Source organism: Streptomyces sp. NPDC041940 (genome assembly GCF_055589465.1).
In genome coordinates this window covers 1-112,745 of sequence record NZ_JBVJBP010000019.1, presented here as the reverse complement: position 1 = coordinate 112,745, position 112,745 = coordinate 1, and the positions used below count along the sequence as shown (strand labels likewise).

Sequence of the window (112,745 nt, the reverse complement as noted above, 5' to 3'; positions counted from 1 at the left end):
GCGCTGCGCCGGGCGATGGCGGAGAACTCCGAGGAGCCGGAGGGTCCTGCCCGCAACGCGCGCGCGGAGGAGCTGCTGACGGCGGCCGAGAAGCTGAGCATCCCGCTCGCCGTGATCGAGGCGCTCGGGCACCAGCTGAAGGTCTACAACTACAGCTCCGAGAAGGGGAAGATGTTCGTCCCCTTCGCCCGCCTGCTGCGCCTGTGGGACGAACACCCCGAGGACTTCGACGAGTACGAGACCCACTCGCTGCACTGGGTCTTCAAGTGGGTGTCGTCCGGCATGCTCGACCAGCCGCACGTCCCGCTCGCGTCGATCGAGAAGTGGCTCGGCGAGATGGAGCACCGCTACCGGCTCGCCGGGCACTCCGAGCGGGCCGTGCGCGGCGCGGAGCACAGCGTGGCCGCCCATGTCGGGGACGTCGCGCGGGCCGAGCGGGCGTACGCCGCGTGGCTGGCCGCGGACCGGGACAGCATGGCCGACTGCCACGCGTGCGAGCTGCACGGGCAGGGCTGGTGGCAGGCGGAGCGGGGCCGGGACGCGGAGGCCGTGGAGCTGTGGCGGCCGGTGCTGGAGGGCGAGTACGCCTGCGCCCACGAGCCGCACACGGCCCTCGCCTCCTCCCTGGTGCCGCTGCTGCGGCTGGGCCGCCTGGACGAGGCCCGCGCGCACCATCTGCGGGGCTTCCGGCTGGTCCGGGCCATGGAGAGCATGCGCTCCGCGTACGCGGAGCACGTGGAGTTCTGCGCGCTGACCGGCAACGAGGCGCGCGGTCTGGAGCTGCTCGCGGAGCGGCCCGCGTACTTCACGGACGACGGGCAGCCGCAGAGCAAGCTGGACTTCATGAGCGTGGTGGCCCTGCTCATGGACCGTCTGACCGGACTCGGTCTCGGCGACCGGCAGGTGCCGGGCCCGGCCGGCCGGGAGTGGACCGCCCGGGAACTGGCCACGCACGCGCGTGCGGAGGCCCTGGCCCTGGCGGCGCGTTTCGACGAGCGCAACGGCACTGCGTACGTCAGCGAGCGGGCACGCGCGCGTATGGCGCGGCAACCCCTGGTGGAGCGGCTGCCGCTGGGGGTGCGGTCGGTGCGGCCGGTGCCTCCGCCCGCTCCCCCGGCCGTGACGACCCCCGCCACCGGGCAGCCGGATCTGACCGCCCTGCTGGCCGAGGCACGGCGGCTGTCGGACAGCCTGCGGCCGAACGCCGTGGAGGCGTGGGCGGCGGTCGCCGGGGCCGCGGAGGGCGTCGAGCTGGACCCGCGCGACCGGGCCGAGATCGCGGACCACGAGGCGATGGGCCTCGGCCCCGGGGGTGCCGCGCTCTTCGAGCGGGCCGCAGGGCTGTACGCGGAGGCGGGCGACCCGGGCGAGGCCCTGGCGGCACGCGCGCGTGCGGCGTACGTCCGCGCTCTCGGGGGTGACGTGGCCGAGGCGGTCGCGGCCGTGGCAGGCCCGTACGACGAGATCCTCGCGCTGTACGCCGCCGACGGCACGGGCCTGCGGCAGACGGCGTCCGTCGTGATGGGACGGGCCCGGATCCTGATGCGCCGGGCGCACGCGGCCGAGGGTCCCGGGACGGAGGCGGTGCTCGCGGAGGCCGAAGCCGCCGTCCGCGAACTCCTCGCGCTCGTCGACGGGCGGACCGGGGAGGACGTACGGCTGGCCGCGCGGGCCGCCGAGGCGCAGGCGATGCTCGCCGAGCTGGCGGGACTGGCCGGGGACCTGAAGTCGGCCGCGGCGCTGTTCGCGCGGGGCGCGGCGGCGTTCGTCGCGGCCGGGCTGCCCTGGTACGCGGTGGAGTACGAGGCCCGGCTGGCCTCCCTGGCCCACCACCTCGACGACATGGCGGAGGCGGAACGGGCGCTGCGGGCGGCCCTGGAGCACGGCGGGGCACAGCTGGAGGCGCCGGGGAGGGCCCAGCTGCACCTCCAGCTCGCCGAGGTGACCGGCGGCCGGGGCGCGGCCGTGGAGGCCGCCGAGCACGCCCTGCAGGCCGCGCACTGGGCCGACGAGGCGGGCGAGAGCGCGACGCTGGGTGCCTGGGCACGGCAGCAGCTCGGCGGGTTCCTGCTGCGGCAGGAGCGGTGGGCCGAGGCCGCCGAGGTGCTGGAGTCGGCGCTGCCCGATCTGACCACCGAGACACACGGCGACGGGGCGGTCGTGCAGACGCGGTGGTGGCTGGGTGACTGCCTGAGCGAACTCGGCGAGCACCGCGCGGCAGCCGAACAGCGCCTGCGGGCGGCCGAGATCGCCCGGCACTGGCCCGAGCAGCACGACCACGCCACCCTCGCCCACCTGGCCGGTGAGTCACTCGCGCAGGCCGGGCTGGCCGAAGAGGCGGACCGGGCCTACACACGGGCGGGCGACCTGTGGCGCGAACTCGGCAACACCCACGGGCTGGTCCGCTCCCTGCGCGCCCGCGCCTGGCTGGCACTGCACGAGCCGGACGGGCCGGAGGAGGCTCGCGGCCTGATGGCGAGCGCGGTCCGGGCCTGCCAGACGGCACGGGACGAGGCCGCCGACGAGGAGTCCCGGCTCCTGCTCACGGCCGAACTCGGCCACACCCACCGGCAGTTCGGCGACCTGCTGGCCCGCTCCGTCTCCGAGGGCGCCGAAGACGCCTCTGCCGGGGCCGTGATGGAGGAGGCCCTGTCCCAAGTGATCCGGTCGGTAGAGGTGTTCACGGCCCTCGGGGACGGCGCCCTGCACAGCCGCACCGGCGCCGAGCTGGCCGCGGGCCGGCTGGAGGCCGACCTGGGCCGCCCCGCCGAGGCCGTGGCACGCGCGCGTGCCGTGCTGGCGGCGTACGAGGGACACGACGGCTTCGACGACACGGGCGCCGACGAGGGCCAGGAGGTGCGGGCCCGGCGGGCGGAGGCCGGGCACCTGCTCCAGTCCGTGGCGGAGCGGCAGGGCTGAGGTCCTGTCCTACTCCACGCCGATGAGGAGCAGGGCTCCTTGCCGTCCGCCCCGGTACACGACCGTGTCGACGGCGAGGTACCCCTCGCGGACCCGGCTCTCCAGGTGCTCGGCGATCGTCTCGGGGGCGTCGTCGCCGAGCACCAGGGTGACCATCTCGCCCCCGGCCGCGAGCATCCGGTCCAGGACGGTCTCGGCGGTGGCCGCCACGTCCGCGCCGATCACGGCCACGTCGCCGTCGATCAGGCCGAGGACGTCGCCGGCCTGGCAGATGCCGGCCATCGTCCAGGACTGGCGTTCGGCGACGGTCACCTCGGCGTAGCGGGTCGCGCCGGCCGCCGAGGTCATCGACACCACGTCCTCGTCGAAGCGGCGCTCCGGCTCGTGCACGGCCAGCGCGGCGATGCCCTGGACCGCCGAGCGGGTCGGGATGAGGGCCACGCGGATGCCCTCCGTACGGGCCTGCTCGGCCGCCGCCGCGGCGGTGTGCCGCAGCTCGGCGTCGTTGGGCAGCAGCACGACCTCGCGCGCGTGGGCCCGCCGTACGGCCTGTACGAGCTCGCCGCTCGCGGGCGGCTCCCCGGGGCGTGCGAGCACGGTGGTCGCGCCGGCCTCGGCGTACAGCCCGGCCAGGCCCTCACCGGGCACGACGGCCACGACGGCGCGCTGGGCGGGCTCCCGGGGCGGCCGCTCGGCGCCGGTGGTGTGCACGTCGCCGGCGCCGAAGTGCGTGATGCGGATCCGGTAGGGCCGCCCGGCCTCGATGCCGGCCTCGACGGCGGCGCCCGCGTCGTCGACATGGACATGGACGTTCCACAGCCCGTCACCGCCGACCACGACGAGGGAGTCCCCGAGGGCGTCGAGCCGCTCCCGCAGCCGCGCCACGGCCGCGTCCTCGGCCTCCAGGAGGTAGATCACCTCGAAGGCGGGGCCGTCGGCGACGTCCACGCGCGCGTGGACGTCGCGGGGGTCCTCGTCCGGGCCGAGGCACAAGCCCACCTGCTCCCCAGCCACCACTTCCCCGGGCACCCTGGCCCCGGGCACGCTCACCGCACCCGCCACCACCGCCCGGGGCATCTCCCCCGTGAACGTCTCCACCAGTGCCCCGAGCACCGCCACCAGCCCTCGCCCACCGGCGTCGACCACCCCGGCGCGTTCCAGGACGGGCAGCTGGCCCGGGGTCGCGGCGAGTGCGGCGCGCGCTGCCTCGTAGGCCGCCCGGGCCACCTTCCCGCAGTCGCCCTCGGCACCGTCGGCGGCGTCGGCGGCGGCCGAGGCGACCGTGAGGACGGTGCCCTCGACGGGGTGGGCCACGGCCTGGCGGGCGGAGTCGGCCGCGTGCCGCAGGGCGAGCCGCAGGCCCTGGCCGTCGGCGTCGGCGGCCTCGTCGTCGGCCAGCACCTGGGCCATGCCGCGCAGCAGCTGGGCGAGGATCGTCCCGGAGTTCCCGCGGGCACCGATGAGCGCCCCGTGCGCCATCGCCCGGGCGGCGTCGGCGAGCGTCGGCCCCTCGGGCCCCGACCCCGCCGCGTGGCCCGCGAACACCGCCTCGACCGCCGCGACCGCGGACTCCACGGTCAGGTACAGGTTCGTGCCGGTGTCCCCGTCCGCCACGGGGTAGACATTGATCGCGTCGATCTCCTCACGCGCCCGCCCCAGGGTCTCGAGAGCGAGACCGCACCAGGTGCGCACCGCGAGAGCATCGAAGAATGTCTGCGGCACCTGCGCCACCGTGCCTCCCTCAGCTGCTGGACGTGGCACGCAGCGTAGTCTCCGGAGCGGCCCTCACCGGAAGTGGGCCAGGTGAGACCACCGCCCGACCATGGTAGTTTCGTCGTCCTGGAGCAGTCGTTGTATGCTGCTCCGGTTGCCCGATCCCAATCGGGCCATTCCCCTGGCACCGCCACTCAGATCTTCGATCCTGATTCCGGCATGCCGGGATCAACCGTAAGTGCATCTGAAGTCTTTGGAGTGACCCGTGGCTGCCAACTGCGACGTCTGTGGCAAGGGGCCGGGCTTCGGCAACAACATCTCGCACTCGCACCGCCGTACGCCCCGTCGCTGGAACCCGAACATCCAGCGCGTGCGTACCGTGGTGGGCGGGACGCCGAAGCGCGTGAACGCTTGCACCTCGTGCATCAAGGCCGGCAAGGTCTCGCGCTGACGCTCAGCTAGCGCGCGGCCACTGCTGGTTCGCTCAGAGAGCCGGTCCACCTCAGGTGGACCGGCTCTTTGTCATGCCTGAGCGCCGCAGCTGAGCGGCTACGCGTCGCCGCGGAACCGCCAGCCGTGATCCACCGGCCCGATGCCCCCGCCGAGTGCGAAGCCGGCCGCGACGGCCCCCGTGACGTACTCCTTGGCCGCCGCCACCGCCTCCGGCACGGACCGCCCCTTCGCGAGCTGTGCGGCGATCGCGGAGGCCAGCGTGCAGCCCGTACCGTGCGTGTGCCGGTTGTCATGGCGCGGTGCCCGCAGCCAGTGCTCCTCGGAGCCGTCGGTGAGCAGATCGACGGCGTCCCCGGGCAGATGCCCGCCCTTGATCAGCACCCAGCGCGGCCCGTACGCCAGCACGGCCGCCGCGGCGCGCCGCAGTTCCTCCTCCGACTCGACCCGCACCCCCGTCAGCTGGGCCACCTCGTCGAGGTTCGGGGTGGCGACCGTGGCCACCGGCAGCAGCTTCGTACGGACGGAGTCCAGCGCCGAGGCGGCGAGCAGGGCGTCGCCGTGCTTGGAGACGCCCACCGGGTCGACGACCGCCGGGGCGTCCGTCCCCGCGAGCAACCCGGCCACCGCCTCCACGAGTTCCGCGGAGGCCAGCATGCCGGTCTTGACCGCCTGGACGCCGATGTCGTCGACGACACTGCGGTACTGGGCCCGCACCGCCTCCACGGGCAGTTCCCAAGCCCCCTGCACGCCGAGGGAGTTCTGCGCGGTCACCGCCGTGACGACGCTCATGCCGTGCACGCCGAGCGCGAGCATCGTCTTCAGGTCGGCCTGGATGCCCGCGCCTCCGCCGGAGTCGGAGCCCGCCACCGTAAGGACGTTGGGGATCATGACTCTATGTCTCCGAAGTGGTCCCAGCCGCCCTTGCTGGTCCACGGCGCTCCGTCGACCGTGACCTGGGGCAGCGCCGAGGGGTTGAGGACCTCGCCGATGATCTTCCAGCGGGCGGGCAGCTTCACGTCCGAGGGGAACGTCGCCACGATCGCGTGGTCCTCGCCCCCGGTCAGCACCCACTGCATGGGGTCGACGCCGACGGCCTGCCCGATGTCGTTCATCTGGGTCGGGATGTCGATGGCCCCGGAGCGGATGTCGATCCGCACCTTGCTGGCCTCGGCGATGTGCCCGAGGTCGGCGATCAGCCCGTCGCTGACATCGCACATCGCGGTCGCCCCGAGCCCGGCGGCGGCCGGACCCGCGTGATAGGGCGGCTCGGGACGCCGGTGGGCCTCCACGAACGCGCGCGGCGAGCGGAACCCCCGCGACAGCACCGCGTACCCGGCCGCCGACCAGCCGAGCCAGCCGGTGACCGCGACGAGGTCGCCGGGCTGTGCGCCCGCCCGCGTCACGGGCTCCTGGTTGCGCAGATCGCCCAGCGCCGTGATCGACACCATGATCGAGTCGCCGCGTACGACGTCACCTCCGACGACGGCGGCGCCCGCCACCTGGCATTCGTCGCGCAGGCCGTCCATCAGCTCGCTCGGCCAGGTCACCGGCAGGTCGGCCGGGACGACCAGACCGAGCAGCAGCGCGGTCGGTACGGCGCCCATGGCGGCGATGTCGGCGAGGTTCTGCGCGGCGGCCTTGCGGCCCACGTCGTAGGCCGTCGACCAGTCCCGGCGGAAGTGCCGGCCCTCCACCAGGATGTCCGTACTGGCCACGACCCTGCGGTCGGGCGCGGCCACCACGGCGGCGTCGTCGCCGGGGCCGACCCGGACCGCCGGGGTGGTGGTCAGACGGGAGGTGAGCTCCCTGATGAGCCCGAACTCACCGAGCTCACCAACAGTGCCCTTCATTGCCCTCTCTCCCCTTCTGTCCCTGTGCATGCCCGGTCGCGAGGCAACTGGGGCCTCGCTACGGTCGAAGTGACCGTCATGTTCTGCCGGACCCGCGCCCCGGCGCGCAAGACCCGGTCCCCACGGGTCTCCCCGTGGTGAGCGGCGACGCGATACCGTGGCGTTCCTTTTCCCCACATGATCCTCGTGGCCGCCCTGGAGGTTCCGTGGTACAGGCGTACATCCTGATCCAGACGGAGGTCGGCAAGGCGTCGACCGTCGCCGAGACGATCAGCAAGATCCCTGGGGTCGTCCAGGCCGAGGACGTGACGGGACCGTACGACGTCATCGTGCGGGCCCAGTCCGACACCGTCGACGATCTCGGTCGTCTGGTGGTCGCCAGGGTCCAGCAGGTGGACGGCATCACCCGCACCCTGACCTGCCCGGTCGTCCATATCTAGCCCCCGTCTACCCTGTGCCGGTGAACTCTTTCCGTCACCGGCACCGCTCTGTCTTCCGCATGTTCCGCCTGCCCGCTCTCGCGCTGTTGATCACTGTCGCGGGCTGCTCCTCAGCAGACGACAGCGCGTCGGCGGCGGTTCCCAGTCCGGGCGCGAAGGCCACGGAACTGTGCCGGAACCTGGACAAGGTACTGCCCGCGAAGGTGGACGGTGAGCGTCGCGAGGATCCCGAGCCCGCGTCGGCGCTGACGGCGGGCTGGGGCAGCCCGGCGATCATACTGCGCTGCGGTGTTCCGCAGCCGCCGAAGATGATCGACCCGAAGGTGGCGGACGGACGTGATCCGGACGCGGTCGCCGGGGGTGTGAACGGGGTGGACTGGCTGATGGAGCAGCGAGACGACGGGGGGCACGTCTTCACCACGGCCAACCGGGAGGCGTACGTGGAAGTGCGCGTGCCCAAGGGGCCGGACAGCTCCGGGGTACTGATCGATCTGGCCTCGGCCGTGAAGAAGGCGATCCCCGAGGGGATCGCCTCCTGACACCTCCTGACGCTTGCCGCGACGCGCGGTCGATTCAGCGCAGGCCCGTCGAACGGCGAAGTGCCGCCTGCACCAGGCGGTCCACCAGCTCCGGGTAGGACACCCCGCTCGCCTGCCACATCTGCGGATACATCGAGATGGGCGTGAAGCCGGGCATCGTGTTGATCTCGTTGATCACGAACTCGCCGCCCTCGGTGAGGAAGAAGTCCGCGCGGACCAGGCCCTCGCAGGACGCCGCCTCGAAGGCCTCGACCGCCAGGCGCTGGACCTCGGCCGTCTCCTCGGGCGTCAGCGGCGCGGGCACGATCCCCGGCGTCGAGTCGATGTACTTGGCCTCGAAGTCGTAGTACGCGTGCGCGTCGGGCGGGGGGATCTCGGCGGGGGCGGAGGCCCGGGGGCCGTCCTCGAACTCCAGGACGCCGCACTCGATCTCGCGGCCCCGCAGCGCGGCCTCCACGAGGATCTTCGGGTCGTGCCGCTGGGCCTCGGCGATCGCCTCGTCGAGTCCGGAGAGGTCGTCGACCTTGGTGATGCCGATCGACGAACCGGCGCGCGCGGGCTTCACGAACAGCGGCCAGCCGTGCTCGCCGGCGAAGTCCACGATCTTCTTGCGGGCGGCGGTCTCGTCCCGCTCCCACTCACGCGGGCGGACCACCACGTACGGGCCGACCCCGAGCCCGAAGGAGGTGAACACCCGCTTCATGTACTCCTTGTCCTGGCCGACGGCCGAGGAGAGCACACCCGAACCCACGTACGGGACGCCGGAGAGCTCCAGAAGGCCCTGGAGGGTGCCGTCCTCGCCGTACGGGCCGTGCAGCACCGGGAAGACCACGTCGACCTCGCCGAGCGCCTTGGGAACCGATCCCGGCTCGCTGTAGACGACTTCGCGGTTGGCGGGGTCGACCGGGAGGATCACTCCGCCCTCGTCGGACTCGGCGAGCGCGTCGACGCTCGGCGGGCGCCGGTCGACGATCGCCATCCGCTCCGGTTCGTCCGCCGTGAGCGCCCAACGTCCGTCCTGGGTGATGCCGATCGGCAGGACGTCGTACTTGGTCCGGTCGATGGCCTTGAGGACGGCGCCGGCGGTGACCACGGAGATCCCGTGTTCGGAGCTGCGCCCGCCGAACACGACGGCCACACGCGGCTTGCGAGGCGGCTGCTCGGGGCTCTGGGGGAGGTTCTCGGTGCTCATATCGGGTTGAGAGTACCCGTTGGTAGGACAGGGATACAGCGCCCCCGGCGTCGCGTCGCTCAGCGTCGTTCGGGCTTCGCGCTGCGCGACATCAGCTCCTTGAGGGCCACGACCGGAGGCTTTCCCTCGTGCACGATGTCCACGACCGTCTCGGTGATCGGCATGTCGACTCCGTGCCGGCGGGCCAGATCCAGCACCGACTCGCAGGACTTGACGCCCTCGGCGGTCTGCTTGGTGACCGCGATGGTCTCCTGCAGGGTCATGCCCTTGCCGAGGTTGGTGCCGAAGGTGTGGTTGCGGGACAGCGGCGAGGAGCAGGTGGCCACCAGGTCGCCCAGGCCCGCGAGTCCGGAGAAGGTCAGCGGGTCGGCGCCCAGGGCCATGCCGAGCCGGGTGGTCTCGGCGAGACCGCGGGTGATGAGCGAGCCCTTGGCGTTGTCGCCGAGACCCATGCCGTCCGCGATGCCGACGGCGAGACCGATGACGTTCTTCACCGCGCCGCCGAGTTCGCAGCCGATGACGTCGGTGTTGGTGTACGGGCGGAAGTACGGCGTGTGGCAGGCGGTCTGGAGCCGCCGGGCGACGGCCTCGTCGGTGCAGGCGACCACAGCGGCGGCCGGCATCCGCGCGGCGATCTCCCGGGCCAGGTTGGGCCCGGTGACCACGGCGATGCGGTCCGGGCCGACCTTGGCGACGTCGTCGATGACCTCGCTCATCCGCATCGCGGAGCCGAGTTCGACGCCCTTCATCAGCGACACGAGGACCGTGTTCGGGGCGAGCAGCGGGCTCCACTCGGCGAGGTTGCCGCGCAGGGTCTGCGAGGGGACCGAGAGGACCGTGAAGTCGGCGTCCGCGGCGGCTTCCGCGGGATCCGTGGTGGCCCGTACGTTCTCCGGCAGCTCGACGCCCGGGAAGTAGTCGGGATTGGTGCGGGTGGAGTTGATCGCCTGCACGAGCTCCGGACGGCGCCCCCACAGGGTGACCTCGCACCCTGCGTCGGCGAGCACCATGCCGAACGCCGTACCCCACGAACCGGCGCTCAGCACCGCCGCCTTGACCGGCTTGCTCACTTGCCCAGCCCCTCTTCCTGCGCCGACTGCACCGACTGCACCGATTCCTGCCCGCCCCGCTGTGTCTGCGCCTGGGTGCGGCGCCGCTGTTCGATCCGCTCCCGGCGCGGGTCGTAGGGCGTGGCGGGCGCCTTCTCCCCGCGGATCTCCTCCAGCTGACAGGTGACGGCGGCCATGATGACCTCGGTGGCTTCCTTCAGGAGCTCCGCCGTCATCTCCTGGTCGTAGAAGCGCGTGAGGTCCACGGGCGCTCCGGCGAGCACGCGGTGCGTCTTGCGCGGCAGGAGGTGCGGCTTCTTCGCGTACGGCGGCAGCAGCTCGTTGCAGCCCCACTGGGCGACGGGGATCACCGGGCACTTGGTCTCCAGGGCGACGCGCGCCGCCCCGGTCTTGCCGGTCATGGGCCAGCCTTCCGGATCGCGGGTGAGAGTGCCCTCGGGATAGAAGGCCACGCATTCACCACGGTTCACGGCCTCGATCGCGGCCCGGAATGCGCTGAGCGCGTCCGTGCTCTCGCGGTAGACGGGGATCTGCCCGGTGCCTCGCATCGCTGCCCCGACGAATCCGCTCTTGAAAAGCCCGCTCTTCGCGAGGAATCGCGGGACGCGGCCGGTGTTGTACTGAAAGTGCGCGTAGGCGAAAGGATCGATGTGCGAATTATGGTTCACCGCGGTGATAAATCCACCATCAGCCGGAATGTGCTCGATTCCGCGCCAGTCCCGCCTGAGCAGAACCACCAGCGGCGGTTTGCAGATCACCGCAGCTAGGCGGTACCAGAAGCCGATTCTGCGGCGGGGCACGCGGACACCTTCCTCTAGGGCCTGAAGCGGGGGCCACCGGGGGGCCGCACAAGTGTCGCCCCAGGCCGCCGGTCTGTCGAGAACACCGTACGCCCCGACCCACCCGCCGCCCGATGCCCCGGGTGACAATGACCGCGACAAGAGAGGGACGGAACACCTGTGCAGTGGACGTTGGTCGTACCCCTGAAACCCCTGGCCCAGGCCAAGAGCAGGCTTGCGGACACCGCGGACGACGGGCTGCGGCCGGGCCTGGCGCTCGCCTTCGCCCAGGACACCGTGGCGGCCGCGCTGGCCTGCCCCGCGGTACGGGATGTGGCAGTCGTCACGGACGACGCCCGGGCGGGCCGTGAGCTGGCCGTACTCGGCGCCGCGATCATCCCCGACGAGCCGGGCGGCGGCCTCAACGCCGCTCTCGCGCACGGGGCGGGGATCATGAGGTCCACTCGCCCCGGAAGTCCGGTGGCCGCGCTCAACGCCGATCTGCCGGCACTGCGCCCGCCGGAATTGGCCCGGGTACTCGACGCGGCCGCTGAATTCCCGCGCGCATTCCTCCCGGACGCGGCCGCAATCGGTACGACCCTATTGGCCGCCACCCCGGGCCGTGAATTGCTCCCGGCCTTCGGTACGGATTCCCGGGCCCGGCACAGCGCCTCCGGGGCCGTGGAACTGCGCCTCGCCGACGTGGATTCCGTACGCCAGGACGTGGACACCGGCGACGACCTGCGCGACGCGCTGGCCCTGGGGGTCGGTCCCCATACGGCCGCGGCCGCCGCGCGGTTGCTGATCCCCGGGCAGTAGGCTGCGGCCATGCAGGCGACCGCGTACACGTACGACCCCGAGAGCCGCAGCGGGCAAGTGCTCCTGGACGACGGCACCCCGGTGCCCTTCGACGCTCCGGCGTTCGACGCGGGGGGTCTCAGGCTGCTGCGCCCCGGGCAGCGCGTGCGCATCGAGGTGGAAGGCGCGAAGGACGACCTCAGGATCACTCTGGTGACGCTGCAGACCCTCTGACCTCTGCCGGCACGATCTCTTTCCGAACACGCCGCGGGCCGGACTCCATGCGGGAGTCCGGCCCGTCGCGTGAGTACCCCGGCGCTCTTACTTCTTGCGTGCGGTGGTCTTCTTGGCGGTGGTCTTGCGCGCCGTCGACTTCTTGGCGGGCGCCTTCTTGGCCGTGGCCTTCTTCGCCGGGGCCTTCTTGGCGGTGGTCTTCTTCGCGGCGGTGCTCTTGGCGGTCGCCGTGGTCTTCTTGGCGGGCGCCTTCTTCGCCGTCGTCTTCTTCGCGGCCGCCGTCTTCGTGGTCGCCTTCTTCGCCGTGGTCTTCTTGGCGGTGGTCTTCTTGGCGGCGGTCTTCTTCGCGGCCGCCTTCTTCGCGGCGGCCTTCTTGACCGTCGCGCCGGCACCGCCGGTCAGGCTGCCCTTCGGCGCCTTCTTGACCGAGACCTCGCCACCACGCGGCAGCTTCTTCGAGCCGCTGACCAGGTCCTTGAAGCCCTGACCCGCGCGGAAGCGCGGAACGGAGGTCTTCTTGACCCGAACCCGCTCGCCCGTCTGGGGGTTACGGGCGTACCGGGCCGGCCGGTCGACCTTCTCGAACGAACCGAAGCCGGTGACGGAAACCCGCTCACCCGAGACGACCGCGCGGACGATGGCGTCCAGTACGTGGTCGACAGCATCGGCGGCCTGCTGGCGGCCGCCCATCTTGTCGGCAATCGCTTCTACGAGCTGCGCCTTGTTCACGTCTTCCCCTTCGGAGACATCGCCAGAACGAAAGTGTTCAAGCTTTTTCGCACGTTAGGCAGATATATACCGCAAATCAAACACGAAACGGGCTTCTCACCCTTGTGCCGCAACGAACTCGGCGGTGTCGTCCGGTTCAGCGTTCCTCGTCGGGGAGACGTCCCTCGTCGAGGTCCGCGGTGAACCGTTCCAGCCGCCTTGCCGCGTCGGCGAGATCGTGCTTGGCCGCGGCCGTAATGACCAGCAGCTTCCGGGTCAGCGCCATCCGTACGCCCTCCGGGACTTGCAGTGCGCGCACTCTTGCGTGCGCTTCCTTGAGTTGGCCCGCGACTGCCGCATAGAGCTCGAGTTGGCCGTCGTGTTCCATGCACAGATTGTGCCATCTGGGGCGAGTTGTCGCCTGCGCAGGGGACAACTGCCGCCGCAAACGGCCTTCCGGGCACGCGTGGAAGTCGCGGCTCTTCACCTCGCGTACCCCGGCAACCACCTGCTTAACGCGGGAAGTTGAGCGTCGCGCTCCGGCCGGACAGGGCCGTTCGGGTGCAGACACGGCTGTACCCCCGATCGGGCTGATCGGGGGTACAGAGGGGGTGTTGCGGTGGCCGAAAGTCGCCTTGTTCAGAGGCGGCGGATCGTGCTCCGGATCAGAGCTGGATCGTCTGCGGCTTGAACACGGGGCGCGTCGCCTCGTACGCGGCGATGTCCGACTCGTTCTGGAGGGTGATCGAGATGTCGTCGAGGCCGTTCAGCAGCCTCCAGCGGGAGTTCTCGTCCAGCTCGAACGAGGCGGTGACGCCCTCGGCGCGCACCTCGCGGGCGACCAGGTCGACGGTGATCTCGGCCTGCGGGTCCTTCTCGGCGAGCTCCATCAGCGCGTCCACGATCTTCTGCTCCAGAACGACCGTGAGCAGGCCGTTCTTGAGCGAGTTGCCGCGGAAGATATCGGCGAAGCGGGAGGAGATCACGGCCTTGAAGCCGTAGTTCTGCAGCGCCCAGACGGCGTGCTCACGGGAGGAGCCGGTGCCGAAGTCGGGGCCGGCGACCAGGACGGTCGCGCCCTGCCGCTCGGGCTGGTTGAGCACGAACGTCTCGTCCTTGCGCCAGGCCTCGAACAGCCCGTCCTCGAACCCGTCGCGCGTGACCTTCTTGAGCCAGTGGGCGGGGATGATCTGGTCGGTGTCGACGTTGCTGCGGCGCAGCGGGACGGCCCGGCCGGTGTGGGTGGTGAAGGCTTCCATGGTTCTCAGACTCCAGCGGGCGTACGGTCGTCGGCGGCGGACAGGTCGGCCGGGGAGGCCAGGTGGCCCAGGACGGCGGTCGCGGCCGCGACCTGCGGCGACACCAGGTGCGTACGGCCGCCCTTGCCCTGCCGGCCCTCGAAGTTGCGGTTGGAGGTGGACGCGGAGCGCTCACCCGGGGCCAGCTGGTCGGGGTTCATGCCCAGACACATCGAGCAGCCCGCGTGCCGCCATTCGGCGCCGGCGTCCTTGAAGACGACGTCCAGACCCTCGGAAACGGCCTGCAGACCGACCCGCGCGGAGCCCGGGACGACCAGCATCCGTACGCCGTCGGCGACTTTGCGGTCCTTGACGATCTCGGCCGCGGCCCGCAGGTCCTCGATGCGGCCGTTGGTGCAGGAGCCTACGAAGACGGTGTCCACCTTGATGGAGCGCAGCGGCTGCCCCGCCTCCAACCCCATGTACTCCAGGGCCTTTTCGGCGGCGAAGCGCTCCGATGCGTCTTCGTACGAAGCAGGGTCGGGGACGGACGCCGAAAGGGGTGCGCCCTGGCCGGGGTTGGTGCCCCAGGTGACGAACGGCGCCAGCTCGGTGGCGTCGATGACGACCTCGGCGTCGAACTCGGCGTCCTCGTCCGTCCTGAGCGTCTTCCAGTACTCGACGGCCGCGTCCCAGTCGGCGCCCTCGGGGGCGTGCGGACGGCCCTGGAGGTACGCGAAGGTGGTCTCGTCCGGGGCGATCATGCCCGCGCGGGCACCGGCCTCGATCGACATGTTGCAGATGGTCATGCGGGACTCCATCGAGAGCTTCTCGATGGCCTCGCCGCGGTACTCCAGGACGTAGCCCTGGCCGCCGCCGGTGCCGATCTTCGCGATGATCGCCAGGATCAGGTCCTTGGCGGTGACGCCGTCGGGCAGTTCGCCGTTGACCGTGATCGCCATGGTCTTGGGGCGGGACATCGGCAGCGTCTGGGTGGCCAGCACGTGCTCCACCTGGGAGGTGCCGATGCCGAACGCCAGCGCGCCGAAGGCGCCGTGCGTGGAGGTGTGCGAGTCGCCGCAGACGACGGTGGTGCCGGGCTGGGTCAGACCCAGCTGCGGGCCGACGACGTGCACGACGCCCTGCTCGACGTCGCCCAGCGGGTGCAGGCGCACGCCGAACTCGGCGGCGTTCTTGCGCAGCGTCTCCAGCTGGACCCGGGAGACCGGGTCGGCGATGGGCTTGTCGATGTCGAGGGTGGGGGTGTTGTGGTCCTCGGTGGCGATGGTGAGGTCGAGGCGCCGCACCTTGCGGCCGCTCTTGCGAAGGCCGTCGAAGGCCTGCGGGCTGGTCACCTCGTGCAGCAGGTGCAGATCGATGAAGAGAAGGTCGGGCTCGCCCTCGGCGCGCCGGACGACATGGTCGTCCCAGACTTTCTCCGCGAGTGTCCTACCCATCGCTGTTCCCTCCGGCCGACGACGATCCGACGGCCCAACTAGAGATCTTGAGGAGGCGGGCCCGCGCCCCTGGATTCCGCGCATCCGCCGCCAGGCCCGTACGTCACGGGCCGTTGTGACTTCGTGTCTTCCAGAGTGGCGGGTTCCACGGAAAATTGAACTTGCGTTTCACAGAGTGAGACGCGAGTATCGTTTCATGGACAACAGTAGCGGCGTCGGCGTTCTGGACAAGGCGGCCCTCGTCCTGAGCGCTCTGGAGTCCGGTCCGGCCACCCTCGCGGGCCTGGTCGGTGCCACCGGACTGGCACGACCCACGGCCCACCGCCTGGCCGTGGCCCTGGAACACCACCGCATGGTGGCGCGTGACATGCAGGGCCGTTTCATTCTCGGCCCCCGCCTGGCAGAACTTGCCGCGGCCGCGGGTGAGGACCGTCTCCTCGCCACCGCCGGCCCGGTGCTCACCCACGTCCGTGACATCACGGGCGAGAGCGCGCAGCTCTACCGCCGGCAGGGCGACATGCGTATCTGCGTCGCCGCGGCGGAGCGCCTGTCCGGCCTGAGGGACACGGTCCCGGTCGGCTCGACGCTCACGATGAAGGCCGGCTCCTCGGCGCAGATCCTGCTGGCCTGGGAGGAGCCGGAGCGGCTGCACCGGGGCCTGCAAGGGGCCCGCTTCACGGCGACGGCCCTGTCGGGCGTAAGGCGCCGGGGCTGGGCCCAGTCGATCGGCGAGCGCGAGCCGGGCGTCGCGTCCGTCTCCGCGCCGGTGCGGGGGCCGTCGAACCGTGTGGTGGCGGCCGTGTCGGTGTCCGGGCCGATCGAGCGGCTGACGCGTCACCCGGGGCGGATGCATGCGCAGGCTGTGATCGATGCGGCCGGGCGCCTCTCCGAGGCGCTGCGACGGACTGGCTGAACCGACGAGGCGTTCCTCGGGGAAGGCCGGCCTCAACGCCGCGGCAGGCTTTCCCCGACTCAGCGCCATGACGGGGGCGGTTTCGTCGTCGAGCGCGGGCCGTCAGTAGTTGTTCGCGCAGTTCCCCGCGCCCCTGGGGCATACGCAGAAGGCCCCTCACCGAGGTGAGGGGCCTTCGTGGTGTGTACCCCCGACCGGATTCGAACCGGCGCTACCGCCTTGAGAGGGCGGCGTGCTAGGCCGCTACACAACGGGGGCGTGGAGCCTGCAAGCGTTTAGTACTGCACCGCTGCAGGTCCGAGCTGGTCTACCTGGACTCGAACCAAGACTAACTGAACCAGAATCAGCCGTGCTGCCAATTACACCATAGACCAATGTGGTTTAGACCAGTCAGTACCCCCGACCGGATTCGAACCGGCGCTACCGCCTTGAGAGGGCGGCGTGCTAGGCCGCTACACAACGGGGGCCCTAGCAGTTCCGAGATGATCGTCGACCCTTCGGAACCCTGTACCCCCGACCGGATTCGAACCGGCGCTACCGCCTTGAGAGGGCGGCGTGCTAGGCCGCTACACAACGGGGGCCTTGCAGATGAGCTCTGCGAGCTGGCCTACCTGGACTCGAACCAAGACTAACTGAACCAGAATCAGTCGTGCTGCCAATTACACCATAGGCCACTGGAACGCAAGCCCCCGAGGGGGTTTTTGTTCTAGTTGTGCGCCTGGGGTTCCGGCCTTCCGGCCCGGCCCCGCGGCGCAGGAAGAACATTACCTGAAGGTGGACGGGGCTCCAAAACGACTATCCGGGCCGAGCAGTGAGGGCAGTTCGGCGAGGGAGGCGATGCGGTGCGGGCCGACGGGCGGCTCGATCGTGGCGTACCTGCCGCCGCGGTCGATCCACACCGACAGCAGCCCGGCGTCGGCGGCGCCCCGCCCGTCGATCTCCGGGTGGTCACCGACGTAGGCGACCTGGTGGGGCGGTAGATCGAGGGCCGTGCAGGCGGCGAGGAACGCGCCGGCCTCGGGCTTGGAGACGCCGAGCTCGGCCGCGCACAGGATGCTCTCGAAGCGGTCGTGGACACCGAGGACTCGCAGCTTGTGGTCCTGGACGTGGATGCTGGAGTTGGAGAGCACGGCGTGCCGGTGGCTGGCGGCGAGGGCGTCGAGGACGGGCAGGACGTCCGGGAAGAGGGTCCAGACCTCCTCGTAGTGGTCGCGGTAGCGCCGGAACCACGCGTCGGCCTCGGCGTCGGTCAGGTCCCGGCCCAGGAACACCCGTACGCGGTCGCGTCGCTGGGCCTCGAAGGTGGCCTCCCCGGCCGCGAAGCGCGCCCATTGCAGGTCGGTGATCTCCCGCCAGCGGGCGAGGGCCTGGTCGACGGTGTCGTAGTCGTCGAGCAGGCCCTCGGTCGTCAGATGGGCGCGCATGCCGAGGCGGTCGGCGGTGGTGTAGTCGAAGAGGGTGTCGTCGACGTCCCAGACCACGGCTCGGATGCTCATGGTCCGACCGTACCCACCGCGGGGCGCGCTCAGCCCAGGTTCATCGTGCCGGAGAGCGTGAGGTCCGGTCCCTGGTTGTCGCGGGGGTGGGCGGTGAGCTTCCAGGTGTAGCCGCCGGACGGGGCCCCGGCGCCGGTGGCGGTGGTGCCGTCCCAGGCGGGGCGTACGGCGGCTCCGGTGGAGGTGCCGGTCAGGGTGCGGACGGCGGTGCCGGAGGCCGTGGTCAGGGTCAGGGTCCAGGTGGACGGCTTGTTCAGCTGCCAGACCGGCGACCAGGGGAACGATCTGCCGATCACGGACGGCGAGTAGACCTGGGCCTCCGTCTGCGCGAGCGGTGAGGTGGGGACGCCGCTGGGGACGATCGACACCTCGCCGTACGTGCCGTTGAGGTAGGCGATGTGGCCGCCGAAGCGGTCGACGGCCCAGCGGCCGTTGCTGCCGCCGGTGTTCTGGTCCGTGGCCGGCAGCCTGACCAGGGTGCGGGTGGTCGCCGTGCCGGTGTGGAAGTCGGTGAGCAGCAGGTCGTGGGTGGTGCGGTTCTCGCGGAGCAGGAAGCCGTCGGCGAGGCGGGCCGGGCCGATGTCGGCCGGGACCGTGATCCTGCGGTTCGTGGCCCGGTCGTAGACGCCCGCTGAGCTGCCGCAGGACCAGTACAGCCAGGTGTTGACGGCCTGGATGTCGGTGGGGGTGCAGGGGGCGCCGGTGGCGATGGTGGTGGTCGTCCCGGTCTTGAGGTTGCGGCCGGTGACCGCGCCCTGGGTGCTGCCCGGGGCCCACAGGGTCTGGCCCCAGACCGCGGCGGCGGTGCGGTCGCGGGTGAGGGTGGTCGTGCCGCTGGTCGCGGCGCGCGGGAAGTCGGTGATCCGCTGGGTGCCGGAGCCGCCGTTGTAGAGCACGTAGCGGCCGCTGCCGCCGGCGAGGCGGCCCGCGGAGTCGCCGTCCGTGGGGGCGTTGACGACGGTGGTGGTGTCGAGGCCGACGTTCAGGACCGCTTCCCTGCCGTCGGTGTCGGTCCACAGGGAGGCGACGCGGCCGTCGCCCAGGGCCTCCAGCTGGGGGCAGGCGGCGTCGCCGGTGAGGCAGCGGGGCGCTGCCAGACCCGGGCTGCGGCGGGTCTGGGAGCCGGTGGGCTTGCCGGCGGCGTCCAGTTGGAAGCTGTTGTACCGGTGGGAGCCGCCAGGCGTGGTGCCGTAGAGGAACAACTCGCCGCCGGCGACGGCCAGTCCCTCCACTCCGGTCGAGAAGGCGGGGACCTGGGCCACCTTGGTGGTGGTGAGGCCGCCGTTGCCGGTGGGGGTGATGCGGTGGATGTTCCAGTCGAGGCTGGAGGGTCCGGCGGTGGCGAGGGCGCCGCCGTCCAGGGACGGGCCGATTCCGCCGAACGACGAGCCGAGGACGGTGCTGGTGGCGCCGGTGACGAGGGAGCGGGCGGTCAGCGCGGCCTCGGTGCCGCCCAGCACGAAGGTCGGGTTGCCGAGCAGGAGTTGGTCGCCCACGACGGCTTCGAGCTGGGCGTCGGTCCTGGTGAGGGCGGTGGGCTCGGCGCCGGGTTCGGCGTCCACCCGGATCACCTTCCAGTCGGCGACCAGCCAGCGGTCGTTGAAGGCGAGCTGCGGGGTGGCCTCGTCGCTGGTGACGTACGTGCGGAAGGCGCCGTCGGCCAGGTCGACCAGGCCCACGGAGGTCTTGTCGTCCAGCACGTACACGATCGCGAGACGGCCGACCGAGCCGCCGGTGCGGTAGGAGACGGGGCGGGCGCCCGTCGGGAAGCCGGTGACCGGGGTGTCCGTGGTGGTGCCGTCGGCGGCGGCGCGCAGCACGTGCAGGGCGCCCGTGCCGTCCATGGTGAGCACGCTCCAGCCGACGGTGGCCCGGACGGCGTGGCCGGAGGGGATCGTGACGGTGGCGGTGACGCCCGTGGAGCGGTGCTTCTGCATGACCGTCTGGCCCGAGCGGGTGTTCACGACGTCGGTGCCGCCGACCAGGTCGTCCGGGCCGGCATGGGCGGGCGGGACCGCGTCGGGGTAGTCCACCGTGGTGACCGAGGTGGTTCCCGGCCGGTACTGGAAGCCGGAGGCGCCGGCCCACGGGTAGTCGACGGTCACGCGCTTCTCGGTGACGAGCCGGACCGTGCCCACCGGCTCCCCTGCGTCGGGTGCCGCCTGCGCGGGTGCGGTCAGTACGGTGCAGGACAGGGCCACCACCCCGCCGACGGCCGCGTGGACGAGTCTTCGTGAACGGCTCATGTTCTCTCCCCCGGTACCAGGGCGCACACGCGCACCGTGTGCACGAGGGACATCCAATGTCCCCTCGGGGAGCCGGAGTCGGCCGGAAGGGTGAACTCCGGGTGACGGCTGGGCGGACACGACGAGGGCGGCGTCCGAAGCGGACGCCGCCCTCATGGCGGGTGGTGCGTTACGCGGCCAGCTTCGCCAGCGCCGCGTCGATCCGGGCCAGGGTCTGCTCCTTGCCCAGGACCTCCAGGGACTCGAACAGCGGCAGGCCGACCGTGCGGCCGGTGACGGCGACACGGACGGGGGCCTGGGCCTTGCCGAGCTTGAGGCCGTGGGTCTCACCGGCGGCCAGGACGGCCTCCTTCAGCGACTCGGCGGAGGTCCAGTCGGCGGCCTCCAGCTTCTCGCGGGCGGTGCGCAGGAGGGCGTCCGAGCCTTCCTTCATGGCCTTGGTCCAGCTGGCCTCGTCCACCGCCGGCTCCGGCAGGAACAGGAAGTCGACGTTGTCGGTGATCTCGGAGAGCACCTTGAGGCGGGTCTGCGCGTGGGGCGCGATGGCCTGCCACTTCGCCTCGTCGAAGGCCTCCGGGGCCCAGGGGGCGAACGGGGCCCGCAGCCACGGGGCGCAGCGCTCCGTGAAGTCCTTCACGTCCAGCAGGCGGATGTGGTCGCTGTTGATGGCCTCGCACTTCTTCAGGTCGAAGCGGGCCGGGTTGGGGTTCACGTCGGAGATCTCGAACGCCGCGATCATCTCGTCGATCGAGAAGACGTCCTGGTCGGCCGAGAGGGACCAGCCGAGCAGGGAGAGGTAGTTGAGCAGGCCCTCGGGGAGGAAGCCGCGCTCCCGGTAGAGGTTAAGGGACGACTGCGGGTCGCGCTTGGAGAGCTTCTTGTTGCCCTCGCCCATGACGTAGGGCAGGTGCCCGAAGGAGGGGATCTCCTTGGCGATGCCCAGCTCGGTCAGCGCCTTGTACAGCGCGATCTGGCGCGGGGTGGAGGAGAGCAGGTCCTCGCCGCGCAGGACGTGGGTGATCTCCATCAGGGCGTCGTCGACCGGGTTGACCAGCGTGTAGAGCGGGGCGCCGTTGGCGCGGACGATGCCGTAGTCCGGGACGTTCTCCGGGGTGAAGGTCAGCTCGCCGCGGACCAGGTCCGTGAAGGTGATCGTCTCGTCGGGCATCCGGAAGCGGACGATCGGCTCCCGGCCCTGGGCCTGGTACTCCTCGACCTGGGCGTCGGTCAGCTCGCGGCAGTGGCCGTCGTAACCGGAGGGCTTGCCGGCGGCGCGGGCGGCCTCGCGGCGGGTGTCCAGCTCGTCCTGGGAGCAGTAGCAGCGGTAGGCGTGGCCGGCGTCGAGCAGCTTGGCCGCGACGTCCTTGTACAGGTCCATGCGCTGCGACTGGCGGTAGGGCGCGTGCGGGCCGCCGACCTCGGGGCCCTCGTCCCAGTCGAAGCCCAGCCAGCGCATCGAGTCGAGCAGCTGGGTGTACGACTCCTCGGAGTCGCGGGCCGCGTCGGTGTCCTCGATGCGGAAGACCAGCGTGCCCTGGTGGTGCTTGGCGAACGCCCAGTTGAACAGGGCGGTGCGCACCAGGCCCACGTGGGGGTTACCGGTGGGCGACGGACAGAAACGGACGCGTACGGGAGTGCCGGGTGCGCTAGCCACGCTTGACAACCTTGTTGGTGAGAGTGCCGATGCCTTCGATGGTGACGGCGACCTCGTCGCCGACGTTCAGGGGGCCGACCCCAGCCGGGGTGCCCGTGAGGATCACGTCGCCGGGGAGCAGCGTCATGGCCTCGGAGATGTTGACGATCAGATCCTCGATGGAGTGGATCATCTCGCTCGTACGGCCCAGCTGGCGCTGCTGGCCGTTGACCGTGAGCTGGATGGTGAGGTCGGCCGGGTCCAGGTCCGTCTCCACCCAGGGGCCGAGCGGGCAGGAGGAGTCGAAGCCCTTGGCACGGGCCCACTGCTTCTCGCGCCGCTGGACGTCGCGGGCGGTGATGTCGTTGGCGCAGGTGTAACCGAAGATCACATCCCGGACGCGCTCGCGCGGGACCTCGCGGCACATCCGGCCGATGACCACGGCCAGCTCGGCCTCGTGGTGCACCTCCTCGGAGAAGGAGGGGTACTGGATGTCGTCGCCGGGGCCGATCACCGAGGTGGAGGGCTTGAAGAAGGCGAAGGGGGCGTCGGGGACCTCGTTGCCGAGTTCCCTGGCGTGCTCGGCGTAGTTGCGGCCGAAGGCCACGACCTTGTTGGGGAGCACCGGCGGCAGCAGCCTGACCTTGCTCACCGGCACCTTCGTACCGGAGAGTTCGAAGTCCGCGAACGGGATGCCCTTGATGATGTCCAGGACGAGTTCGTCCTGCTTCTCGCCCTCGATGGCGCCGAAGGCGACGTTCCCGTCGATGGAGAATCTGGCGATGCGCACGGGTTGCTTGGCCCCTTGACTGAAGCGGCTGGAGTCTGACGCTCCAGGCTAACGCGGGCGGGTGTCCGCGCCGTGCTCATGCTGAAGGGCGCCCCCCGCCGTCGGAGGGCGCCCTCGATGTTCGTGTCCCGGCGCCTTGAGCAGTCGGCGGCCGGTGCGCGTACTACCTGGTGTCACACCGCGGCCGCGGCGGCCGCGACGGGTACCTCGGTGAGGATGGTGCGCTTGGGGTTGGCGGTCTGGGCGGGGAGTTCGACGCGGTGCTCCGGCTGCTCCGGCGTCTGCAGTTCGTCGGCGTCGTCCAAGTGCGCCAGCGTCGTGCGTCGCGGGTTGGCGATCTTGTGGAACATCGTCGTCGTCTTCACTGTTTACTTGCACCCTGTCCTGTGACGGGCGCCGGGCGGGTCCATGGACCTCGCACCGGGCGCGGGTTGTCGGTTTTGCCATCTCTGTAAAGCGTCAGGCTAAACACGGGATTCCCGGCCCAATCGCGGAGGGGCCATGATCAGCATGTGAGTTTCCTCACGAATCAGAGTCCGAATCGGTCAATCCGGACTCATGCCCCACCCCCATAAAGCGGACATTGACTCTCTGAAGCCATCATTCCGCTCCTGATCATGGAGATTGGGACACCCTTTACGGGCCGACGACTCGCGGGGTTACGTCCGAAATGGACGAACTCACTTTCTACGTCCGGTGATCCGGCCCTCACGTGGTGTCACCTATGTCACGGCCTGGCCTACGGGCCTTGTTGGAGATCCTGTGCTGTGCTGGAATCTCACGGACCGCCGCAGGATCGAGCCGGCGCACAGGGGGCGCACAGACGCGCCGAGCGGCGGCGAGAAGGGGGAGCCAGCGCCGGTCACTCACGACCACCACGGGGGCGTACTCAGGGCGTCCCCAGAACGCCGACACCGTGCCCCGCCGCTTTACGGCGAAGGGGTGCCTGGTCCAGAGGTTGCGACGCTAGTGCAGGGACGTTTCAAGAGGGATGGCAGCGCTTCGGCGGAGCCGGAGCCGCACGGCGGGACTGGCGCCATGAAGGGCGGCCCCGCGCCCCAGCACGCCCAGAGCCCGGGCTCGGCCGGCGACGGCGGTGAGCGCTCCGGACGGTCGGGTACATCGGCCGCGGGGGCCGCGAACCCGTCCCCGCCGCTGAAGCCGCCGACGGGCCCCACCGGCCCCGGTCCGCGAATAGCCCTGCGCAACTGGCGCATCTCCACCCGACTGGTCTCGCTGCTCGCGCTCCCGGTGGTCGCGGCCACCTCGCTGGGCGCGCTGCGTATCAACCAGTCCATGGACGACATCCAGCAGCTCGACAACATGAAGCTGCTGACGGACATGACCAAGCAGGCCACCGAGCTGTCGGCCGCGCTCCAGGAGGAGCGCGACCAGTCGGCAGGCCCGCTGGCGCACGGCGGCAAGGCGACCGACTTCACGGTCAAGGGTCTGCGCGAGAAGACCGACCGGGCGATGAAGAACTTCCTCGACAGTTCCGAGGAGATCGACAGCGCCAGCAAGGAAGGCAACCTCAAGGGCGTCCGCGAGTACCTCATCCAGCTCGCCGGCGAGCTGGGCGACCTGGCGCAGATCCGCAAGAGCGCCTACGCCTCCGAGGGCAACTCCACGCAGACGATCGAGGCCTACCACCGTCTGATCGAGAACCTCGTCGACCTCTCCCAGGACATGGCCGAGGCGACCAGCAACCCGGACATGATCCAGCGCACCCGAGCGCTGGCGGCCTTCTCCTCCGCCAAGGAGTACTCCTCGATCCAGCGCGCGGCCCTCGCGGCGGCGCTGCCCGCGAGCAACACCACGACCGGCAAGCTCTCGCCGAACGACCGGCTCTACGCCGAGTCGTCCCTGGAGAGCCAGAAGTCCGAGATCCGCAGCTTCAAGAGCATCTACGGCGAGGACGCCGCCGCCGAGCTGCTGCAGCCGATCGAGGACGGCGGCAACTCCACGATCAAGGCCACCGACACCTACGCGGGCCGTGCCCTGGTCTCCGCGAGCGGTCTCGCCCAGCAGGACAAGCGGTCCTACCGCGACTGGCTGGACGACAGCTCCACCAAGATCCAGCAGATGAAGAACATCGAGCACACGCTGCTCGAGGAGATGGAACAGAAGGCCCGCGAGCTGCGCAGCGCCACCGAGCGCGACGCGATCATCTCCGGTGCGCTGATCCTGATCGTGCTCGGTGTGTCGCTGGTCGGCGCCTTCGTCGTGGCCCGCTCCATGATCCGCTCGCTGCGCCGCCTGGAGGAGACGGCCACCAAGGTCGCCTCCGACCGGCTGCCCGAGCTGGTCAAGCAGCTGTCCGAGTCCGACCCGCAGGACGTCGACACGTCCGTGGAGTCGGTCGGTGTGCACTCCCGGGACGAGATCGGCCGGGTGGCCGCGGCCTTCGACGACGTGCACCGCGAGGCGGTCCGACTCGCCGCCGAGCAGGCCCTGCTGCGGGGCAACGTCAACGCGATGTTCACCAACCTCTCGCGCCGCTCCCAGGGCCTCATCCAGCGCCAGCTGTCGCTCATCTCCGAACTGGAGTCCCGCGAGGCCGACCCGGACCAGCTGTCCTCTCTCTTCAAGCTCGACCACCTCGCCACCCGCATGCGCCGTAACGGTGAGAACCTCCTCGTCCTCGCCGGTGAGGAGCCCGGCCGCCGCTGGACCCGCCCGGTCCCGCTGGTCGACGTGCTCCGCGCCGCCGCCTCCGAGGTGGAGCAGTACGAGCGCATCGAGCTGGCCTCCGTGCCGACCACCGAAGTGGCCGGCCGGGTCGTCAACGACCTCGTGCACCTGCTCGCCGAGCTGCTGGAGAACGCGACGTCGTTCTCCTCGCCGCAGACCAAGGTCAAGGTCACCGGTCACGCGCTGCCCGACGGCCGTGTGCTGATCGAGATCCACGACACCGGTATCGGTCTGTCGCCGGAGGACCTGGCCGCGATCAACGAGCGGCTCGCCTCTCCCCCGACGGTGGACGTCTCCGTCTCCCGCCGCATGGGTCTGTTCGTGGTCGGCCGGCTGTCGCAGCGGCACGGCATCCGCATCCAGCTGCGCCCGTCCGACTCCGGTGGTACGACCGCGCTGGTCATGCTGCCCGTCGACGTCGCCCAGGGCGGCAGGAAGCCTCAGCCCAAGCAGCCCGGCCAGCCGCCGCTCGGCGGCGGTGGTCCGGCCGCCGCGCAGGCCGCCGCCGGTGTGGCCGCGGCCCGGCGTGGCGCCGGTGCCGGCCAGGGCGGCGGCGCGCTCGGGGCGGGTCCCTCCGCCGCCGGTGCCTTCGGTGGCGGTGCGTCCGGCGGGGGCCGGCTCGGTCCGGGTCAGAGCCCGCGGGCCGCGCTGCCCGGGCGGGACGCGGACGGTGGCCGTCCGGGAGCGCCGGGCGGAGCGCGCGGGCCCCAGGGTCCCGAGAAGTCCCCGTCGTTGTTCGACCAGGGTGCTCCCTCCGCGCCCCCGCAGGGCCGTCCGGCCGGTTCCGGGTACGGGCAGGCCCCGGGTGCCCCGCAGGGCCTGCAGGCCGCCGGCACGAACGGGCCGCAGGGCCAGGACGCCTTCGGCGGTGGCCGTGGCCAGCAGCGCCCGGGCGGCAACGCCGAGCAGGGCCAGGGCCGTCGGCCGCAGCTGCCGCCGCGCGGTGGTCCGCGGGCCGAGCTGCCCGGTGGCGACCCGCAGCCGCGCGTGCCGAGCTGGGGCGACGAGAACGCCCAGCCGCCGGTGCCGCGTGCCTCGCTGGACGCCCCGCGTGGTCACGAGGAGCCGGACGTCTCCCGTACGTCTCAGATGCCCCGGATCGACGACCGTCAGGGCCCGGGCGCCACGGCGGAGATCCCGGCCGTGCCGCGTGCCGACGACCGGCAGGGCCCCGGCTCGCCGGCCGACTTCGGCATGGGCGGCGGCCCCCAGCACTCGGACCAGTACACCTCCGGCACGAACGGATCGCAGGACCCGGGTCAGTTCGTCCGCCCGGACGTCTTCGGCTCCCCGGCCGTCCGCCGCGACCCGTCCTCCACGACGGGCCAGTACCCGGCGCCGCAGGCCCCGCAGTCCTACGACAACGGCTCCACGGGCCAGTACCCGGCACAGCGCCAGGACAATGGCAGCACCGGCCAGTACCCGGCGCCCCGTCAGGACAACGGCTCCGGTCGGCCCTCCCTTCCGGGTCCGGCCACCCCGGCCGACCCCGGTGGCACGGGCCAGTACGAGCGGCCGCAGGTCAACGGCGGTCGGGGCCCGGCGGACTTCGGCGCCCCGCGGCCGCCCGCCCCGCAGGCCCGGCCCGCCCGGCAGGAGCCCGAGGCCCTGCCGCCGGCGTCCGGTCCGGGCGACGGACGTACGCCGCTGTACGACACACTCGAGACCAACTGGTTCCACGGCCAGAACGGCCAGAACGGCCAGCAGGAACAGCAGTCCCAGCAGCCGCAGAACAACGGCTCGGCTCCGCAGCAACCGCAGGGATCCACCGGTCCGCAGCGGTCGTCCGCACCCGCCGGCTGGCGCAGTTCACCGAACGACGATCTCGGCCGCCAGGCCGAGCGCGTCCGCCAGCCGGCCGCCGGTGGTGTCACCACCTCCGGCCTGCCTCGCCGGGTGCCCCGCGCGAACCTCGTCGCGGGCACGGCGCAGCAACAACCGCAGCAGCAGAGCGGTCCGCAGATCTCCCGGGCGCCCGATGACGTCCGGGGCCGGCTGACCAATCTCCGTCGCGGTATCGCACAGGGTCGTCAGGCCGGGTCCACTCAGACCGGCAGCTTCCCTCGACCCTCTCACCAGCAGGAGCGTTAGTTGAGTCCGATGAGCCAGGCGGCACAGAACCTCAACTGGTTGATCACCAACTTCGTGGACAACACCCCCGGGGTGTCCCACACCGTCGTCGTGTCCGCCGACGGTCTCCTCCTGGCGATGTCGGAGGGCTTCCCGCGTGACCGCGCGGACCAGCTCGCGGCCGTCGCCTCGGGCCTGACGTCCCTGACGGCAGGCGCCTCCCGGATCTTCGAGGGGGGCGACGTCGCGCAGACGGTCGTGGAGATGGAGCGGGGGTTCCTCTTCCTGATGTCCGTCTCGGACGGTTCGTCGCTGGCCGTTCTGGCACACCCCGACTGCGACATCGGCCTCGTCGGCTACGAGATGGCGCTCCTGGTCGACCGCGCGGGCGCGGTCCTCACCCCCGACCTGCGAGCTGAGCTCCAAGGGAGTCTGCTCCACTGATCGGCCCCGGCACCACCCGTCTCACCACATCACCGTCCGGCCGCCACAGATCCCACACAGGCCCCGTCAGACGGCTCGACTGACCGACTTGCTGTCCCGCCCGGAGGACCCATGACCCCGCCCCCCGCCTCTCATGATCCGTACGCGGAGCCGTACGAGGATGAGGGCGACCAGCCGCTGGTACGGCCTTACGCCATGACCGGCGGCCGGACGCGGCCGCGCTACCAGCTGGCCATCGAGGCTCTGATCAGCACGACCGCAGACCCCGCGGCACTCATGGGGCTGCTGCCGGAGCACCAGCGCATCTGCCACCTGTGCCGTGAGGTGAAGTCGGTCGCCGAGGTCTCGGCGCTGCTCAACATGCCGCTGGGTGTGGCCAGGATCCTCGTCGCGGACCTCGCGGAGGCCGGTCTCGTCGCGATCCACCAGCCGGGCGGCGACGACGCCACCGGTGCACCGGACGTGACACTGCTCGAAAGGGTGCTCAGTGGACTTCGCAAGCTCTGACGCGGGTCGTTCCACCACGTCCGCAAAGATCGTGGTGGCGGGTGGCTTCGGCGTGGGCAAGACCACGTTCGTCGGTGCCGTCTCGGAGATCAACCCGCTGCGCACCGAGGCCGTCATGACCTCCGCCAGCGCGGGGATCGACGACCTGACCCACACCGGGGACAAGACGACCACCACGGTCGCCATGGACTTCGGCCGTATCACCCTGGACCAGGACCTGATCCTGTACCTCTTCGGTACGCCCGGCCAGGACCGCTTCTGGTTCATGTGGGACGACCTGGTGCGCGGCGCCATCGGCGCGATCGTCCTGGTGGACACACGCCGGCTGGCCGACTGCTTCCCGGCCGTCGACTACTTCGAGAACAGCGGCCTGCCCTTCGTCGTCGCGCTGAACGGCTTCGAGGGCCAGCAGCCCTACCAGCCCGAGGAGGTGCGCGAGGCGCTGCAGATCGGGCCGGACACCCCGATCATCACGACGGACGCCCGCCATCGGGCCGATGCGAAGAGTGCCCTGATCACGCTGGTCGAGCACGCTTTGATGGCACGACTGAGGTAGCACGCAATTCAAGAGCGCCATACGGCAGTTGTCGTAGATGCACCGGAGCCGACTGTGTCCTTTGACACGGTCGGCCAAGGTGTTCATAACGTTTCGGCAGAGGAATCGGGTGGTACGGCCACGCGTCGCGCACATCCGGTCTCGCTGCGCGCACAATCGCCCCGCCTTTTGGCGGGGCTCGCTCTTTATGACCGTTTTATCTGGGGCTTACATCACTCTGAATCCCCGCCCCGGACTGTTTGGAAGAGCGCAGGTCGTCGTGCTGGAATGCCTGAACTGCCCAATAGTCAATGACGCACTCGTCCGTCGACGACGTGTTGGGCGCTGAGACACTGCGGCACAACGTTGGTGCCGACCGCCGAGAGGTTGTTGGTCGAGTGAGGCGAAGCAAGAACAGTCCCGAGCCGTCGGCCCGGGGCAACTTCACCCCGCCGCCGCGCACAGCGGCGCCCGCCCCCGTGCCCGGTTCGGAGCCGACGGCCGCGCCTGCCGAGAGCAGCGGCCGTCTCTCCCCGCGCAACTGGCGCGTGGCGACCAGGCTCAACGCGATCCTGCTCATACCCGTGGTCGTCGGCCTCGTCATGGGCGGCTTCCAGGTGAAGAGCTCGATCGACACCTGGCAGGAGGCCGAGGACGCGCAGAACACCGCGCGTCTGGTGCGGGCCTCCCTGCTGTACGCCAACGCCCTCTACAACGAGCGCGACACGTCGGCGGCGCCCCTGCTGAAGGGCAGCGCCCAGACGGCCCAGGACAAGGCGACCGTCGCCCAGGTCCGCAAGGACACCGACGAGGCCGCCGACGCCTTCGACACCGCGGCACAGAGCATGCCGGCCAAGCCCGGCCTCGAGCGCCGTCTGAAGCTGTTCCGCGAGGCGGAGCCGAAGCTGCAGACCCTGCGCCAGGTCGCCTACACCTCCAAGCTCAAGGGTGTGCAGACCGAGGAGGGCTACGTCGAGGTCGCCCACCCGCTGACGGAGTTCGCCAACGAGCTGGGCCTGGGCACCGGAAACATCACCAGCTACGGCCGGACGGTGTACGCCATCGAGCTCACCAAGGCGGCCCTGTCGCTGCAGCGCTCGATCGGCATGCACATCCTGATCAAGCCGGGCCCGGACGACGGCAACCTGGCCAGCCAGCGCATCGCCCTGTCCTCGTACGCCTACCTCGAGCGCATCGCCGTCGAGGAGTACATAGGCGGCGGTACCGAGCAGGACGCGGACAAGCTCAAGGCGGCCGAGGCGAAGATCAAGGTCGACGGCGCCGCGATGGCCCGGGAGGCCAAGGCCAAGAACCCGGACTACGTCCCCCCGCCGGCCAAGACGACGACGATGGTCTCGGCCATCGCGACGCTGCCGAGCACCGACCCGAGCGCCCGCGCCGCCCTCGGCACGAAGGGCGTCACCGCCGAGAACTGGTGGGCGGTCAACACGCTCAAGTTCAACGCGTACGAGAAGATCGAGGCGGACATGGCCGACAAGGCCGTGAGCGAAGCCTCCGACATCGCCGACGACGCCCAGCGTGACGCCTACATCACCGGTGCCGCCGTCGTGGTCGCCCTGCTCCTCGCCTTCATCCTGGCCGGCGCGGTGGCCCGCCAGATGAGCCGCTCGATGCGCCAGCTGCGCAACGCCGCCTTCGGTATCGCCGAGCAGCGTCTGCCGATGCTGGTCGACCAGCTCTCGCGCACCGACCCCGGCCGCGTCGACACCCGCGTCCAGGCCATCCCGATCACCACCACGGACGAGATCGGCGAAGTCGCCCGCGCCTTCGACCAGGTCCACCGCGAGGCCGTCCGGCTCGCCGCCGAGCAGGCCCTGCTGCGGGGCAACATCAACGCGATCTTCACCAACCTGTCGCGCCGCAACCAGTCGCTGATCGAGGGCCAGCTGACCCTGATCACCGACCTGGAGAACAACGAGGCCGACCCGGACCAGCTGGAGAACCTCTTCCGCCTGGACCACCTCGCGACCCGTATGCGCCGCAACGGCGAGAACCTCCTGGTCCTCGCCGGCGAGGAGCCCGGCCGCCGCTGGGACCAGCCGGTGCCGCTGGTCGACGTGCTGCGCGCCGCCTCCTCCGAGGTGGAGCAGTACGAGCGCATCGAGCTGTCCGGTGTCCCGGAGGCCGAGATCCACGGCCGTGCCGTGACCGACCTCGTGCACCTGCTCGCCGAGCTGCTGGAGAACGCCACGACGTTCTCCTCCCCGCAGACCAAGGTTCGCGTGACCGCAACCCGTCTCCCCGACGGTCGGGTCATGATCGAGATCCACGACAAGGGCATCGGCCTCACCGCCGAGGACTTCGCGGACATCAACCACAAGCTGGCCAACCCGCCGACCGTGGACGCCGCGATCTCGCAGCGCATGGGCCTCTTCGTGGTCGGCCGGCTGTCCGACCGGCACGGCATCCGCGTCCAGCTGCGCCCCTCGGGCGAGCAGGCCGGTACGACCTCGCTGGTCATGCTGCCCGACGCGATCACCCACGGTGGTGGCGGCGAGCAGCACGTGGACCGCGACGAGTTCACCGTCTCGCAGATCATCCCGGAGCAGAACTTCGGCGGCGAGAACTTCAACCACCAGCAGCACCAGCCCATGCGCACGGCCGCGGAACTCGGCTTCGACGACAGCCGCTACTCCGAGGTCCCCGACGACATACGTGAGCTGGACCCCGTCGGCCGCTCCCTGATGCGCGACGAGCGCAGGGCTGCCCTGGAGTCCCAGTCGCACGAGCAGCCCGCCCTGCCCGGGCGGAACCCGCAGGACCCCGACGAGGGGCATGCGTACCCCGAGGAGTTCAACGGGCAGCAGGGCTACGACACCGGCCAGGCCTACGACACGGGCGGGACCGGCTACCCTCAGCAGCAGCCCTCCGCGTACGACCGTCAGGCGACGTACGGGGACCAGCAGGCGCAGTACGAGGAGCAGCGGCACACGGCGTACGAGGAGCCGCAGCGCCCCGCGTACGACGAGCAGTACTACGCGCCGAACGGCGGCATGCCGCAGAACGACACCTTCTCGCCGAACGGCGGCTACCCGGACCCCTCCTATGCGGAGCCGGCCCAGCAGGAGCCCCCGGCGCAGGGTGCGGGCGTGCCCGAGAGCTTCCCCGCCTTCGAGCAGCGTCGTCACCAGGACGACTGGCCGCAGCAGGACGGTTACCGGAACGGCTACCCGAGCCAGTACCCTTCTCAGGCCCAGGAAACGGAATCTGCGCAGGCCGCTGACGCAAGTGAGCAGGACCGCGTAGGCTTCGACCGTCCGGGACCGGCTCACTCCGCCGCCCACTCGACGACCGACGCGGGGCTTCCCCGCCGCGGATCGACCGCGAGTGGTGCGAACGGCACGGGCGGCGCGCGGCACGTGAGCCAGGAGCCTCCGGCCTCCACCCCGGAGAGCAACGGCGACAGCGACTGGCGCTCGGCGAACGACGCGCGGTGGCAGCAGGCTTCGCAGCTCAAGAAGCCCAGGGCGGGCGGGGTCACCTCCTCCGGCCTGCCGAGGCGGGTACCCAAGGCCAACCTGATCGAGGGTGCCGCCGAGAGCACCCCCCAGGGAGGCCCCCAGGTCTCCCGCGCCCCGGAGGACGTCCGGGGCAGGCTGAGCAACCTGCGCCGCGGCGTGGAACGCGGACGCAACGCAGGCACTGAAACGAACGGCCAGGCCACGTGGAATCAGCACAGTGGTCCTGACAGCACCTACAACCAGGAGCGTTAGTGTGAGCCCGATGAGCCAGGCGGCACAGAACCTGAACTGGTTGATCACCAACTTCGTGGACAACACCCCGGGGGTGTCCCACACGGTGGTGGTCTCCGCCGACGGACTCCTTCTGGCGATGTCCGAAGGCTTCCCCCGCGACCGCGCCGATCAGCTCGCGGCCGTCGCTTCCGGTCTGACGTCACTGACGGCCGGCGCTTCCCGGATCTTCGAGGGAGGCCCTGTGAACCAGACGGTTGTGGAGATGGAGCGGGGATTCCTCTTCATCATGTCCGTATCCGACGGTTCCTCGCTCGCGGTTCTCGCACATCCCGAGGCGGACATCGGTCTCATCGGGTACGAGATGGCGCTGCTGGTGGACCGAGCCGGTACGGTCCTGACACCGGACCTTCGTGCGGAGCTCCAGGGGAGCCTGCTCAACTAACGGACGGACGGTGCGTTTTGGCGCCCCGTGGCCGTAAAGTTTCGGAACGCGGCTCCACAGCGATGGGTGCCAGGCACAGTCGGAGGAGGAGAAAGTGGCAACACCCCCAGGCGGTTCGGCTTCGGGCAACTGGTCGTACGGCCCTGGCCAGGGCCAGAACGACGGTGCGCAGAACCCGAACCGTTACAACTTCCCCTCCACACCGAGCCACCGGCAGCCGTACGCGCCGCAGGGCCCCGGCCCGTCGCCGTACGACCAGCCGCCGGCCCCGCGTATCCAGCCTGTGCAGCCGCAGCGCCGCACCCCCGAGCCGGCGCCCGCCGGGGCGTCGAACAACCCGCTGGTGCGTCCGTACGCCATGACCGGTGGCCGGACCCGCCCGCGTTACCAGCTCGCCATCGAGGCGCTGGTGCACACCACTGCGCAGCCGCACCAGATGCAGGGCCAGTTGCCCGAGCATCAGCGGATCTGCAACCTCTGCCGGGAAATCAAGTCGGTCGCCGAGATCTCGGCGCTCCTCACGATCCCTCTCGGCGTGGCCAGGATCCTCGTCGCCGACTTGGCGGAGGCGGGACTGGTCGCCATCCATCAGCCCGGCGGCGACGAGAACGCCGGCGGCCAGCCAGACGTGACACTGCTCGAAAGGGTGCTCAGTGGACTTCGCAAGCTCTAGCGGCGGTCCTTCCCGCTCCACCACCTCAGCGAAGATCGTGGTGGCGGGTGGCTTCGGCGTGGGCAAGACCACGTTCGTCGGGGCCGTCTCGGAGATCAACCCGCTGCGTACCGAGGCCGTCATGACGTCCGCTTCGGCGGGCATCGACGATCTCACCCACACCGGGGACAAGACGACCACCACGGTCGCCATGGACTTCGGCCGTATCACCCTGGACCAGGACCTGATCCTGTACCTCTTCGGTACGCCCGGCCAGGACCGCTTCTGGTTCATGTGGGACGACCTGGTGCGCGGCGCCATCGGCGCGATCGTCCTGGTGGACACGCGGCGTCTGGCCGACTGCTTCCCGGCCGTCGACTACTTCGAGAACTCGGGTCTGCCGTTCGTGATCGCGCTGAACGGGTTCGACGGGCAGCAGCCGTACAACCCGGACGAGGTGCGGGAGGCTCTGCAGATCGGGCCGGACACGCCGATCATCACGACGGACGCTCGGCATCGGGCCGATGCGAAGTCGGCGTTGATCACGCTGGTTGAGCACGCGCTGATGGCGCGGCTTCGGTAATCACTTGCTGTGGGACAGCCCCTGGCGGCCTCTGGGTTGCCGGGGGCTGTTGTGTTGCCGGGTGCGGGTTGTCTGTGGCTTGTCGCGCAGTTTCCCGCGCCCCTAAAGGCCAAAAGCACAAAGCAGAGGCCCCTCCGTGTGGAGGGGCCTCTTTGAGGTGCTGGGGTCAGCGCCAGCTGTGGGGGGCTCGGAAGCCCGGCTCGCGTTCCAGGCGGCGCCAGCCGGCCTTGACGCGGCCGCGGTGCGTCGGGGTGGGGTCGGTGGGGCGGGCGGCGGCGCGGGCCAGGAGGATCGCCGTGATGGCGGCGACTTCCTCGGGCTCGGCGTGGCCCTTCTCGACGCGGATGTCAGGCAAGTCCATGGGTGTCAGTCTCCGTGAGGAAGATGTCCGCAGGGTTACTGCGGCGGGTTGCCGTGCTTGCGGGACGGCAGGTCCGCGTGCTTGGTCTGGAGCATCGCGAGGGACTTGATCAGGACCTCGCGGGTCTCGGCGGGGTCGATGACGTCGTCGACCAGGCCACGCTCCGCCGCGTAGTACGGGTGCATCAGCTCGGACTTGTACTCCTTGACCATGCGGGCCCGCATGGCCTCGGGGTCCTCGGCCTCGGCGATCTGGCGGCGGAAGATGACGTTGGCCGCACCCTCCGCGCCCATGACGGCGATCTCGTTCGTCGGCCAGGCGTAGGTGAGGTCCGCACCGATGGACTGGCTGTCCATGACGATGTACGCACCTCCGTAGGCCTTGCGCAGGATCAGCGAGATCCTCGGCACGGTCGCGTTGCAGTAGGCGTAGAGCAGCTTCGCGCCGTGGCGGATGATTCCACCGTGCTCCTGGTCGACGCCGGGCAGAAACCCGGGTACGTCCAGAAGAGTGATGATCGGGATGTTGAAGGCGTCGCACATCTGGACGAAGCGGGCCGCCTTCTCGGAGGCCTCGATGTCCAGGACACCGGCGAGTGCCTGCGGCTGGTTGGCGACGATGCCGACGACCTGGCCGTCCATCCGGCCCAGCGCGCAGATGATGTTCCGCGCCCAGCGCTCGTGGACCTCCAGGTAGTCGCCGTCGTCGACGATCTCCTCGATGACCTTGGCCATGTCGTACGGCCGGTTGCCGTCCGCCGGGACCAGGTCCAGCAGGACGTCCGAGCGGCGGTCGACGGCGTCCGTGGCCTCCGCGCGCGGCGGGTTCTCGCGGTTGTTCTGCGGGAGGAGCGAGAGGAGGTAGCGGACCTCCGCGATGCAGGTCTCCTCGTCGTCGTACGCGAAGTGGCAGACACCGCTGGTCTCGGCGTGGACGTCGGCGCCGCCGAGGCCGTTCTGGGTGATCTCCTCGCCGGTGACCGCCTTGACGACGTCCGGGCCGGTGATGAACATCTGCGAGGTCTCGCGGACCATGAACACGAAGTCCGTCAGGGCGGGGCTGTACGCCGCGCCGCCCGCGCACGGGCCGAGCATCACCGAGATCTGCGGGATCACGCCCGAGGCCTTGGTGTTGCGCTGGAAGATGCCGCCGTAGCCGGCGAGGGCGGAGACGCCCTCCTGGATACGGGCGCCGGCGCCGTCGTTCAGGGAGACCAGAGGAGCCCCGGCCGCGATGGCCATGTCCATGATCTTGTGGATCTTCGTGGCGTGGGCCTCGCCCAGCGCGCCGCCGAAGACCCGGAAGTCATGGGCGTAGACGAAGACCGTCCGGCCCTCCACCGTCCCCCAGCCGGTGATCACACCGTCGGTGTACGGCTTCTTGGCCTCCAGGCCGAAGCCCGTGGCCCGGTGCCGGCGGAGCTGCTCGACCTCGCGGAAGGAATCCGGGTCGAGGAGCAGTTCGATGCGCTCCCGCGCGGTCAGCTTGCCCTTGGCGTGCTGCGCCTTGGTCGCCTTCTCGCTCGGTCCGGCCACCGCCTGCGCACGGATCTCGTGCAGTTCGGCCACGCGTCCGCGCGCGTCGGTCGGCTCACCCGGCGCCTCATCCAAAACGGTCATGTAGCGACCTTACGAAGCGAACCCAGGAAAGCGGGCCGTCGACTCCTCACAGTCTCCGGCGTGTTTTCCTGGTACCCCTGAACAGAACCATGGTGCGGTGCAGCCAATCCGACTGCTCAGAGGGTGTGCGGCTTGTAGGGGTCGCACAAAGACCTCAACCGAGAGTCACCTCACATCGGTGCGTCGCGCATACCTCCCCCGGGGTGACGCGCAGCCTCAGTCGAGGGCCGGTCGAGAGCACCTCGACGGTCTCGTCCGCGCGGACGACCCGGCGGACCGGGCGGTCCCAGGTGATCTCCAGCGGCCGGCCCGAGCGGGGCGGCTCGCTCGCACAGAGGGTAGCGGTACGGCCCCGGCGGACGGTCAGCACGCTCGCGCCGGCGGAGGCGGTGAGCGGGCCCGCGGTGCCGGCCTGCCAGAAGTTCGCGGCCGTGCAGCCCAGGGAGTGCACGGTGACCGCCTGGCAGGTGGCGTCGTTGGCGAGGATCGACAGCCGGTCGAGGTGGGCCGCGCGGTGTGCGACCGCGCGGCGGGACGCCCCGGGCATGAGGACGTAGGCGTACGCGGCGTCCTGCGGGTCGGTGCCGTGGTCGAGCCAGAGGGTCTGCCAGCGGCGGGTGCGCCGCTCCGGGGTGCTGCCGGTGTTGATGTCGGCCCAGGCGCCGGTGCGGTCCTCGCGCACGGCCTTCGGCTCGCCGTCGAGCAGGATCCAGCCGCCGTGGTCCTCCAGGTGGGCCCAGTTCGGGCCCTTGGTGAAGCGCTGGGTGCCGGACTCGCCGAGGTTGCGGTTGTCGACGATCGTCTCCACCGGGACGCCGTCGGCGCAGCTGATCCCGGCGCCCAGGCAGATCACCGCGTCCGCGACGCAGAACCAGGACTTGCGGGCCTGGAGGGTGGAGCCGAGGCCCTTGAGGTGCTGGCCGAGCGCGGCGTACTCGCCGTCGGTGGTGCCGCCGGCCCAGCGTGCGTCCGGGCGGGCGGTGCCCCACTCGCCGCCTTCCCGGTCGGCGAGGCGCTTGGTGGAGACGGTGGTGCCGGGCAGGCGGTACCAGTCCACCGTCGGCCAGAACCAGTCCGTGTACTGGTCGCTCGCGCCGGACCACCAGCTGACCATCCCCGCGCCGGTGTGCCAGCCGCGTGGGTTCTCGCCGTTGCCGCACTCGTAGTGGGCGACGCGGTCGCTGGCCATGGCGATGTTCACGGTGAATCCGGGGCGGCGGTGGACGGCACGGTCCATGGCCGCGAAGAGGTGGTGTCCGGTGGGTTCGGGTGCGGCCGGGGCGGGTGAGGCGGCGATGGCGTGCAGCCGGGCCAGGTCGGCGACGCCGAACTGGGGTGCCGTCAGGATCGGGGTGACCGTGTCCCGTTCGATCCAGCCCTTGACGCGGGCGTGCCAGCGGTCGCGTTCCGCGGGGGTGGCGGCGCCCGCGAGGAGGGCGATGGCCGCGATGAGCTGCTGTCCGTGGAAGTGGTCGCTCCGCATGACCTTGCGGTCGTCGGTGGTGAGGTAGCCGCGGCTGATGGCCCGGCCGTTGACGCTGTCCATGACGAGTCCGTCGTGGATGAGCGGGGCGTAGGCGTGCTCGACGCTGTCGAGGATGATCTGCCGGTTCGGGTCGGTGACCGCCCAGTCGGATCCGGCGAGCAGGGCGAAAAGCCGGCCGAGGCCGTCGAGCATGACCTGTCCGTAGGTGCCCGAGTAGGCGACCCAGGTGTGCTGGACGAAGGAGCCGTCGGCGTAGAGGCCGTCGCCCCGGGTGACGTACGGGAAGACCGGGGAGAGCGCGTCCCGGGCGAGGGAGATCCTGGCCGGGTCGCGGCCGAGGATGCCGCGCAGGACGACGGAGCGGCACAGGTCGACGCGGTTGGCGCCGGTGGAGGTGCCGGTGTAGTCGCCGAGGGCCGAGGCGGGGACGAAGTGGTCGACGGCGGCGCAGGCGGCCTGGACGCGGGCGTCGCCCAGCTCGTCGTACAGGGCGGCGGTGATGTCGGTGAGCAGGCGGGGGCTGCCGATCTGCCATTCCCACCAGTTGCCGTAGCGGGTGGTGGCGGGGTTGTAGACGGTCGCGGAGAGGTGGTCGAGGCCGCGCAGGACGTCGGCGAGGAGGTCCGGGTCGGCGGTCGAGCCGGTGCCCTGCTGGACGTAGGCCTGGGTCATGGTCCACAGGCGGCCGTAGCTGAGGGTGATGCCGGCCGGCGGGTCGAAGGGGTGCCCGGGCCAGAGGGAGTTCGCCGCCGGGGCCATGGAGGCGCGCAGGCCGCGGGCGAGTTCACCGGTCTCGGCGAGCCGGGATGCGTACGGCTCCGCGGCCGGGTCGTAGCCGTCGCCGAGGGCGATGCCGAGCCAGCGGCGGCGCAGGGTTTCGTAAGGGTCCTCGGCTTCGGATGCCTCCGTGCCGCGGGGCGTGGGCGTCGTGGCGCCGGTCGCCGCCAGCGCCGCGGCCGCGAGCAGCAGGGCCCGGCGGCTGGGGCGGAACAGGGTGGTGGCGGCCTTGGCCGTACGGCGAGGGAATCCACGACGCTGGGGAGTCATGCCCATGCCCTACCACGGGGAGTCGCTCACCTGAACGGAGGATCCGGCCGTGGTGACCGGGACGACCGGGATGGGGGAACGAGGGGATGTGGAGCGCGCGGAGGGGCTAGCGGGCCCGCTGCGGGGCCGCCCTGGCTCCCTGGGAGCACGGAGCGCGTTGGGTACCGTTCGTCAGCCGAAGGGCCTCAGCAGGCGGCGGTACAGCGTCGGGGCCAGGGTCCGGATGCGGGGCGGGAGGGTTCGCCAGGTGGGGGTGCAGGCCTCGTCGCGGTCCTGGCGTACGGCCTCCCAGACCTCGTGGGCGACGCTGCCGGGCGAGACGGGCCGGGGGCTGTCCCTGCCGGTGGGGCCGGCGCGGCCGGGCACGACGAAGGTCACGCCCACGCCCGTGCCGCGCAGTTCCTGGCGCACCGCGTCGGCGAAGGCGGCGAGGCCCGCCTTGGCTGCGGAGTGCACCGCTTCCTCCCGTACGCCCACGCGGCCCGCGACCGAGCCGAGCAGCACCACCCGGCCCCGGCCGGCCGCGATCATGGACGGCAGCACCTCCCGCACGAGGTGGAGCGTGGCGTTGAGGTCCAGGGCGAGCACCCGGTCGATGTCGGTGTGCGGCATGGCGGCGAACGGGCCCGTCCAGCCGATGTCCGCCCCGGCGAACAGGACGTCGATCCGGCCGGTCGCGTGCAGCGCGGACTGGGCCAGCAGGCGCGGACCGCCCGGGGAGGCGAGGTCGGCGGGCAGGACGAGGGCCGAGGTGCCGGACGCCGTCTGCTCCAGGCAACGCCGGTCGCGCCCGTTGAGGAGCAGTTGCCAGCCGTCCATGGCGAATCGCCGTGCCGTGGCCGCCCCGATGCCCGAGGAGGCCCCGGTGACGAGGGCCACGCGCCGGTCCAGACGCCGGGCCGGGCCGTGCTCGCGCACCTTGGAAGGGGCCGCGGGGCCCGGTGGGTCGTAGGCCGAGCCGGAGCCGGTGAGTGTCATCGGTCGGTCTCCCTGCGCTGTACGTCCGCCGTGGTCTCGGGTGTCTCCCTGCGGGTCCCGCCACACGGAACCTCCTCTTCCAGGACACCGCCCTTTCGGTGCACCGCGCCAGTGCTGGAGCCCTCTCACGGGCCCGGCTCACCCGGTCCGACGTGCCCGTTTCCGTTGGCGGTCCACGGGCCGGGCCCGTCCGTGACGGCCACGGCAGGACCACCCCTGCGGGCCGCTCGGTGCCGCCAGGCGGCGGTATCGCGACACAGCCCCCAATGATGTTGAACATTGAACCGGAATAGGTCTACGGTGGTGCGCGTTGATGTAGTTCAAGATTCAACATCAAGAGTCGGCATCACATCACGCGCAGGAGGCGTACCCATGAGCATCTTCAGCAGCAAGGACACCGAGACCGCCACCGCCACGTCCGGCGCCGTACGGCCGGAGCTGGCCGCCCTGACCGGCGACTACACGATCGACCCCGCGCACTCGACGATCGGCTTCGTCGCCCGCCACGCCATGGTCACCAACGTCAAGGGCGGCTTCCAGGACTTCACGGGCACGCTGCACCTCGACGGCAACGACCCCTCGCGGTCCTCGGCCTCCCTCGACGTCGTGATGGACAGCATCGACACGGGCAACGCCGACCGGGACGGCCACCTCAAGAGCGCGGACTTCTTCAAGGCGGACGAGTTCCCGGCCATGACGTTCCGTTCCACCAAGGCGGAGTCCCTCGGCGGCGACGACTACCGCATCACCGGTGACCTGACGATCCTCGGCACGACCCGCCCCCTCGCCATCGACCTGGAGTTCAACGGCGCCGCGAAGGACCCCTTCGGCAACGAGCGCGTCGGCTTCGAGGGCAAGGCGGAGATCCTGCGCTCCGAGTGGGGCCTGACCTGGAACGCCGCCCTGGAGACCGGCGGTGTCCTCGTCTCCGACAAGATCAAGCTCAACTTCGACATCTCGGCGATCAGGAACGCCTGAACCGCCTGCACCTCCTGAACCGCCCGCACCTCCGGCCACGCCGCACGGGACGACTCCGTGCGGCGTGGCCGAATCGGGCCTCTTGTGCGAGGACTCGCGGCGTTCTCATAATCCAGCAGCAGAATTTTGACCGGTCCATGCCAGCACATGGACGTTTTTTTGGCCCTGCTGCTGACATGCGCTCGTCAAACGGATGCTTCGGTTGTACATCTCCCCAGGTCAACCCCCCACGGAAGGCATCACGTTGAAGAGACTTCTCACTGCTCTCAAGAGATGCGCGGTCGTCGGCGCCGCCGCGCTCGCGATCGCCAGCCTTCAGCCCGTCACCGCCGCGCAGGCCGCGCCGTCGCCCGTCGTCGGCGGGACACGGGCCGCGCAGGGTGAGTTCCCGTTCATGGTCAGGCTGTCCATGGGCTGCGGCGGCGCGCTCTACACCCAGCAGATCGTGCTCACGGCCGCGCACTGCGTGGGCAGTTCGGGCAACAACACGAGCATCACCGCCACCGCGGGGGTAGTCGACCTGCAGTCCACGAGCGGCCGGGTCCAGGTCCGCTCCACCAAGGTGCTCCGTGCGCCCGGCTACAACGGCACCGGCAAGGACTGGGCCCTCATCAAGCTCGCCCAGCCGATCAACCTGCCGACCCTGAAGATCGCCACGACCGCGCAGTACAACACCGGTGACTTCACCGTCGCCGGGTGGGGCGCGAACCGTGAGGGCGGCTCCCAGCAGCGCTACCTCCTGAAGGCGACCGTGCCGTTCGTCAGCGACGCCGCGTGCAAGGCCTACGGCGGTCTGTACAGCGGCCTCGTCGCGAACGAGGAGATCTGCGCCGGGTTCGACGCGGGCGGCGTCGACACCTGCCAGGGCGACTCCGGCGGCCCCATGTTCCGCAAGGACAACGCCGGCGCCTTCATCCAGGTCGGCATCGTCAGCTGGGGCGAGGGCTGTGCCCGGCCCGACGCCCCCGGCGTCTACACGGAGGTCTCCACCTTCGCCTCCGCCATAGCCTCGGCGGCGTCCACACTCTGACCCGCCCCTCGGCAACAGCGGAACGGCTCACGGGTCCGGTGCGGTTCGGCACCGGGCCCGTGGTCGTGCGGCGGCGGGGTGACCTCCTGGCCGGGCCGAAGCGTCCGGCGGCGTCCCGGCGCCCGTGCGGTGACCGCCCCGACCAGGCCGGGCGGATCGGCGCCGAGTCCGCGCCCGGGCGGTGAGGCCCCCGGTCTGCCCGACCGCTCCGACACCGTCCCCAGCCCGAACCAGGAGACGAGCCTCCGTCGCCCCGCCCGTCCAACTCCGAGCCCTCCCCACCCGGACGGTGAGGCCCCGGGTCCACCCGGCCCCTCCGACACCGCCCCCCAGCCCGAGCCATGAAACGAGCCTCCCTCGCCCCGCAACCGTCCAACACCGAGCGCCCGCCCGGACGATGGGGCGTCTCTCGTCGAGTCGGCCCGTCCTGCACCGGGCCCGTGGCCGATCAGTGGAGCGGCCCTCGATCAAGCCGACCCGTCCGGCACGGCACCAACCCACTCGAACGAGGGTGGGGCGGCCTCCCTTCGAGCCGGCCCGTTCAGCACCCAGCCCGTTCAGCACCGAGCCCGCACCCGAGCAGCGGGCCCCCGGCTCACCCGGCCCTCCGGCGGCGGCAGCGCGGCCAGGCACGCCCGGGCGACAGGGCCACCCCGGTCAACCCGGACCCGGCCGCCGACCAACCCGCGCCCGCGCGATGCGGCGCATCACGCCGAGTCCGGCCCGGTCCCGAACGGCGGGGCCACCCCGAGGCGACCCACCCCGCGATGCCGAGCCCCCGCCCGAGCGCCAGAGCAACTCCCTTCGGCCCGGCCACCGTCCGGCTCATCGACCCCGCCCGTCGCCCTCCAGCTTCGTGACCGCCGCTGCCACCTGCGCTGCCCGGCTCCGTGGTGTCCGGGCGCGGAGGACGCCGAGCATGGTGAGGTAGCGGTCCGTTCGGCCGAGTTTCTCGAAGGCCGCCGCAGCACGTGGGCTGCGTTCCAGGGCTGCCGCGAGGTCCTCCGGGACCTCGGCCTCCTGTTGGGACGCGTAGGCCGCGTCCCAGCGGCCGTCCGTCCGTGCGGACGCCACCTCGTCGCGGCCGCCGGGGCGCATCCGGCCGGCGGCGGTGAGTTCCTCGACCCGCCGGACGTTGACCATGGACCATAGGCTGCCGGGGCGCCGGGGGGTGATCCGCTGGAGGTAGTACGACCCGTCGAGGGCCTTGCGCTGCCCGGTGATCCACCCGTGGCAGAGCGCCACGTCGTTGACATCGGCGGCGCTGACGGAGGGGATGCCCGAACCCTTCTTGGCGACCTTGACCCAGAGGCCGGGGTGCGGGGCGGGGTGGGCGGTCAGCCAGGAGTCCAGGTCGGCCACGGTGGCGAAGGTGAGCGGGCCCGTGCCGTCGGAGGTGGTCATGTCGCCACCGTAGGGACCGAGTAGGACAGGTGCCGTCCGCTACGCGAGCAGTGCGCGTGCCTGTTCGCGGGCGTGCTCGATGGCGTCCGGGAAGACGCCGAGGCCGTGGGCAACGAGCGCGCCCTCGTGCAGCAGCATCAACGCCCGGGCCAGACGGGCCGGTTCGTCCGGGGCGAGGTCCGCGGCGAGGCCGGTGAACAGGGCGAGCGTCCACTGCTTCTGGCCGATGATGATCGGGTGGGCCGGGTGGGCGGGGTCGCTGATCTCCGCGTGGGCGTTGACCATGCTGCATCCCTTGGGACTGCTGTCCCGCGCCCAGGCGTGTGAGGCGTCGAAGACCGCCAGGACACGCTCCCTCGGGTCCGGTCCGGCCGCGTCCAGGTGCTCGCCGAGGAAGGCGCGCCAGCGCTCGTCGCGGTCGGCGAGGTACTCCACGACGATCTGCTCCTTGGAGCCGAAGCGGTCGTACAGGGTCTTCTTCGTGACCCCGGCCTCCGCGGCGATGAGGTCGACCCCGACGGCGTGGATGCCGCGCTCGTAGAACAGCCGCGCGGCGGCCTCCAGGGCGCGGCGGGCAGCCGGCGTCATCGCGATCCGGCGGGGGTTCTCGGCGGTGGTACCCATGGCACCCGAGTATACCGTTCTGTATAGTCGACCGGGAACGGGTAAACCGATCTGTCTAGTGGTTGTGATGTCGTGAACATCCTGCTCTCCCTCGCCTTCGTCCTGTGCTGGAGCTCCGGGTTCATCGGAGCCAAGCTCGGTGCGGGCAGCGCGTCCGCGCTCACGGTCCTGATGTGGCGGTTCCTGCCGCTGGCCGTGGTCCTGATCGCCGTCGCCGTCCTCACGCGATCGGCGTGGCGGGGACTCACCGCCCGGGACGTGACCCGGCAGGCCGTGATCGGCGTGCTGTCGCAGAGCGGCTATCTGCTGAGCGTCTACTACGCCATCCAGCTCGGTGTCTCCAGCGGCACGACGGCCCTGATCGACGGCGTCCAGCCCCTCGTCGCCGGAGCCCTCGCGGGACCGCTGCTCGGGAGCCACGTCTCGGGCCGGCAGTGGATCGGACTGGGCCTCGGACTGAGCGGCGTCGCCGTGGTGACCCTGGCCGACGCCGCCGCCGGGACCGACGTGGCCTGGTGGGCGTACGCCATCCCGCTGCTCGGCATGCTGTCCCTGGTCGCGGCGACGTTCCTGGAGAGCCGGTCCCGCTCGCGGGTCGCCCCCTCGGTGGCGCTGACCGTCCACTGCGCCACCAGCGCCGTGCTCTTCACCGTCCTGGCCCTGGGCGCCGGAGCGGCCGAACCGCCGGCCGAGGGCGCGTTCTGGGTGGCGGTCGCCTGGCTCGTGGGGCTGTCCACGTTCGGCGGGTACGGGCTGTACTGGATCATCCTGAAGCGCTCCGGCGTCACCGAGGTCAACACCCTGATGTTCCTCATGGCCCCGGTCACGGCCGTCTGGGGCGCGCTCATGTTCGGTGAGCCGTTCGGCGTGCGGACCGCCCTCGGGCTGGCCGTCTGCCTCGCGGCCGTCGTGATCGTCCGCCGCGGTGGGGGCCGGGGGGACGCGGCCGTGACCGCCGCGCGGGGAGAGCGGGAGGAAAACCGGTGGACCCGGTCCTCCGAATCCGCCTAACGTGCCTGTCGTGTCCAGCCCCGAGGCGTCCAGAGTGCGGCCACCGGCTCTCCGGTGGCTGCTTGTGATGCCGGGCCGCTGAGGCAGGCCCCTTCCTCGCTCCGCCGCCGGATCGCCGACCGACGTGTCGTGTTCGTCGTCGACTTCCGGGTGCGGAGTTTCCTCATGCCGTTCGCTCTTCTTCTGCTGGGCCTTGCCGTGTTCGCGCAAGGGACGTCCGAGTTCATGCTGTCCGGGCTGGTGCCGGACATCGCGCGGGATCTGGGGGTGTCGGTCCCCGCCGCGGGCGCGCTGACCTCCGCCTTCGCGGCGGGAATGGTCGTGGGCGCGCCGCTCGTGGGGGGTCTCGCGCGGCGCTGGTCGCGGCGGGGTGCGCTGCTGGCGTTCCTCGTCGTCTTTCTCGCCGTCCATGTCGTCGGTGCTCTCACCGGCAGTTTCGAGGTGCTGCTCGCCACTCGGGTCGTGGGGGCGCTCGCCAACGCCGGGTTCCTCGCCGTCGCCCTCGTGGCCGCCGTGGGCATGGTCCCGGCGGACGCCAAGGGCCGGGCGACGTCCATGCTGCTGGGCGGGGTGACGCTGGCGTGTGCGGCCGGGGTGCCCGCCGGGGCCGTGCTGGGCGGACTGTGGGGCTGGCGTACGGCGTTCTGGGCCGTGGCGCTGGTGTCGCTGCCGGCCCTGGTGGCGGTGGCGTGGTCCGTGCCGGGCGGTGCGGCCGAGGGCGCGCCGCCCGCGCTGCGCGGTGAGCTGCGGTCGCTGCGCAGCCCTCGGCTGATCGTCACCCTGCTGCTGGGCGCCCTCGTGAACGGCGCGACGTTCTGCACCTTCACCTATCTCGCGCCGCTGGTCACCGAGGTGACGGGGCTGGGCAGGGCGTGGGTGCCGGGGGTGCTCGCGCTGTTCGGGGCCGGGTCGTTCGTGGGGGTGACCGTCGCGGGGCGGTTCGCCGACCGGAGCCCCGTGCCGGTCCTGGTCGGCGGGGGCGTCGCGGTCTGCGTGGGCTGGTGCCTGCTGGCGATCGGGGCCGGGTACCCGGTCCTGGCCCTCGGGCTGGTCTTCGCCCAGGGGGCGCTGTCCTTCGGCGTCGGTTCCACGCTGATCGCCCAGGTGCTGTACGCGGCCCCGGGCGCGCCCACGCTGGCCGGGGGTTTCGCCACGGCCGCGTTCAACGTGGGCGCCGCGCTGGGCCCTTGGGCCGGTGGCGCGGCGATCGGCGCGGGGTTCGGGTACCGGTCGCCGGTGTGGGTGAGCGCGGGTCTGGTCGCGCTCGCGGGCGCCGTGGCCGGGGTGGTGTGGCGACAGCGTGGGCGGCTCGCGGACCGAGAGGCGCTACGACACTGAGCCGTAGGCGTTCTGACCGCCCCGGGGCGGTCAGAAGCCGCCCCCGAAGTCCCCGCCACCGCCGAAGCCTCCGCCGCCGAAGTCCCCTCCGCCGAAGCCGCCCCCGAAGTCGCCGGTGTCGAAGTTGGCGCCGGAGACGTCACCGCCCTCGTACCCGCCGAAGTCGCCGTAGCCGGAGCCGTAGTCGGCCGCGTAGGCGGGGGCGGCCATCATGCTGCCGAGCATGGTGCCGACGAGGAGGCCGGGCAGGATGCCGCCGGCGAAGTAGCCGCCGGCCCAGGGGCCGTACGCCGGGCCGGCCTCCCAGTACGGGCGGCGGCCGTAGTCGGTGTCGACCTCGCGGATCTCCGGGTCGCGGCCCTCGGCGAGCCGGGTCTGGTCGGCCGCGCAGACGGGGACGTCGCGCGTGGTGCCGCCCGAGGGCGTCCAGCTCGCGTCGGCGACCGCCGGGCCGTGGCGCGGGTCGAAGAAGCAGGGCGGGCGGCGCTCCGGCAGCCGGCCGCCCTCGCGCCGGGCCGCGAGTCGGGCCAGGGAGAACCGGCCGTCCTCCACGGTCTGGGTGACGGGCCGGACGTCCTCCGGTTTCGTCGCGGCCGCCATCAGGGACTTCGCCTGCTCGTAAGCGTCCAGGGCCCGCTCGTAGTCGGCACGCATCGCGTCGTCGGCGCCGGGTTCCCCGGGGTGGAAGTCGAGGCGGTCGAGCTCCTCGCCGAAGGCGGTGATGTCCTCGTCGACGACCACCCGCAGCTTCTCCAGCGCGGCCCGCTGCTCCTCCTCGTGGCGGCGCCGGTTGCGCCGGACCACCGCGTAGGTGCCCGCGCCGCCGGCCGCGACCAGGGCGCCGAAGGTGATCAGGCCGCCGACCGGTACGCCGGTTTCCGAGCCGTCGCTCCAGCTGCTCGGCGCCGTACCGCCCACGCCGCGCAGGGCGCCGTCGACGAAGTCGTTGAGCTGGGCCTTGGTGTCGCCCGCGTCCCGCACGGCCGTGACCAGGTTGGACACCGCCTGGCGGCTCATCACCGAGCTGTCGGCACGGGCGTCGAACTGCTCGCCGACGCGGACGCCGTACAGGCCGGTGACGCCGGTCTCGGTGCGGAGGTTCCGGAAGAGGTCCTGCGTGGGGGTGCCGGCCGGGAGGACCGCCACGAAGACGGGCTTGTCCGCGTCCTTGATCTTGTCGGCGAGCGCCTCGGCGTCCGACGCCGCCAGCTGGTCGGAGGCGGCCGGGTCGACGTAGACGGGGCTCTCGCGCAGTTCCTCGGCGACTTTCGAGAGGTCGGTGGCCGCGTGCGCACCCGGCGCACCGGCCGTCATCACCACCAGCACCGCCACCAGGGCGGCGACCGGCGCGATCAGCAGTCGTACGACGGTACGCACCAGTGCGGCCTTCATACGTTCGAAGCTACCTGAATCGGTACAGAAAGGGATATCGATAAGCACGGGGATTTCGGGACGCGGCTGCGCCTACGATGCCTTCTGGCTTACTGCCGTGGGCCGGGCCGGTCCACCGGTCACAGCAGAAGGGCGGATCAGGGGCATGTTCGCAAGACGCAGGGCCGTGGACATGACGGTGTCCGCACTCACCGAGCTGGACCGTTCGCGTTCTCGGGCGGACCTGTTGTGGGAACTGTTCCGGCATGCCGAGGCGGAGGTGACGACGGCGATCGGCTGGTACCTGGCGCGGCGCCGGGGGCCGTCGCTGTGGTCGCGGTCGCTGCGGGCGCTGGCGGCGCTGCTGGGCATCGTCGGCACGCTCACTCCGCTGGTGCACGCGGCCGCGCCCACGACCGTGCAGCCCGAGTGGGGCTTCGTGTTCCTGGCCGGTGGGGCGGGCTGTGTCCTGTTCGACCGGATCTTCGGGTTCTCGGCGTCCTGGACGCGTTACATCCGTACGCAGCAGGCGCTGCAGCAGATCCTCAAGAGGGCGCAGTCCGAGTGGGCGCAGACATATCTGCGGGCCACCGACTCCCCCAGCGACAAGGAGCAGGCCGCGCTGCTCGGGGTGATCGAGCGGCTGCGGACGGACGCGCAGCGGATCATCGAGGACGAGGGCTCGGCCTGGGTCGGGTACCTGGCCGACGGGGTGGAGGAACTGACCCGCGCCACCGTCCACGCGCCCGGGCAGCGGTCGAGCGGGGCAGGGCTCTTCCGGCTGGACCGCATGCCCGGGCGCGAGCGGCCGGGCGACGCGCAGGTACCGCGCGCCCGCGACTCGGCCATGTGACGTTCACGTGTCCGGCGTGGGTGCTGGGGCGGGGTGTGTGCGCAGCCCGGCGTAGCGGGGTGCCGCCGCGCCCACCCGTGCCGACCCACCACCCACCGCGCAGGCGCTACTCCGCCGGAGCCACCCCCGCCCGCAGCAAGCCGTAGGTGTACGCGTCCTCCAGGGACTGCCAGCTCGCCGCGATGACGTTCTCGGCGACGCCCACCGTGGACCACTCGCCCGCGCCGTCGGACGTGGAGATCAGAACGCGGGTCGTGGACTGGGTGCCGTGCTTGCCTTCGAGGATGCGGACCTTGTAGTCCACCAGCTCCAGCTTGGCGAGCTGGGGGTAGATCTTCTCCAGACCCACCCGCAGCGCCCGGTCGAGGGCGTTGACCGGGCCGTTGCCCTCCGCCGTGGCGACGGTGCGCTCGCCCTTGGCCCACAGCTTGACCGTGGCCTCGTTGGCGTGGGACCCGTCGGGCCGGTCCTCGACGATGGCACGCCAGGACTCGACCTCGAAGTAGCGCAGCGGCTTGCCCTGGACCTCGGTGCGCAGCAGGAGTTCGAAGCTCGCGTCGGCCGCCTCGTACGTGTAGCCCTGGAGTTCGCGTTCCTTCACCCGCTCCACGACCCGGCCGACCAGCTCCCGGTCGCCGCCGAGGTCGATGCCGAGTTCCTTGCCCTTGAGCTCGATGGACGCGCGGCCAGCCATGTCGGAGACCAGCATCCGCATGGTGTTGCCGACCAGCTCGGGGTCGATGTGCTGGTACAGGTCCGGGTCGACCTTGATGGCCGAGGCGTGCAGCCCGGCCTTGTGGGCGAAGGCGGAGAGGCCCACGTAAGGCTGGTGCGTGGAGGGCGTGAGGTTGACGACCTCGGCGATCGCGTGCGAGATACGGGTCATCTCGCGCAGATGGCCGTCGGGCAGGACCTTCTTGCCGTACTTCAGTTCCAGCGCCGCCACGACCGGGAAGAGGTTCGCGTTGCCCACCCGCTCGCCGTAGCCGTTGGCCGTGCACTGCACATGCGTCGCACCCGCGTCGACGGCGGCCAGCGTGTTCGCCACCGCGCAGCCCGTGTCGTCCTGGGTGTGGATGCCGAGCCGGGCACCCGTGTCGGCCAGGACCGTGGAGACGACCGCCTGGATCTGCGCCGGGAGCATGCCGCCGTTGGTGTCGCAGAGGATCACCACGTCCGCGCCGGCCTCCGAGGCCGTACGGACGACCGCCTTGGCGTACTCCGGGTTCGCCCGGTAGCCGTCGAAGAAGTGCTCGCAGTCGACGAAGACCCGGCGGCCCTGCTCCGTCAGGAACGACACCGTGTCGCGGATCATCTCCAGGTTCTCGTCCAGGGTGGTGCGCAGGGCGAGTTCGACATGGCGGTCGTGGGACTTCGCGACCAGTGTGATGACCTCGGCACCCGACTCCAGCAGCGCCTTGACCTGCGGATCCTCCGCGGCCTTCGCTCCCGCGCGACGGGTCGCGCCGAACGCGACCAGCTGGGCGTGCCGGAAGTCGATCTCCTGCTGGGCGCGGGCGAAGAACTCGGTGTCCCGGGGGTTCGCGCCCGGCCAGCCGCCCTCGATGAAGCCCACGCCGAAGTCGTCCAGGTGCCGTGCGATGGCCAGCTTGTCGGCGACGGTGAGGTTGATGCCCTCACGCTGGGCGCCGTCGCGGAGGGTGGTGTCGAAGACGTGGAACGAATCGTCGAGTTCGCTGGTTGCGGTCATGGTCTCAAGGCTCCTGAGGATTGGATCTCGGTCGTACCGGAATGACCGGCTCCACCGCCCCCACATACTCCCTCGCGCTCTCGCTCCTGGCTGCGGGTGGGCCAGAAAAGCGAAAAACCTCTCGCGGGTGCGAGAGGTCTGCGCGCGGGTCGAGGACGACGGTGTCCGCCCGTACCTGGTCGTACGTGGCGGTCACTGCGGACCGGCGCGCCTGCTGCCAATAATCATGGCGAACGAGAGCACAGGGGAAGTTTGGCACAGCCCCCGTGCCTCGCTCACGGTTGTCTCAGGATGCGGTCGGTCACCTGATACGGCGCACGTAGACGTGGGAGGTGTCGTACGTGTCGCCGGGCACGAGGTCGGGTGAGGAACTGCTGAAGGCGACCTCGCGGCCGTGCCGGTCGATCACCGGGGCGGACACGCCCTGGTCGTTCGGCCCGCCGTCGGCGTCCGGGCTGGCCAGGACGGTGCGCCCGGTGCGCAGGTCACGGACGTACGCGCGCGTCGTACGGTCCGGGGGCGGAGCCCCCGGAGAGCCGGGCCGCTCAGCCCAGCTGGTGCATCCAGCCGTGCTTGTCCGAAGCCGTACCCCGCTGGATGTCCAGCAGCGCCTGACGGAGCTTCAGCGTGACCTCCCCCGGCTCTCCCCCACTCTGCTTCCACTCCACCCCGGCCCTCTTCACCGTACCGACCGGCGTGATCACAGCCGCCGTGCCGCAGGCGAACACCTCGGTCAGCGACCCGTTCTCCGAGTCCCGCTGCCACTGGTCGACCGAGACCCGGCCCTCCTCGGCCTCGTACCCGAGGTCACGGGCGACGGCGAGCAGGGAGTCCCGGGTGACGCCCTCCAGGATCGACCCGGTCAGCGACGGCGTGACGATCCTGTCCCCGTACACGAAGTACAGGTTCATCCCGCCCAGCTCCTCGACCCACGTGTGCTCGACGGCGTCGAGGTAGCAGACCTGGTCGCACCCCTTCGTCGCGGCCTCGGCCTGCGCGAGCAGGGACGCCGCGTAGTTGCCGCCCGTCTTCGCGTCGCCCATGCCGCCGGGGACGGCACGCACCCGGTCCTCGGAAACCCAGATGGAGACCGGCTTCACGCCGCCCGGGAAGTACGCCCCGGCCGGGGAGGCGATGACCAGGAACAGGTACTCGTTGGCCGGCTTCACGCCCAGCCCGACCTCGGTCGCGATCATGAACGGGCGCAGGTAGAGGGACTCCTCACCGCCGTGCGCCGGGACCCACCCCTTGTCCTGCCTCACCAGCGCGTCGCACGCCTCGATGAACGTCTCGACCGGCAGCTCGGGCATCGCCAGCCGGCGCGCGGAACGCTGGAAGCGCTCGGCGTTCTTCTCCGGACGGAACGTGGCGACCGACCCGTCGGGGCGGCGGTAGGCCTTCAGCCCCTCGAAGATCTCCTGCGCGTAGTGCAGGACCGTGGTGGCGGGGTCGAGGGCGATCGGCGCGTACGGCACGAGCTGTCCGTCGTGCCAGCCTCGGCCTTCCGTCCACTTGATCGTCACCATGTGGTCGGTGAAGTGGCGGCCGAACCCGGGGTTGGCCAGGATCGCCTCGCGTTCTGCGGCGGAGAGCGGGTTGGCGGAGGGCTTGAGCTCGATCGTGGGCGTCGTCATGGGTTGATGTCCTTCACCGGTTGTAGTGACGGGCCGCGCTCGGTACTGCTCTGAATGTGACCAGTGCTAGGACGTCCGAGCATTCCCTCATTCCGCGGCCTCGCGTTCGATTATCGCCCGTGGGCGGCGGAGGAAGGAACGGGGTGAATGCGACCCGGTGGTCGATGGTGGCACCCGGCGGGGAACATGCGAAAGCCGCCGGGTGCGGATGCGACCCGGCGGCTCTGCGAAAAGCAGCGGCGGGTCAGCCGGCTACTCGTACGGCGAGCGCGTCGCCGATCTCCGTGGTGGAGCGGGCGGGCTTGCCCGTGCGCTCCGAGAGGTCGGCGGCGACCGCCTCGTCGATACGGTCGGCCTCGGCCTCGTGGCCGAGGTGGCGCAGCAGCAGGGCGACGGACAGCACGGTGGCGGTCGGGTCGGCCTTGCCCTGGCCGGCGATGTCCGGGGCCGAGCCGTGCACGGGCTCGAACATGGACGGGAAGTCTCCGGACGGGTTGATGTTGCCGGAGGCGGCCACGCCGATGCCGCCGGAGACGGCAGCGGCGAGGTCGGTGACGATGTCGCCGAAGAGGTTGTCCGTGACGATGACGTCGAAGCGCTCGGGCTGCGTGACGAGGTAGATCGTCGCCGCGTCCACGTGCATGTACTCGGTGGTGACCTCGGGGAACTCCTCGGCCACCTTGTTGAAGATGTTCGTCCACAGGTGACCCGCGAAGGTCAGCACGTTGTTCTTGTGGATCAGCGCCAGCTTCTTGCGCGGGCGGGCCTGAGCACGCGCGAAGGCGTCGCGGACCACGCGCTCGACACCGAAGGCCGTGTTCACGGAGACCTCGGTGGCGACCTCGTGCTCGGTGCCCTTGCGGATCGTGCCGCCGTTGCCGGTGTACGGGCCCTCGGTGCCCTCGCGGACCACGACGAAGTCGATCTCCGGCTCGCCGGCCAGCGGGGTGGCGACACCCGGGAGCAGCTTCGACGGGCGCAGGTTGACGTGGTGGTCGAAGGCGAAGCGGAGCTTGAGCAGGAAGCCGCGCTCCAGGACGCCGGACGGCACGCTCGGGTCGCCGATCGCGCCGAGCAGGATGGCGTCGTGCTTCTTCAGGGCGTCGAGGTCGGCGTCGGTGAGGGTCTCACCGGTGGCGTGGTAGCGCCGGGCGCCGAAGTCGTACTCCTTGGTCTCCAGCTTCACATCCTGCGGAAGGACGGCGGAGAGGACCTTCAGCCCTTCGGTCACGACCTCCTGGCCGATTCCGTCACCGGGGATCACTGCGAGATTGATGCTGCGAGACATGCGGGCACCCTACTCCTCGTCCCATGGGATGACACGCAGTGTCCGCGATACGGACACGTCGCCCCTCGTTCACCCGTATGTCAGACCGGTGTTGGGCCTTGCTGGGAAGTTGACTGGCATGGAGACTCCCGACTTCGGCATTCCGCGGCGGCTCGCGGACCGGATGAGCATGGCGGAACAGCACGAGTATCTGCGGACGCGGCTGTCGCGGCGGCGCACGCTGGTGACGGCGGGCGCGGTGGCGAGCGGGCTGCTGACCGGCTGCTCGGGCTCCGGCACCGGGAGCGCCACGGCGACGAGAGACCCGTCGCCGAGCACGTCGAAGGCGCCCGGATCCCTCATCACCCCCTTCGGCCGCCATCTCGCCTTCGGCTCCGACCCGAAGACGCAGATGCGGATCTCCTGGCAGGTGCCGCTCGCGGTGAGGAAGCCGTACGTCCGGGTCGGCACGCGCCCCGACGACCTCGGCCGCAAGGTGGAGGCGGAGCTGCGCGATCTGCACACCCCGGAGCTGAAGGGCGTACGGGCGGCGGTCGACCAGTACTACCTGCACGCGGCGCTGGACGGCCTGCGCCCGGACACGACGTACTACTACGGCGTCGGCCACGAGGGCTTCGACCCTGCCTCCCCGGACCACCGGTCCACCATCACGTCCTTCCGCACGGCACCCGCGAGCCCGCCCGAGCGGTTCGTGTTCACCGCGTTCGGCGACCAGGGCGTCGGCGAGGAGGCGGCCCTCAACGACCGTCTGCTGCTGCGCCAGAAGCCCGCCTTCCACCTCCACGCCGGTGACATCTGCTACGCCGATCCGACCGGCAAGGGCAAGGAGTCGGACGTCTTCGACGCCGGGCAGTGGGACCGGTTCCTCAAGCAGACCGAGCCGGTCGCCAGGTCGGTGCCGTGGATGGTGACGACCGGCAACCACGACATGGAGGCCTGGTACTCGCCGGACGGGTACGGCGGCCAGCTCGCCCGCTTCTCCCTGCCGGACAGCGGTTTCGACGCGCGTACCGCACCGGGCGTGTACGCCTTCACCTACGGCAACGTCGGCGTGGTCGCGCTGGACGCGAACGACGTGTCGTACGAGATCCCCGCCAACTTCGGCTACACGGAGGGGAGGCAGACGAAGTGGCTGGACAAGAAGCTCGGCGAGCTGAGGGCCGCGAAGGACGTCGACTTCATCGTCGTCTACTTCCACCACTGCGCGTACTCGACGTCCACGCACGCCTCCGACGGCGGGGTGCGCGCCGAGTGGCTGCCGCTGTTCGCCCAGCACGAGGTGGACCTGGTGATCAACGGGCACAACCACGTCTACGAGCGGACCGACGCCGTCAAGAACGGCGAGGTGGGCAGGCCGGTGCCGGTCGGCGGGACGACGGACCCCAGGCGGGACGGGATCGTCTACGTCACCGCGGGCGGCGGCGGCAAGGAGCTGTACGGCTTCCCCGACGGCGTGAAGGAGAGCTACGAGGGGAACACCGCCGACCGTGAGTCGGTCGCGACGTTCCGGTGGACGAAGTCCCAGGACACGAAGGCGGAGTCGGTGGAATGGTCGCGGGTGCGCTACCGCGGGTTCTCGTTCCTCTCCGTGGAGGCGGAGAGCGGCGCCGCGCCGAAGCTGAGGGTGTCGGCGCTGGCGTCGAGCGGGGAGCGGATCGACCATTTCGAGGTGCGGCGCGGGGCGTGAGGCCCCGCACCGCGCCTCGTCGGGCGGCTCCCGGTCCAGGGGCGGCTCAGTGGCCGGTGGATCCGCCGTTGTCCCTGCGGTCGAGGGCGCGCTGGAGCGCGGCGGCGGCGTTCTTGCGGTCGGACTCGGTCGTCCGGGAAGCGTGACGGACTCGGCGGCGGACGGTCGTCTCGGCCATGGGAAATCGACTCCTTCGACAGCACGGAGTGCAAGGGAGGGTTACGAGACGCCGGGTGGGGCGGGGAGCGACGGCCGCAGGGGTTGCCTGCACGGGGCCCGGCTCACGACCGCCATTCGCTTGGTCGAGCGAGACGTTCGGCTCCTACAAAACTAAGGGAGGCCGGAGCGTCTGTCTCCACAATTACTCGGACTTCCTACTATCTGAGACGGTGGACTACGTCACACCGCGCTGAGCTGCGGTGATTTCTAGAGCACGTCTCCGTCGCGCCAGTCGAAGAGCAGGGGGTGCGCGGGGTCGAGCGCACCGGCGAGGGCCGGCCGGACATACGTGCTGTCCTCTTCGTCCGGCAGGCGGATCTCGCCCTCCGCCGGGCTGAGGGCGTGCACCTCACCGCGCCACAGCCGCCAGCCGCGGGAGGTGTAGGGCCGGGCGCCGTCGTCGCTGGCGGACAGGGCGCCGAGGTCGTAGGCCCGCTCGACGACGCGTTCCAGCTCGCCCATGATCCGCCCGCCGAGGCCGCTGCGGCGGGCGTCGGCGCGGACGGCGACGTTCTCGACGTACCCGGCGCGCAGCCACCGTCCGCGGTGCCGCACCCGGCGCATCACGACCGCCCCGTGCGCGGCGAGGCCCGTTCCGTCGTGCACGAGGGCGTGCATGCCGCCGAGGCCGTGGTCCCAGTCGTCGTCGCCGAAGTCGCCCTCGAAGGCGGCGTCCAGGAGGGCCCGTACGGCGTCGAGTTCGGCGGGGGTCATATCGGCGGTGTGGGCGGTACGCACTCGGGTGGTCATCGGACCAGTCTTTCCCCCGGACATGCCGACGGGCCAGGTCTTTGCGACCTGGCCCGTCGGTGCGGCGGCTGGGGTCAGCCCATGTGCGGGTACGTGTAGTCGGTCGGCGGGACCAGCGTCTCCTTGATGGCGCGGGTCAGGGTCCAGCGCATCAGGTTCTGCGGGGCGCCGGCCTTGTCGTTGGTGCCGGAGGCACGGCCGCCGCCGAAGGGCTGCTGGCCGACCACGGCACCGGTCGACTTGTCGTTGATGTAGAAGTTGCCGGCCGCGTAGCGGAGCTTGTCCGCCGTGTAGGCCGCCGCCGCGCGGTCGTTCGCGATGACCGAGCCGGTCAGGGCGTAGTCGGAGACGGACTCCATCTGGGTCAGCATCTCGTCGTACTTGTCGTCCTCGTAGACGTGCACGGCGATGATCGGGCCGAAGTACTCGGTGCGGAAGACCTCGTTCTCCGGGTCGCTGCACTCGATGACGGTCGGCCGGACGAAGTAGCCCTCGGAGTCGTCGTAGCTGCCGCCCGCGACGATCGTGCAGGAGGCGTCCTCCTTGGCGCGGTCGATGGCGGCCTTGTTCTTGGCGAAGGCACGCTCGTCGATGACGGCGCCGATGAAGTTCGACAGGTCGGTGACATCACCCATCTTGATGCCGTCGACCTCGGCGGCCAGCTCCTCCTTGAAGCCGGAGTTCCAGATCGAGGCGGGGATGTACGCGCGGGAGGTGGCGCTGCACTTCTGGCCCTGGAACTCGAAGGCACCCCGGGTGAACGCCGTCTTCAGGATCGCCGGGTCGGCCGAGGGGTGGGCGACGAGGAAGTCCTTGCCACCGGTCTCGCCGACGAGGCGCGGGTAGGTGCGGTACTTCTCGATGTTGTTGCCGACCGTCTTCCACAGGTACTGGAAGGTGGGGGTCGAGCCGGTGAAGTGGATCCCGGCGAGGTCGCGGTGCTCCAGGGCGACCTTGGAGACCTCGATGCCGTCGCCGGTGACGAGGTTGATGACGCCCTTGGGCAGACCGGCCTCCTCCAGCAGCTGCATGAGCAGCACGGCGGCGTGGGTCTGCGTCGGCGACGGCTTCCAGACGACGACGTTGCCCATCAGGGCGGGGGCCGTCGGGAGGTTGCCCGCGATGGCGGTGAAGTTGAAGGGCGTGACCGCGTAGACGAAGCCCTCCAGCGGGCGGTGGTCCAGACGGTTCCACACGCCCTGGGAGTTCGCCGGGGGCTGCTCGGCGAGCAGGTCGCGGGCGTAGGAGACGTTGAAGCGCCAGAAGTCGATCAGCTCACAGGGCGTGTCGATCTCGGCCTGCTGCGCGGTCTTGGACTGGCCCAGCATGGTGGAGGCGGCGAGCGTCTCGCGCCAGGGGCCGGACAGCAGCTCGGCGGCGCGCAGGATGATCGCCGCGCGGTCGTCGAAGGACAGGGCACGCCAGGCGGGCGCGGCGGCCAGGGCCGCGTCGATGGCGTCCTGGGCGTCCTGCTGGGTGGCGTTGCGGTACGTGCCCAGCACGGCCTGGTGGTTGTGCGGCTGGACGACCTTGAAGGCCTCGCCGCCGCCCATCCGCTTCTCGCCGCCGATGGTGCAGGGCAGGTCGACGGGGTTGTCGGCCAGCTCCTTCAGCCTGGCCTCCAGCCGGGCACGCTCGGGCGAGCCGGGGGCGTAGCCGTGCACCGGCTCGTTGACGGGGGTGGGGACCTGGGTCACAGCGTCCATGTTTTCCCTAACTCCTTACTGAGCGGTGGTTCGGTCTCAGCCCTTGAAGGGCTGTCAGCCCTTGGTGAGCATCGATCGTGCGAAGAACCGCAGGTTGGCCGGTTTCTCGGCGAGCCGGCGCATGAAGTAGCCGTACCAGTCGGTGCCGTAGGCGGTGTACACGCGCATGCGGTGGCCCTCGGCGGCGAGGCGGGTCTGCTCGTCGCCGCGGATGCCGTAGAGCATCTGGAACTCGTACTCGTCCAGTTTGCGCCCGGCGCGGTGGGCGAGCTCCTGGCCGATCGCGATCAGGCGCGGGTCGTGGGACCCGATCATCGGGTACCCCGTCCCCTCCATCAACGTACCGAGAATCCGTACGTACGCCCGATCGATCTCGTGCTTGTCCTGGTACGCGACCGAGGCGGGCTCCTTGTACGCGCCCTTGACCAGGCGCACCCGGCTGCCGTTCGCGGCGAGGCGGCGGGCATCGGCCTCGGTGCGGAAGAGATAGGCCTGGATGACGCAGCCGGTCTGCGGGAAGTCCTTCCGCAGCTCCTCGTGGATGGCGAACATCGAGTCCAGGGTGGTGTGGTCCTCGGCGTCGAGGGTGACCGTGGTGCCGATCTCGGCGGCGGCCTCGACGACCGGGCGCACGTTCTTCAGGGCCAGCTCGTGGCCGTCCTCAAGCGCCTGCCCGAACATCGACAGCTTCACCGACATCTCGGCGCGGGTGCCGAGTTCCAGCGGTTTCAGCCGGTCGATCAGCTCCAGGTAGGCGTCCCGGGCGGCGGCGGCCTGCACGGGGTTGGTGATGTCCTCGCCGACGACGTCCATCGTCAGCTCCAGACCCCGGTCGGCGAGGTCCCGGACCACCGGGACGATGTCGTCGACGCCTTCGCCCGGGATGAAGCGGTCGACGACCTGCTTGGTCACCGGGGCCGCCGAGATCAGACGTCGCATCCGGTCGCTGCGAGACGCGGCGAGAATCACGGGACCCAGCACGGGGCACCTCCAGAGCACAACCAAACGGATGGCCGGACCTCGTGCGGATGACGCTTCGGGTACGGCGCGGAGAACCACCGTGAAACCTAGGGATCCCTTCGATCGTCGGCCATCGACAGCTGTCACGCATCCGTGCCGCAGATCTCAGACAGATGTATGAAGGGTGGTGGCCGGTGGGGGACAATGCCCGCATGACGTCGGAACACCGGGGCGACTACGAGGAGCTGGTCGACGAGATCTCGGAGCTGCTCGGCGCGCCCGCGACGCTGGAGAACCGCGACTTCGAGCTGATCACCTTCGGGGCGTACGACAGTGAGGGCGACCTCGATCCATCGGCCCTGGATCCGGTGCGCACCCGTTCGATCCTCACCCGCCGTTCGACCGCGGCCGTCCGGGCGTGGTTCGAGGGCTTCGGCATCACGCGCGCGACCGGCCCGGTGCGGATCCCGCCGACGCCGGAGGCGGGGGTGAACCGGGGGCGGATCTGCCTCCCGGTCCGCCACCGGGGCGTGGTCCACGGCTATGTCTGGCTCCTGGACGACGATCCCGGCCCGAGCGAACGCCAGCTCTCCGCCGCCATGCGGGTCACGACCCGGATCGGGGCGCTGCTCGCGGACGAGGCCCAGCACGGTGCCGACCTCAGCCGTGAACTGCGCGCCGTCCTCACGGCGGAACGCGACTGGCAGCGCGACATGGCCATCGCGGAACTCCGCACCGCCCTCGGCCCCCGCGCGGACGGTCTGCACACGGTGGTCTGCGTGGCCCCCTGGCCCTCGGCCGACCCCGACGACGCCCCCTCGGTCCGCACGATGCCGGGCGCGACGGCCCTGTGCACGCTGCCGTGGGGGGCGTCGGCCCAGTGCGTGGCCCTGCTGATCCGCCTGCGCTCGACGGACGTACTGACTCCGGCGACCACGGCGGCGGCGCGACTGCTGGAGCGGGCGGGCGGCAGGGCTTCCTCCGCCGGGCCCGGATCCGCGTCCGGGTCCGGGTCCGGTCACGCGGGTGCCTCCGCCCACGGTCCGGCCGGCACCGCCGCCGGCCTCGCCACCCCCCGCTCCGGCCTCGCAGAGCTGGGCACCGCCTGGTGGGAAGCGTCCGCCGCGGCCCGTGCGGCGCTGGCCGAGGCCCGGCTGGGGCCGGTCGTGCAATGGTCGGAGATCGGGCCGTTCCGGCTGCTCACCGCGCTGCCGCCGGACGTGGCCCGCGACCCCGCCGTACACACCCTGCTCTTCCCGGCACACCGGGAACTCGCCCGTACCGCCGAGGTCTACCTCGACTGCGCCGGCCAGGCCGCCCGGGCCGCCGCCGAACTGGGCATCCACCGCCAGACCCTGTACTACCGCCTGTCCCGGATCGAGAAGCTGACCGGCCTGGACCTGGACGACGGCGAGGACCGGCTGCTGCTGCACATGGCCCTGAAGGCACACCGACTGTGAGGACCGGCCCGGTGCCCCTACTGCTGCTCGACCTCGACAACACCCTCATCGACCGGGACGCGGCGTTCCGCGGCGCGGTGACGGCGTTTCTCGCCGAGTACGGACTGCCCCCGCACGACATCGAGTGGGTCATGACCCTCGACGCCAGCGGCTATACGCCCCGCCAGGAGGTCGCCCGGGCCCTGCACGACCGGTACGGCATCGGCCAGGACGCCGTCCGCGCACTGCTCGACCGGGGCGCGGCCGACCGCGTCGTCCTGAACGCCCCCACCCGCACCGCCCTCGACCGGGCGATCACCGCCGGCTGGACCCTGGTCATCGTCACCAACGGCCGTACCGCACAGCAGGAAGCGAAGATCCGGAACACCGGCCTCGACGCGCTGACGCACGGCTGGGTCGTCTCCGAGGCCGTCGGCCACAAGAAGCCCGCGCCGGAGATCTTCCACGCCGCTGCCGCCACGGTCGGCGCGTCCCTCGACGGCGCCTGGGTGATCGGCGACTCCGCGCACGCCGACATCGCCGGAGCGGCGGCCATCGGCGTCCCGAGTGTCTGGGTGTCGGCGGGCCGCCGCTGGCCCGAGACGGTCATGCGTCCCACCCGGACCTCCTCCGACGCCGCCTCCGCCATCGACTCGGTCGTTCGCACCCTCATGTGATCCAACCGTCAATTGTTGAAAACGATTGTCAATGCTAAGGTCGGCGCAACCGCTCTCTTGACCACCCCTTTACCCGGAGGGCCCCGTGCGCCTGCCCGCTCGCCGCCTGCTCCCCGCCGCCGCCCTCACGGCCGCTTCCGTCCTGCTCACGGGCTGCTTCACCGGCACCCAGCAGGCCACGGACGACTCCGGGCCCGGCGGGAAACGCATACGCGTCGCCATGCTCCAGCCACCCCGCTCCGCTCTCTCGCCGCTCTCCGACGACGCGTTCAAACTGTCGCGCTGGTCGACCGCCGAGACACTCGTGAAGCTGGACGCGGAGGGCGACGCCCGGCCCGCGCTCGCCACCGAGTGGAAGCAGTCCGGCCGGACCTGGACCTTCACCCTCCGCGACGGCGTCACCTTCCACGACGGCACCGAGCTCACCCCCGAATCCGTCGTCCGCGCCCTCACGAAGGCCGCCACCGCCTCCCCCAAGCCCCGCATCCTCGACGGCGTGGACCTGACCGCGAAGGCCGACGGCGACAAGGTCACCGTCACCACCGCCACCGAGGACCCCCTGGTCCCGCAGCGTCTCAGCTCCCCGCAGCTGGCGATCCTGGCGGCGAAGGCCTATCGGGGGAAGACGGTCGACCCCGTCGGCGCCGGCACCGGACCCTTCGAGCTGACGAAGGTCGACGGCACCTCCTCCGCCACCCTCGACCGCTACGACGGCTACTGGGGCGGGAAGGCCGAAGCCCCCGGCATCGACGTGAAGTTCGTCCCGGACGGCACCGCCCGCGCGGCGGCACTGCGCAGCGGCGAGGCCGACATCGTCGAGGCGATCCCCGTCTCGCAGGCCGCCGTCCTCGACCAGGACCTGGTCACCGAGGTCCCGATGCCGCGCACCAACACCCTCTACCTCAACACGGAGAAGGGCGCCTTCGAGGATCCCGCGATCCGGGCAGCGGCCCGTGAGGCGATCGACGCCGAGTCGGTCGTGAAGGGTGTGTACGAGGGCCGCGCCGACGTCGCCAGGGGCCTGCTCGGACCCGCCCTCCCCTGGGCGGCCGACCTGCGCACACCAGTCAAGCGGGCCGAGCCCGGCGACCCGGCGGGCAAGACCGTCACCATCGGCACGTACACCGACCGCTCCGAGATGCCCGAGGTCGCCGCCGCGCTGCAACAGCGGCTCCAGAAGGCCGGGTTCAAGGTGAAGCTGGACGTGCGCGAGTACGCGAACATCGAGTCCGACGCGCTCGCGGGCCGCTTCGACGCGTTCGTCCTCTCCCGCGCCACCGTCCTCGACTCCGGCGACCCGGCCGCGTATCTCTACAGCGACTTCGCCTCCCAGGGCACCTTCAACCTCTCGCACCTGAAGGACCCCGAGGTCGACAAGGCCCTGAAAAAGGCCACCGACACCCCGGTCGGCGACGCCCGCCGCAAGGCGGTCGTCGAGGCCGAGGCCGCCGTCCTGGCGACGGACGCGGCCGTGCCGATGCTCCACGAGCGCGTGATCCAGGGCGATGCCGCCGGGGTCGTGAACGCCGCGCACGACCCGCGTGAGCGGGAACTCGTCACCGCGGACACCTACGTCAAGTGAGGTCCGTCCGGAAGAACACGGCCGGGCTGACCCGCTGCCTCGGTCTCCTCGCCGTCCTGGCCGTCGTCGGACTCCTGCCCTGGCTCTCCCACCGCGACCCGGCGCTCACCGTGCTGCGTGCCCGGTCGGCCGAGCAGGAGGCGACCGAGGAGGCCCTGGCCGCGATCCGCCGGGACCTCGGCCTGGACGCCGGTCCGCTGTCCCTGCTGGGGAGGTGGGCCGCCGACCTGCTGCACGGCGACTTCGGCACCTCCTGGGTGTCGGGCCACGACGTACTGCCCTCCGTGGTCGCCGGGCTCCAGGTGTCGCTGGGGCTGATGGGCGCGGCGCTCGGCGTGGCGGTGCTGCTGGCCGCCGCGCTGGTGGCGCCGGTGCTGGTGCGCGGGCGCGGCTCGGCCGGGGCGTGCGCGGCGATGCTGGCCGCCGTACCCGAGTTTCTGCTGGCCACCGTCGTGCTGCTGGTGTTCGGGGTGTGGCTCGGTTGGCTGCCGACGTCGGGCTGGCAGAGCGTCGAGTATCTGGTGCTGCCCGCGCTCGCCCTGGGCGTCCCGGCGGGCGGGCTGCTCGGGCGGCTGGTGGCGGACGCGCTGCCCGCCGTGCTCGACGAGCGGTGGGCGGAGCTGTGGCGGAGCGCCGGGGTGAGCCGGGCGCGGATCGCGGGGGCGGCGCTGCGGCGCGTCCTGCCGCCGCTGGTCCCGCAGTTCGGGATGGTCGCTGTCGGCCTGACGGGCGGTGCGGTGGCCGTGGAGACGGTGTTCGCGGTTCCGGGCATCGGCCGTACGGCCCTCGGCGCCGCCAGGTCGCAGGACCTTCCGCTGCTCCAGGGCGCGGTCCTCGCGCTGCTGCTGCTCGGGCTGGTCGCGGGCGCGATGGCGGCGGGCGTACGGCGCCGGCTGCTGGGGCCCGCGCTGCGGGACGCCGGGCTGACGCTGCCGCCGGCCCGCCCGGTCCGCGCGCACCCGGCGGTCCCGCTGGTACTGGCCGCCGTCCTGCTGCTCACCATCGGCTGGGGCGTGCTGCGCGACCCGTACGCCGTGGACACGACCGTCCGTCTCGCCGCGCCCTCCTGGGGGCATCCACTCGGCACCGACGGGCTCGGCCGTGACGTGCTCGCCCGGCTCGGCCACGGTGCCGCCTCGACGGTCGGCACCGCGACGGCGGTCTGCCTGCTGGGCCTGCTGATCGCGCTCGTGCTGGGCTTCGCGCCGGGCGTCGCGGCGGGCGCGTCGGACATCGCCAACGCCCTGCCCCCGGTGATCGTCGGCATCCTGGTCGCGGCGGCCGTAGGACCGGGCACCGGCGGGGCGGCCCTGGCGGTCGCGCTGATCTCCTGGCCGGCCCTGTCCGCACACGCGGCGGCCCTGGTGCAGGAGGTGCGGGCCTCGGCGTTCCTCACCGCCCAACGGGCCATCGGGGCGAGCCCGTTCTGGATCCTCACCCGGCATGTCCTGCCGTCCGTGGCCGGCCCGGTCGCCCGCCATGCCCTGCTGCGGCTGCCGGGCATCGCCCTGGCCCTGGCGTCCCTCGGCTTCCTGGGCCTGGGCGCCCAGCCGCCCGCCCCCGAGTGGGGTCTGCTGCTGGAGGAGTCCCGGGCCTATGTGGAACGCGCTCCGTGGGCGGCCCTCGCCCCGGCGGTGGCCCTGGCCCTGCTGGCGGGTCTCGCGGTGTCGGGCGCGGCGCTCACCCAAGGCCGGAGGGTACGCCGAGCCACCCCTGCCCCCGCCAAGAAGGAGACCGTCGTTGAAGTCTGAGGCACTGATCTCCGTCAGCGACCTCCGTATCTCGTTCGACGGAGTCGAGGCCGTGCGCGGCCTGTCCTTCGACGTGCTGCCGCGTGAGGTCCTGGCGATCGTCGGCGAGTCGGGGGCGGGCAAGTCCCTCACGGCCCGCGCGCTCCTCGGCATGACGCCGCGCGGCGCGAGCACCGGCGGGACGATCGCCCCGGACCTCTCGGCCCACCGCGGCAGCCGCATCACCCTCGTCCCGCAGGACGCCCTGTCCGCCCTCTCCCCCGTGCACCCGGTCGGCGACCAACTCGCCGCCGCCGTCCGGTCGGTGTCCGGGGTCTCCCGCAAGGAGGCGCGGGCCCGGGCGGTCGCGGCCCTGGACCGCGTCGGCATCCCGGACGCGGTCCACAAGGCGCGGGCGTATCCGCACGAGTACTCCGGCGGCATGCGGCAGCGCGCCGTGATCGCCATGGCCACGATCAACGAGCCCGATCTCGTGGTCGCCGACGAGCCCACCACCGCCCTCGACGAGGAACGCCGCGACCAGGTGCTGAGGCTGCTCGCCGAGCAGCGGGAGGCGGTCGGCGCCGCGCTGGTCCTGGTCACCCACGACATGGACGCCGTGGCGGGCCACGCGGACCGGATGCTGGTCATGTACGCCGGACGACTCACCGAACTCGGCCCCGCGGACGAGGTGCTGGCCCGCCCCCGCGCCCCCTACACGGCCGGGCTGCTGGCGTCGCTCCCCCAGCACGCTCCCCCGGGCCGCAGGCTCCCCACCCTGCGCGGCACCCCGCCCGCCCCGGGCACACTCCCGCCGGGCTGCGCCTTCGCCCCGCGCTGCCCGCTCGCGGCGGAACCCTGCCACACGACGGAACCGGAGCCCCGGCAGGCGGCCGGACGCCTGGTCGCCTGCCACCGCCATGAGGAACTCCCCCACCCCGCGACCGAGTTGTTCCTGAAGGAGGGACAGCAGGCATGACCGACCCGCTGCTCGACGTCCGCGACCTCGTCGTCCGCTACGGCCGGCTCACCGCCGTGGACGGCATCTCCTTCTCCCTGGCCGCCGGCGAGACCCTCGCTCTGAACGGCCCGTCCGGCTGCGGCAAGTCCTCCACAGCCCTGGCGGTGCTCCAGCTGCACCGCCCGGCCGGTGGTCAAGTTCATTTCGAGGGACGGGAGTTGACGTCCCTACCGGAACGCGAGCTGCGTCCGCTGCGCCCCCGCATGCAGCCTGTCTTCCAGGACCCGTACGGCTCGCTGAGCCCCCGCCACCGCATCCGGGACGCCGTCGCCGAACCGCTGAAGGTCCAGGGCCGCTGGCACCCCGCCGACGGGCCCGCCCGTGTCGCCGAACTCCTCGACCGGGTCGGCCTCGACCCCGCGTACGGCGACCGCCGGCCGCACGAACTCTCCGGCGGCCAGTGCCAGCGCGCCGGCATCGCCCGCGCCCTGGCCTGCGACCCACGCCTGCTGGTCCTGGACGAGCCGGTGTCGTCGCTGGACCCGTCGGTACGGGCGGGCGTACTGAATCTGCTCGCCGGACTCCAGGAGGACCTCGGCCTCGGCTACCTGTTCATCTGCCACGACCGGGCGGTCGTACGGCACTTCGCGGACCGGGTGATCGAGATGCGCGAGGGCCGCGTCACGTCCGGTCGGCGGCCGCGATCACCTGGCGCAGCCCTGCGGTGAGCGCCTCGGCGTCGGGAGCACGCTCGGGATCGAAGTTCCACTGTGCGATGAGCCCCGTCATCAGCGTCGTGTAGAACCTGCCGAGCGTGTCCAGGGTCTTGTCCTGGACGTCCTCCTCACGGACACCCATGAAGAGCGCGACCAGGGCGCGCTCGGCATCCCGCTGCTGTTGCGCCAGGTGGTCGCGCACCACGGGCAACTGGTCACCCATGGCCACGATCTCCATGCTGAGGCGCCACATCGAACCGGGCCCCCGCATGGTTCCGATGATGTTGGACCACACCTCCTGGAACCGCTCCAGCGAGCCGGGCTCAGCCTCGCTCGCCCCGGGCTCCTCGCCCTCGAAGGCGTCGGACAATTCGCCGACCAGCGACAGGTACGCCTCTGCGAGCAGCGCGTCCTTCGAGCCGTAGTGGTAGCCGATCGACGCCAGGTTGGTCCCCGACTCCTTGACGATGTCGCGCGCGGTCGTGCGCACGAACCCCTTCGCCAGCAGGCAGCGCTTGGTGCCCTCGAGCAGATCCTCACGGTGTCCCATGGCACCTCACCCTACCCCCGAATCCATACACTCGTACCAGACGAGCGTATTACACAGTCGTACTAGACAAGCGTTTAATACGGTCGTACAGTCCTGCCCATGACGACAGAACCGCACTCTCCCGCCCTCGCCGGGCGCCGCGAATGGACGGCCCTCGGCGTGCTGATGCTGCCGCTGCTGCTGGTCTCGATGGACGTCTCCGTCCTCTACTTCGCGATCCCCGCGATCAGCGCCGACCTGGAGCCGAGCGCCACCCAACAGCTCTGGATCTTCGACAGCTACGGCTTCGTCCTGGCCGGCCTGCTGATGACCATGGGCTCGCTGGGCGACCGCATCGGCCGCCGCCGGCTCCTGCTGTTCGGCGCCGCCGCCTTCGGCACGGCCTCCCTGGTGGCGGCCTACGCGAACAGCGCCGAGACCCTGATCGCCGCCCGCGCCGTCCTCGGCATCGGCGGCGCGACACTGATGCCGTCGACGATGGCGCTGGTGCGCACGATGTTCACCGACCCCGCGCAGCGCACCAAGGCGATCGGCGTGTGGTCGGGTGTGATGACCGCCGGCATCGCGCTCGGCTCGGTGATGAGCGGCGTACTCGTCGAGCACTTCTGGTGGGGCTCGGTCTTCCTGGTCAATCTGCCCGCGATGGCACTGCTCCTGATCCTCGGGCCCTTCCTGCTGCCCGAGTCGAGGAACCCGCGCCCCGGCCGCTTCGACCTGCTGAGCGTTCCGCTGTCGATGGCGGCGGTGCTCCCCGTGATCTACGGCCTCAAGGAACTCGCGTCGCAGGGCTGGGACGTGCGGTACGCGCTGTCGGTGACCTTCGGTCTGCTCTTCGCCGCGCTCTTCGTCCACCGCCAGCGCACGGCGGTGTCCCCGCTGATCTCACCGGAGCTGTTCCGGGCCCGCGGCTTCGGCCCGGCCGTCGTCCTCAACCTCGTCGCCGCCTTCGGCATGATGGGCTCGGCGTACTTCACGACGCAGTACATCCAGTCGGTCCTGGACATGGGCCCCCTGGAGGCGGCGCTGTGGAGCCTGCTGCCGTCGGTGCCCATCGGACTGGCGGCCGTGGCCGGCGCACAGCTGGTACAGCGGGGCGTTCCCCGCGCGTATGTCGTCGGCGGGGGCTTCGCGGTCACCGCGTGCGGCTATGTGCTGCTGGCCCTGGCCGGTACGGACTCGCTCTGGCTGCTGCTGGCCGCCTGCGCCGTCCTGGCCTGCGGGGTCGTCGCCGTCATGTCCCAGGTGGCGGACCTGGCCCTGAGCGCGGCCCCGGTGGAGAAGGCGGGTACGGCGTCGTCCCTGCTGGAGACGGGCACGGAGTTCGGCGGCGCGCTGAGCATGGCGTTCCTGGGCTCCATCGGTACGGCCGTCTACCGCCACGAGATCCCGGCATCGGCGCCCGCCCCGGCCCACGAGACGCTGGGCGGCGCCCTGGCCGTCGCCGACCGGCTGCCGGGGCGCGCGGGAGACGCCCTGGCGACGGCGGCACGGGAGGCCTTCACCAGCGGTATGCACGCGGCGGCGATCACGGGCGCGGTGCTGCTGGCCGGAGCGGCGGTGGCCGCCACGGTGACCCTGCGGCGGATCCCCGTACGGCAGAACGCCGGACGGGCTGATCAGCTCAGCCCGTCCGGCGTCTGAGGGCGAAAGCCCCGGGAAGGTCAGACCAGGTTCACGGAACGCGCGGAGGTCGTACCGATCTCCTCCGCCACCTCGGCCAGCACCCCGGCGGTCACCGTGTCGTCCACGGTCAGCACCGCCAGCGCCTCGCCGCCGACCGCGGCCCGCGACACCTGCATGCCGGCGATGTTGATGCCCGCCTCGCCGAGGATGCGGCCCACGGTGCCGACGACACCCGGACGGTCCTCGTACCGCAGCACGACCATGTGCTCGGCGAGCGCGAGGTCGACGTCGTACTCCCCGACCGCGACGATCTTCTGGAGGTGCTTCGGGCCGGCCAGCGTGCCGGAGACCGACACCTCCTCGCCGTCGGCGAGGGTGCCGCGCACGGTGACGACATTGCGGTGCTCGGACGCCTCGGAGCTGGTGGTCAGACGCACCTCGACCCCGCGCTCCTGCGCGAACAGCGGGGCGTTCACGTAGGACACCGTCTCGTCGACGACGTCCTCGAAGACACCCTTGAGGGCGGACAGCTCCAGCACCTTCACATCGTGCTGGGTGATCTCGCCGTACACCTCGACGTCGAGGCGGACCGCGACCTCACCGGCGAGCGCGGTGAAGATCCGGCCGAGACGCTCGGCGAGCGGCAGGCCCGGCTTGACGTCCTCGGCGATGACACCGCCCTGCACGTTCACCGCGTCCGGCACGAGCTCACCGGCGAGGGCGAGACGCACCGAGCGGGCGACGGCGATACCGGCCTTCTCCTGCGCCTCGTCGGTGGAGGCACCGAGGTGCGGGGTGGCGACGACCTGGTCGAACTCGAAGAGCGGGGAGTCCGTGCAGGGCTCCTTCGCGTACACGTCGAGACCGGCACCGGCGACCCGGCCCTCCTTGAGGGCGGAGTACAGCGCCTCCTCGTCGACGATCCCGCCGCGCGCGGCGTTGACGATGCGCACGCTCGGCTTGACCTTGCGCAGCGCCTCGTCGCCGATCAGACCGAGGGTCTCGGGCGTCTTGGGGAGGTGGACGGTGATGAAGTCGGAGACCTCGAGCAGCTCGTCCAGCGACAGCACCTTGACGCCCATCTGCGCGGCGCGGGCCGGCTGCACATAGGGGTCGTAGGCGACGACCTTCATGCCGAAGGCCGACATGCGCTGCGCGACCAGCGCGCCGATGCGGCCGAGGCCGACGACACCGAGGGTCTTCTCGGCCAGCTCGACGCCCGTGTACTTGCTGCGCTTCCACTCGCCGTTCTTCAGAGCGGCGTTGGCCTGCGGGATGTTACGGGCGGTGGCGACGAGCAGACCGCAGGCCAGCTCGGCGGCGGTCACGATGTTCGAGGTGGGGGCGTTGACGACCATCACGCCGGCCTTGGTGGCGGCGGAGACGTCGACGTTGTCCAGGCCGACGCCGGCTCGCGCGACGACCTTGAGCTTGCTCGCGGCGGCGATCGCCTCGGCGTCGACCTTGGTGGCCGAACGGACCAGGATCGCGTCCACATCGGCGATGGCCGGGAGCAGCTCGGCCCGGTCCGCTCCGTTGCACTGCCGGATCTCGAAGTCCGGACCAAGCGCGTCGACGGTGGCGGGCGACAGCTCTTCAGCGATGAGTACGACGGGTTTCGAGCTCACGTGAGTCCTCACAAGTCCAATGCTGCGGACGGCCGTCCCGACGGCCGCAGGCGGTGGAGGGGTGCTTGCCGCGTTGGAGACGCACGACGCTGTGGGCCTGACGCGATGCATGTGTGCAGCAGTCTAGTGGCGCGCCTGGCGTCGTCCTGTGCCGCTGCGGAAGGATCACCCGTCCGTGGCCGGACGGGATGGGCAACGCCGTAGCACCGACGTTACCCCGGGTTCGCCGAAGGGGCCGGAGCGGGGATGCTCCGGCCCCTCGGCCTTGAGGCTTACGCCTCCTCGTCGACCCAGCTCATGAGCTTGCGCAGCTCCTTGCCGGTGGTCTCCAGCAGGTGCTCGGAGTCCTGGGTCTTGTACTCGTTGTACTTCTTCAGACCGCCGTGGTACTCGTCCATCCACTGCTGGGCGAAGGTGCCGTCCTGGATCTCGGCGAGGACCTTCTTCATCTCGGCCTTGGTGGCGTCCGTGATGATGCGCGGGCCGGTGACGTAGTCGCCCCACTCGGCGGTCTCGGAGATCGACCAGCGCATCTTCTCCAGGCCGCCCTCGTACATGAGGTCCACGATCAGCTTCAGCTCGTGCAGGCACTCGAAGTAGGCGATCTCCGGCTGGTAGCCGGCCTCGGTCAGGGTCTCGAAGCCCGCCTTGACCAGCGCGGCGGTACCACCGCAGAGAACGGCCTGCTCGCCGAAGAGGTCGGTCTCGGTCTCCTCGGTGAAGGTCGTCTTGATGACGCCGGCGCGGGTGCCGCCGATGCCCTTGGCGTACGACAGGGCCAGCTCGAAGCCGTTGCCCGTGGCGTCCTGCTCGACGGCGGCGATGCACGGAACGCCGCGGCCCTCCTCGTACTGGCGGCGGACCAGGTGGCCCGGGCCCTTCGGGGCGACCATGCAGACGTCCACGCCGGCCGGGGGCTTGATGAAGTCGAAGCGGATGTTCAGACCGTGGCCGAAGAACAGCGCGTCGCCGTCCTTCAGGTTGTCCTTGATGTGGTCCTCGTAGACCTGGGCCTGGATCGGGTCCGGGACCAGGATCATGATGACGTCGGCCTCGGCGGCGGCCTCGGACGGGCTCACCACGCGCAGGCCCTGCTCCTCGGCCTTGGCCTTGGACTTGGAGCCCTCGTGCAGACCGACGCGGACGTCGACTCCCGAGTCACGGAGCGACAGCGCGTGGGCGTGGCCCTGGCTGCCGTACCCGATGACCGCGACCTTGCGGCCCTGGATGATGGACAGGTCGGCGTCGGCGTCGTAGAACAGCTCGGCCACTTTGGGTTCTCTCCTCGGGAGTGCAGGTGTTGCGTCCCACCGTATGACGGGGGGCGGAAGGGAAGTCTGAGGGTCTCGGAATACGGGCGGCCGACGGCGCGCCGACCGCCCGTTCCAGGCCTTAGGCCGACCGGTCCAGGGCGCGCAGCGACCGGTCCGTGATGGAGCGGGCGCCGCGGCCGATCGCGATCGTGCCGGACTGGACCAGCTCCTTGATGCCGTACGGCTCCAGCATCTTGAGCATGGCGGACAGCTTCTCGCCGGATCCGGTGGCCTCGATGGTGACGGCCTCCGGGGAGACGTCGACGGTCTTGGCGCGGAACAGCTGGACGATCTCGACGATCTGGGAGCGCGTCTCGTTGTCGGCGCGCACCTTCACCAGGACGAGTTCGCGCTGCACCGCCTGCGACGGCTCCAGCTCGACGATCTTGAGCACGTTGACGAGCTTGTTGAGCTGCTTGGTCACCTGCTCCAGCGGCAGGTCCTCCACCCCCACGACGATGGTGATGCGGGAGATGTCGGGGTGCTCGGTGACACCGACGGCGAGTGAGTCGATGTTGAAGCCGCGGCGGGAGAACAGGGCGGCGATCCGGGCGAGGATGCCGGGCGTGTTCTCCACCAGGACGGAGAGCGTGTGCTTGGACATGATCTTTTACGTCTCTCTCGCTCAGTCGTCTTCGTTGTCGCCGAAGTCGGGGCGGACGTCCCGGGCGGCCATGATCTCGTCGTTGGAGGTGCCGGCGGCGACCATCGGCCACACCATCGCGTCCTCGTGGACGATGAAGTCGACGACGACCGGGCGGTCGTTGATGGAGTTCGCCTCCTCGATCACCTTGTCGAGGTCGTCCGGGGACTCGCAGCGGATGGCGTAGCAGCCCATGGCCTCCGACAGCTTCACGAAGTCGGGGACGCGGGTGCCGCGGGCCTGCGGGTTGACGTCGTCCGGGCCGGAGTGCAGGACGGTGTTGGAGTACCGCTGGTTGTAGAAGAGGGTCTGCCACTGGCGGACCATCCCGAGGGCGCCGTTGTTGATGACGGCGACCTTGATCGGGATGTTGTTCAGGGCGCAGGTGGTGAGCTCCTGGTTGGTCATCTGGAAGCAGCCGTCGCCGTCGATGGCCCAGACGGCCCGCTCGGGCGCGCCGGCCTTGGCGCCCATGGCGGCCGGGACGGCGTAGCCCATGGTTCCGGCACCGCCGGAGTTCAGCCAGGTGCCCGGCTTGTCGTACTCGATGAAGTGGGCGGCCCACATCTGGTGCTGGCCGACGCCCGCCGCGAAGATCGTGCCCTCGGGCGCGAGCCGGCCGATGCGCTGGATGACCTGCTGCGGGGAGAGCGAGCCGTCCTCGGGCTGGTCGTAGCCGAGCGGGTAGGTGTCGCGCCAGCGGCTCAGGTCCTTCCACCACGAGCTGTAGTCGCCCTGGTGGCCCTCGCTGTGCTCCTTCTGGACGGCCTGGATCAGGTCGGCGATGACCTCGCGGGCGTCTCCGACGATCGGCACGTCGGCGGCACGGTTCTTGCCGATCTCGGCCGGGTCGATGTCCGCGTGGACGATCTTGGCGAAGGGGGCGAAGCTGTCCAGCTTGCCGGTGACGCGGTCGTCGAAGCGGGCGCCGAGGGCGACGATCAGGTCGGCCTTCTGCAGACCGGTGACGGCGGCCACGGAGCCGTGCATGCCGGGCATGCCCAGGTGCTGCGGGTGGTCGTCGGGGAACGCGCCGAGCGCCATCAGGGTGGTGGTGACGGGCGCGCCGGTCAGCTCGGCGAGCACCTTCAGCTCGGCGGTGGCCTTGGCCTTGAGCACGCCGCCACCGACGTACAGCACGGGCCGCCTGGCCTGGGTGATCAGCTTGGCGGCCTCGCGGATCTGCTTGGCGTGCGGCTTGGTCACCGGGCGGTAGCCGGGCAGGTCCATGGCGGGCGGCCAGGAGAAGGTGGTCTTCGCCTGGAGGGCGTCCTTGGCGATGTCGACCAGGACCGGGCCGGGGCGGCCGGTGGAGGCGATGTGGAAGGCCTGCGCGATGATCTGCGGGATGTCCTCGGCCTTGGTGACGAGGAAGTTGTGCTTGGTGATCGGCATGGTGATGCCGACGATGTCCGCCTCCTGGAAGGCGTCCGTGCCGATCGCCTTGGACGCCACCTGGCCGGTGATCGCCACCAGCGGCACGGAGTCCATGTGCGCGTCGGCGATCGGGGTGACCAGGTTGGTCGCGCCGGGGCCCGAGGTGGCCATGCAGACGCCGACCTTGCCGGTGGCCTGCGCGTAGCCGGTGGCGGCGTGACCGGCGCCCTGCTCGTGCCGGACCAGGACGTGGCGCACCCGGGTGGAGTCCATCAGCGGGTCGTAGGCGGGAAGGATCGCACCGCCGGGAATGCCGAATACCGTGTCGGCGCCGACCTCCTCGAGAGAGCGGATGAGGGACTGCGCGCCCGTCACCTGCTCGGGGGCGGAGTGTCCTCCGGATCGGGGCCGGGGCTGCGGGTGATGGGCCCCGGTGGCCTGCTCGGTCATCGGCATTCTCTTCTCAGATGCTGAGGGTTTTTTGCGAGGTTCGTGCGGTTTTCATCTGCTGCACATCAGGCGCCTGTGCAACAAAAAACCCCTCGTGCCATAAGGCAAGCGAGGGGAGCGCGCCGGGTGGAGTCGCTGAGCGGTCGAGGCTCAGCGTCAGCCGACGCGCTTTCCAAGTACGAGAATTCGGGTGCGCATGGCACAGACCCTCTCCCCGGCGCACACCCACTGTCAAGTGGGTGGGACGGGAGTCTCATTATGTGAGCGTAGGGCCGTACCGCCTCCGATGACGGCGGACACTCCCGAGCTGTACACCCGCGGGGCACCGCCCGCGAACGCCGGCTCGGCCGGTCCGTTCGGCACCGGATAGTGGCCGCCTGCCAGGGCCCGGCGCAGCCGGTACTCGTCGAGCGGTCCGGAGAACGCCATGCCCTGCCCGTGCGTACAGCCCATCGCGCGCAGGGCGACGACCTGCTCGGGCAGGTCCACCCCCTCGGCCACGGACTTCAGCCCGAGATCGGCGGCGATGCGCAGCAGCCCGCTGGTGATCTTGTACAGCCGGGCGGACTCGACGACGCCCTCGACCAGACCGCGGTCGAGTTTCAGGATGTCGACGGGGAGCCGCCTGAGGGCCGTGATCGCCGCGCAGTCGCCGCCGAAACCGTCGAGCGCGATCCGGACGCCGACCCGGCGCAGGGCTCCGAGACGCCGCTCCAGCTCGTCCTGCGAGACCCTCGGATCGGCGTCGGACAGCTCGATGATCAGCGACCCGGACGGCAGCCCGTGCCGGGTGAGCAGCGCCTCGATCGAGCCGAGCGGCATCGACCGGTCCAGCAGCCTGCGGGCGCTCATCCGGACGACGACCGGCACGGACAGCCCGGTCGCCTGCCGCTCGGCGGCCTGCTCGACGGCCTCCTCGATCACCCACCGGCCCAGCTCGGCGGTCTTGTCACTGTCCTCGGCCACGCGCAGGAACTCCGCCGGGGTGAACAGCACCCCTTGTGAGGAGCGCCAGCGCGCCTGTGCGGACACCGACGCGATCCGGCCGTCCTCCAGGCAGACCACCGGCTGGTGCAGCAGGGCGAACTCGCCGTCGTGCAGCGCGGCCCGCAGGCGCGTGGCCAGCTCCGCCTTGCGTACGACGTCCTGCTGCATCTGCGGCTTGTACAGCTCGACGCGGCCCTTGCCGCCGGCCTTGGCGCGGTACATGGCCAGGTCGGCGTTGCGCAGCAGCTCGCCCGCGCCGAGGCCCGCTTCCGCGAAGGCCACGCCGATGGAGGCGTTGACTCGGACATCGTTGCCGTCGATGAGGTACGGCTGGGACAGCGTCGCCCTGAGGCGGTCGGCGAGTTCCACTATGTGCCGTTCCCGGGCGGCCCGGTCGCGGGTGTTGTCGCCGACGATCAGGGCCGCGAACTCGTCGCCGCCCAGCCGGGAGGCGGTGTCGCCCTGCCGGACCGAGTCCTGGAGTCTGCGGGCGGCCTGGACGAGCAGCTCGTCCCCCGCCTGGTGCCCGATCGTGTCGTTGACGGCCTTGAAGCCGTCGAGGTCGATGAACAGCACCGCCGTGTTCCGCAGGGCCAGGCCCCGGTCGGAGGCCCGGCGGCCCGAGAGGGCGTGCTGGACGCGCTTGGTGAACAGCGCGCGGTTGGGCAGGTCCGTGAGCGGGTCGTGCTCGGCGTTGTGCTGCAACTGGGCCTGGAGCCGGACCCTTTCGGTCACGTCCCTGCTGTTGAAGATGAGGCCGCCGTGATGGCGGTTGACGGTCGACTCGACGTTGAGCCAGCCTCCGTCACCCGACCGGAAACGGCACTCGATGCGCGTGGTGGCTTCCTCGACCGGGTTGGCGGCGAGGAACCTGCGCGCCTCGTGCACGACACAGCCCAGGTCCTCCGGGTGGATGAGGTTGGCCAGTTCCGTACCCACCAGGTCCTCCGCCGAGCGGCCGTACACCCCGGCGGCGGCCGGGGAGACGTACCTCAGGACACCGCTGGGGGCGGCGATCATGATCACGTCGCTGGAGCCCTGAACCAGGGAGCGGAAGTGGTTCTCCTTCTGCGCCAGCTCCTGGGTGAGGGTGATGTTGTCGAGCAGCATGATGCCCTGGCGCACGACGAGCGCGAGCACGACCGTGCCACCGGTCAGCAGGACCACGCGGTCGACGCTGCGGCCGTTGAGGACGTTGTAGAGGATCCCCAGCGTGCACACGGCGGCCGCGAGATACGGCGTGAGGGCGGCGAGGGAGCCGGAGATGGGCCGGGCGGCCGGATACCGGCCGAGCTCGCCTCCGGGTGTGGGCGGCTGGTGGTGCGGGCCGCCGCGCTGCCCCGGCACGTGCTCGTGCACCACGCGTGTGTGCCCGGCCGCGCCCTGCCGGTCGAGGCCGTGCCGGTCCGTGTCGGGCGTGCGGGGCGCGGCCCACGGGGCGTACGCCAGGAGCAGCGAGCCGGCGAACCAGCCCGCGTCGAGCAGCTGGCCGGAGCGGTAGTCGTAGTGCATCAGCGGCGAGGTGAACAGGGCGTCGCACATCACGGTCAGCGCGAGCGCGCCGATGGCGGTGTTGACCGCGGAGCGGTTCACCGCGGAGCGCCTGAAGTGCAGCGCGAGCACCATGCTGACCAGCGCGATGTCGAGCAGCGGGTAGGCCAGCGACAGCGCGGTGTGCGCCACGCCGGGCCCTTCCGACTTCGCGGCCTGGGCGAGGGCGAGGCTCCAGGCCAGGGTGAGCAGCGAGCCGCCGATCAGCCAGGCGTCCAGCCCGAGACAGACCCAGCCGGCCTTGCTCGCCGGGCGTTTGGCGAGCACGAGCAGCCCGACGATCGCGGGCGGCGCGAAGCACAGGAAGAACAGGTCGGCGTAGCTGGGACTGGGGACGGGCAGTCCGAGGACCACCTCGTACCACCCCCAGACCAGGTTGCCGAGGGATGCCATGGCCGAGGAGAGGCCGAACAGCAGCCAGGCGGGTCGAAAGCGGGTGCGACGGCTGCGGGCGTAGAGGAAGCACGACACGGAGGCGGTGGCCGCCGCGGCGCTCAGCCCGAAGTCGCCCATGATGAGCGCCACTTCGTACGAGCCCCAGCCGAGCGCGGAACCGACGGCGTATGCCGCGCAGACCAGGGCCAGGACGAGTTGGAGGGCCAGGCCCGGCCGATGGCCGCGGGCCGGCGTACGGGGCAGCAGCACCCCTGGCGACGAAGGCTGTGCCCGCAGCGCTCCGTCCAGCATGGGGGTCGGCGGCGCGGTCACCGGACCCTCCCGGTCCGTACGCCTCGATGGTGATCACTGTGGTGGGTGTGGTGGCCGCCGTGATCGGCGTGGTGACCGCGTCTGAACGCGGCCGTCCGCCAGGGTCGCCGCCGGCCGCTCCGCCCGGTCGGATCGCTCGTCCATAGGCCGTGCATCGCCTGTCGCCCCCCTCACAGTCCGAAGTGTCCGTCCCCGGCGCCGAATACCCCCGGCGCTGCCCCTGTCGGGACGATACACCAGTCTCGTCACTCAGGGACATAGGTTCTCTACTCTCCGTGACGATCAACAGATATATGAGTACCCACCGCACCCGAAGGATTGCGGACGGTACCCGAAGTCGGATCAGTCTGTTGATGCACCCGTCGTGAGGATCACGTTGCGGAGCGGCTCCCGGTTCACATAACGGTTCAACTGGTCCACCAGGAGCCGCTCGGCGCGCGGAAGGAACGCGGAGGTGGGTCCGCCGACGTGAGGGCTGATGAGTACCCCCGGCGCACGCCACAGCCGGTGTTCGCGCGGCAGGGGCTCGGGGTCGGTGACGTCGAGGGCCGCGGTGATGCGGCCGGTCTCCACCTCGGCGAGCAGGGCCTTGGTGTCGACGACGGGGCCGCGGGCCACGTTGACCAGGAGCGCGCCGTCCTTCATCCGGGACAGGAACTCGGCCCCGGCCAGGCCGCGGGTGGTCTCGGTGAGCGGCGTGGCCAGGATGACGATGTCCGCTTCCGGGAGCAGGGAGGCGAGTTCGGTGAGCGGGTGCACCGGACCGCGCGCCGTGGTGCGCTCGGAGCGCGCGACGCGCGCCACCCGCGCCACCTCGAACGGAACGAGCCGGTCCTCGATGGCCGCGCCGATCGATCCGTAGCCCACGATGAGGACGTTCTTGTCGGCGAGCGCGGGCCGGAACCCGCCGAGCCACTCCCCCCGGTCCTGCGCGCGGACGAAGTCGGGGATCCCGCGCAGCGAGGCCAGGATCAACGCGAGAGTGAGCTCTCCGGTGCTGGCCTCGTGCACCCCGCGCGCGTTGCACAGCCGCACCCCCGGACGCAGGTGCCGCAGCCCCGGCTGCACGTGGTCGATCCCGGCCGAGAGGGTCTGCACGACCTCCACACGGCTCATCTCCGGCATGGGGCGCACGCACAGCGGGCTGGGCTTCATGTAGGGGACGACGTAGAAGGCGCAGTCCGCCGGGTCCGCGGGGAAGTCCTCCCCGCCGTTCCAGTAGCGGTACCCGGGACCCTCGGGGAGCCCCTCGATCTCTTCCGGCGGGATGGGCAGCCACACGTCAGCAGTCATGCTCTGGAGGCTATGTCAGGAGCGTGCGACGGCAGAGGTTAGGTTGGGTGGCCGGAACAGGGAGGGTCACGACCAGGTGGAGCGCAGGACGATCGGCGCGGCGGCGCTCGCGGTGGGGGCCGTCGGACTCGGGTGCATGCCGATGAGCTGGGCCTACAGCACCTCGCGACAGCGTGGCGACGAGTCGCTCAGGGCGGTGCACCGGGCGCTCGACCTGGGTGCCTCCCTGCTGGACACGGCCGACATGTACGGCCCCTTCACCAACGAACTGCTGGTGGGGCGGGCGTTGAGGGAGCGCCGGTCCGACGCGTTCGTGTCGACCAAGGTCGGACTGCTCGTGGGCGACCAGCACATCGTCGCCAACGGCCGCCCGGGGTATGTGAAACGTGCCTGCGACGCCTCGCTGCGGCGCCTCCAGACGGACGTCATAGACCTCTACCAGCTGCACCGGGCCGACCCGGAGGTGCCCGTCGAGGAGACGTGGGGCGCGATGGCGGAGCTCGTCCAGGCCGGGAAGGTACGGGCGCTGGGCCTGTGCGCCGTGGGGGCGCGGGCCGGCCGGCGTGGTGGGGCCCGGCTGCACGACGCGACGATACGGCAGCTGGAGCGGGTGCAGCAGGTCTTCCCGGTAAGCGCGGTGGAGGCCGAACTGTCGGTGTGGTCGCCCGAGGCGCTGGAGACCCTGCTGCCGTGGTGCCAGACGCGGGGCGTCGGCTTCCTCGCCGCGATGCCGCTCGGCAACGGCTATCTGACCGGCAGGCTGCGGACCGGCGCCGGCTTCGAGGCGGACGACCTGCGCGCCCGGCACCCGCGCTTCACGGGCGAGATGATGGCCGCGAACCAGCCGATCGTCGCGGGCCTGCGCCGCGTGGCCCGCCGCCACGGCGAGCACGTCACCCCCGCCCAGGTCGCCCTCGCCTGGGTCCTCGCCCAGGGCCCGCACGTCGTCCCGGTCCCGGGCGCGAAGCAGGAGCGCTGGGTCACCGAGAACGCGGCCGCGACGACCCTGCGTCTGACGCCGGACAATCTGCGGGAAGTCGCGGTGCTGCCCCGGGCCCAGGGGTCGTGGGACTGAGCCCGGTCCGGACCCCGGAGCTACGGCACAAACCCGCCCAGGGCCCCCTGTTCTCGGTTCGGGGTTCGGCGATCGGGAACTTGTGAGGCGCGAGCGGTGTATGACAAGGAGAACCCGCCGCGTCGAAGGGACCATGATCGTGCAACGTCGAGCCGTGCCGGCCGTGTTGGCCGCCGCCGCGCTCCTGCTGACGGCCGGCTGCTCCTCCGACGGCGGAGGATCGTCCGGCTCGGACGAGGGCGCCTCTCCCGGCCGTACGGCACCGCAGTCCTCCGCGCCGCCCCGGCAGGCCGCCGAGGAGACACCTCCCGCCAAGGGCTCGGTGACGGTGGTGCGCACCGTGGCCGAGGGCCTGGACTCCCCCTGGGGCCTCGCTCCCCTGCCGGGCGGCGGGCTGCTCGTCTCCTCCCGGGACGACGGGACGATCGTCCGGGTCGACGAGAAGACCGGGAAGAAGACCGAGCTGGGCGAGGTGCCGGGCGTCTCGGCCGCCGGCGAGGGCGGCCTGCTGGGCATCGCCCTGTCACCCGACTACGCCTCGGACCGCATGGTCTACGCGTACTTCACCTCCGCCGGCGACAACCGCATCGTCCGCATGCTCTACGACGACAAGAAGCCCGCCGGTGAACAGCTCGGCGCTCCCGACACGGTGTTCAGGGGCATCCCCAAGGGCTTCATCCACAACGGCGGCCGGATCGAGTTCGGCCCGGACAAGATGCTCTACGCCGGCACCGGCGAGAGCGGCGACACCGGCCTGTCCCAGGACAAGGACTCCTTGGGCGGCAAGATCCTGCGCCTGACCCCGGAGGGCGAGCCCGCGCCGGGCAACCCGTTCCCCGGCTCGCCGGTGTACTCGTACGGCCACCGCAATGTGCAGGGCCTCGCGTGGGACACCAGGCAGCGGCTCTTCGCCTCGGAGTTCGGCCAGGACACCTGGGACGAGCTCAACGCGATCAAGCCGGGCGACAACTACGGCTGGCCGGAGGCCGAGGGCAGGTCGGGCGACGGGGACTTCCACAACCCGATCGACCAGTGGACCACGGCCGAGGCGTCCCCCAGCGGCATCGCCTACGCCGAGGGGTCGATCTGGATGGCGGGCCTGCGCGGCAAGCGGCTGTGGCGCGTCCCGCTCAACGGCACGGAGGCCTCGGCGGACCCGCAGGCCTTCCTGGACGGCGAGTACGGCCGGCTGCGCACGGTGGTCCCGGCGGGCGGCGACCGGTTGTGGCTCGTGACCAGCAACACGGACGGCCGGGGCAGCCCCGAGGACGGGGACGACCGGATCCTCGAGGTGCGGGTGTCGTAGCGGCCGATTCCCTGCGACCTGACAAACGACAGGCCCTAGTCCTCGCGGTTCTCCGGCTCCCGCTGCGGGCGTACGACGACCTTCCCGGACTTCAGGTCTATCGGGCCGCGTCCGGGATCGCCGTCACCGGCATCCTCCCGGGTCAGCTCCAGGCGGTTCTGCTCGTCCCGGGTGTGTTTGCGGCCGGGTGAGAACAGTTCCTCGAACACGTTGAACACAAGGCCTCCCTGGGCCGCGACTCCCCCGACGTCCCTTACAGCGTATGCCTCAGCCCGCTGAACCGGGCATGACGGATTCGGCCGGAAACAGCCCCAGCCGGTGCGCCACCGCCGCCGCCTCGCCGCGCCCGGAGACGCCGAGCTTCGCCAGGATGTTGGAGACGTGGACGCTCGCGGTCTTCGGGGAGATGAACAGTTCCTCGGCTATCCGGCGGTTGGTGTGGCCGACGGCGACCAGGCGCAGGACGTCCCGTTCCCTGCTGGTGAGGCCGAGGGCCTCGGCGGGGTCGGCGGGGGCGAGGGCCGGTTTGGAGGCCGGCGTCAGCGGGAGGCGGGCGCGCTGGGCGAGCGCGCCGGCGGACTCGGCCAGGGGCCGGGCGGCGAGGTGGCGGGCGACGGCGTGGGCGAGGCGCAGCAGCTCCGTGGCGCGGTCGCGCTCGTCCTCGCCGCCGCCCGTCAGCAGGGACTCGGCCAGGCGGTACCGGACGCGGGCGAGGTCGTAGGGCCGCTCCAGGGGTTCGAAGGCGGTGACCACCTGCGACCAGGTGTCGGGGGTGCTCCGGCCCTCGGCGCGGTGGAGTTCGGCGCGGACCCACCGCTCGTGGGCGAGCCAGACGGGGGCGTTGGTGGTGAGGCGCTTGGCGGCCTTGAAGATGCCGTCCAGGGCCGCCGCGCGGCCGTCCCGCGCGGCGGGCAGGGCGCGGGCGTCGGCCTCCGCGGTGGCCGACGCGAGCAGCAGCGGCCAGGCGTAGCGCTGGGTGCCGAGCGGGAAGCCGGACTCCAGGGTGCGGGCCAGTTCGGCGCGGGCGTCGGGGAGGCGGCCCTCCGCGACGGCCACGGCGATGGTGAGGCAGGAGACGGGGAGGTCGTGCTGCGGCATGGGGTCGAGCGGACCGTAGGCAGCGCGGCCCTCGGCCAGGTGGCGGGCGGCCTCGGGGACATCGCCGCGGGCGAGCGCGAGGAACGCCAGGCTGTTGGCGCCGGAGCCGTGCGGCCCGGCCGTCTGCCCGCGCCGCTGGGCGTTGCCCGCGGCCTCGGCGGCCTCTTCCCAGCGGCCCAGCGAGATGAGCGACTCCGCGAGATTGCTCCAGATCCAGGCCTCGGCGACCCGCAGGCCCATCTCGCCGGTGAGCCGCAGGCCCTCGCGCAGTATGTCGACGGACTCCTCGGAGCGGCCGACGCCTTCGAGGACGGAGGGCAGGTTCACATGGCTGCGGCCCACGACCGCCGCGAGACTCCGGGCGACCACCTCGTCCCTGACCTCGTACATGTGCGTGAGCCCGGCCTCGATCTGCCCGGCGTCGACCATGAGGCCGCCGAGGGTGAGCCGGGCGTTGGACTCGATGTCGTCGGCGCTCACCATGCGCGCGTACTCGACGGCCCGCTCGGCGGCCGTCAGGGTCTCCGGGCCCGGCTCGTGGAGCATGGACCAGTGGGCGGCCGTGGCGAGCACCTCGGCGTGCACCTCGGACGGCGGCAGGCCCCGGACCAGTTCCTGCGCGGTGGCGATCTCCTTCCAGCCGTCGCCGCGGGCCAGGCTCTGCACCAGCCGGGAGCGCTGGATCCAGAACCAGGCGGCGCGCAGGGGGTCGTCCTCGTCGTCCAGCAGGCGCAGCGCCCGCTTGGTGATCTTCAGGGCGCGTTCGCGTTCCCCGCAGAGCCGTCCGGCCACGGCCGCCTCGGCCAGCAGGTCGAGATGGCGCAGCGCGGTGGTGGCCGGGTCGCAGCCGCAGGGAGGGTAGACCTCGGCGTAGTCGACGGGGCGCAGGGTGCGGCGTACGGCGTCGGGGGCGGCGTCCCACAGTTCCATGGCCCGTTCCAGCAGCCGCAGTTGCTCGGCGTAGGCATGGCGGTGGCGGGCCTCGACGGAGGCGCCGAGGACTGCGGGCAGGGCCTTGGCCGGGTCGTGGGCGTGGTACCAGTAGCTGGCCAGGCGGGCCGCGCGCTGGTCGGCGGGGACGAGGGTCGGGTCGCTCTCCAGGGCTTCGGCGTAGCGGCGGTTGAGGCGGGAGCGTTCGCCGGGAAGGAGGTCGTCGCTGACGGCCTCGCGGACCAGGGAGTGGCGGAAGCGGTAGCCGTCGCCGCCGGGTGCGGGGGCGAGGATGCTGGCGTTCACGGCGGCCCGCAGCGCCTCGATGAGGTCGTCCTCGGCGAGCCGGGCGACGGCGGCCAGCAGCCGGTACTCGACGGTGGAGCCGCCCTCGGCGACGATCCGGGCGACCTGCTGGGCGGTCTCGGGGAGCCCTTCCACGCGGACGAGCAGCAGGTCGCGCAGGGAGTCGGTCAGGCCCGTGCGGCAGCCCTCGTGGCCGGCCACGGCGAGTTCCTCGACGAAGAAGGCGTTGCCGTCGGAGCGTTCGAAGATCGCGTCGATCCGGTCCGGGTCGGGTGCGTGGGCGAGGATGCCGGCGACCTGGCGGCACACCTCCTCGCGGTTGAAGCGGGCGAGTTCGAGGCGTCGGACGGTGCGGAGCCGGTCGAGTTCGGCGAGCAGGGGCCTGAGCGGGTGGCGGCGGTGGATGTCGTCGGAGCGGTAGGTGGCGAGGACGACGAGGCGGCCGGTGCGCAGGGTGCGCAGGAGATAGGCGAGCAGGTGGCGGGTGGAGGCGTCGGCCCAGTGCAGGTCCTCCAGGGCGAGGACGACCGTGTGGTCGGCGGCGACGCGCTCCAGCAGGCGTGCGGTGAGTTCGAAGAGGCGGGCCATGCCGTCCTCGTCGTGCCGCCCGGTGCCCGACTCGCCGAGCTCGGGCAGCAGCCGGGCCAGCTCCTCCTCCTGTCCGGCGGCCGCGGCGGCCAGCTCGCCGGGGAGTTCGCGGCGCAGGGCGCGCAGCGCGGTGGAGAACGGCGCGAAGGGCAGTCCGTCGGCGCCGATCTCCACACAGCCGCCGAGTGCGACCACCGCCCCCCGGCGGCGGGCGGCGGCGGCGAACTCCTCGACCAGGCGGGTCTTGCCGACCCCGGCCTCCCCGGCGATGAGCAGGGCCTGCGGCTCGCCCTCGCGGGAGCGGGCGAGGGCTTCGTGCAGCGTGCCCAACTCCTCGGCACGGCCGACGAACACGGGGCTGACGGACCTGGTCTCCACGGCCCCGAGCATCGCATGCGCTTCTGACACGACGGCACCGGTTTTCCGCTGAGCAGACGGGACACCGACGGCCGCCGCTCCGAGCGGTGCCGCCCCGCCGTTCACGCGGCAGGTGCCGACCGGGTTCGGCGCAAGCCCCGGGTATGGCTTTCGTGCTCGGCGGAGTTCTCGGCCGCCGCGCGGCGGGCGGCACGGCGGGCGCGGGTGGCCTCGCGGACCAGGCGCCGGTGGTCGGCCCGGCGGATGAGGTCGGCGGTGCGCAGCTGCTGGAGCTCGTACTCGTACATGGAGTGTCCTTGGTGAGAGCCGGTCACGGAGCGTCTCTCCGTGATGACCTCACTCTCGTCTCCCAGGCGGGCCGGCCACATCGGGAGAGTTCCGCATCTTCGGCGGCGGCCGGGGCCTTAGGACATGACTGAGGGGCCTCAGGGGCTCCGTAAGGTGCTTACGGAACTCCTAAGACCCCTCAGGACCTGCGGTGACTCAGCTCGCGGACGGCAGTCCGAGCAGGATGCCGGTGTACTTGAGGACGGCCAGGAACAGGCCGATGACACCGAGCGAGACGCCCGCCCAGGCGACGGACTTGATCCAGGTGGCCTGGATCCTGCCGGGCGTGCCGAACGCGGGCCGGGCCAGCGTCACGACGCCGACGACCAGCGCGACGACCGCGAACAGTCCGCCCCACAGGGCGGTGGCCTGCCAGGCGTCGCCGTACACGGCCTGGATCTGCTGGGCCACGCCCGCGTTCTGCGCGGTCTCCAGCTGGCCGACCAGGTTCTGGCGCGCCGCGGCGATCGTGCCGACCCAGCTGCCGGTGAGCGAGACGAGGCCCAGCGCGGCGGAGACCACGGCGGCGGCACCCTGGCCGGCGCCGGTGGGGGCCTCCTCCTTGGTCTCCGCGACCTCTGTCTCGGTGACCTCTGTCTCGACGACCTCGGCCTCGGCCGGGGCCTCGGTGCGGGTCGCCTCGTCGGACTCGGTGGTGTCCACCGCCTTCTCGGTCGTGGCCTCGGTGGCCTTGGTCTCGTCCACTGCGTTCGTTGCCATGTCTCGCACCGTAAAGTCGCTGTCTGAGAAGTCTCTTAATGATCCTTGTGAGCGGCACCCGCGCGTGCGGCGCGCCACTCGGGCGCCAGCACCGACCAGACTTCGAGATCGTGCCGTACGCCACCATAGGGGTGCGCCTCGCGTCGCACACCGTCGCGGGTCATGCCGAGGCGCCGGGCGACGTTCAGACTCGGCTGATTGCCCGAGGCGGCGACCCACTCGATCCGGTGAATGCCGCGGTCGTCGACCGCCCAGTCGATGAGGACGCGCATCGCCCGGGTGACCAGGCCGCGACCCGTCCCGGCGGGCTCCAGCCAGCAGCCCACCTCGCAGTTGCCGGCGGCCGCGTCGAAGTTCAGGAACAGCACACCGCCCACGAGCTTGCCGTTCAGCCACAGGCCGTGCAGCGAGCGCGTGTCGGCCGCGCGCATGTCGGCGTACCGCTGGAGCATGGCCCGCGCGGACTCCACGTCCGTCTCCTGCGAACCGAAGCTGATGAACTGCCCGATGAAGTCCCTGCCCCGCTCCAGGTGCGCGAAGAACTCTTCGGCATGCCAGGGCTCGAGGGGCCTCAGCTCGGCGTCGTCACCCAGGGATATCGCGTACATCCCGCCGCCGCTCCTCCTCCGCCAGGACGTCCGCCACCTCGGCGTCCGTCGCGGCGGCCAGCCTCTCATGGGCGGCCCGGGCCTCGGGCGGTTCGATGCTGATCCGTGGCAGGCGCCTGTCGAGCCAGCGGGGCAGCCACCAGTTGGCGCCGCCGAGCATGTGCATGAGGGCGGGGACGAGGAGCGTCCGCAGGACGAAGGCGTCCAGGGCGACGGCGGCGGCCAGGGCGATGCCGAACATGGCGATCACCCGGTCGCCGCTGAGGACGAAGGCCAGGAAGACGGAGATCATGATGACCGCCGCCGAGTTGATCACCCGGCTGGTCTCGGCGAGGCCGACGCGCACGGCTCGCCGGTTGTCGCCGGTCTCCAGCCATTCCTCGTACATCCGGCTGACCAGGAACACCTGGTAGTCCATCGAGAGGCCGAAGAGCACCGACACCATGATCACGGGCAGGAAGGGCTCGATGGGGCCGGCGCTGCCGAGGCCGAGGAGTTCGCTGCCCCAGCCCCACTGGAACATCGCGACCACCACCCCGAAGGCGGAGGCCACGGCGGCGACGTTCATCGCGGCGGCCTTCAGCGGGATGCCGATGGACCGGAAGGCGAGCAGGAGCAGCAGACAGCCCAGGCCGATCACGACCCCTACGAAGACGGGCAGCTTGGAGACGATGACGTCGGCGAAATCGTCGTAGCCGGCCGTCATGCCGCCGACCTGCACATCGAGCGAGGTGCCCGCCTCGGCGCGCGGCAGCACCTCGCCGCGCAGCCGGTCGACGAGGTCGCTGGTCTGCTGCGACTGCGGCGAGGACTCCGGTACGACGGTCAGGTACGCGGTGTGACCGCCGGAGTCGTAGGTCACCGGGGTGACCGAGGCGACGCCGTCGGTGGCGCGGAGTGTGCCGTCGAGGTTGTCCAGGGCGAGCTTGTCGTCGGCTCCGTCGACCTTCGTGACGAGGGTGAGCGGGCCGTTCACGCCGGGGCCGAAGCTGTCGCCGAGCAAGTCGTAGGCCTGGCGGGTGGTGGCCGTCTTCGGGTCGTTGCCCTGGTCGGAGGTGCCCAGGTGCAGCGAGAACGTGGGCAGCGCGAGGACGGCCATGACGACGAGGGCGATCGCGCCGAGCACCTTGGGGTGGCGTTCCACGAACGCCGACCAGCGGGCGGCGAAGCCGGTGGGCAGCTCCGGTTCGGGACCGTGTTCCGCCAGGCGGCGGCGTTCGCGGCGGCTGAGCGCGCGCATGCCGATGAGAGACAGCAGGGCGGGCAGCAGGGTCACGGAGGCCGCGACGGTGAGGACCACGGTCAGGCTGGCCGCTATGGCGACGCCGTTGAGGAAGCTGAGCCGCAGGATCAGCATGCCGAGCAGGGCGATGCAAACGGTGGCACCCGCGAAGACCACCGCCCGTCCCGTGGTGGCGACGGCGTTCGTGGCCGCCTCGGCGACCGGGAGACCGCGTTTCAGCCCGCGCCGGTGGCGCGTCACGATGAACAGCGCGTAGTCGATGCCGACGCCGAGCCCGATCAGCATGCCGAGCATGGGGGCGAAGTCGGCGACGGTCATGGCGTGCCCGAGCAGCACGATCCCGGCGTAGGCGGTGCCGACGCCGACCAGTGCGGTGGCGATGGGCAGCAGGGAGGCGGCGAGCGAACCGAAGGCCAGGAACAGCACGACCGCGGCGACGACCACGCCGACGATCTCGGCGACGTGCCCGCCGGAGGACTGGGTGAGCGCGACGGCGCTGCCGCCCAGCTCCACCTGGAGCCCGTCGGTCTCCGCGCTCTTCGCGGTGTCGACGACGGCCTCGGCCTCGCCCTGGTCGATGTCCTCGGCCCGGTCGACGAAGGTGACCGTGGCGTACGCCGTACGGGCGTCCTCGCTGATCCGGCCCGTGCCCGGCCCGTCGTAGGGGCTGGTCACGGAGGCCACGCCGGGCAGGTTCTCGACCCGGTCCAGGGTGCGGGTCATGGTCTGCTCGACGTCGGTGGCGCGGACGGTGCCGGAGGTGGTGTGCCAGACGACGGTGTCGCTGTCGCCGCCGAGTTGCGGGAAGCCCTCGTGGAGCAGTTCGGTGGCGCGGCCCGACTCGGTGCCGGGGACCTGGTAGTCGTTCGAGTACGCGGAGCCGGCGACGGCGGCGCCCGTGGCGACCCCCGCGCAGGCGAGGAGCCAGAGCAGAACGGTGACCAGACGGCGTTGGACACACCAGCGTGCTAGGGCTGCCACGAAACGTGCTCCCAGGATGACTTTTTGTGGATCTTTGACCGGGAGCGGTCGTCCATGACCTGAACATCCAGCAAAGAACGCATGAGCAATGCGGAGCCACTCTTACAGGCGCACGAGATCGTTTGTCGCTTTCGTGGGCTTATTCACAATGGCCGTGATCAGTCGAACTGGTCCCCCAGCGCCATCACCATCGTCCCCGCGATCAGCAGCCACAGCGCCCGCCGGGTGCGTCCCCGGGAGCCCAGCACGGCGGCGCCGGCGCACACGAGCGCCCCGCAGGCGTACGCGACCGGGACGAGCGCCGGGGCGGCGGGGCGGGTGAGCCGGAGCAGCGCCGCGGCCAGGCCCGCGAGGGTCAGCAGGGCCCCGGTCCCGGCCGCGGTCCAGCGGGCCCGCCGCGCGTCGTCGACGTCGTCGTCATCGTCATCGTCATCGTCATCGTCATCGTCATCGTCATCGTCATCGTCTACCGGATCGTCGTCGTCCGGATCATCGGCGGCGTCGGCTGCGTCGGCCGGATCGTCCGCGTCGTCGTCCGGATCGTCGTCGGGCTCCTCGTCGTGGTCGGCCTTCTGGTCGGCTTCCTGAACGGCGGCCGTCTCCGAGTCCGCTATCTCTGGGTCGGTGTCGGAATCAGCGCGTCCACTCATGGCCGAGACGTTAGCGCGTCGTGAACGAAAACCGGGTGCGGGGTCGTGCGGCCCCCTGTTAGCGTCCGCCGGTCCGAGGAAACGCCCGCGGCAGCCCGCCGCCCGGCCGAAGCAGGTGCATTGTTTGACGGTCCGACCGAGCTCCTACGCATCCCTTTTCCTCCTCAAGGACTCAAGGAGCCCGTTCACCGATGTCGGACAACATCTCGCGGACCCCGAACGACCCCCTCTCTGACCGCACCGACCACCCCCGCTACCCGCGCAGCAACCGCTACGACGCCCGCTGGACCATCGACAACCAGATGGGCCCGCACGCGCTCTGGCTGCTGGAGTGGCTGGCCCCGGCCCTGGGGCTCGACACCCTGAGCCCCGGCTCCCGCGTGCTCGACCTGGGCTGCGGACGCGCCATGACGTCGATCTTCCTCGCCAAGGAGTACGACGTTCAGGTCACCGCCGCCGACCTGTGGATCAAGCCCGACGAGAATGCCGGGCGCATCACCGAGGCCGGCGTGGCCGACCGTGTGCTGCCCGTGCACGCCGAGGCGCACGACCTGCCGTTCGGCGAGGGCGGCTTCGACGCGATCGTCTCCGTCGACGCCTACCAGTACTTCGGCACGAACGACCTGTACCTGCCCGAGCTGACGCGGCTGCTGAAGCCCGGCGGGCGGATCGGTGTCGTCGTACCGGCGCTGCGCGCGGAGATCGACGGCGTCGAGCCGCCGGAGCACCTCAAGCCGTACTGGGAGCCCGGCTTCTGGTGCTTCCACACCGCCGCCTGGTGGCGGCGCCACTGGACCCGCAGCGGGGCCGTGGAGGTGGAGACGGCCGACTGGCTCGAGGACGGCTGGCGCGACTGGCTGCGCTGGTGCGAGGTCATCGCCGACGAGCACACCGACGAGTGGCACATCCGGATGGCCGGCCAGTGCGCCGAGATGCTGCGCCTCGACCAGGGGGCGAATCTGGGCTTCGTCCGGGTCGTCGGGCGCAAGCTGTAGAACACACGCACAGGGGGGATGCACCGGGTCCTCCGGTGCATCCCCCCTGTCGGGTCCGCGGAGGTCAGCCCTCGCTGACGCCCAGCTTCTCCAGGATCAGCTCCTTGACGCGAGCCGCGTCGGCCTGGCCCCGGGTCGCCTTCATGACCGCGCCGACCAGGGCGCCGGCCGCGGCCACCTTGCCGCCGCGGATCTTGTCCGCGACGCCCGGGTTGCCGGCGATGGCCTCCTCGACGGCCGCCGTCAGCGCGCCCTCGTCGGAGACGACCTTCAGACCGCGCTTGTCGACGACCTCGTCCGGGGTGCCCTCGCCCGCGAGGACGCCCTCGATGACCTGCCGGGCCAGCTTGTCGTTGAGGTCGCCCTTCGTCACCAGCTCGGTGACCCGGGCGACCTGCTGCGGCGTGATCGCCAGTTCGTCGAGCGACTTGCCCGACTCGTTGGCGCTGCGGGCCAGCTCGCCCATCCACCACTTACGGGCGGAGGCGGCGTCGGCCCCGGCCTCGATGGTGGCGACGATGGGCTCCAGCGCACCGGCGTTGAGGATCGCCTGCATGTCGACGGCCGAGACGCCCCACTCCTCACGGAGCCGGCTGCGGCGGACCAGCGGCAGCTCGGGCAGGGCGCCCCGCAGCTCCTCGACCCACTCGCGCGACGGGGCCACGGGCACCAGGTCGGGCTCCGGGAAGTACCGGTAGTCCTCGGCCTCCTCCTTCACGCGGCCCGAGGTCGTCGACCCCGTGTCCTCGTGGAAGTGCCGCGTCTCCTGGATGATCGTGCCGCCGGAGGAGAGCACGGCCGCGTGCCGCTGGATCTCGAAGCGGGCCGCGCGCTCCACGGACCGCAGGGAGTTGACGTTCTTCGTCTCCGAGCGGGTGCCGAACTTCTCCCGGCCGTGCGGGCGCAGCGACAGGTTCACGTCGCAGCGCATCTGGCCCATCTCCATCCGGGCCTCGGAGACGCCGAGCGCCTTGATGAGCTCGCGCAGCTCACGGACGTAGGCCCGCGCGACCTCGGGGGCACGCTCGCCCGCGCCCTCGATCGGCTTGGTGACGATCTCGATGAGCGGGATGCCGGCGCGGTTGTAGTCGAGCAGGGAGTGGGACGCGCCGTGGATACGGCCGGTGGCGCCGCCGACGTGCGTCGACTTGCCGGTGTCCTCCTCCATGTGGGCGCGCTCGATGTCCACGCGGAAGGTCTCGCCGTCCTCCAGCTGTACGTCGAGGTAGCCGTTGAAGGCGATCGGCTCGTCGTACTGGGAGGTCTGGAAGTTCTTCGGCATGTCCGGATAGAAGTAGTTCTTCCGGGCGAAGCGGCACCACTCGGCGATCTCGCAGTTCAGCGCGAGGCCGATCTTGATCGCGGACTCGACGCCGGTCGCGTTGACGACCGGGAGCGCGCCGGGCATGCCGAGACAGACCGGGCAGGTCTGCGTGTTGGCGTCCTGGCCGAGCTCGGTCGAACAGCCGCAGAACATCTTGGTCTTGGTGCCGAGTTCGACATGGACCTCGAGGCCCATGACGGGGTCGTACGACGCGAGTGCTTCCTCGTACGACGCCAGGTCGGTCGTGGTGGTCACGGTGAAACTTCCCTCTCAGCCCAGCAGGACGTCGTCGTCGCCCAGCCGCTTCAGCTCGCGGTAGAGGATGGCGAGGCCGGTGACGATGGCGACGGCGGACACGGTGGCGTCGATCAGGACCAGCGTGTCCTGCTCGGCGCGGGCCTTCTTCAGCCGCTTGGCGACGCCGATCGCGCCGAACGCGGTCCCGGCCATGGACAGGTACGTGCCGGACTTGGACTTCTTGAAGCCCTTGGCCTTGGTCAGTGCACTCACAGCGACGGAGCCTCCTCGATCAGCGGATGGCCCCACTTTTCCACGAAGGCGGCCTCGACGGCGGCTCCCACCTTGTACAGGCGGTCGTCCTTCATGACGGGGGCGATGATCTGCAGGCCGACCGGGAGGTTGTCCTCCGGGGCGAGACCGCACGGCAGCGACATGGCCGCGTTGCCCGCCAGGTTGGTCGGGATGGTGCACAGGTCGGCGAGGTACATCGCCATCGGGTCGTCGGCGCGCTCGCCGATCGCGAAGGCGGTGGTCGGGGTCGTCGGGGAGACGATGACGTCGACCTGCTCGAACGCCTTGTCGAAGTCCTGCTTGATGAGTGTGCGGACCTTCTGGGCGCTGCCGTAGTACGCGTCGTAGTAGCCGCTCGACAGGGCGTACGTGCCGAGCATGATGCGGCGCTTGACCTCGGGGCCGAAGCCGGCCTCACGGGTGAGGGAGGTGACCTCCTCGGCGGAGTGCGTGCCGTCGTCGCCGGTCCGCCGGCCGTAGCGCAGGCCGTCGAAGCGGGCGAGGTTGGAGGAGCACTCGGACGGCGCGATCAGGTAGTACGCCGACAGCGCGAGGTCGAAGGACGGGCAGTCCAGCTCGACGATCTCGGCGCCCAGTTCCTTCAGCAGCGCGACGGACTCGTCGAACCGCTGGATGACGCCGGCCTGGTAGCCCTCGCCGCGGAACTGCTTGACGACGCCGACGCGCATGCCGTCGACGCTGCCGTTGCGGGCGGCCTCGACGACCGCCGGGACGGGCTCGTCGATGGAGGTCGAGTCGAGCGGGTCGTGCCCGGCGATGACCTCGTGCAGCAGGGCCGCGTCCAGGACCGTGCGGGCGCAGGGCCCGCCCTGGTCGAGGGAGGAGGAGAAGGCGACCATGCCGTAGCGGGACACCGCGCCGTACGTCGGCTTCACACCGACCGTGCCGGTGACGGAGGCCGGCTGGCGGATGGAGCCGCCGGTGTCGGTGCCGATGGCGAGCGGGGCCTGGAAGGAGGCGAGCGCGGCGGAGGAACCGCCACCGGAGCCGCCGGGGATCTTGGTGAGGTCCCAGGGGTTGCCGGTCGGGCCGTAGGCGCTGTTCTCGGTGGAGGACCCCATGGCGAACTCGTCCATGTTGGTCTTGCCGAGGATGACGACGTCGGCGGCCTTCAGACGCTGGGTGAGCGTCGCGTCGTACGGCGGGATCCAGCCCTCGAGGATCTTCGAACCGACGGTGGTCGGGATCCCCTCGGTGGTGAAGATGTCCTTGAGCGCCAGGGGAACGCCGGCCAGCGGGCCGAGCTTCTCCCCCTTGGCGCGCTTCTCGTCGACGGCACGGGCCTGGGCAAGGGCGCCCTCGCGGTCGACGTGCAGGAAGGCGTGCACCTTCTCGTCGACGGCCTCGATGCGGGCGAGGTGGGCCTCGGTGACCTGGACGGCCGTGAGCTCGCCGGAGGCGATCTTCGCGGCGGTCTCGGCGGCCGTGAGCTTGATGATGTCCGTCATGACTTCTTAGTCCTCCCCCAGGATCTGCGGCACCTTGAAACGCTGCTGCTCCTGGGCCGGGGCGCCGGAGAGCGCCTGCTCGGGGGTGAGCGACGGACGGACCTCGTCCACGCGCATGACGTTCGTCAGCGGGAGCGGGTGCGAGGTCGGCGGTACGTCTTGGTCGGCGACCTCGCTGACGCGGGCGACCGCGCCGATGATGTCGTCCAGCTGTCCCGCGAAGTGGTCGAGCTCTTCGGGCTTCAGCTCCAGACGCGCCAGCCGGGCGAGGTGGGCGACCTCCTCGCGCGTGATGCCAGGCATGCAGCGATCCTCTGGGGTGGTGAGTGAGTGTGGTGTGGCCCAATCCTATGGGTCGGGGGGCCATGCCCGTGAAACGGTTTCGCGGGCAGCCGCGCCCCGGCCTCGCCAGGGCGCTTCAGGTACGGAACCTAGCCGACCCGGCCCGAGTCGTCCGCCGTCGCCGCCGGAAGGGCGGCGCGGGGCCGCTGCCAGCCGCGGGAGCCCCGGGCGCGGAGCCAGGCCGTCGTCTCGTCGGGGGGCATCGCGGCGGCGACCAGCCAGCCCTGGACGGCGTCGCAGCCGAGGTCGCGCAGCCGCTCCCAGGTCTCGTCGTCCTCGACGCCCTCGGCGACGACGAGCAGGCCGAGGGAGTGCGCGAGGTCGACGGTGCAGCGCACGATCTCCGCGTCCTCGGTGTCGACCGCGAGCCGCGCCACGAACGAGCGGTCGATCTTCAGTTCGCTGACCGGGAGCCGGCGCAGGTGCACGAGCGAGGAGTAGCCCGTGCCGAAGTCGTCCAGGGACATCTTCACGCCGTGCCCGGTCAGAGCGTTGAGGGTGTCGGCCGCGCGCTGCGGGTCCTCCAGGAGGACGTGTTCCGTGATCTCCAGTTGGAGCGCTCCCGCGGGCACTCCGTGCCGGGCCAGCCGGGCGGCGACGGAGCCAGCGAAGCCGGCGCTGTGCACATCACGCGGGGAGACGTTCACCGCGACCGGGACGAACAGGCCCTGGGAGCGCCAGCGCGCGACCTGGCCGAGCGCGGCCTCCAGGACGTACTCGGTGAGGTGGGGCATCAGGCCCGAGGACTCGGCGATCGCTATGAACTCGTCCGGCGGCACCTTGCCCCGCTCGGGGTGCACCCAGCGGACCAGGGCCTCCAGGCCCACGACCTGTCCGTCGAAGCGGACCTTCGGCTGGTAGTGCAGATGCACCTCGCCCGCTTCGAGGGCGCGGCGCAGATCGCCAAGCAGGCCGAGCCGGTCGGGGGTGTTCGAGTCGCGCTTGGACTCGTAGACCTCCACGCCCGTACGGTCCCGCTTCGCCTGGTACATCGCCACGTCGGCCCGCCGCAGCAGTCCTTCGGCGTCCAGGGCGTGGTCGGGGAAGACGGCGACTCCGGCGCTCGCCTCCAGGACGAGGGTGAGGCCGTCCAGGTCGAGGGGGGAGCTGAGCGCGGCGACCAGGCTCCGGGCGACCCGGGTCGCGGACGTCGTGGAGTCGGCGACGGGCAGTAAGACGGCGAATTCGTCCCCGCCGAGCCGGGCGGCCTCGGCCCCGCGCGGCAGCGCCACCCGCAGCCGGTCGGCGATCTGCAGCAGCAGCCGGTCACCGGCGAGATGACCCAGCGTGTCGTTGACCGACCGGAAGCGGTCGAGGTCGATCAGCATCAGGGCGGCGCGGGCGTCGATCCGTTCGGCGTCGTCCAGCGCGGTCCAGATGCGCTCCAGCAGCCACTGGCGGTTGGGCAGCCCGGTGAGCGGGTCGCGCAGCTGCTCCTCGGCGCGGGCCCGGGCTATCCACAGGGTGGAGTCCAGGGCGATGAGGGGGATGGAGAACAGGGGCAGCAGGATCGGCTTGGCCACGGCCACCACGCAGACCAGCGGCGCGATCCCCAGCAGTGCGACCGCGACCAGGCCTTGTCTGACCAGGGCGGTACGGGCGACCGTGGGCAGCCCTGGGCGCGGGGCGTGCAGATACCAGAGCAGGACGCGGGTGACCATCAGGTAGGCGGCGGCGACCAGGGCCACCTGGGGTGCGGTGGCGAGCGTCCAGGCGTCGGGCCGCGCGGGCGACTCGACGGACGGCACGGTCCCGAACACGGCGAGCACCAGGGCGCCGGCGCCGATGCCGAGGAGGTCGACCGCCCCGTGCAGCACGCCCTGGCGCCAGCGGTTGCGGCGGGCCACGCCGACCAGCACGACGACCGTGAGGCTGACCATGCCGGCCGGTACCCAGCCGTAGAGCAGCAGCACGGCGAGGGTGAGGGCGGCGCCCGAGCCGGTGCCGCCCCACCAGCGGGAGCGGCCGAGCATGACGAGGTGGCCGACGATGATGCCGGTCAGCACGGCCAGCGCCCAGCCGGCCGTGCCGGACGGGAACAGCGCGTGGCCGCCGGTGAAGGCGCGGTAGAAGCCGGCGCCCAGGACGAACCCGGCCGCCGCGACGACCGCCGCGGGCAGCGCGGGCCAGGACTGGTGCCGTTCGCCGTCCGTGTCCTCGCCGGTCAGTCCGGGGGTGTGCTCGGTGACCGGCTGTGCGGCGCCGCGGCCGTCCGCCGCGGCGCGCCCCCCGACGGCACGCCCGTCCGCGGTGTACTGTCCGACGGCGCGCACCTCCACACCCGGACGCCCCGCCGGCCGTCCGGCCCCACGCACTGCGCGCCATACGACCGCCAGGCGGCTGAGGCGCAGCCGTGAGCCCGGCACGGCGCTCTCGGTCGGTTCCATTCCCGTCCCTCTCACAGCCGGCGGTGCCCACGCCCCGCGGCCCGGTGCCCGACAACCCTCGACGGCCCGCGTTGGAAACCCTTCCCCGCGCTCTGTGCGAGCACGAAGATGCCCCGACCGCAGCTGGGCACGGCAGGCGCACATCTCAACAGTAGGCCGCAGAAGGCTTTTACGGGCAGCGGTCGCGGACGGTTGCCCGAATGCGCCCCGGCCACCCGTATGCATCTGGTATGCGCCGAACGGGTGGCCTTCAACCGCTACTCCTCGGCCGAAAGCGCGACTTCGGCCGCGGCGTCGGGTCCCTGCTCCAGCAGGACTCCGAAACCCTCCTCGTTCAGGACCGGCACCTTCATCTGCATCGCCTTGTCGTACTTCGATCCTGGGCTGTCACCCACAACGACGAATGACGTCTTCTTCGAAACCGATCCGGTCACCTTCGCACCGCGGGTCTGCAGCGCCTCCTTGGCGCCGTCCCGCGTGAAGTGTTCGAGGGTGCCGGTCACGACGACGGTGAGTCCTTCGAGCGGACGCGGCCCCTCGTCCTCGCCCGTGCTCTCCTCCTCCATGCGGACACCGGAGGCCGCCCACTTACGGATGATTTCGCGGTGCCAGTCCTCGGCGAACCACTCCTTGACTGCGGCGGCGACGATCGGGCCGACGCCGTCCGTGTTCTTCAGCTCCTCCTCCGAGGCCTGGTCGATGCGCTCGATCGAGCGGAACTCCCTGGCCAGCGCCTCGGCCGCGACCGGTCCGACGTGACGGATCGACAGGCCGGTGAGGATGCGGGCGAGCGGGCGCTGCTTGGCCGCCGCGATGTTCTCCAGCATGGCGAGCGCGTTCTTGCGGGGGTTGCCCTCCTGGTTGGCGAAGATCGTGGCGACCTTCTCCTCGCCGGTCTTCGGGTCGCGCTTGGGCAGGCCGCTGTCCGAGTCGAGGACGTACGCCTTGATGGGCAGCAGCCGGTCGATGGTGAGGTCGAACAAGTCGCCCTCGTCGGCCAGCGGCGGGGCCTTCGGCTCCAGCGGCGCGGTGAGGGCCGCCGCCGCCACATAGCCGAAGTGCTCGATGTCCAGTGACTTGCGGCCCGCGAGGTAGAACAGGCGCTCGCGCAACTGGGCCGGGCAGGTGCGGGCGTTCGGGCAGCGCAGGTCGACGTCGCCCTCCTTCATCGGCCGCAGCGCCGTACCGCACTCGGGGCACTCGCCCGGCATCACGAACTCCTGTTCGCTGCCGTCGCGCAGGTCGGCGACCGGCCCGAGGATCTCGGGGATGACGTCACCGGCCTTGCGCAGCACCACGGTGTCGCCGATGAGGACGCCCTTGGCCTTGACGACGTCCTGGTTGTGCAGCGTGGCGAACTCGACCTCGGATCCCGCGACCGTCACCGGCTCGACCTGGGCGTACGGCGTGACCCGGCCCGTGCGGCCCACGCCCACGCGGATGTTGATGAGCTTGGTGTTGACCTCCTCCGGCGCGTACTTGTACGCGATGGCCCAGCGCGGCGCGCGCGAGGTGGAGCCGAGGCGGCCCTGGAGGGGGATCTGGTCGAGCTTGACGACGACGCCGTCGATCTCCCACTCCACGGAGTGGCGGTTCTCGCCGAAGTACGCGATGAACTCCCGGATGCCGTCGAGGCCGTCGACCACGCGGTTGTGGCCGGAAACGGGCAGGCCCCAGGTCTTCAGAAGGTCGTAGGCCTGGGAGAGACGGGTCAGGCCGGTGAAGCCCTCCAGGGCGCCGATGCCGTGGACCACCATGTGCAGGGGGCGGGTGGCGGTGACGCGCGGGTCCTTCTGGCGCAGTGAACCGGCGGCCGCGTTGCGCGGGTTGGCGAAGGGCTTGTCGCCGGCCTCGACCAGCCGGGCGTTGAGTTCCTGGAACTTCTCCATCGGGAAGTAGACCTCGCCGCGGATCTCCACGAGGTCGGGGACGGAGTCGCCCTTGAGGCGCTCCGGGATCTCCGCGATCGTCCGGACGTTCGGCGTGATGTCCTCGCCGGTGCGGCCGTCGCCGCGGGTCGCCGCGCGGGTGAGGCGGCCGTGCTCGTAGGTGAGGTTCACGGCGAGGCCGTCGACCTTCGTCTCGCACAGGAAGTGGTAGTCCTGCTCGCCCAGTTCGCGGGCGATGCGCTCCGTCCAGGCGGCCATCTCCTCGTCGTTGAACGTGTTGTCGAGGGAGAGCATGCGCTGGCGGTGCTCGACCGCCGTGAACTCCGTCTCGTACGACCCGGAGACCTTCTGGGTCGGCGAGTCCGGCGTGCGCAGCTCCGGATGCCGCTCCTCCAGCGCCTCCAGGGAACGCAGCAGTTCGTCGAACTCCGCGTCGCTGACGACGGGAGCGTCCTTCACGTAGTACCGGAAGCGGTGCTCCTCGATCTGCTCAGCGAGGCGCGCGTGCTTCTCCCGTGCCTCGGCGGGCACCGTCGTCGTCTCCGCTTGCTTGTCCCCGGCCACCGTGTCGTCCTCCCGTTACTCTGGGTTGTCCGCGAGAGATCTCGCCGCCCGGACGCAGTGGGCAAGAGCCGTGCGCGCGTAACCCGGGGAGGCCCCCGCGAGTCCGCACGCCGGGGTGACCGTGACCGCCTCCGCGAGAAGCCCCGGTGACAGCCCCAGCCTGCGCCACAGCGTCCTGACACCCATGACGCTACCGGCAGGGTCTGACAATGGACCCTCCGTGCCCGGGACGACACCGGCGAAGAGCCGGGTCCCGGCCTCCACCGCCTCGCCGATCGTGTCGTCGTCACGCTCGGTGAGCAGGGAGAAGTCGAAGGAGACGGCCGCCGCGCCCGCCCGGCGGAGCAGGGCGAACGGGACGTCCGGTGCGCAGGAGTGGACGACGACCGGGCCGTCGTGCACCCCCATGGCGTCGCGGAGCGTGGCCTCGACGATCTGCCGGTCGACGGCCCGGTGGGTGCGGTAGCCGCTGGCGGACTTCACCTGGCCGCGGAGCACGGCCGTGAGGGAGGGCTCGTCGAGCTGGAGGACGATCCGCGCGCCGGGGATCCGCCGCTGTACCTCCGCGAGATGCAGGCGCAGTCCCTCGCCGAGGGAGGCGGCGAGGTCGCGGCAGGCTCCGGGGTCGGAGAGGGCGACCTCGCCGCCCCGCAGCTCCAGGTTGGCGGCGAGGGTCCAGGGCCCGACGGCCTGGACCTTCAGCGGGCCCTCGTACTCCTGTGTGAACTCCTCCAGCGCATCGAGGTCCTCGCCGAGCCAGGAGCGGGCCCGTTTGGTGTCCCGCCCCGGCCGGTCACCGAGCCGCCAGCCGCTGGGCTCCACGCGCGCGTACAGCTCGACGAGCAGGCCTGCGGTCCGCCCGATCATGTCCGCTCCCGGTCCCCGGGCGGGCAGTTCGGGCAGGTAGGGGAAGTCCTCGAAGGTTCCGGTGGCGGTCTTGGCGGCCTCGCGGGCGTCGCCGCCGGGCATGGACCCCACGCCTGTGGCGGCACCGAACCTGAACTGGCTGTTTTCACTCACCGGAGAAGCCTACGCAGCGAACGCTGCGGGGTCAGTTCCCCGGTCGCACCGTCAGGTCGTTGACCTCGGCGTCCCTCGGCAGGTCCAGGGCCGTCAGGATCGTCGTGGCGACGGACTCCGGGTCGATCCACTTGGCGGCGTCGTACTCCTTGCCCTCCTGCTGGTGGACCTTGGCCTGCATGGGGCTGGCCGTGCGGCCGGGGTAGACCGAGGTGACACGGACGCCGCCCGCGTGCTCCTCGTGGCGCAGAGAGTCGGCGAGGGCCTTCAGACCGTGCTTGGAGGCGGCGTACGCGGACCAGCCGGCGTGGGCGTTGAGGCCGGCGCCGGAGTTGACGAAAACCACGTGGCCCCGGGCGGCGCGCAGCTGGGGCAGGAAGTGCCGGGTCAGCTCGGCGGGGGCGACGAGGTTGACGTTGAGCTGGTGCCGCCAGGTCTTCGGGGTGAGGTCGCCGACCGGCCCGAGGTCGACGACCCCGGCGATGTGCAGCAGCGAGTCCACGCGCTCGGGCAGCGACTGGTGGGAGAAGGCCCAGGAGAGCTTGTCGGGGTCGGCCAGGTCGCCGACGAGGGTCTTCGCCCCGGGGAACTCGGCCGCCAGTTCCTTCGCCCGGCCCGCGTCGCGCGCGTGCAGCACGAGGTCGTCCCCGCGCGCGTGCAGACGGCGGGCCACGGCCGCGCCGATGCCGGAGCCCGCTCCGGTGATCACATGAGTAGCCATGTCCGCCATGCTCGCATCAGCGCAAGGCCCCTGGGTCACGCGATGCCGCGGCTCTCCTCCAGGTACGCCAGGGCGCCCACCGGCTCCTCCGCGAAGAAGACCAGGTCGGTGAGCGGGCGGGGCAGGAAGCCCTCGGCCTCCATGCGGCGGAACTGCTCCTTCAGGCCGTCGTAGAAGCCCGCGGTGTTGAGCAGGACGACCGGCTTGTCCGTGTGGCCGTGCTTCTTCAGTTCCAGGATCTCGGTCGCCTCGTCGAGCGTGCCCGTGCCGCCGACCATGACGACCACGGCGTCGGCCTTCTCCAGGAGGAGCCTCTTGCGCTCGGCGAGGTCCTTGGCGACGACCATCTCGTCGACGCCCGGGCGGGCCTTCGCCGAGAGGAACTGCACGGAGACGCCGGCGAGCCGGCCGCCCGCCTCCTGGACCCCGTCGGCGACCACCTTCATGAGGCCGACGTCCGAGCCGCCCCACACCAGGGTGTGACCGCCCTTGCCCAGCAGGGTCGCGAATTCACGTGCGGGGCGGGTGTAGCGCTCGTCGAGTTCGGCGGCGGAGAGGAAGACACAGATGTTCATGAGCCCACCGTACGGGCACGGTCGGGGGCCGCGGTGACCCGCATTTTGGACTGCCGGTGCGGGAGTTCCTCCCAGTCGTCCATGAACCGGGCCTCCAGGCCGTGCCGCGCGGCGAGTTCGGTCAGCGTCCGGGTCCGGTAGTAGAAATCCTCGTGCAGTACCTGGTGCTCCTCGCCCTCGGTGCGGTCGAACGTGAAGTCGAAGAAGCCTCCGGGTGCGAGGATCCGGCCGACGTGGGCGAAGCACTCCTCTATGACGTGCAGCGGCGAGTGCGAGAAGACGCTGTGCGCGTGCACGACGTCGAAGTGCGCGTCGGGCAGGAAGGCGAAGGTGAGGTCGTCGGCGAGCGCGAGGTAGGGCAGTTTGGGCTGGAGGCCCTCGGACACGAGGGTGTCCTGGGCGGCGAGCAGGATGTGCGGCGAGATGTCGATGCCGTAGTAGTGGCCGGCGTCGAGGTGGTCGATGAACAGGCGTCCGGCGCGCAGGTTGCCGCAGCCGATCTCCAGCATCCGGTGCTCCGGCCGGAGTCCGTGCCCCACCAGATAGTCGAACTGCATGCGCCCGATCCGCGTCCACGCCTCGCGCGAGGGGTTGTGCCCCACCGCCGCCTCCGCGCTGCGTGCCGCGTCGGAGGCCATGACGGCACGGTAGTAGGAGATGTGGTCGCGATAGCGCAGCCGCAGCCAGGCGTCCCGCACCGTGCGCCGGGCGTGCGCGGGCACGCGCCCCGGGTGGCGCAGGGCGTACCTGACCTGATGGGCGAGGGTGCTGCGGTTTCCGGCCGGTTCCGTTGCTCGCATGGGGGCCTCCTGCGGCGAGGGAAGAACTCCGCTACAGCGTGCGCTGTAACGAGGGACTCGGCTACCCAAGGAGGGCGATCGTGACCACAGGGCATCGCATCACCATCGAGCGGAGCGGACGGCACGTGCGCGTGGTGCGCGGCGAACAGGTCCTGGCGGAGAGCGACCGGGCGCTGGTCCTGCGGGAGACGGGCTGTCCCGAGCGGTTCTACATCCCGGCCGAGGACGTACGCCTTGACCTGCTGACGCCGTCCGGCTCCCGGACGTACTGCCCGTTCAAGGGCACCGCCTCCTACTGGTCGCTGCCGGACGCGGCGGACCTCGTGTGGGCGTATCCGGATCCCAAGCCGGATGTCGCGGAGATCAAGGACCACCTGTGCTTCTACGAGGCGGAAGTGATGTGATCGGTTGACGCACGGCCCGCCTCACCGATGAACACCCTGCCGTGCGGCAGTCTGCGTGAGCATGGACAAGAAGATCCTTTCGCGCGACGGCACCCGCATCGCCTACGAGAGCACCGGACAGGGTCCCGCGGTCGTTCTGGTGAGCGGCGCGATGTCGACGGGCGGCACCCTGGCGCCGCTGGCCGTGTCGCTGTCGGAGCGTTTCCAGGCCGTCGTGTACGACCGCCGGGGCCGCGGTGCCAGCGGGGACACCGCGCCGTACGCCGTGGAGCGTGAGCTCGAGGACCTGGCGGCGGTGATCGAGGCGGTGGGCGGCGAGGCGCTCCTGTACGGCATCTCGTCGGGCGGGGCGCTGGCCCTGGAGGCGGCGGCGAGCGGACTGCCGGTGCGGCGCGTCGCGGTGTACGAGACGCCGTTCGCGATGACCGAGGAGGGCGCCGAGGAGCGCGCGGAGTACACCGGGCGGCTGACGGAGGCGCTCGCCGAGGGACGGCGCGGGGACGCGGTCGAGCTGTTCCTGCGGCTGGCCGGCCTGGCCGAGGGGATGATCCAGGGCGCCCGCCAGTCCCCCATGTGGGCCGGCATGGAGGCGATCGCCGCGAGCCTCGCCTACGACGACGCCGTCATGCGCGACGGCCGGGTCCCCCGCAACCGGCTGGCCGCGGTCGGCGTTCCCGTGCTGGCGGTCGCGGGCGACGCGAGCCCCGCCTGGCTGCGTGAGGCGGCCCGGGCGATCGCGGACTCGGTCCCCACGGGCACGTACCGCACGCTCCAGGGCCAGACGCACATGGTCGAGCCGAATGTGCTGGCGCCGGTGCTGACGGACTTCTTCCTGCAGGGCTGACGGGCCCGGCGTCAGGCCACGCCCGCCGTCGCCCGGGTCGTCGAGGCGATCGTCGCCGAGCCCACCACGCGCGTGCCGTCGTACAGCACGATCGCCTGGCCGGGGGCGACGCCGCGGACCGGCTCGGTGAAGGTGACCTCCAAGGAGCCGTCGACGAGTTCGGCGCGCACCTCGGTCTCGCCACCGTGGGCGCGGAGCTGGGCCGTGTAGGTGCCGGGGCAGGTGGGGGCGGCGCCGCACCAGCGGGGCTTGATCGCGGTCAGGGCGCTGACGTCCAGCGCGGCGGCCGGGCCGACCGTGACGGTGTTGTCCACCGGGGAGATGTCGAGGACGTAGCGCGGCTTGCCGTCGGGGGCCGGGGTGCCGATGCGCAGGCCCTTGCGCTGGCCGATGGTGAAGCCGTACGCGCCCTCGTGCGAGCCGATCCGGTTGCCGGACTCGTCGACGATGTCGCCCTCGGACCTGCCGAGCCGGTCCGCCAGGAAGCCCTGGGTGTCGCCGTCGGCGATGAAGCAGATGTCGTGCGAGTCGGGCTTCTTGGCCACCGCCAGGTCCCGGCGCTCGGCCTCCGCGCGGATCTCGTCCTTCGTGGTGACGGTGTCGCCGAGCGGGAAGAGGGCGTGGGCGAGCTGCCGGTCGTCCAGCACGCCCAGGACGTACGACTGGTCCTTGGCCATGTCGGAGGCGCGGTGCAGCTCACGGGTGCCGTCGGCGAGCGTGACGACCTTGGCGTAGTGGCCGGTGCACACCGCGTCGAAGCCCAGCGCGAGCGCCTTGTCGAGGAGGGCGGCGAACTTGATCTTCTCGTTGCAGCGCAGGCAGGGGTTGGGGGTGCGGCCGGCCTCGTACTCGGCGACGAAGTCCTCGACCACGTCCTCGCGGAAGCGGTCGGCGAGGTCCCACACGTAGAAGGGGATCCCGATGACGTCCGCGGCGCGGCGGGCGTCGCGCGAGTCCTCGATGGTGCAGCAGCCTCGCGCGCCCGTCCGGAAGGATTGGGGGTTGGCGGAGAGCGCGAGGTGGACGCCGGTCACATCGTGGCCCGCCTCGGCCGCGCGGGCGGCGGCGACGGCGGAGTCGACTCCGCCGGACATGGCGGCCAGGACGCGGAGGGGACGGGAGCGCTGCGGGATTTCAGTCATAGCCCCTCCAGGGTACGGGGCTGCGGGAACCAGGGCTCACGAGTATCCGTTGACGATCACATGGGACAGCGGAAGGCTTCGAAGGACGGCGACCGGAAGGTCGGGCGTCGCGCGCTGCTGATCGGCGGGGCGGCAGCAGCGGCGGGCACGGCCGTGCTGGCCCGGGACGAGCTCGCGCGCCTGTGGTGGCGGACTCCCGGCGTCGAGAAGCCGCGCAAGGCGGGCGAGGTCGACTACACGGGTGCCCGCTGGGTGGCGGCGTCGGAGTCGAACTGGCGCCGGGCGGACCGCCCCGACGACTTCGGCATAGACATGGTGATCGTCCATGTCACGCAAGGCAGCTTCGACAGCGCGGTGAAGGCCTTCCAGGACCCGGGACACAAGGCGGCCACGCACTACATCGTCCGCCAGGACGGGCACGTCACGCAGATGATCCGCGAGCTGGACGTCGCGTACCACGCGGGCAACCGCGACTACAACGAACGCAGTGTCGGCATCGAGCACGAGGGCTTCGTGGACCGCCCACAGGACCTCACGGACGAGATGTACGAGGCCTCCGCCCGCCTCACGGCCCGCATCTGCGCGCGCTACGACCTACCCGTCGACCGCGAGCACATCATCGGCCACGTGGAGGTCCCGGGCACGGACCACACGGATCCGGGGCCGCACTGGGACTGGGACAAGTACATGCGGCTGGTGCGGGAGGCCCGTACGGGGAGGGCCTGACGGGCGAGCGGCGGTCAGCGGCGGTGCATCCGTTCGAGCCGCTCCGTCGCGACGGCGACGGCGTCCTGGAGTTCCCGCGCGACGGACCCCTGCCTGCGCGAGCGCTCGTACAGGGCACTGGCGCTCAGTCCTGCCGGAAGGAGCTCGCCGACCTCGGGTAATTCGATGTCACGGTACTCACCGGCGAGACGGATGACGTCGCCGAGCACCTTGCCCAGCCTCTTCCGCCTGAGCACCGCCCCTTCGAACACATCGACCTTCTCCTGGACGAACTCCAGGTCCTTGGCGGTCGTGGGCCGGGCGTCCAGCTGACGGAGCCGGGTGAAGAGCTCGGTCAGCGCCGCCAGCGGACCTGCGAGGTCCTGACGGCGCTGCTTGAGCTTGCGCAGGACGAGATTGACCACCAGAGCGAGAAGCCCGAGGCCCGCCGTGACGACGGCGGTGAGATACACGGGCGCGGCAGCGGCAGCGGCTTCGGTCAGCGCGTGCGAAGGCATGGCAGGTTCCGTTCCCAAGGGCAGGCGATGTCCCGCAGCGGGGGACTGTGCGCGACCCGTGAGAAACGTGCGCGCAAAGCTCACGTTAACGTCGCGAACACCGAGACCTCGTCGGCAGAAGTGCACAATCTGCGACCCGGAAAACTATGCCGGTCGCACAGAAGCCTCTGACGCACTCTTGGGAGCCGGTTCGGTGGCGCAGATCGGACGTATCGCGCTGAAGCCCAGGTCATCAGCCCTTCGGGGTTCTCGCCTGCGAGGTCGCTCGCGAAAAGCGGGGGCAAGCGTTCCGCGTGCGAAACACAGGCGTTCCAGCCATGTGATTCGTCAAGCGATTCAACGTGCGTTTCGGTATGCTCCGAGAAACGGAAACGGTAGGTGACCAGCGTGTCCGAGGATCAGGGGAACGCGTTGTTCGACGCGGTCGACGCCCTGCTGGCAGAGGCCTCGCCGTCGGACGGGCTGCCCGAGCCCGCCGAGCGCAAGCGTCTGCGTGAGGCCGGCAGTCTCAGTCAGGAGCGCGTGGCCGACGCGCTGGGGGTCCGCAGGGAGGCCGTGAGCGCGTGGGAGGCGGGCCGCTCAGATCCCCGCCCGCCTCAACGGGCCGCGTACATCCGGCTGCTGAAAGGCCTCGCGGCCAAGTTCCCGCCGCCGCAGAGCATCGCGCCCCAGCAGTCCGTGCTCCGCGCCATCACGGCTCCGGCCCCCACCGCACCCTCGGCACCGGGGAGCGCGCACAAGCCACCGCGGACCGCGTCCGACTGACCCGTCCTACGTCAGCCCCGCCGCCCGCGCCCGTTCCACCGCCGGGCCGATGGCCTTCGCGAGGGCCTTGATGTCGGACTCGGTGGAGGTGTGGCCGAGGGAGAAGCGGAGGGTGCCGCGGGCGAGGTCGGGGTCGGTGCCGGTGGCGAGGAGGACGTGGCTGGGCTGGGCGACACCGGCGGTGCAGGCGGAGCCCGTGGAGCATTCGATGCCCTGGGCGTCGAGCAGGAGGAGGAGGGAGTCGCCCTCGCAGCCGGGGAAGGTGAAGTGCGCGTTGGCGGGGAGGCGGCCCTCCGGCGCCGGGTCGCCGCCGAGGATCGCGTCCGGCACGGCCGAGCGGACCGCGGTGACCAGGGCGTCGCGCAGGGCGCCGACCTCGCGGGCGAAGCACTCGCGCTGCTCGGCGGCCAGCCGCCCGGCGACCGCGAAGGAGGCGATGGCGGGCACGTCGAGGGTGCCGGAGCGCACATGGCGTTCCTGGCCGCCGCCGTGCAGGACCGGCACGGGGGCGTACTCGCGGCCGAGGAGCAGCGCGCCGATGCCGTAGGGGCCGCCGATCTTGTGGCCGGACACCGTCATCGCGGCGAGGCCGGAGGAGGCGAAGTCCACGGGGATCTGGCCGAAGGCCTGGACGGCGTCCGAGTGCAGGGGGACACCGAACTCGGCGGCCACATCGGCGAGTTCGCGGATCGGCAGGATGGTCCCGATCTCGTTGTTCGCCCACATGACGGTGGCGAGGGCCACGTCGTCGGGGTCGCGGGCGATCGCCTCGCGCAGGGCGTCCGGGTGGACGCGGCCGTGCGCGTCGACCGGCAGATACTCGACTGTGGCGCCCTCGTGTTCGCCGAGCCAGTGGACGGCGTCGAGGACGGCATGGTGCTCGACGGGGCTGGCGAGGACGCGGGTGCGGGCCGGGTCGGCGTCGCGGCGCGACCAGTACAGACCCTTGACTGCGAGGTTGTCGGCCTCCGTGCCGCCCGAGGTGAAGACGACCTCGCTGGGGCGGGCGCCGAGGGCTTCGGCGAGGGTCTCGCGAGCCTCCTCGACGGTACGGCGGGCCTGCCTGCCGGATGCGTGGAGGGAGGAGGCGTTGCCGGTGGCACCCAGGTGCGCGGTGAGCGCCTCTGCCGCCTCCGGAAGCATCGGGGTGGTCGCGGCGTGGTCGAGGTAAGCCATGGTGAGCCCGATTCTACGGCTCTGCTTCCACGGGCCTCAGAGCAAGGTTGGCCGAACGTGAACCGCTTTCCCGCGCGGCTGCCGCCCGTCGTCCACGGGCCCGGCCGCGCCGTGCCGGCGCACGGACGTCCGACGGCGGCTCAGAAGCTCCAGGAGACCGTGCTGTCGAACTCCATGAACGCCGCCAGGACCAGCAGGTCGGCGATGCCCAGACCCAGACCCAGGTAGGCACGGCCGGGGCGCTTGGTGCCGCGCCACAGGGCGATGCTCGCGAGCACGATGGCGATCGGGCCGAGGAAGAGGTTGAGGACGAGCAGGCCGAGGAGGCCGAGGATGAAGGACGCGACGGCCATACCGTCGGTGTCGCGGATACCGGTGCGGCGCGTGGCCGGAGCGGTGAGCTGCATGATGATCGACTCCCTGTCGGATCGGCGGGACGGTGGTCAGTGGGCCTGCGTGTGGCGCCGGCGGCTGTGGCGCTCGCGGATCGCGAAGATGCCGAGCCAGGCGGCGATGACCACGCCGGCAGCGACGGAGAAGGTGAGCGGCGCGTGGGCCACGGTGCCCAGCACGACTCCCAGCAGCAGGAGTGCGGCAACGATGAACAGCATGGGAAAAGCCCCCAGGGTTTCGGTGAACGGTTGTGGTTACAGTTGTTCACTGACTTCCCAGTCTAGCGTCTCTCATGACTTTCCAATTCCAGAGAACAGTTGTTAACTGCATGGTATGAGTCACACTCTCGGCATCCGGCAGGCCCAGAAACAGAAGACCCGGCAGGCACTCCTGGACGCCGCCCTGGGACTGCTGGAGGAGCAGAGCCTGAGCAGCCTGGGGCTGCGCGAGGTCACACGCGCCGTCGGCGTCGCCCCGACGGCCTTCTACCGGCACTTCCGTTCCACGGCGGATCTGGGCGTGGCCCTGGTCGAGGAGGCGCTCGGAAGCCTGCACCCGATGATCCGGACGACGGTGTCCGCGACCGGCGACCACGAGGAGCGCGTCACGCGCGCCATCGAGCTGATCGCCCGTCACGTCGACGCGTACCCCGCGCATGTCCGGTTCATCGCCCGTGAACGGCATGGCGGAGTGCAGCCGGTACGGGAGGCGATACGGGAGCAACTGGCCCGTTTCGCCCAGGAGGTCAAGGACGAGCTGGCCAAGGACGCGGTCGCCGAGGGCTGGACCGAGGACGACCTGCTGATGCTCGCACACCTCTACGTCGACCAGATGCTGATCACGGCGTCGCTCTTCCTGGAGGCACTGGAGGGCCCGGAGAAGGAGCGTGCGCAGCGGACCCGGCACGTCACGCAGGTGGCGACCCGCCAGATGCGGCTGATCGGCCTGGGCCGCCACCACTGGCTGGACTGACACCCCGCGCACAACGCGCCGGGGCGGCACGCCCGTTCACCGAGCACGCCGCCCCTGCCGCATTCCGGAGGGCCCCGGCCGGGGCCCTCCGCCGTCTCTGCCTACGCAGCCTCTACGCCTACTGCTCCTGCTCCTTCTGCGCCTGCGGGGTCTGCCCCTGCCCTCCCGAGGCCTGACCACCACCGCCCGGCCCGCCACAGCCGCCGCCCTGGCCGCCACCCTGAGCACCGCCCGGCGCGCCACTGGGCGCACCCGAAGGCGCCCCGGACGGCGCGCCCGAAGGCACACCCGACGGCTTCGCGCCAGCGGAAGGAGCGCCCGACGGCGCACCGGAAGGGGCGCCCGACGGAGCCCCGGAGGGAGCCCCCGACGGCGCCTGGCAGGCCTGCTGCTGTCCCGAGCCGCCACTGTTCGAGGACGACGAGGAGTCACCCGAGCCGCAGGCCACCAGGGCGAGGGGCGAAAACGCCAGCAGGGCCACGGCAGGGAGAAGACGAGCACGCTTCATGAGAGACAGCTCCAGGGAAAGGTGAGGAAGTCCTGAGGCCAGCACTCAACCAACGCCGCTCAGGACTCTCCTCGGGACGCCCTGTGAGCCGCCTGTCAGTGAGGCAAAGTTCAGCCGAGCCGGACCCGGGCCAGCTGCCGGGACTGGGCGACCAGGCGACCGGCGCTGTCCCAGACCTCGGCGTCCTCCTCCAGGAAACCGCCGGCGAGGTTGCGCGTGGTGATCGAGACGCGCAGGGGGCCCGGTGCCGGGCGGCAGCGGACGTGCACGGTCAGCTCGACGGTGGGGACCCAGCCCTTGAGCCCGATCTCGAAGGCGGTGGGCGGCAGGGCGTCCACCGCGAGCAGCAGGGAGAGCGGATCGTGGTCGCGGCCGTCCGCGAGCCCGAACCAGGCACGCATCTCGCCCTTGCCGGACGGCTGCCCGAGGGCCCAGCCCAGCGTCGACGGGTCCAGCTTGAGCATCAGCCGGTCGGCGATGGCCGAGCTGCCGTCGACCGGGGCGGGGCCGTCCTCCGGGCCGAAGCAGTGCTCCATCGGCGGGATCGCGGGCGGCTCGGCCGTCGTACGGACGTCGTCGGGCAGGGCGTCCAGGTCGCCGTAGGAGGCGAGGACGCGGATGCGTTCGACCTCGCGGCCCTCGTCGTCGTACTGGAAGAGGGAGGCCTGGCCGGTCGACAGGGTGCGGCCGGTGCGGACGACGTCCGTACGGACGACCGCCGGTCCCGGCTGGGACGCGGTCAGGTAGTGCGCCGAGACGGTGAACGGGTCGGCATGCGGCAGAGCGTCCGCGAGCGCGCGGCCCAGGACGGCCAGCAGGTAGCCGCCGTTGACGGCGCTGATGATCGTCCAGCCGGCGGAGAGGTCGATGTCGTAGACGCCGGGCGCGCGGGGGGTGAGCGCGGTGTCGCGGTCGAACTCACTGTCGCCGATCATGGCCCGGACGTCCGGGGCGGTGGCTGCTTCTGGCATGGCTGAACAGTACAAGAACCAGCTACTAAGCGGTAGCTTTCTTCTCACGGCAGGAGGGGCTGCTCCTCCTCGCTCACCGTCGACCGCCGGTGCCACGCCCGCGGAGCTCGCCAGTGGTATCGCATCGCGAGCAGCCGCAGGACGAAGGCGGTGATCACCGCGAGTGCGCTGGTCAGCGGGGACAGGACGTCGTAGTGGATGCACAGCACGATCATCGTGGCGCCGACGATCGCCGGGACCGCGTAGAGGTCGCGGTCCCAGCGCAGCAGCGAGGGCACCTCGTTGGCGAGCACGTCCCGCAGCACGCCCCCGCCCACCGCGGTCGCCATCCCCAGACAGGCCGAGGCGGTCAGGCCGAGACCGTACTCGTACGCCTTCGTCGTCCCGGCGACGCAGAACAGTCCGAGGCCGGCCGCGTCGAAGACGTTCACGGCGACCTGGATGCGCTCCACATGGGGGTGCAGGAAGAAGACGAGGAGGGTGGCGAGCAGCGGGGTGAGGAAGTACCCCAGGTCCGAGAAGGCGGCGGGCGGTACGGCCCCGATGACCAGGTCACGGAAGAGACCGCCGCCCAGCGCGGTGACCTCGGCGAGGACGGCCATGCCGAACACGTCGAAGTTCTTCCGGACGGCCAGCAGGGCGCCGGAGATCGCGAAGACGAAGATGCCGATCAGCTCGAGCGAGTGCTGGACGGACGGGGTGAAGAGTTCCTGGAGCACCCGAACATTTTTACCCACGGCCGAGCCCCCGCCCCCAGGTGCGGGGGCGGGGGCTCGGGCGGAGTCACTTCTCCACAGGTGAGGCGTTGTTCTCCGCGGCCTCGTGGGCCGAGGTCAGCAGCTTGGTGTCCTGCGGCTGCTGGTCCTCGAAGTTCTCCGGATGGTGGCAGGCGACGCGCTGCCCGGCCCGCAGCTCCTTGAGCGGCGGCTCGGTCGTCTTGCAGATCTCGGTCGCCTTCCAGCACCGGGTGTGGAAGCGGCAGCCGCTCGGCGGGGCGATCGGCGAGGGCACGTCGCCCCGCAGCAGGATGCGCCCGCTCTTGGCGCCCCGGCGCTTGGGATCCGGTACCGGCACGGCCGACAGCAGCGCCTTGGAGTAGGGGTGCATAGGCGACTTGTACAGCTGGTCGCGCTCGGCCAGCTCGACGATCTTGCCGAGGTACATCACCGCGATCCGGTCCGAGACGTGCCGGACGACGGACAGGTCGTGCGCGATGATCACATACGTCAGGCCCAGTTCCTCCTGGAGGTCGTCCAGCAGGTTCACCACCTGCGCCTGGATCGACACGTCCAGCGCGGAGACCGGCTCGTCCGCCACGACGAGCTTGGGGTTGAGGGCGAGCGCGCGGGCGATGCCGATGCGCTGGCGCTGGCCGCCGGAGAACTCGTGCGGATAGCGGTTGTAGTGCTCGGGGTTGAGGCCGACCACCGACAGCAGCCGCTGGACCTCCTTCTTCACCCCGCCCTCGGGCTCGACGCCCTGGAGCTTGAAGGGAGCGCCGACGATCGTGCCGATCGTGTGCCGGGGGTTCAGCGAGGAGTACGGGTCCTGGAAGATCATCTGTACGTCACGGCGCATCGGGCGCAGATCGCCCGTGCCGAGGTGCGTGATGTCCTTGCCCTCGAACTCGACCGAGCCGCCGGTCGGTTCGAGCAGCCGGGTGATCAGCCGGCCCATGGTGGACTTGCCGCAGCCCGACTCGCCCACGACACCGAGCGTCTCGCCCTTGCGGACCTCGAAGTCGATGCCGTCGACGGCGCGCACCGCGCCGGTCTGCCGCTGGAGCAGGCCCTTGCGGATCGGGAAGTGCTTCTGCAGGCCGGTCACCTTCAGCAGGATCTCGCCGTCGGCGGCGGAGTCCTTGGTGAGGGTGGCCCCGCTGGTGTCCGGTTTCTTCACCGGTTCGCTGTCTTTGCTCACCGTTTTGTCGTCGCTCACAGCTTCGGCGCAATCTCTTCGGTCCAGATCCGCTCCCGCTGCTCCTGGGTCATGTGGCAGGCGGCCCAGTGCCCGCCGCCGACCTCGGTCAGCTCGGGGCGGACCGTGCGGGTGACGTTGTCCTTCGGGAGGTCCGCGTACGGGCAGCGCGGGTTGAAGGCGCAGCCGGACGGGAGGTTGATGAGGGAGGGCGGCGCGCCCTTGATCGGGATGAGCCGGTCCGTCTCCTCCCGGTCCATACGCGGCATCGAGCCGAGCAGACCCCAGGTGTAGGGGTGCCGGGGCTCGGAGAACACGTCCTCGGCGGAACCGCGCTCCACGCACCGGCCGCCGTACATGACCAGCAGGTCGTCGGCCATCTCGGCGACCACACCCAGGTCGTGGGTGATCATGATGACCGCCGAGCCGAACTCCTTCTGCAGATCATGGATCAGATCGAGGATCTGCGCCTGCACGGTGACGTCCAGGGCGGTGGTCGGCTCGTCGGCGATGAGCAGCTCGGGGTTGTTCACCAGCGCCATGGCGATCATCGCGCGCTGGCGCATACCGCCGGAGAACTCGTGCGGGTAGCCGTCCACGCGCTTGGCGGGCTCGGGGATGCCGACCCGGTCGAGCATGTCGATCGCCCGCTGCTTGGCGGCCTTCTTGCTGACGTCGTGGTGGACCCGGTACGCCTCGACGATCTGCTGCCCGACCGAGTAGTAGGGGTGCATCGCCGACAGCGGGTCCTGGAAGATCATGGCCATCTTCCGGCCGCGCAGCCGCCGCACCTCGTCGGGGTCGGCCGCGATCAGCTCCTTGCCGTCCAGCCACACCTCGCCGGAGACCTTGGCTCGCGCCGAGCGGTGCAGGCCCATCAGCCCGAGGGAGGTGACGGACTTGCCGGAGCCGGACTCGCCCACGATGCCCAGGGTCTTGCCCTTGCGGACATCGAAGCTGACGCCGTCCACCGACCTGACCAGACCGTCGTCCGTGTCGAAGTGGACGCGCAGATCCCGTACGGACAGGAACACGTCGTCCGCGGTGGACGGGGCGACGGGGTCCGGTTCGCCGAGCGCGGCTTTGTCGAGCTTGCTCACGAGTACCTCACCCGGGGGTCGATGGCGGCGTTCACCAGGTCGACGATCAGATTGCAGAAGACGATGAAGAACGCGGCGACCATGGTGACACCCATGATGATGGGCAGGTCGTTCTGCTGGATGGACTGGATGGCGTAGGCGCCGATGCCCGGCAGCGAGAAGACCGTCTCGGTGAGCACCGCGCTGCCGACCAGCAGACCGAAGTCCATACCGAAGATCGTGACGATCGGGGTCAGCGCGGAGCGCAGGCCGTGCTTGGCGACGACCGTGCTCTCCTTCAGTCCCTTGGCCCTGGCCGTTCTGATGTAGTCCTCGCTCATCGTCTCCAGCATGCCCGCCCGGGTGAGCCGGGCGTACAGAGCGGAGAAGAGGAAGGCGAGACTGACCCAGGGCAGGATCAGGTGCCAGGCCCATTCCGCGGGGTTCTCGGTGAAGGGGAAGTACTCGACGCTGTCCCAGACGGGGATCTCGTAGACGAAGAGCGCGAGCAGGATCTGGCCGGTGAAGAAGATCGGCAGCGAGACGCCGGAGAGGGCGATGAACATGACGGTGCGGTCGATCGGCTTGCCCTTGCGCAGCGCGGAGATCACACCGGTCGTCACACCGAAGATCAGCCAGATCACCGCGGCACCGACGGCCAGCGAGAAGGAGACCGGGATCCGTTCCTGGAGCTCGGGCCACACCTCGACGTGGTTCTTGAACGAGTACCCGAAGCAGGGTGCGCTGCAGTGCGTCGCGTCGGGACCGAACTTGTAGTCGGCGCCGATCACGATGCCCTTGATGAAGTCCCAGTACTGGACGTAGACCGGCTGGTCCAGGCCGAGGTTCTGCTTGATCGCGGCGACGGACTCGGGGTTCGCGTCCTTGCCGACGTACTGGGTGGCCAACTGGTCGGCCGTCTGGCCCCCGAGGCGGGGCACCAGGAAGAAGATGGCGAAGGTGACTGCGCTGACCACCAGCAGCAACAGCACCGCGCCCATGACGCGTCGGAGGATGTACGCAGCCACAGCTGTACGGCCCCGGGGGGGGGGGGGGGGGGGGGGGGGGGGGGGGGGGGGGGGGGGGGGGGGGGGGGGGGGGGGGGGGGGGGGGGGGGGGGGGGGGGGGGGGGG

Annotated in this window: 99 protein-coding genes and 5 tRNA genes (1 of these 104 running past the window's edge); 36 read left to right on the top strand and 68 right to left on the bottom strand. The window is 71.3% G+C overall.

Annotation, left to right across the window (positions count from 1 at the left end):
* Positions 1 to 2,919 carry the 3' portion of a tetratricopeptide repeat protein gene (locus ACZ6I3_RS28240; RefSeq protein WP_469418388.1) on the top strand. It extends 24 nt beyond the left edge of the window, so only the last 2,919 of its 2,943 coding nucleotides appear in the window; the start codon falls outside the window, past its left edge; it ends in the stop codon at positions 2,917 to 2,919.
* A gap of 9 nt (positions 2,920 to 2,928) precedes the next feature.
* Here the strand turns inward: ACZ6I3_RS28240 and ACZ6I3_RS28235 are convergent, their stop codons facing one another.
* Positions 2,929 to 4,650 carry a DAK2 domain-containing protein gene (locus tag ACZ6I3_RS28235; RefSeq protein ID WP_469418387.1) on the bottom strand — a complete coding sequence of 574 codons (1,722 nt, stop codon included), beginning with the start codon at positions 4,648 to 4,650 and terminating at the stop codon, positions 2,929 to 2,931.
* 247 nt (positions 4,651 to 4,897) lie between these two features.
* Here ACZ6I3_RS28235 and rpmB point away from each other — a divergent pair, with 247 nt between their 5' ends.
* On the top strand, positions 4,898 to 5,083 hold the full coding sequence (gene rpmB, locus ACZ6I3_RS28230) for a 50S ribosomal protein L28 (RefSeq protein ID WP_004924906.1): 186 nt from the start codon (positions 4,898 to 4,900) through the stop codon (positions 5,081 to 5,083).
* Between the two features lie 98 nt (positions 5,084 to 5,181).
* Here rpmB and thiD read toward each other — a convergent pair whose 3' ends face one another.
* Both thiD and ACZ6I3_RS28220 read right to left on the bottom strand, forming a co-directional pair.
* On the bottom strand, positions 5,182 to 5,973 hold the full coding sequence (gene thiD, locus ACZ6I3_RS28225; protein ID WP_469418385.1) for a bifunctional hydroxymethylpyrimidine kinase/phosphomethylpyrimidine kinase: 792 nt from the start codon (positions 5,971 to 5,973) through the stop codon (positions 5,182 to 5,184).
* Entirely contained in the window at positions 5,970 to 6,935 is a 966-nt protein-coding gene (locus tag ACZ6I3_RS28220) for a thiamine-phosphate kinase (protein WP_469418383.1), read from the bottom strand. The genes thiD and ACZ6I3_RS28220 overlap by 4 nt, the downstream gene beginning before the upstream one ends.
* 206 nt (positions 6,936 to 7,141) lie before the next feature.
* On the opposite strand from ACZ6I3_RS28220, the gene ACZ6I3_RS28215 reads away from it, so the two are divergent.
* Positions 7,142 to 7,375, top strand: coding sequence for an Lrp/AsnC family transcriptional regulator (locus ACZ6I3_RS28215; protein WP_399023310.1), 234 nt, complete (start codon positions 7,142 to 7,144; stop codon positions 7,373 to 7,375).
* Between the two features lie 20 nt (positions 7,376 to 7,395).
* Entirely contained in the window at positions 7,396 to 7,914 is a 519-nt protein-coding gene (locus tag ACZ6I3_RS28210) for a DUF3515 domain-containing protein (RefSeq protein ID WP_469418381.1), read from the top strand.
* Between the two features lie 34 nt (positions 7,915 to 7,948).
* Here ACZ6I3_RS28210 and ACZ6I3_RS28205 read toward each other — a convergent pair whose 3' ends face one another.
* From ACZ6I3_RS28205 to ACZ6I3_RS28195, 3 genes are read right to left on the bottom strand one after another with little or no spacing between them, the layout of a single operon-like run.
* Positions 7,949 to 9,106 carry a D-alanine--D-alanine ligase family protein gene (locus ACZ6I3_RS28205; protein ID WP_469418379.1) on the bottom strand — a complete coding sequence of 386 codons (1,158 nt, stop codon included), beginning with the start codon at positions 9,104 to 9,106 and terminating at the stop codon, positions 7,949 to 7,951.
* A 59-nt stretch (positions 9,107 to 9,165) separates the two neighbouring features.
* On the bottom strand, positions 9,166 to 10,176 hold the full coding sequence (locus tag ACZ6I3_RS28200) for an NAD(P)H-dependent glycerol-3-phosphate dehydrogenase (RefSeq protein ID WP_469418378.1): 1,011 nt from the start codon (positions 10,174 to 10,176) through the stop codon (positions 9,166 to 9,168).
* A complete protein-coding gene (locus tag ACZ6I3_RS28195; protein ID WP_469418377.1) occupies positions 10,173 to 10,976 on the bottom strand; it encodes a lysophospholipid acyltransferase family protein in 804 nt (267 codons plus the stop codon). The genes ACZ6I3_RS28200 and ACZ6I3_RS28195 overlap by 4 nt, the downstream gene beginning before the upstream one ends.
* A 159-nt stretch (positions 10,977 to 11,135) precedes the next feature.
* Between ACZ6I3_RS28195 and cofC the strand changes: the two genes are divergently transcribed.
* Both cofC and ACZ6I3_RS28185 read left to right on the top strand, forming a co-directional pair.
* Positions 11,136 to 11,774, top strand: coding sequence for a 2-phospho-L-lactate guanylyltransferase (cofC, locus tag ACZ6I3_RS28190; protein ID WP_469418375.1), 639 nt, complete (start codon positions 11,136 to 11,138; stop codon positions 11,772 to 11,774).
* Positions 11,775 to 11,783: 9 nt separating this feature from the next.
* The gene (locus ACZ6I3_RS28185) at positions 11,784 to 11,987 is read left to right on the top strand and encodes a hypothetical protein (protein WP_184598572.1); all 204 of its coding nucleotides are present in this window, start codon (positions 11,784 to 11,786) and stop codon (positions 11,985 to 11,987) included.
* 87 nt (positions 11,988 to 12,074) lie between these two features.
* Here the strand turns inward: ACZ6I3_RS28185 and ACZ6I3_RS28180 are convergent, their stop codons facing one another.
* The 4 genes from ACZ6I3_RS28180 to leuC all read right to left on the bottom strand — a co-directional run bounded on the left by ACZ6I3_RS28180 (position 12,075) and on the right by leuC (position 15,390).
* Complete coding sequence (locus ACZ6I3_RS28180; RefSeq protein WP_469418373.1) at positions 12,075 to 12,716, bottom strand: HU family DNA-binding protein; 642 nt, start codon at positions 12,714 to 12,716, stop codon at positions 12,075 to 12,077.
* Positions 12,717 to 12,852: 136 nt separating this feature from the next.
* Complete coding sequence (locus tag ACZ6I3_RS28175) at positions 12,853 to 13,083, bottom strand: SCO5555 family protein (protein ID WP_359757513.1); 231 nt, start codon at positions 13,081 to 13,083, stop codon at positions 12,853 to 12,855.
* Between the two features lie 277 nt (positions 13,084 to 13,360).
* Positions 13,361 to 13,954, bottom strand: a complete 594-nt coding sequence (leuD, locus tag ACZ6I3_RS28170; protein ID WP_469418371.1) for a 3-isopropylmalate dehydratase small subunit — start codon at positions 13,952 to 13,954, stop codon at positions 13,361 to 13,363.
* 5 nt (positions 13,955 to 13,959) lie between these two features.
* Positions 13,960 to 15,390, bottom strand: coding sequence for a 3-isopropylmalate dehydratase large subunit (gene leuC / locus ACZ6I3_RS28165; RefSeq protein ID WP_469418369.1), 1,431 nt, complete (start codon positions 15,388 to 15,390; stop codon positions 13,960 to 13,962).
* Between the two features lie 196 nt (positions 15,391 to 15,586).
* Here leuC and ndgR point away from each other — a divergent pair, with 196 nt between their 5' ends.
* On the top strand, positions 15,587 to 16,303 hold the full coding sequence (gene ndgR, locus ACZ6I3_RS28160; RefSeq protein ID WP_184598579.1) for an IclR family transcriptional regulator NdgR: 717 nt from the start codon (positions 15,587 to 15,589) through the stop codon (positions 16,301 to 16,303).
* Positions 16,304 to 16,488: 185 nt separating this feature from the next.
* On the opposite strand, the gene ACZ6I3_RS28155 is transcribed toward ndgR, so the two are convergent.
* From ACZ6I3_RS28155 to ACZ6I3_RS28110, 10 genes are all read right to left on the bottom strand, one after another.
* Positions 16,489 to 16,561: transfer RNA gene (locus tag ACZ6I3_RS28155), tRNA-Glu, on the bottom strand.
* Positions 16,562 to 16,605: 44 nt separating this feature from the next.
* A tRNA-Gln gene (locus tag ACZ6I3_RS28150) sits at positions 16,606 to 16,677 on the bottom strand.
* Positions 16,678 to 16,697: 20 nt separating this feature from the next.
* Positions 16,698 to 16,770 (bottom strand) — tRNA-Glu (locus tag ACZ6I3_RS28145).
* A gap of 41 nt (positions 16,771 to 16,811) precedes the next feature.
* Positions 16,812 to 16,884 (bottom strand) — tRNA-Glu (locus ACZ6I3_RS28140).
* 21 nt (positions 16,885 to 16,905) lie between these two features.
* A tRNA-Gln gene (locus tag ACZ6I3_RS28135) sits at positions 16,906 to 16,977 on the bottom strand.
* A 90-nt stretch (positions 16,978 to 17,067) separates the two neighbouring features.
* Positions 17,068 to 17,799, bottom strand: a complete 732-nt coding sequence (locus tag ACZ6I3_RS28130) for an HAD family hydrolase (RefSeq protein ID WP_469418367.1) — start codon at positions 17,797 to 17,799, stop codon at positions 17,068 to 17,070.
* Between the two features lie 29 nt (positions 17,800 to 17,828).
* Positions 17,829 to 20,045, bottom strand: coding sequence for a FlgD immunoglobulin-like domain containing protein (locus ACZ6I3_RS28125; RefSeq protein ID WP_469418365.1), 2,217 nt, complete (start codon positions 20,043 to 20,045; stop codon positions 17,829 to 17,831).
* Positions 20,046 to 20,214: 169 nt separating this feature from the next.
* Positions 20,215 to 21,699, bottom strand: a complete 1,485-nt coding sequence (gene gltX, locus ACZ6I3_RS28120; protein ID WP_469418364.1) for a glutamate--tRNA ligase — start codon at positions 21,697 to 21,699, stop codon at positions 20,215 to 20,217.
* Positions 21,692 to 22,468, bottom strand: a complete 777-nt coding sequence (locus ACZ6I3_RS28115) for a fumarylacetoacetate hydrolase family protein (protein ID WP_189727922.1) — start codon at positions 22,466 to 22,468, stop codon at positions 21,692 to 21,694. Before ACZ6I3_RS28115 ends, gltX begins: the two co-directional genes overlap by 8 nt.
* A 173-nt stretch (positions 22,469 to 22,641) precedes the next feature.
* Positions 22,642 to 22,833: a hypothetical protein gene (locus ACZ6I3_RS28110; RefSeq protein WP_184598748.1), complete on the bottom strand. Its 192-nt coding sequence runs from the start codon at positions 22,831 to 22,833 to the stop codon at positions 22,642 to 22,644.
* Between the two features lie 604 nt (positions 22,834 to 23,437).
* Between ACZ6I3_RS28110 and ACZ6I3_RS28105 the strand changes: the two genes are divergently transcribed.
* From ACZ6I3_RS28105 to ACZ6I3_RS28070, 8 genes are all read left to right on the top strand, one after another.
* Positions 23,438 to 27,250, top strand: a complete 3,813-nt coding sequence (locus ACZ6I3_RS28105) for a sensor histidine kinase (protein ID WP_469418362.1) — start codon at positions 23,438 to 23,440, stop codon at positions 27,248 to 27,250.
* 9 nt (positions 27,251 to 27,259) lie between these two features.
* On the top strand, positions 27,260 to 27,673 hold the full coding sequence (locus ACZ6I3_RS28100; RefSeq protein WP_030667329.1) for a roadblock/LC7 domain-containing protein: 414 nt from the start codon (positions 27,260 to 27,262) through the stop codon (positions 27,671 to 27,673).
* 111 nt (positions 27,674 to 27,784) lie between these two features.
* Positions 27,785 to 28,180: a DUF742 domain-containing protein gene (locus ACZ6I3_RS28095; protein WP_053668780.1), complete on the top strand. Its 396-nt coding sequence runs from the start codon at positions 27,785 to 27,787 to the stop codon at positions 28,178 to 28,180.
* On the top strand, positions 28,161 to 28,736 hold the full coding sequence (locus tag ACZ6I3_RS28090) for a GTP-binding protein (protein ID WP_469418359.1): 576 nt from the start codon (positions 28,161 to 28,163) through the stop codon (positions 28,734 to 28,736). The genes ACZ6I3_RS28095 and ACZ6I3_RS28090 overlap by 20 nt, the downstream gene beginning before the upstream one ends.
* A 377-nt stretch (positions 28,737 to 29,113) precedes the next feature.
* Positions 29,114 to 32,449, top strand: coding sequence for a nitrate- and nitrite sensing domain-containing protein (locus ACZ6I3_RS28085; RefSeq protein WP_469418358.1), 3,336 nt, complete (start codon positions 29,114 to 29,116; stop codon positions 32,447 to 32,449).
* A gap of 10 nt (positions 32,450 to 32,459) precedes the next feature.
* On the top strand, positions 32,460 to 32,873 hold the full coding sequence (locus ACZ6I3_RS28080) for a roadblock/LC7 domain-containing protein (protein WP_469418356.1): 414 nt from the start codon (positions 32,460 to 32,462) through the stop codon (positions 32,871 to 32,873).
* Positions 32,874 to 32,967: 94 nt separating this feature from the next.
* Entirely contained in the window at positions 32,968 to 33,546 is a 579-nt protein-coding gene (locus tag ACZ6I3_RS28075) for a DUF742 domain-containing protein (protein ID WP_469418354.1), read from the top strand.
* Positions 33,527 to 34,108, top strand: coding sequence for a GTP-binding protein (locus ACZ6I3_RS28070; protein WP_009314218.1), 582 nt, complete (start codon positions 33,527 to 33,529; stop codon positions 34,106 to 34,108). Before ACZ6I3_RS28075 ends, ACZ6I3_RS28070 begins: the two co-directional genes overlap by 20 nt.
* A gap of 166 nt (positions 34,109 to 34,274) precedes the next feature.
* On the opposite strand, the gene ACZ6I3_RS28065 is transcribed toward ACZ6I3_RS28070, so the two are convergent.
* The 4 genes from ACZ6I3_RS28065 to ACZ6I3_RS28050 all read right to left on the bottom strand — a co-directional run bounded on the left by ACZ6I3_RS28065 (position 34,275) and on the right by ACZ6I3_RS28050 (position 39,599).
* On the bottom strand, positions 34,275 to 34,469 hold the full coding sequence (locus ACZ6I3_RS28065) for an acyl-CoA carboxylase subunit epsilon (protein ID WP_391102602.1): 195 nt from the start codon (positions 34,467 to 34,469) through the stop codon (positions 34,275 to 34,277).
* Between the two features lie 35 nt (positions 34,470 to 34,504).
* Positions 34,505 to 36,088: an acyl-CoA carboxylase subunit beta gene (locus tag ACZ6I3_RS28060; RefSeq protein ID WP_382496998.1), complete on the bottom strand. Its 1,584-nt coding sequence runs from the start codon at positions 36,086 to 36,088 to the stop codon at positions 34,505 to 34,507.
* Positions 36,089 to 36,242: 154 nt separating this feature from the next.
* The gene (locus tag ACZ6I3_RS28055; protein ID WP_469418352.1) at positions 36,243 to 38,621 is read right to left on the bottom strand and encodes a polysaccharide lyase 8 family protein; all 2,379 of its coding nucleotides are present in this window, start codon (positions 38,619 to 38,621) and stop codon (positions 36,243 to 36,245) included.
* Between the two features lie 171 nt (positions 38,622 to 38,792).
* The gene (locus ACZ6I3_RS28050; RefSeq protein WP_469418350.1) at positions 38,793 to 39,599 is read right to left on the bottom strand and encodes an SDR family NAD(P)-dependent oxidoreductase; all 807 of its coding nucleotides are present in this window, start codon (positions 39,597 to 39,599) and stop codon (positions 38,793 to 38,795) included.
* Positions 39,600 to 39,971: 372 nt separating this feature from the next.
* On the opposite strand from ACZ6I3_RS28050, the gene ACZ6I3_RS28045 reads away from it, so the two are divergent.
* Positions 39,972 to 40,577 (top strand): YceI family protein, encoded by a 606-nt coding sequence (locus ACZ6I3_RS28045; protein ID WP_469418349.1) that lies wholly within the window; start codon positions 39,972 to 39,974, stop codon positions 40,575 to 40,577.
* Positions 40,578 to 40,821: 244 nt separating this feature from the next.
* A complete protein-coding gene (locus ACZ6I3_RS28040; protein WP_469418348.1) occupies positions 40,822 to 41,607 on the top strand; it encodes a S1 family peptidase in 786 nt (261 codons plus the stop codon).
* Between the two features lie 825 nt (positions 41,608 to 42,432).
* Here the strand turns inward: ACZ6I3_RS28040 and ACZ6I3_RS28035 are convergent.
* Both ACZ6I3_RS28035 and ACZ6I3_RS28030 read right to left on the bottom strand, forming a co-directional pair.
* A complete protein-coding gene (locus ACZ6I3_RS28035) occupies positions 42,433 to 43,011 on the bottom strand; it encodes a YdeI/OmpD-associated family protein (RefSeq protein WP_469418347.1) in 579 nt (192 codons plus the stop codon).
* Positions 43,012 to 43,050: 39 nt separating this feature from the next.
* Positions 43,051 to 43,635, bottom strand: a complete 585-nt coding sequence (locus tag ACZ6I3_RS28030) for a TetR/AcrR family transcriptional regulator (RefSeq protein ID WP_469418346.1) — start codon at positions 43,633 to 43,635, stop codon at positions 43,051 to 43,053.
* A gap of 72 nt (positions 43,636 to 43,707) precedes the next feature.
* Between ACZ6I3_RS28030 and ACZ6I3_RS28025 the strand changes: the two genes are divergently transcribed.
* Both ACZ6I3_RS28025 and ACZ6I3_RS28020 read left to right on the top strand, forming a co-directional pair.
* Positions 43,708 to 44,646 carry a DMT family transporter gene (locus ACZ6I3_RS28025; RefSeq protein ID WP_469418344.1) on the top strand — a complete coding sequence of 313 codons (939 nt, stop codon included), beginning with the start codon at positions 43,708 to 43,710 and terminating at the stop codon, positions 44,644 to 44,646.
* Between the two features lie 165 nt (positions 44,647 to 44,811).
* Positions 44,812 to 45,984, top strand: coding sequence for a Cmx/CmrA family chloramphenicol efflux MFS transporter (locus ACZ6I3_RS28020; RefSeq protein ID WP_469418457.1), 1,173 nt, complete (start codon positions 44,812 to 44,814; stop codon positions 45,982 to 45,984).
* Between the two features lie 30 nt (positions 45,985 to 46,014).
* On the opposite strand, the gene ACZ6I3_RS28015 is transcribed toward ACZ6I3_RS28020, so the two are convergent.
* Complete coding sequence (locus tag ACZ6I3_RS28015) at positions 46,015 to 47,376, bottom strand: hypothetical protein (protein WP_469418343.1); 1,362 nt, start codon at positions 47,374 to 47,376, stop codon at positions 46,015 to 46,017.
* A 145-nt stretch (positions 47,377 to 47,521) separates the two neighbouring features.
* Between ACZ6I3_RS28015 and ACZ6I3_RS28010 the strand changes: the two genes are divergently transcribed.
* Entirely contained in the window at positions 47,522 to 48,208 is a 687-nt protein-coding gene (locus ACZ6I3_RS28010) for an SLATT domain-containing protein (protein ID WP_469418342.1), read from the top strand.
* A 106-nt stretch (positions 48,209 to 48,314) separates the two neighbouring features.
* Here ACZ6I3_RS28010 and cimA read toward each other — a convergent pair whose 3' ends face one another.
* The 3 genes from cimA to ACZ6I3_RS27995 form a co-directional block, all read right to left on the bottom strand.
* Positions 48,315 to 49,919, bottom strand: a complete 1,605-nt coding sequence (cimA, locus tag ACZ6I3_RS28005) for a citramalate synthase (protein ID WP_469418340.1) — start codon at positions 49,917 to 49,919, stop codon at positions 48,315 to 48,317.
* 545 nt (positions 49,920 to 50,464) lie between these two features.
* On the bottom strand, positions 50,465 to 51,553 hold the full coding sequence (locus ACZ6I3_RS28000; protein WP_469418339.1) for a branched-chain amino acid aminotransferase: 1,089 nt from the start codon (positions 51,551 to 51,553) through the stop codon (positions 50,465 to 50,467).
* A gap of 244 nt (positions 51,554 to 51,797) precedes the next feature.
* On the bottom strand, positions 51,798 to 52,841 hold the full coding sequence (locus tag ACZ6I3_RS27995; protein ID WP_184598610.1) for a 3-isopropylmalate dehydrogenase: 1,044 nt from the start codon (positions 52,839 to 52,841) through the stop codon (positions 51,798 to 51,800).
* 118 nt (positions 52,842 to 52,959) lie between these two features.
* Here ACZ6I3_RS27995 and ACZ6I3_RS27990 point away from each other — a divergent pair, with 118 nt between their 5' ends.
* On the top strand, positions 52,960 to 54,528 hold the full coding sequence (locus tag ACZ6I3_RS27990; protein ID WP_469418337.1) for a purple acid phosphatase family protein: 1,569 nt from the start codon (positions 52,960 to 52,962) through the stop codon (positions 54,526 to 54,528).
* Between the two features lie 46 nt (positions 54,529 to 54,574).
* Here the strand turns inward: ACZ6I3_RS27990 and ACZ6I3_RS27985 are convergent, their stop codons facing one another.
* From ACZ6I3_RS27985 to ACZ6I3_RS27970, 4 genes are all read right to left on the bottom strand, one after another.
* Positions 54,575 to 54,706 carry a hypothetical protein gene (locus ACZ6I3_RS27985; RefSeq protein WP_086014670.1) on the bottom strand — a complete coding sequence of 44 codons (132 nt, stop codon included), beginning with the start codon at positions 54,704 to 54,706 and terminating at the stop codon, positions 54,575 to 54,577.
* A gap of 248 nt (positions 54,707 to 54,954) precedes the next feature.
* Positions 54,955 to 55,497 carry a GNAT family N-acetyltransferase gene (locus ACZ6I3_RS27980; RefSeq protein ID WP_469418335.1) on the bottom strand — a complete coding sequence of 181 codons (543 nt, stop codon included), beginning with the start codon at positions 55,495 to 55,497 and terminating at the stop codon, positions 54,955 to 54,957.
* A 74-nt stretch (positions 55,498 to 55,571) separates the two neighbouring features.
* A complete protein-coding gene (pruA, locus tag ACZ6I3_RS27975) occupies positions 55,572 to 57,203 on the bottom strand; it encodes an L-glutamate gamma-semialdehyde dehydrogenase (protein WP_469418334.1) in 1,632 nt (543 codons plus the stop codon).
* A 54-nt stretch (positions 57,204 to 57,257) separates the two neighbouring features.
* Positions 57,258 to 58,184: a proline dehydrogenase family protein gene (locus tag ACZ6I3_RS27970; protein WP_469418333.1), complete on the bottom strand. Its 927-nt coding sequence runs from the start codon at positions 58,182 to 58,184 to the stop codon at positions 57,258 to 57,260.
* A 191-nt stretch (positions 58,185 to 58,375) separates the two neighbouring features.
* On the opposite strand from ACZ6I3_RS27970, the gene ACZ6I3_RS27965 reads away from it, so the two are divergent.
* The 6 genes from ACZ6I3_RS27965 (at position 58,376) to ACZ6I3_RS27940 (ending at position 65,280) form a co-directional block, all read left to right on the top strand.
* Positions 58,376 to 59,623, top strand: a complete 1,248-nt coding sequence (locus tag ACZ6I3_RS27965; protein ID WP_469418331.1) for a PucR family transcriptional regulator — start codon at positions 58,376 to 58,378, stop codon at positions 59,621 to 59,623.
* An 11-nt stretch (positions 59,624 to 59,634) separates the two neighbouring features.
* Positions 59,635 to 60,279, top strand: coding sequence for an HAD family hydrolase (locus ACZ6I3_RS27960; protein WP_469418329.1), 645 nt, complete (start codon positions 59,635 to 59,637; stop codon positions 60,277 to 60,279).
* Positions 60,280 to 60,364: 85 nt separating this feature from the next.
* Positions 60,365 to 61,861 carry an ABC transporter substrate-binding protein gene (locus ACZ6I3_RS27955; protein WP_469418327.1) on the top strand — a complete coding sequence of 499 codons (1,497 nt, stop codon included), beginning with the start codon at positions 60,365 to 60,367 and terminating at the stop codon, positions 61,859 to 61,861.
* Positions 61,858 to 63,612, top strand: a complete 1,755-nt coding sequence (locus tag ACZ6I3_RS27950) for an ABC transporter permease subunit (RefSeq protein WP_469418325.1) — start codon at positions 61,858 to 61,860, stop codon at positions 63,610 to 63,612. Before ACZ6I3_RS27955 ends, ACZ6I3_RS27950 begins: the two co-directional genes overlap by 4 nt.
* Positions 63,602 to 64,570, top strand: coding sequence for an ABC transporter ATP-binding protein (locus ACZ6I3_RS27945; protein WP_469418324.1), 969 nt, complete (start codon positions 63,602 to 63,604; stop codon positions 64,568 to 64,570). Before ACZ6I3_RS27950 ends, ACZ6I3_RS27945 begins: the two co-directional genes overlap by 11 nt.
* Positions 64,567 to 65,280 (top strand): ATP-binding cassette domain-containing protein, encoded by a 714-nt coding sequence (locus ACZ6I3_RS27940; RefSeq protein ID WP_469418322.1) that lies wholly within the window; start codon positions 64,567 to 64,569, stop codon positions 65,278 to 65,280. Before ACZ6I3_RS27945 ends, ACZ6I3_RS27940 begins: the two co-directional genes overlap by 4 nt.
* On the opposite strand, the gene ACZ6I3_RS27935 is transcribed toward ACZ6I3_RS27940, so the two are convergent.
* The gene (locus ACZ6I3_RS27935) at positions 65,234 to 65,818 is read right to left on the bottom strand and encodes a TetR/AcrR family transcriptional regulator (RefSeq protein ID WP_469418320.1); all 585 of its coding nucleotides are present in this window, start codon (positions 65,816 to 65,818) and stop codon (positions 65,234 to 65,236) included. The two genes, ACZ6I3_RS27940 and ACZ6I3_RS27935, sit on opposite strands and share 47 nt — an antisense overlap.
* Positions 65,819 to 65,917: 99 nt before the next feature.
* Here ACZ6I3_RS27935 and ACZ6I3_RS27930 point away from each other — a divergent pair, with 99 nt between their 5' ends.
* Entirely contained in the window at positions 65,918 to 67,459 is a 1,542-nt protein-coding gene (locus tag ACZ6I3_RS27930; RefSeq protein ID WP_469418318.1) for an MFS transporter, read from the top strand.
* Positions 67,460 to 67,479: 20 nt separating this feature from the next.
* On the opposite strand, the gene serA is transcribed toward ACZ6I3_RS27930, so the two are convergent.
* The 6 genes from serA to ACZ6I3_RS27900 form a co-directional block, all read right to left on the bottom strand.
* Entirely contained in the window at positions 67,480 to 69,069 is a 1,590-nt protein-coding gene (gene serA, locus ACZ6I3_RS27925; protein WP_469418317.1) for a phosphoglycerate dehydrogenase, read from the bottom strand.
* 272 nt (positions 69,070 to 69,341) lie between these two features.
* On the bottom strand, positions 69,342 to 70,340 hold the full coding sequence (gene ilvC, locus ACZ6I3_RS27920) for a ketol-acid reductoisomerase (protein ID WP_469418315.1): 999 nt from the start codon (positions 70,338 to 70,340) through the stop codon (positions 69,342 to 69,344).
* Positions 70,341 to 70,461: 121 nt separating this feature from the next.
* Complete coding sequence (ilvN, locus tag ACZ6I3_RS27915) at positions 70,462 to 70,986, bottom strand: acetolactate synthase small subunit (RefSeq protein ID WP_010048631.1); 525 nt, start codon at positions 70,984 to 70,986, stop codon at positions 70,462 to 70,464.
* A 21-nt stretch (positions 70,987 to 71,007) separates the two neighbouring features.
* Positions 71,008 to 72,858, bottom strand: coding sequence for an acetolactate synthase large subunit (locus ACZ6I3_RS27910; RefSeq protein WP_469418314.1), 1,851 nt, complete (start codon positions 72,856 to 72,858; stop codon positions 71,008 to 71,010).
* 225 nt (positions 72,859 to 73,083) lie between these two features.
* The gene (locus ACZ6I3_RS27905; RefSeq protein ID WP_469418313.1) at positions 73,084 to 76,098 is read right to left on the bottom strand and encodes a putative bifunctional diguanylate cyclase/phosphodiesterase; all 3,015 of its coding nucleotides are present in this window, start codon (positions 76,096 to 76,098) and stop codon (positions 73,084 to 73,086) included.
* 342 nt (positions 76,099 to 76,440) lie between these two features.
* On the bottom strand, positions 76,441 to 77,391 hold the full coding sequence (locus tag ACZ6I3_RS27900) for a 2-hydroxyacid dehydrogenase (protein WP_469418311.1): 951 nt from the start codon (positions 77,389 to 77,391) through the stop codon (positions 76,441 to 76,443).
* 76 nt (positions 77,392 to 77,467) lie between these two features.
* On the opposite strand from ACZ6I3_RS27900, the gene ACZ6I3_RS27895 reads away from it, so the two are divergent.
* Together ACZ6I3_RS27895 and ACZ6I3_RS27890 are read left to right on the top strand one after the other, a co-directional pair.
* A complete protein-coding gene (locus tag ACZ6I3_RS27895) occupies positions 77,468 to 78,466 on the top strand; it encodes an aldo/keto reductase (protein WP_469418310.1) in 999 nt (332 codons plus the stop codon).
* 100 nt (positions 78,467 to 78,566) lie between these two features.
* Positions 78,567 to 79,772, top strand: a complete 1,206-nt coding sequence (locus ACZ6I3_RS27890) for a PQQ-dependent sugar dehydrogenase (protein ID WP_469418309.1) — start codon at positions 78,567 to 78,569, stop codon at positions 79,770 to 79,772.
* A gap of 35 nt (positions 79,773 to 79,807) precedes the next feature.
* On the opposite strand, the gene ACZ6I3_RS27885 is transcribed toward ACZ6I3_RS27890, so the two are convergent.
* The 7 genes from ACZ6I3_RS27885 to ACZ6I3_RS27855 all read right to left on the bottom strand — a co-directional run bounded on the left by ACZ6I3_RS27885 (position 79,808) and on the right by ACZ6I3_RS27855 (position 87,601).
* Positions 79,808 to 79,990 (bottom strand): DUF6191 domain-containing protein, encoded by a 183-nt coding sequence (locus tag ACZ6I3_RS27885; protein WP_469418307.1) that lies wholly within the window; start codon positions 79,988 to 79,990, stop codon positions 79,808 to 79,810.
* A gap of 49 nt (positions 79,991 to 80,039) precedes the next feature.
* Positions 80,040 to 83,084 carry a helix-turn-helix transcriptional regulator gene (locus tag ACZ6I3_RS27880; RefSeq protein ID WP_469418455.1) on the bottom strand — a complete coding sequence of 1,015 codons (3,045 nt, stop codon included), beginning with the start codon at positions 83,082 to 83,084 and terminating at the stop codon, positions 80,040 to 80,042.
* 89 nt (positions 83,085 to 83,173) lie between these two features.
* Positions 83,174 to 83,359, bottom strand: a complete 186-nt coding sequence (locus ACZ6I3_RS27875; protein WP_469418306.1) for a hypothetical protein — start codon at positions 83,357 to 83,359, stop codon at positions 83,174 to 83,176.
* A 196-nt stretch (positions 83,360 to 83,555) separates the two neighbouring features.
* Positions 83,556 to 84,119 carry a hypothetical protein gene (locus ACZ6I3_RS27870; RefSeq protein WP_469418304.1) on the bottom strand — a complete coding sequence of 188 codons (564 nt, stop codon included), beginning with the start codon at positions 84,117 to 84,119 and terminating at the stop codon, positions 83,556 to 83,558.
* Positions 84,120 to 84,154: 35 nt separating this feature from the next.
* A complete protein-coding gene (locus ACZ6I3_RS27865; RefSeq protein ID WP_469418302.1) occupies positions 84,155 to 84,727 on the bottom strand; it encodes a GNAT family N-acetyltransferase in 573 nt (190 codons plus the stop codon).
* Complete coding sequence (locus ACZ6I3_RS27860; protein WP_469418301.1) at positions 84,705 to 86,951, bottom strand: MMPL family transporter; 2,247 nt, start codon at positions 86,949 to 86,951, stop codon at positions 84,705 to 84,707. The genes ACZ6I3_RS27865 and ACZ6I3_RS27860 overlap by 23 nt, the downstream gene beginning before the upstream one ends.
* Positions 86,952 to 87,109: 158 nt before the next feature.
* Complete coding sequence (locus ACZ6I3_RS27855; protein WP_469418299.1) at positions 87,110 to 87,601, bottom strand: hypothetical protein; 492 nt, start codon at positions 87,599 to 87,601, stop codon at positions 87,110 to 87,112.
* 191 nt (positions 87,602 to 87,792) lie between these two features.
* Between ACZ6I3_RS27855 and ACZ6I3_RS27850 the strand changes: the two genes are divergently transcribed.
* On the top strand, positions 87,793 to 88,596 hold the full coding sequence (locus ACZ6I3_RS27850) for an SAM-dependent methyltransferase (RefSeq protein WP_469418298.1): 804 nt from the start codon (positions 87,793 to 87,795) through the stop codon (positions 88,594 to 88,596).
* Between the two features lie 64 nt (positions 88,597 to 88,660).
* Here the strand turns inward: ACZ6I3_RS27850 and gatB are convergent, their stop codons facing one another.
* From gatB to ACZ6I3_RS27800, 10 genes are all read right to left on the bottom strand, one after another.
* Positions 88,661 to 90,175, bottom strand: a complete 1,515-nt coding sequence (gene gatB / locus ACZ6I3_RS27845) for an Asp-tRNA(Asn)/Glu-tRNA(Gln) amidotransferase subunit GatB (RefSeq protein ID WP_469418296.1) — start codon at positions 90,173 to 90,175, stop codon at positions 88,661 to 88,663.
* A gap of 15 nt (positions 90,176 to 90,190) precedes the next feature.
* Positions 90,191 to 90,430, bottom strand: a complete 240-nt coding sequence (locus ACZ6I3_RS27840; RefSeq protein WP_215118383.1) for a hypothetical protein — start codon at positions 90,428 to 90,430, stop codon at positions 90,191 to 90,193.
* Complete coding sequence (gatA, locus tag ACZ6I3_RS27835) at positions 90,427 to 91,920, bottom strand: Asp-tRNA(Asn)/Glu-tRNA(Gln) amidotransferase subunit GatA (protein WP_469418295.1); 1,494 nt, start codon at positions 91,918 to 91,920, stop codon at positions 90,427 to 90,429. The genes ACZ6I3_RS27840 and gatA overlap by 4 nt, the downstream gene beginning before the upstream one ends.
* A 6-nt stretch (positions 91,921 to 91,926) precedes the next feature.
* Entirely contained in the window at positions 91,927 to 92,223 is a 297-nt protein-coding gene (gene gatC / locus ACZ6I3_RS27830) for an Asp-tRNA(Asn)/Glu-tRNA(Gln) amidotransferase subunit GatC (RefSeq protein ID WP_095936815.1), read from the bottom strand.
* A 128-nt stretch (positions 92,224 to 92,351) separates the two neighbouring features.
* Positions 92,352 to 94,649 carry a putative bifunctional diguanylate cyclase/phosphodiesterase gene (locus tag ACZ6I3_RS27825; protein ID WP_469418293.1) on the bottom strand — a complete coding sequence of 766 codons (2,298 nt, stop codon included), beginning with the start codon at positions 94,647 to 94,649 and terminating at the stop codon, positions 92,352 to 92,354.
* Between the two features lie 257 nt (positions 94,650 to 94,906).
* Complete coding sequence (gene ligA, locus ACZ6I3_RS27820) at positions 94,907 to 97,102, bottom strand: NAD-dependent DNA ligase LigA (protein ID WP_469418292.1); 2,196 nt, start codon at positions 97,100 to 97,102, stop codon at positions 94,907 to 94,909.
* 15 nt (positions 97,103 to 97,117) lie between these two features.
* Entirely contained in the window at positions 97,118 to 98,122 is a 1,005-nt protein-coding gene (locus ACZ6I3_RS27815) for a methionine synthase (protein ID WP_469418291.1), read from the bottom strand.
* 31 nt (positions 98,123 to 98,153) lie between these two features.
* Positions 98,154 to 98,852, bottom strand: a complete 699-nt coding sequence (locus ACZ6I3_RS27810) for an SDR family oxidoreductase (protein WP_469418290.1) — start codon at positions 98,850 to 98,852, stop codon at positions 98,154 to 98,156.
* Positions 98,853 to 98,878: 26 nt separating this feature from the next.
* Positions 98,879 to 99,418, bottom strand: coding sequence for an LOG family protein (locus ACZ6I3_RS27805; protein WP_469418289.1), 540 nt, complete (start codon positions 99,416 to 99,418; stop codon positions 98,879 to 98,881).
* Positions 99,415 to 100,218 carry a class I SAM-dependent methyltransferase gene (locus tag ACZ6I3_RS27800; protein ID WP_469418287.1) on the bottom strand — a complete coding sequence of 268 codons (804 nt, stop codon included), beginning with the start codon at positions 100,216 to 100,218 and terminating at the stop codon, positions 99,415 to 99,417. Before ACZ6I3_RS27800 ends, ACZ6I3_RS27805 begins: the two co-directional genes overlap by 4 nt.
* A gap of 80 nt (positions 100,219 to 100,298) precedes the next feature.
* Here ACZ6I3_RS27800 and ACZ6I3_RS27795 point away from each other — a divergent pair, with 80 nt between their 5' ends.
* Together ACZ6I3_RS27795 and ACZ6I3_RS27790 are read left to right on the top strand one after the other, a co-directional pair.
* Positions 100,299 to 100,622 (top strand): DUF427 domain-containing protein, encoded by a 324-nt coding sequence (locus ACZ6I3_RS27795; protein ID WP_469418285.1) that lies wholly within the window; start codon positions 100,299 to 100,301, stop codon positions 100,620 to 100,622.
* 61 nt (positions 100,623 to 100,683) lie between these two features.
* Complete coding sequence (locus ACZ6I3_RS27790) at positions 100,684 to 101,466, top strand: alpha/beta fold hydrolase (protein WP_469418283.1); 783 nt, start codon at positions 100,684 to 100,686, stop codon at positions 101,464 to 101,466.
* Positions 101,467 to 101,477: 11 nt separating this feature from the next.
* Here ACZ6I3_RS27790 and mnmA read toward each other — a convergent pair whose 3' ends face one another.
* Positions 101,478 to 102,608, bottom strand: coding sequence for a tRNA 2-thiouridine(34) synthase MnmA (gene mnmA / locus ACZ6I3_RS27785; RefSeq protein WP_469418282.1), 1,131 nt, complete (start codon positions 102,606 to 102,608; stop codon positions 101,478 to 101,480).
* A gap of 60 nt (positions 102,609 to 102,668) precedes the next feature.
* On the opposite strand from mnmA, the gene ACZ6I3_RS27780 reads away from it, so the two are divergent.
* Complete coding sequence (locus ACZ6I3_RS27780) at positions 102,669 to 103,334, top strand: N-acetylmuramoyl-L-alanine amidase (RefSeq protein WP_469418280.1); 666 nt, start codon at positions 102,669 to 102,671, stop codon at positions 103,332 to 103,334.
* A 14-nt stretch (positions 103,335 to 103,348) separates the two neighbouring features.
* On the opposite strand, the gene ACZ6I3_RS27775 is transcribed toward ACZ6I3_RS27780, so the two are convergent.
* A complete protein-coding gene (locus ACZ6I3_RS27775; RefSeq protein WP_469418278.1) occupies positions 103,349 to 103,831 on the bottom strand; it encodes a hypothetical protein in 483 nt (160 codons plus the stop codon).
* Between the two features lie 387 nt (positions 103,832 to 104,218).
* Here ACZ6I3_RS27775 and ACZ6I3_RS27770 point away from each other — a divergent pair, with 387 nt between their 5' ends.
* Positions 104,219 to 104,596, top strand: coding sequence for a helix-turn-helix transcriptional regulator (locus tag ACZ6I3_RS27770; RefSeq protein ID WP_468194810.1), 378 nt, complete (start codon positions 104,219 to 104,221; stop codon positions 104,594 to 104,596).
* Positions 104,597 to 104,602: 6 nt separating this feature from the next.
* Here ACZ6I3_RS27770 and ACZ6I3_RS27765 read toward each other — a convergent pair whose 3' ends face one another.
* From ACZ6I3_RS27765 to ACZ6I3_RS27755, 3 genes are all read right to left on the bottom strand, one after another.
* Positions 104,603 to 105,772, bottom strand: a complete 1,170-nt coding sequence (locus ACZ6I3_RS27765; RefSeq protein ID WP_469418277.1) for a cysteine desulfurase family protein — start codon at positions 105,770 to 105,772, stop codon at positions 104,603 to 104,605.
* A gap of 140 nt (positions 105,773 to 105,912) precedes the next feature.
* Complete coding sequence (locus ACZ6I3_RS27760; RefSeq protein WP_469418276.1) at positions 105,913 to 106,179, bottom strand: DUF4190 domain-containing protein; 267 nt, start codon at positions 106,177 to 106,179, stop codon at positions 105,913 to 105,915.
* 36 nt (positions 106,180 to 106,215) lie between these two features.
* A complete protein-coding gene (locus tag ACZ6I3_RS27755) occupies positions 106,216 to 106,383 on the bottom strand; it encodes a hypothetical protein (protein ID WP_184598666.1) in 168 nt (55 codons plus the stop codon).
* A gap of 115 nt (positions 106,384 to 106,498) precedes the next feature.
* Here ACZ6I3_RS27755 and ACZ6I3_RS27750 point away from each other — a divergent pair, with 115 nt between their 5' ends.
* Positions 106,499 to 107,137 carry a TetR family transcriptional regulator gene (locus tag ACZ6I3_RS27750; protein WP_469418275.1) on the top strand — a complete coding sequence of 213 codons (639 nt, stop codon included), beginning with the start codon at positions 106,499 to 106,501 and terminating at the stop codon, positions 107,135 to 107,137.
* Positions 107,138 to 107,755: 618 nt separating this feature from the next.
* Here ACZ6I3_RS27750 and ACZ6I3_RS27745 read toward each other — a convergent pair.
* From ACZ6I3_RS27745 to ACZ6I3_RS27725, 5 genes are all read right to left on the bottom strand, one after another.
* Positions 107,756 to 108,616, bottom strand: a complete 861-nt coding sequence (locus tag ACZ6I3_RS27745) for a thioesterase family protein (protein WP_469418272.1) — start codon at positions 108,614 to 108,616, stop codon at positions 107,756 to 107,758.
* Positions 108,617 to 108,660: 44 nt separating this feature from the next.
* Entirely contained in the window at positions 108,661 to 109,335 is a 675-nt protein-coding gene (locus ACZ6I3_RS27740; protein WP_469418271.1) for a trimeric intracellular cation channel family protein, read from the bottom strand.
* A gap of 64 nt (positions 109,336 to 109,399) precedes the next feature.
* The gene (locus tag ACZ6I3_RS27735; RefSeq protein ID WP_469418270.1) at positions 109,400 to 110,554 is read right to left on the bottom strand and encodes an ABC transporter ATP-binding protein; all 1,155 of its coding nucleotides are present in this window, start codon (positions 110,552 to 110,554) and stop codon (positions 109,400 to 109,402) included.
* Positions 110,551 to 111,633, bottom strand: coding sequence for an ABC transporter ATP-binding protein (locus tag ACZ6I3_RS27730; protein ID WP_469418268.1), 1,083 nt, complete (start codon positions 111,631 to 111,633; stop codon positions 110,551 to 110,553). The genes ACZ6I3_RS27735 and ACZ6I3_RS27730 overlap by 4 nt, the downstream gene beginning before the upstream one ends.
* A complete protein-coding gene (locus tag ACZ6I3_RS27725) occupies positions 111,630 to 112,640 on the bottom strand; it encodes an ABC transporter permease (RefSeq protein ID WP_469418266.1) in 1,011 nt (336 codons plus the stop codon). Before ACZ6I3_RS27725 ends, ACZ6I3_RS27730 begins: the two co-directional genes overlap by 4 nt.
* Positions 112,641 to 112,745: the final 105 nt, after the last annotated feature.

Excerpts from the sequence above, each read along its gene's own strand:
- thiD (WP_469418385.1), bottom strand. The coding sequence starts at position 5,973 with ATGATCCCCAACGTCCTTACGGTGGCGGGCTCCGACTCCGGCGGAGGC.
- ACZ6I3_RS28220 (WP_469418383.1), bottom strand. The coding sequence starts at position 6,935 with ATGAAGGGCACTGTTGGTGAGCTCGGTGAGTTCGGGCTCATCAGGGAG.
- ACZ6I3_RS28205 (WP_469418379.1), bottom strand. The coding sequence starts at position 9,106 with ATGAGCACCGAGAACCTCCCCCAGAGCCCCGAGCAGCCGCCTCGCAAG.
- ACZ6I3_RS28185 (WP_184598572.1), top strand. The coding sequence starts at position 11,784 with ATGCAGGCGACCGCGTACACGTACGACCCCGAGAGCCGCAGCGGGCAA.
- ACZ6I3_RS28175 (WP_359757513.1), bottom strand. The coding sequence starts at position 13,083 with ATGGAACACGACGGCCAACTCGAGCTCTATGCGGCAGTCGCGGGCCAA.
- leuD (WP_469418371.1), bottom strand. The coding sequence starts at position 13,954 with ATGGAAGCCTTCACCACCCACACCGGCCGGGCCGTCCCGCTGCGCCGC.
- leuC (WP_469418369.1), bottom strand. The coding sequence starts at position 15,390 with ATGGGTAGGACACTCGCGGAGAAAGTCTGGGACGACCATGTCGTCCGG.
- ndgR (WP_184598579.1), top strand. The coding sequence starts at position 15,587 with ATGGACAACAGTAGCGGCGTCGGCGTTCTGGACAAGGCGGCCCTCGTC.
- ACZ6I3_RS28130 (WP_469418367.1), bottom strand. The coding sequence starts at position 17,799 with ATGAGCATCCGAGCCGTGGTCTGGGACGTCGACGACACCCTCTTCGAC.
- ACZ6I3_RS28125 (WP_469418365.1), bottom strand. The coding sequence starts at position 20,045 with ATGAGCCGTTCACGAAGACTCGTCCACGCGGCCGTCGGCGGGGTGGTG.
- ACZ6I3_RS28100 (WP_030667329.1), top strand. The coding sequence starts at position 27,260 with ATGAGCCAGGCGGCACAGAACCTCAACTGGTTGATCACCAACTTCGTG.
- ACZ6I3_RS28095 (WP_053668780.1), top strand. The coding sequence starts at position 27,785 with ATGACCCCGCCCCCCGCCTCTCATGATCCGTACGCGGAGCCGTACGAG.
- ACZ6I3_RS28080 (WP_469418356.1), top strand. The coding sequence starts at position 32,460 with ATGAGCCAGGCGGCACAGAACCTGAACTGGTTGATCACCAACTTCGTG.
- ACZ6I3_RS28065 (WP_391102602.1), bottom strand. The coding sequence starts at position 34,469 with ATGGACTTGCCTGACATCCGCGTCGAGAAGGGCCACGCCGAGCCCGAG.
- ACZ6I3_RS28060 (WP_382496998.1), bottom strand. The coding sequence starts at position 36,088 with ATGACCGTTTTGGATGAGGCGCCGGGTGAGCCGACCGACGCGCGCGGA.
- ACZ6I3_RS28055 (WP_469418352.1), bottom strand. The coding sequence starts at position 38,621 with ATGACTCCCCAGCGTCGTGGATTCCCTCGCCGTACGGCCAAGGCCGCC.
- ACZ6I3_RS28050 (WP_469418350.1), bottom strand. The coding sequence starts at position 39,599 with ATGACACTCACCGGCTCCGGCTCGGCCTACGACCCACCGGGCCCCGCG.
- ACZ6I3_RS28045 (WP_469418349.1), top strand. The coding sequence starts at position 39,972 with ATGAGCATCTTCAGCAGCAAGGACACCGAGACCGCCACCGCCACGTCC.
- ACZ6I3_RS28035 (WP_469418347.1), bottom strand. The coding sequence starts at position 43,011 with ATGACCACCTCCGACGGCACGGGCCCGCTCACCTTCGCCACCGTGGCC.
- ACZ6I3_RS28030 (WP_469418346.1), bottom strand. The coding sequence starts at position 43,635 with ATGGGTACCACCGCCGAGAACCCCCGCCGGATCGCGATGACGCCGGCT.
- ACZ6I3_RS28020 (WP_469418457.1), top strand. The coding sequence starts at position 44,812 with ATGCCGTTCGCTCTTCTTCTGCTGGGCCTTGCCGTGTTCGCGCAAGGG.
- ACZ6I3_RS28015 (WP_469418343.1), bottom strand. The coding sequence starts at position 47,376 with ATGAAGGCCGCACTGGTGCGTACCGTCGTACGACTGCTGATCGCGCCG.
- ACZ6I3_RS28010 (WP_469418342.1), top strand. The coding sequence starts at position 47,522 with ATGTTCGCAAGACGCAGGGCCGTGGACATGACGGTGTCCGCACTCACC.
- cimA (WP_469418340.1), bottom strand. The coding sequence starts at position 49,919 with ATGACCGCAACCAGCGAACTCGACGATTCGTTCCACGTCTTCGACACC.
- ACZ6I3_RS28000 (WP_469418339.1), bottom strand. The coding sequence starts at position 51,553 with ATGACGACGCCCACGATCGAGCTCAAGCCCTCCGCCAACCCGCTCTCC.
- ACZ6I3_RS27995 (WP_184598610.1), bottom strand. The coding sequence starts at position 52,841 with ATGTCTCGCAGCATCAATCTCGCAGTGATCCCCGGTGACGGAATCGGC.
- ACZ6I3_RS27990 (WP_469418337.1), top strand. The coding sequence starts at position 52,960 with ATGGAGACTCCCGACTTCGGCATTCCGCGGCGGCTCGCGGACCGGATG.
- ACZ6I3_RS27985 (WP_086014670.1), bottom strand. The coding sequence starts at position 54,706 with ATGGCCGAGACGACCGTCCGCCGCCGAGTCCGTCACGCTTCCCGGACG.
- ACZ6I3_RS27980 (WP_469418335.1), bottom strand. The coding sequence starts at position 55,497 with ATGACCACCCGAGTGCGTACCGCCCACACCGCCGATATGACCCCCGCC.
- pruA (WP_469418334.1), bottom strand. The coding sequence starts at position 57,203 with ATGGACGCTGTGACCCAGGTCCCCACCCCCGTCAACGAGCCGGTGCAC.
- ACZ6I3_RS27965 (WP_469418331.1), top strand. The coding sequence starts at position 58,376 with ATGACGTCGGAACACCGGGGCGACTACGAGGAGCTGGTCGACGAGATC.
- ACZ6I3_RS27940 (WP_469418322.1), top strand. The coding sequence starts at position 64,567 with ATGACCGACCCGCTGCTCGACGTCCGCGACCTCGTCGTCCGCTACGGC.
- ACZ6I3_RS27935 (WP_469418320.1), bottom strand. The coding sequence starts at position 65,818 with ATGGGACACCGTGAGGATCTGCTCGAGGGCACCAAGCGCTGCCTGCTG.
- ACZ6I3_RS27930 (WP_469418318.1), top strand. The coding sequence starts at position 65,918 with ATGACGACAGAACCGCACTCTCCCGCCCTCGCCGGGCGCCGCGAATGG.
- ilvN (WP_010048631.1), bottom strand. The coding sequence starts at position 70,986 with ATGTCCAAGCACACGCTCTCCGTCCTGGTGGAGAACACGCCCGGCATC.
- ACZ6I3_RS27910 (WP_469418314.1), bottom strand. The coding sequence starts at position 72,858 with ATGCCGATGACCGAGCAGGCCACCGGGGCCCATCACCCGCAGCCCCGG.
- ACZ6I3_RS27900 (WP_469418311.1), bottom strand. The coding sequence starts at position 77,391 with ATGACTGCTGACGTGTGGCTGCCCATCCCGCCGGAAGAGATCGAGGGG.
- ACZ6I3_RS27890 (WP_469418309.1), top strand. The coding sequence starts at position 78,567 with ATGACAAGGAGAACCCGCCGCGTCGAAGGGACCATGATCGTGCAACGT.
- ACZ6I3_RS27880 (WP_469418455.1), bottom strand. The coding sequence starts at position 83,084 with ATGCTCGGGGCCGTGGAGACCAGGTCCGTCAGCCCCGTGTTCGTCGGC.
- ACZ6I3_RS27875 (WP_469418306.1), bottom strand. The coding sequence starts at position 83,359 with ATGTACGAGTACGAGCTCCAGCAGCTGCGCACCGCCGACCTCATCCGC.
- ACZ6I3_RS27870 (WP_469418304.1), bottom strand. The coding sequence starts at position 84,119 with ATGGCAACGAACGCAGTGGACGAGACCAAGGCCACCGAGGCCACGACC.
- ACZ6I3_RS27865 (WP_469418302.1), bottom strand. The coding sequence starts at position 84,727 with ATGTACGCGATATCCCTGGGTGACGACGCCGAGCTGAGGCCCCTCGAG.
- ACZ6I3_RS27855 (WP_469418299.1), bottom strand. The coding sequence starts at position 87,601 with ATGAGTGGACGCGCTGATTCCGACACCGACCCAGAGATAGCGGACTCG.
- ACZ6I3_RS27850 (WP_469418298.1), top strand. The coding sequence starts at position 87,793 with ATGTCGGACAACATCTCGCGGACCCCGAACGACCCCCTCTCTGACCGC.
- gatA (WP_469418295.1), bottom strand. The coding sequence starts at position 91,920 with ATGACGGACATCATCAAGCTCACGGCCGCCGAGACCGCCGCGAAGATC.
- gatC (WP_095936815.1), bottom strand. The coding sequence starts at position 92,223 with ATGCCTGGCATCACGCGCGAGGAGGTCGCCCACCTCGCCCGGCTGGCG.
- ACZ6I3_RS27825 (WP_469418293.1), bottom strand. The coding sequence starts at position 94,649 with ATGGAACCGACCGAGAGCGCCGTGCCGGGCTCACGGCTGCGCCTCAGC.
- ACZ6I3_RS27810 (WP_469418290.1), bottom strand. The coding sequence starts at position 98,852 with ATGGCGGACATGGCTACTCATGTGATCACCGGAGCGGGCTCCGGCATC.
- ACZ6I3_RS27805 (WP_469418289.1), bottom strand. The coding sequence starts at position 99,418 with ATGAACATCTGTGTCTTCCTCTCCGCCGCCGAACTCGACGAGCGCTAC.
- ACZ6I3_RS27800 (WP_469418287.1), bottom strand. The coding sequence starts at position 100,218 with ATGCGAGCAACGGAACCGGCCGGAAACCGCAGCACCCTCGCCCATCAG.
- ACZ6I3_RS27790 (WP_469418283.1), top strand. The coding sequence starts at position 100,684 with ATGGACAAGAAGATCCTTTCGCGCGACGGCACCCGCATCGCCTACGAG.
- mnmA (WP_469418282.1), bottom strand. The coding sequence starts at position 102,608 with ATGACTGAAATCCCGCAGCGCTCCCGTCCCCTCCGCGTCCTGGCCGCC.
- ACZ6I3_RS27780 (WP_469418280.1), top strand. The coding sequence starts at position 102,669 with ATGGGACAGCGGAAGGCTTCGAAGGACGGCGACCGGAAGGTCGGGCGT.
- ACZ6I3_RS27775 (WP_469418278.1), bottom strand. The coding sequence starts at position 103,831 with ATGCCTTCGCACGCGCTGACCGAAGCCGCTGCCGCTGCCGCGCCCGTG.
- ACZ6I3_RS27765 (WP_469418277.1), bottom strand. The coding sequence starts at position 105,772 with ATGGCTTACCTCGACCACGCCGCGACCACCCCGATGCTTCCGGAGGCG.
- ACZ6I3_RS27760 (WP_469418276.1), bottom strand. The coding sequence starts at position 106,179 with ATGCAGCTCACCGCTCCGGCCACGCGCCGCACCGGTATCCGCGACACC.
- ACZ6I3_RS27755 (WP_184598666.1), bottom strand. The coding sequence starts at position 106,383 with ATGCTGTTCATCGTTGCCGCACTCCTGCTGCTGGGAGTCGTGCTGGGC.
- ACZ6I3_RS27750 (WP_469418275.1), top strand. The coding sequence starts at position 106,499 with ATGAGTCACACTCTCGGCATCCGGCAGGCCCAGAAACAGAAGACCCGG.
- ACZ6I3_RS27745 (WP_469418272.1), bottom strand. The coding sequence starts at position 108,616 with ATGCCAGAAGCAGCCACCGCCCCGGACGTCCGGGCCATGATCGGCGAC.